We start from the raw sequence: 115,343 nt of genomic DNA on the forward strand, positions 1-115,343 counted from the left end.
GGGCTGGTGCGTGGAGGGCGTGAGGTTGACGACCTCGGCGATGGCGTGCGAGATGCGGGTCATGTCCGCGAGTGCGCCCTCGGGAAGGACGGCCTTGCCGTACTTCAGTTCCAGGGCGGCGACGACGGGGAAGAGGTTGGCGTTGCCCACCCGCTCGCCGTAGCCGTTGGCGGTGCACTGGACGTGGGTGGCACCCGCGTCGACGGCGGCCAGGGTGTTGGCGACCGCACAGCCGGTGTCGTCCTGGGCGTGGATGCCGAGCCGGGCCCCGGTGTCCGCGAGGACGGTGGAGACGACGGCCTGGACCTGGGCGGGGAGCATCCCGCCGTTGGTGTCGCAGAGGATGACGACATCGGCGCCGGCCTCGGAGGCGGCGCGGACGACGTCCTTGGCGTACTCCGGGTTGGCGCGGTAGCCGTCGAAGAAGTGCTCGCAGTCGACGAAGACCCGGCGGCCCTGCTCGCGCAGGTAGGAGACGGTGTCGCGGACCATCTCGAGGTTCTCGTCGAGCGTGGTGCGCAGGGCGAGCTCCACATGCCGGTCGTGCGACTTGGCGACCAGGGTGATCACCGGGGCGCCCGATGCCAGCAACGCCTTGACCTGCGGGTCCTCGGATGCCTTGGCGCCCGCCCGGCGGGTCGCACCGAAGGCGACCAGTTCGGCGTTCTTGAAGTCGATCTCCTGCTGGGCGCGGGCGAAGAACTCCGTGTCGCGGGGGTTGGCTCCGGGCCAGCCGCCCTCGATGAAGCCCACGCCGAAGTCGTCCAGGTGCCGGGCAATGGTCAGCTTGTCCGCGACCGTCAGGTTGATGCCTTCACGCTGTGCACCGTCGCGCAGTGTGGTGTCGAAGACATGGAAGCTGTCGTCGGTGGCCTTGGCCTTGGCCTGGGTGGTCATGCTGATCTGACTCCTGTCGGATGAGTGGATCCGGACGATCGGGCTCCACTTGCCCCCATCATCCCGCGCGCATCGCCCCGGCCGAGGTGAGGGCCGGAAAACGAAAAAACCCCTCGCGGGTGCGAGAGGTCTGCGCGCGGGTCTGGGGCACGATGGCCGCTCCGCACGTGGTGGTACGGGACGGTCACTGCGGACCGGCGCGCCTGCTGCCAATAATCATGACGAACAAGGACACGGAGGCAGTCTCGCACAGCACTGCCTCCGTGCCGCCGTCCGTCTCAGGATGCGGGCGTGACGCTCGTCGCGTGGGACGAGCGCGACTGCGGCTGCCCGCCCTTCCCCTCGGCCGCGCCGACCCGGCCCAGATCGATGTCGCGGGTCTCGCGCATCGTCAGATAGACGACCAGGGAGACCGCGGCGCAGCCCGCCACGTACCAGTAGAAGCCCGATTCGATGCCCGCGTCCTTGAACCAGAGCGCCACGTATTCGGCCGTGCCGCCGAAGAGGGCGTTGGCCAGGGCGTACGGGAGAGCGACACCGAGGGCGCGGATGCCGGTCGGGAAGAGCTCGGCCTTCACACAGGCGTTGATCGAGGTGTAGCCCGTGACGACGACCAGGGCGAGCAGTGCCAGCCCGAACGCGGGCCAGAAGGTCCCGGCATGCTTGAGCATCGTCATGATCGGCACGGTCAGGAAGGTCGAGCCGACGGCGAAGGTGATCAGCAGCGGACGGCGGCCGATCCGGTCGGACAGCATGCCCGCCAGCGGCTGGATGCACATGAAGACGAACAGGGCGCAGAAGCTGACGAGCGAGGCGGTGGACTTCTCCATGCCGGCGCTCTTGGAGAGGAACTTGGTGAGGTACGTCGTGTACGTGTAGTACGCGACGGTCCCGCCCATGGTCAGCGCCATCACCAGGAACGCCTCGCGCCGGTGCTTCCACAGCGCCTTCAGCGTGCCGCGGTCCTCCTGGACGGCGGCCCCGGACTCGGCGTACACCTCGGTCTCCAGCATGGAGCGGCGCAGATAGAACACGACGGCCGCGCCGAGCGCGCCGACGATGAACGGGAGGCGCCAGCCCCAGCTGTGCAGCGCCGCGTCGGACATGGTGCGCTGCAGAACGATCTGCAGACCGAGGCCGACGAGCTGACCGGCGGTCATGGACACGTACTGGAAGCTGGAGGCGAAGCCGCGCCGATGGGGTGCGGACGCCTCGGTGAGGTACGTGGCGCTGGCGGCGTACTCGCCGCCGACCGAGAGGCCCTGGAGCAACCGGGCCACCAGCAGGACGGCGACGCCCCCGTATCCCGCCACGGCGTAGGTCGGCGCGACGGCGATGAGGATCGCGGAGGCCGACATGAGGGTGACGGTGAGGGTCAGCGCGGCCTTGCGTCCCCTGCGGTCACCGATCCGCCCGAGCAGCCAGCCGCCGACCGGCCGCATGAAGAAGCCGACGGCGAAGATGCCCATCGTGTTCATGAGATTGGCGGTCTCGTTGCCTTCGGGGAAGAACGAGTCCGCGAAGTAGACCGCGAAGGTCGCGTACACGAACCAGTCGAACCACTCGACCATGTTGCCGGCGGAGCCGACCCAGATTTTCTTCCATTGCTCTCGTCCCATGGTCCGTCACGGTGCCCGAACGACCGGGAACGCAACAAGGGTGCATGGGGCAACGATCATGCGTACTTACGTACGTTGCGTTCACGCACGGGGGAACGCGGCGAGCGACTCGTTCAGGAACTCCCGTACATGGGCGAGGATCCCGTCCCGGCCGGTGCCCGGCAGGCCGATCGCGACATGGATGCTGAATCCGTCGAGCAGGGCGCGCAGCCGGGTCGCGTACCGCTCGGCGTCGACGTCGCGGAACTCCCCGCGCGAGCTCCCCTCCGCCAGCAGCGCCACCAGGTCCCGGTGCCAGGCCCGCTCGATCGCGGCCTGCCGGGCGCGTGCGTCGGCATCGGCGCTCTGCGAGCGGTTCCAGACCTCCAGCCAGAGCGTCCAGTGCGGGTCGCGGTGGCCGTCGGGGATGTACAGATCGACGTACGCGTCGAGCCGCTCGCGGACCGGGCCGGGCCGGGCCAGCAGCTCACGCCGCTGGGCACCGAGCCGGCCCTCGCTCCACTCCAGGGCCTGCAGCAGCAGCTCGTCCTTGGTCCGGAAGTAGTAGAGGAGATGCCCGCTGCTCATGGAGACCTCACGGCCGAGACCGGCCATGGTGAGCCCTTCGAGACCGCGCTCGGCAATGGTGGCCATGGCGGCGGCCAGCACCTCCTCGCGGGGCGGGGCGGTGTTGCGGCGGCGCGGGGCGGGTGTGGGCATGGGATCGGTCAGACCTTCGGCTGCTGCTGTGTGATGCAGTGGATGCCTCCACCACCGGCAAAGATCGTACGGGCGTCGACCAGGGTCACGGTCCGTTCCGGGAAGAGGCGGCGGAAGATCCCGGCGGCGAGCTCGTCGCGCGGGTCGCCGAAGGCGCAGAGGACGACACCGCCGTTGCAGAGGTAATGGTTGATGTACGAGTAGTCGACCCACTCCCCGTCCTCGCGCAGCACCGTCGGCGCCGGGATCTCCACGACCTCCAGGGCGCGGCCCCGGGCATCGGTCTCCCCGCGCAGGATGCGGACCGTCTCGCGGGTGATCTCGTGGTCGGGGTGGGCCGGGTCCGGCTGGACGTGGGCGACGACGGTGCCGGGGCGGGCGAAGGCGGCCACGATGTCGACATGGCCCAGGGTGCCGTACGTGCCGTAGTCACCGGCCAGTCCGCGAGGCAGCCAGATGGCCTTCCGTGTGCCGAGGCGGGCGTGGATCTCGGCCTCGACCTCGGCTCGGGTCCACTCGGGGTTGCGCTCCTTGCCGAGCTGGACGGTCTCGGTCAGCAGGACGGTGCCTTCGCCGTCGACATGGATCGCGCCGCCCTCGTTGACGAGCGGTGAACTGTGCACGGGGACGGCGGCGAGCTCCGCGACCGAGCGGGCGATGTGCGCGTCGTGTTCCCAGCGGGCCCAGCCCTGCGCGCCCCAGCCGTTGAACGTCCAGTCGACCGCGGCCAGTTGCCGCCCGTCGGTGACGAAGGTGGGGCCTATGTCGCGCATCCAGGCGTCGTCGAGCGGGCGGACGGCGAGCTCGATGTCCGGACCGAGCAGCGCACGGGCACTCTCCTCCTGGCCCGGTCCGACGATCATCGTGACGGGTTCGAAGCGGCGGACGGTGCGGGCGACGGCGGCCCAGGCGCGGCGGGCCCCGTCGAGTTCGGCGCCGGTGGCGAAGGTGGGGTTGGGGCCCGGCCAGGCCATCCAGGTGCGCTCGTGCGGGGCCCACTCGGGCGGCATGCGGAAGGTCACGGCGGGGTCCTTACAGGAAGTAGAGGCGGTTGAGGGAGACGGAGTCGGCGGGTCCGGAGCGGACAGGCGCCCCGTCCAGGGTGACCAGACCGCTGCGTGCGTCCACGGCGACGTGTCCCGTACGGGAGTTGTGCACCAGGTCGGCGGGACCGATGCCGCGGGTGCCGCGGACCCCGACCCGGCGCCGGCGGGTCGGCATCAGGTCCGCCTCGAGCTGGGCCGCCGCCTGCGACACGAACGCGACCGAGAGGTCGGCCGCGGTCGCTCCGTACGCACCGAACTGCGGTCCGAGGACGAGGGGTTCGCAGGTGTCGGTGGCGGCGTTGGGATCGCCGGTGACTCCGTACGCCGGGAAGCCGGACTTCAGCACGAGCTGCGGCTTCGCCCCGAAGAACTCGGGGCGCCACAGCACGATGTCGGCGAGCTTCCCGCTCTCGATGGAACCGACCTCGTGGGAAAGCCCGTGGGCGATGGCGGGGTTGATGGTCAGCTTGGCGATGTAGCGCAGGACGCGCCCGTTGTCGTCGGCGGGTCCGTCGCCCTCCATCGGGCCGAGTTCGGCCTTCATCTTCGCGGCCATCGCGAACGTGCGGCGTACCGTCTCGCCGGCCCGGCCCATGCCCTGAGCGTCGGACGAGGTGATGCCGATGGCACCGAGGTCGTGCAGGACGTCCTCCGCGCCCATCGTCCCGGCGCGGATCCGGTCGCGGGCCATCGCGGCGTCGCCCGGCAGATCCGTCTTGAGGTCGTGGACGGAGACGATCATCCCGTAGTGCTCGGCGACCGCGTCCCGGCCGAACGGCAGCGTCGGATTGGTGGACGAGCCGATGACGTTCGGCACGCCCGCCATCTTCAGGACGTTCGGTACGTGCCCGCCGCCGCAGCCCTCGATGTGGAAGGCGTGGATCGTGCGGCCTTCGAGGACGCGCAGGGTGTCCTCGACCGACAGGCACTCGTTCAGCCCGTCGCTGTGCAGGGCGACCTGCACGTCGTGCTCCTCGGCGACCCGCAGCGCGGTGTCCAGAGCGCGGGTGTGGGCGCCCATGTCCTCGTGGACCTTGAACCCGCAGGCCCCGCCCTCGGCCAGGGCCTCGACGAGCGGCGCCTCGTGGGAGGACGAACCGCGGCCCAGGAAGCCGATGTTGACCGGCCAGGCGTCGAACGCGTTGAAGGCGTGGCGCAGCGCCCACGGCGAGTTGACGCCGACGCCCCAGACCGGGCCGAACTCCTGGCCGATGATCGTGGTGACCCCGGAGGCCAGCGAGGCCTCCATGATGCGCGGCGACAGCAGATGGACATGGGTGTCGACGGCGCCCGCGGTGGCGATGAGCCCCTCGCCGGAGACGATGGTCGTGCCGGTGCCGACGACCACGTCGACACCGTCGAGGGTGTCCGGATTGCCGGCCCGCCCGATCGACGCGATACGGCCTTCCCGGATTCCGATCGACACCTTGCGGATGCCCTGCACGGCGTCGATGACCAGCACGTTGCTGATGACGACGTCGCAGGTCGCGCGGACCGCGGCGGCCTTGAGGTGCAGCCCGTCGCGGGCGGTCTTGCCGAACCCGGCGAGGAACTCCTCGCCGTGCTGCTGCGAGTCGGACTCGACGCGGACGGTCAGCCCGGAGTCACCGAGCCTGACCCGGTCCCCGGCGCGCGGGCCGTGCACGGAGGCGTACTCGTACGGATCGATGCTCATCGCTGACCGGCTCCCAGATATCCACAGGCCGCGGCGCGGCGCAGGGCCTCTTCCTTCGCGCCGGGCGCATCGAGCGGGCCGTCGACGAGACCGGCGAAGCCGATGGCCACCCGGTCGCCGCCGATCGGCACGAGGCCGACGGCGACGCTCTCGCCGGGCCCGAAGCGGACGGACGACCCGGCGGGGACACGGAGCCGCATCCCGTACGCGGCGCCCCGGTCGAAGTCGAGCCGCGGGTTGGCCTCGAAGAAGTGGAAGTGCGACGTGACGCTGACGGGGACGGTCGCGGTGTTACGGACGTCCAGCCGCACCGCGGGCTCCGGCTCGGGCGTGGCGGGGCCGGGGACGACGGCTCCGGGGGCCTCGTCGCCGAGCCCGGCGCCGCCGATCGGGCGGGACACCACGGCGAGCCGGGAACCGTCGTCGAAGACGGCTTCCACATGGACCTCGGTGACGACGTCTGCGACCCCGGGCAGCACATCGTCCGGGCCCAGCACGGACCGGGCGGCCTCGATGGCCTCGGCGAGCCGGCGCCCGTCACGGGCCGCCTCGCAGACGGTGTCCGCAATGAGGGCCGTCGCCTCGGGGACATTGAGCCTCAGCCCGCGGGCACGGCGGGCCCGGGCCAGTTCGGCGGCGCCGAAGAGCAGCAGCCGGTCGCGTTCCGTCGGGGTCAGTCGCACGTCTCCACACCTTTCGGTTAGAGCGTCACTCTAACCATGGGGAATCGGAGAACGGAAGGATTGCTTCACTCTTTTGGAGCGACACTCCAAACGACGGCCGACGGCGCCGGCCGAAGGTCGGCGGCGCGGGGAACGGGACCCGTACGCACGAAGCCGCGCCCGGCAGGTGCCGGGCGCGGCTTCGTGCGTACGGAAGAGGGCGGACCAAGGGGGCGGACCAGGGCCTCTCGTTTGGATCATGCTGGGCTCGCGGGGTCCGGCACGCACATCTGCCCTCCGCGGCGGGCCGCTCCCTGATCCAGCCCGATCCGAACGAAAGACCCTAGCCGAGCGGGTGCATCCAGCCGTGCGTGTCCTGGGCGACGCCGCGCTGGACGTCCAGCAGCCTCTCGCGCAGCTTCATCGTGACCTCGCCGGGTGCGCCGCCGCTCTGGGTCCACTCGCCGCCCTCGGACTTGACGACGCCGACGGGGGTGATGACGGCGGCGGTGCCGCAGGCGAAGACCTCGGTGAGGGTGCCGTTCTCGGTGTCGTCGCGCCACTGGTCGATGGAGACGCGTCCCTCCTCGGCCTCGTAGCCGAGGTCACGGGCGACCTGAAGCAGCGAGTCGCGGGTGACACCGGCGAGCAGCGAGCCGGTCAGGGCCGGAGTGACGATCTTGTCCCCGTAGACGAAGTACAGGTTCATGCCGCCGAGCTCCTCGACCCACTTGTGCTCCACGGCGTCGAGGTAGGCGACCTGGTCGCAGCCCTTCGCGGCGGCCTCGGCCTGGGCCAGGAGGGACGCGGCGTAGTTGCCACCGGTCTTGGCGTCGCCCATGCCGCCGGGGACGGCTCGGACGCGGTTCTCGGAGAGCCAGATGGAGACCGGCTTCACTCCACCGGGGAAGTATGCACCGGCGGGCGAGGCGATGACGATGAAGAGGTACTCGTTGGCGGGCTTCACCCCGAGGCCGACCTCGGACGCGATCATGAACGGGCGCAGGTAGAGCGACTCCTCGCCGCCGTGCGCCGGAACCCACGCCTTGTCCTGCTGGACCAGCAGGTCGCACGCCTCGATGAACGTCTCCACCGGAAGCTCGGGCATGGCGAGCCGGTGCGCGGAGCGCTGGAAGCGCTTGGCGTTGGCCTCGGGACGGAAGCTGGCCACCGATCCGTCGGGCTGGCGGTAGGCCTTGAGGCCCTCGAAGATCTCCTGCGCGTAGTGCAGGACGTTCGTGGCGGGGTCGATCGACAGCGGGCCGTAGGGCACGAGCTGACCGTCGTGCCAGCCGCGGCCTTCGGTCCACTTGATGATCACCATGTGATCGGTGAAGTAGCGGCCGAATCCGGGATTGACCAGGATCGCCTCGCGCTCCGCGTCGGACAGCGGGGTGGAAGAAGGCTTGAGCTCGATCGTGGGCGTCGTCATGAGTGCGTGTCCTTCACCGGTTGTGTGTGTAGGACCGCGCTCACGCCGGCACCTGTCGGACAGGTGCTAGGACGTCCGAGCTTCATCCCAAGTCACGGCCCCGTTCGATTATGGCTCGGGTGGGGCCGTGCACGAAATGACGTGATTGCGGTCCAGGGATCGATGGTGGCACCCGGGACCACACAGAAGAAGCCGCCGGGCGGTTACGACCCGGCGGCTTCGAGAGGGAGTCGTCGGGTCAGCTCGCTACGCGTACCGCGAGCGCGTCGCCGATCTCGTCGGTGGTACGCGGGGGAAGTCCGCCGCGCTCCGCGAGGTCGGCGGAGACGGCATCCTCGATGCGCGCGGCCTGGGCCTCGTAGCCGAGGTGGCGCAGCAGGAGGGCGACGGAGAGGATCGTGGCCGTGGGGTCGGCCTTGCCCTGGCCCGCGATGTCGGGGGCGGAGCCGTGGACCGGCTCGAACATCGACGGGAACTCGCCGCTCGGGTTGATGTTGCCCGAGGCCGCGACGCCGATGCCGCCGGAGACGGCCGCGGCGAGGTCGGTGATGATGTCACCGAAGAGGTTGTCGGTGACGATCACGTCGAACCGCTCGGGCTGCGTGACGAGGAAGATCGTCGCCGCGTCCACGTGCAGGTAGTCGGTGGTGACGTCCGGGAAGTCCGCCGCGACCTTGTTGAAGATGTTGGTCCACAGGTGCCCGGCGTAGGTCAGCACGTTGTTCTTGTGAACCAGCGTCAGCTTCTTGCGCGGGCGGGCCTGGGCGCGGGCGAAGGCATCACGGACCACACGCTCGACGCCGAAGGCGGTGTTGACCGAGACCTCGGTGGCGATCTCGTGTGGGGTGCCCGTGCGGATCGAGCCGCCGTTGCCGGTGTACGGACCCTCGGTGCCCTCGCGGACCACGACGAAGTCGATCTCCGGCTGGCCCTTGAGCGGGGTCGCGACACCCGGGAGGAGCTTCGACGGCCGCAGGTTCACATGGTGGTCGAAGAGGAAGCGGAGCTTCAGCAGGAAGCCACGCTCCAGAACACCGGACGGGACCGAGGGATCACCGATCGCGCCGAGCAGAATCGCGTCGTGCTGCTTGAGCGCCTGCGCGTCCGCGTCGGTGAGGGTCTCACCGGTCGCGTGGTAGCGCTTGGCGCCGAAGTCGAACTCCTTCGTCTCCAGCTTCACATCCTGCGGGAGAACAGCGTTGAGGACCTTGAGGCCCTGAGCCACGACCTCCCGGCCGATACCGTCACCGGGGATCACTGCGAGATTGATGCTGCGAGACATGTCGGCACCTTACTGCTCGTCCCACCACATGACATTCTGCGTCCGCCATACGGACACATGGGGAGCTGTACGTGTACCGTTCACCCATTCGACGGGAAGCCGTCGGCCGACGGGTGGATGTTCTGGCCATGGACATCCCTCGCTTCGGAATTCCCGAGAAGCTCGCCGACCGCATGAGCATGGCCGAGCAGCACGACTACCTGCGCACCCGGCTCACCCGGCGCGGCGCGCTGCGCACCGGTGTCGCGACTGCCGCCGTCGTCGGCACCGGCCTCTCCACCGGGCTCGCCGCCTCGCCCGCCTACGCCGCGCCCACCGTGCTCACCTCGCGCAACTCCTCCACCCAGGTGGACGGTTCGCTGGTCGCCCCGTTCGGCCGGCACCTCGCGTACGGCGCCGACCCCAGGACGCAGATGCGCGTCTCCTGGCAGGTCCCCTTCGCGGTCGGGCGCCCGTACATCCGGATCGGGCTCAAGCCGTGGGCACTGAGCCGCAAGATCGACGCCGAGGTGCGGCACCTGACCACCCCGCTCCTCAACGACGGCAAGATCGCGGCCGCCGAGCAGTTCTACGTGCACGCGGGGCTGGACCGGCTGCAGCCCGGCACGACGTACTACTACGGCGTCGGCCACGACGGCTTCGACCCGGCCGACACCCGCAACCTCGGCACGCTCGGCACCTTCACCACCGCGCCGTCGCGCGCCGAGACCTTCACCTTCACGGCCTTCGGCGACCAGGGCGTCAGCTATCACGCCCTCGGCAACGACCAGCTGATCCTCGGCCAGAACCCGGCCTTCCACCTGCACGCGGGCGACATCTGCTACGCGGACCCGTCCGGCTCCGGCCAGACGAGCGACACGTACGACGCCCGCACCTGGGACCAGTTCCTGGCGCAGACGGAGACCGTCTCGAAGACCGTGCCGTGGATGGTGACCACCGGCAACCACGACATGGAGGCCTGGTACTCGCCGGACGGCTACGGCGGCCAGAACGCCCGCTGGTCCCTGCCGGACAACGGCCCGGACCCGGTGGGCCAGCCCGGTGCCTACTCGTTCGTGCACGGCAACGTCGGCGTGGTCGCGCTCGACGCCAACGACGTCTCGTACGAGATCCCCGCCAACTTCGGAATCAGCGACGGCAAGCAGACCCGCTGGCTGGACCGCCGCCTCGGCGAGCTGCGGGCGCGCCACGACATCGACTTCATCGTCGTGTTCTTCCACCACTGCGCCTTCTCGACGACCAACGCACACGCCTCGGACGGAGGGGTGCGCGACGCCTGGGTGCCGCTGTTCGAGAAGCACCAGGTGGACCTGGTCATCAACGGCCATAACCACGTGTACGAGCGCACCGACGCGATCCTGAGGAACGCGGTCGCGCGGAAGGTGCCGATCGGCGAGCGCACCGACCCGACACGGGACGGCATCGTGTACGTCACGGCTGGCGGCGCAGGCAAGGCGCTGTACGACTTCCCGGCGCCGGACACGTACGAGGGGCACGTCAGGGACCAGGACAGCGTGAACACGTATCACGTGGCCAAGGGCGGCGGCAGGGCCACCGAGACCGTGGAGTGGTCGCGGGTGCGCTACACCGGCTTCTCGTTCCTCGCGGTGGAGGTCGAGCCCGGGCGGCACGCCCGGATGAAGGTCACTGCGCTCGCCGAGTCGGGCGAGCGCATCGACCACTTCGAGATCAGCCGGGGCTGAGCCGAACCGGACCGGTCTCCGTGACCGGGCGGTCTCAGTGACCGGTGGAGCCGCCGTTGTCCCTGCGGTCGAGGGCTCGCTGCAGGGCGGCGGCGGCGTTCTGGCGCTCCGACTCGGTCGGGCGGTGGGTGTGACGGACGCGGCGGACAGTCGTCTCGGCCATGGTGGATCGACTCCTTGAGATCGCGAGGATTTCGAGATCGAAAAAACGTGAGGGTGATTTCGAGATCGGGATTTCGAGGCGCCGGAAGGGGCGGTGGCGGATGCCGCAGGGGTTGCCTGCAACGGGCACGCGCTCACGACCGCCAGTCGCTGGATCTAGCGAGACGTTCGGCTTCTACAAAGTTAGGGCAGCCCGGCCGGTCTGTCTCCACAATTACTCGGACTTCCTACTATCTGAGACGGGGGTTTGCGGCCGCCCGCCCGCAGTTCCCGGATCAGGACCCGCGCGGCCGGCGATTGTGCCTGCTCAGGGGTGGTGACACGGCCACGGAGCGGGTCGGCCGCCCCGGTCCGGGAGCGGTGGTCCCGACGGTGCCGGATGCTCCGTCCAGGGGTACGGGTCACCCGCGGGGCGTCGGCCACTCCTGGGTGGCCGCCCACGCGCCGTACGAGGTCCAGGGCACGCCCGGGAACTGTGCCCGCAGCGCCGCGAGGTCCACCTGGTAGCCGGTGTGCGCCAGGTAGCTGAACATGGCGAACATGTCGGGGCTGGTCGTGCGCAGGTCCTCCAGCGGTGTCTGCCGGAACGCGACCGTGCCGCCGGCCGCCCGCCCGATCTCCGCGGCCATCCGGACCGGTGTGGGATCGTCGCCCGCCACCTCGATCCGCTGCCCCGTCCAGCGGTCCGGATCGGCCACGATCTCGGCCACGACACGGCCCAGATCCTGCCGCGCCACCTGCTGGAGGGGGGTGTCACCGGGGAGCGCCATGGTGAGGAGCCCGGCCGCGACCTCGTCCGGCACGCCCAGCGCGTTGTCGTAGAAGTAGGTCGGTGCCACCACCGTCGCCGGAAGCCCGGAGGCGGCGAGCAGTTCCTCGGTCCTGGCCTTGGTCTCGAAGTGCGGAATGCCGGTGCCGCGGTCCGCACTGGCGACGGACGCCAGCACCAGATGGGGCAGTGCGGCGTCCGCCGCCGCCCGTACGATCGCCGCCCCCTGGGCCACCTCCGCGTCCAGACCGTCCTGGAACGGTGTGGTGACGGCGAACGCGGCCGTCGAGCCCCGGAACGCCTCGGCGAGCGAAGCCGCATAGAACAGATCTCCCGGAACGACCTCTGCTCCGGCCGCCGCCAGGGCCTTGGCCCGCCCGCTGCCGGGATCACGCACCACGGCGCGCACGGCGCGCCCCGCCTCCAGGAGCGCGGTGACCACCGCGCCGCCCTGGCCGCCGGTCGCACCGAGCACCGCAATGGTCATGGGGTCTCCCTGGTCGACGGACATGCGTCCATGCTCACCAGAAGCGGCGGGACCTGCCACCGGGAGACCGCCGGGCACACACGGAGCCCTCGCCCGCCCACGACCGGCGGCCGCCCGCCGTCCACGGCGGGCGGCGTGCGCGGCTGCCACGGGCGTCAGAGCACGTCGCCGTCGCGCCAGTCGAAGATCAGCCCCTGGGACGCGGAGGGCAGCGGGCGCCCGGCCGCGCCACGGACGTACGTACTGCCCTCCTCGTCCGGCAGCGGCTCCACCCCGGCCGGCCCCTGCACGGCGATCCGCCCCCGCCACGGCTGCCAGCCGCGCGCCGCGTACAGACGGGCCCCGGTGTCGGAGGCGGACAGCGCCCCGAAGGCGTACGCCCCGTCGACGACCCGTTCCAGCGCCGCCATCACTCGGCCGCCGAGCCCCTCGCGCCGCCGGTCGGCGCGGACGGCCACGCCTTCCACGTATCCGACGCGGTACGAGCGGTGGGCGTGGATCACCCGGCGCTGGACGACGCTGCCGTGCGCAAGGACCCCGCTGCCGTCCCGTGCGCAGACGTGGATGCCCCCCAGGGTGTGGTCCCAGTCGTCGTCGCTGAAGCCGCCCTCGAAAGCGGTGTCGAGGAAGGCGCGGATCCCGTCGCGGGCGGTCGGTGTCAGCTCGTAGGTGTGCACGGCGTGCCACGACGGCTCAGTCATGTCCCCCAGCCTCTCAGCCCCCCGCGCGGCGAGGTACTCAGTACGCATCTGAGTAGCCGCCACGTGTCGAAGAGCCGTGCACCGATGGAGAGTTGGGCTCATGAACGGCCTCTACGCTCTCAAGCCCTGGTACGCGGACCGGCTCTCCGGTGCCCGCGCCGCGCTCGTCCGCCACGAGGTGTCGCCCGACACCCTCACCGCGGCCGGAGTGGTCGCGGCGGCGGGTGCCGCCGCCGCACTGACCTGGCTGCCCACCGGCCTCGCCGCCCTGCCGGTCGCCGTGCTGCTGGCGGCGCGGCTCGCCTTCGCCAACCTCGACGGGGCGCTGGCCCGCGACACCGGCCGGACCACCCGGCGCGGTGCGGTGCTCAACGAACTCGGCGACCGGGCAGCCGATCTGCTGGTGCTGGCAGGCTTCCTGGCTCTCGCCCCGCTGTGGCTGGTGGCGGCGGCCGGACTCGCGGCGACGCTGCCGTCCTGGGTGTCGCTGGCGGGCGCGGCGGCAGGCGCTCCCCGGCGCAACGGTGGATCGCCGCGTCGGCGACGGCGCGCGGTGCACGGACGCTGACGGTGGGGCTGGGCTTCGCCGGGATCGGGCTGCTGATGCGGCGTCACCGGCGGCAGTACGGGCGGTATCTGGTGCTGCTCGGCGGCGGGTTCGCGGCGGGGCTCTCGCTCATCGTGCACGGCTGGGCCTGAACGGCGCGAGGGATCCGGGCACCGGCCGGAAATGGAATCCGCCCCCGTCCGGCTGGGGGGAGCCGGACGGGGGCGGGACTTGTGGCGGGGTGCGAGCGTGGCGCACCCCGAGGGGGTCAGCCCTGGTGGGGGTAGGTGTACTCGGTCGGCGGGACCAGCGTCTCCTTGATGGCGCGGGTCAGCGTCCAGCGCTGCAGGTTCTGCGGGGCGCCCGCCTTGTCGTTCGTGCCCGAGGCACGGCCGCCGCCGAAGGGCTGCTGGCCGACGACGGCGCCGGTCGACTTGTCGTTGATGTAGAAGTTGCCCGCCGCGTAACGGAGCTTCTCCATCGTGTACGCGGCCGCGGCGCGGTCGCCCGAGATGACCGAGCCGGTCAGCGCGTAGTCGGAGACCGACTCCATCTGCTCCAGCATCTCGTCGTACTTGTCGTCCTCGTACACGTGGACGGCGAGGATCGGGCCGAAGTACTCGGTCGTGAAGACCTCGTTGGCCGGGTCGGCGCACTCGACGACCGTCGGGCGGACGAAGTAGCCGACCGAGTCGTCGTACGTGCCACCTGCGACGACGGTGCAGGAGTCATCGGCCTTGGCCCGGTCGATCGCGGCCTTGTTCTTCGCGAACGCACGCTCGTCGATGACGGCGCCGATGAAGTTCGACAGGTCGGTGACGTCGCCCATGGTGATGGAGTCGACCTCGGCCGCGAACTCCTCCTTGAAACCGGAGTTCCAGATGGAGGCCGGGACGTACGCCCGGGAGGAGGCCGAGCACTTCTGGCCCTGGAACTCGAAGGAGCCACGGGTCAGCGCGGTCTTCAGGACGGCGCGGTCGGCGCTGGGGTGCGCGACGACGAAGTCCTTGCCGCCGGTCTCGCCGACCAGACGCGGGTAGGTGCGGTAGTTGGCGATGTTGTTGCCGACCGTCTTCCACAGGTGCTGGAAGGTCGGGGTCGAGCCGGTGAAGTGGATACCGGCCAGGTCGCGGTGGTTCAGGGCGACCTCGGAGACGGCGATGCCGTCGCCGGTCACCAGGTTGATGACGCCCTTGGGCAGACCGGCCTCCTCCAGGAGCTGCATCAGCAGCACGGCGGAGTGGGTCTGCGTCGGGGACGGCTTCCACACCACGACGTTGCCCATGAGGGCGGGGGCGGTGGGCAGGTTGCCCGCGATGGCCGTGAAGTTGAACGGCGTGATCGCGTAGACGAAGCCCTCCAGCGGGCGGTGGTCCATGCGGTTCCACACGCCCGGGGAGTTGGCCGGGGGCTGCTCGGCCAGGATCTGGCGCGCGTAGTGCACGTTGAAGCGCCAGAAGTCGACGAGCTCGCAGGGGGTGTCGATCTCGGCCTGCTGGGCGGTCTTCGACTGGCCGAGCATGGTGGACGCGGCCAGCGTCTCGCGCCAGGGGCCGGACAGCAGTTCGGCCGCGCGCAGGATGATCGCGGCGCGGTCGTCGAAGGACATCGCGCGCCACGCCGGGGCGGCGGCGAGGGCGGCGTCGATCGCGTCCTGCGCGTCCTGCTCGGTGGCGCCGGCGAACGTGCCGATGACGGCCTTGTGGTTGTGGGGCTGCACGACGTCGAAACGCTCGCCGCCGCCCATCCTCTTCTCGCCGCCGATGGTCATCGGCAGGTCGATCGGGTTCTCGGCGAGCTCCTTGAGCTTCACCTCCAGACGGGCGCGCTCCGGGGAACCCGGGGCGTAGGAGTGGACCGGCTCGTTGACCGGCGCGGGGACCTGGGTCACAGCGTCCATGAGTTCCGTTGCTCCTTAGCTAGAGAAGAGAGGGGGCTCAGCCCTTGGTGAGGATGGAGCGGGCGAAGAAGAGCAGGTTGGCCGGCTTCTCCGCGAGACGGCGCATGAAGTACCCGTACCAGTCGGTCCCGTACGCGGTGTAGACACGCATCCGGTGCCCCTCGGCCGCGAGCCGGACGTGCTCGTCGCTGCGGATCCCGTACAGCATCTGGAACTCGTACTCGTCCAGTTTGCGCCCGGCCTTGCGGGCGAGCTCCTGCGCGATGGCGATGAGCCGCGGGTCGTGCGATCCGATCATCGGGTACCCGTCGCCCTCCATGAGGGTCTTCAGGATCCGGACGTACGCCTTGTCGATCTCGGCCTTGTCCTGGTACGCGACGGAGGCGGGCTCCTTGTAGGCGCCCTTCACGATGCGGACGCGGCTGCCGGCGGCGGCGAGGCGGCGGGCGTCCTCCTCGGTGCGGAACAGGTAGGCCTGGATGACACAGCCGGTCTGCGGGAAGTCCTTCCGCAGCTCCTCGTGGATGGCGAACATCGAGTCGAGGGTGGTGTGGTCCTCGGCGTCCAGGGTGACCGTGGTGCCGATCGCGGCGGCGGCCTCGACGACCGGGCGGACGTTGGCGAGCGCCATCTCGTGGCCGCCCTCCAGTGCCTGGCCGAACATCGACAGCTTGACGGACATCTCGGCCCTGGTGCCCAGGCCGAGTTCCTTCAGGCGGTCGATGAGCTCCAGGTACGCGTCGCGCGCGGCGGTGGCCTGCCCGGGCGTCGTGATGTCCTCGCCGACGACGTCGAGGGTGACCTCGAGGCCCTTCCCGGCGGCGTCCTTGATGATCGGGACGACCTGCTCGACCGTCTCGCCGGCGATGAACCGGTCGACGACCTGCTTGGTCCCCGGGGCGGCCGAGATGAAACGGCGCATCTTGTCACTGCGTGACGCAGCGAGGATCACGGGAGCCAGCACGGGGCACCTCCAACGGAAAAGTATGAACGAGGGCCGGACCGGCAGAAAACGACTCAGACCGGTACGGCACGGAGAACCACCGTGAAATCTAAGGATCCCTCCGATCCTGGACCATCGACAGCTGTCACGCATCCATGCCCTGGATCTCAGACATATGTCTGAAGTGGTGCGAGAATGGCCGGGTGAAGGGCGATTATCAGGAGCTGGTCGACGAGATCTCCGCGCTGCTCGGCGTCCCCGCAACGCTGGAGAACCGGGATTTCGGCCTGGTCGCCTTCGGCGCGCACGACAGCGACGACGACACGGCGATGGACCCGGTCCGCACCCGGTCGATCCTGACCCGGCGCTCCACTCCGGCCGTCCGTGCCTGGTTCGAGGGCTTCGGCATCGCCCGGGCCACCGGCCCGGTCCGCATCCCGGCAGCCCCGGAGGCCGGAGTGTTCCGCGGCAGGATCTGCCTGCCGGTACGCCATCGGGGCGTCGTGCTCGGTTACGTATGGCTGCTCGACGCGGACCCCGGCCCGACCGACGAACAGCTGACCGCCGCGATGGACGTGGCGGCCCGGATCGGGGCGCTGCTCTCCGACGAGGCACGGGCCGGCGCGGATCTGTCCCGGGAGTTCGGTGCGGTGCTCACGGCGGGGCGGGGCTGGCAGCGCGACATGGCGGTCGCCGCGCTGCGCGAGGCGCTGGGCCCGGATGCGGACGGACTGCACACGGTGGTCTGCGTCACGCCGTGGCCGGACGAGACCCCGTCGGTGCGGACGGTGCCGTCCGCGGCGGCGCTGTCCACGGTCCCGTCACCGGCGGGGTCGGGCACCCTGTCGCTGGCCGCCCTGGTCCGGCTGCGCTCGCCCGAGGTGCTCGACCCGGCGACGGCAGCGGCCGACCGGCTGCGCACCACCGCCGGCCGGACGGCGACCGCCGGGGTCGCGGTCCCGCGCCGGGGCCTGCCGGAGCTGGCCGCGGCGTGGCACGAGGCGTCGGCTGCGGCCCGCGCGGCGGCGGCGGAGATCCGCTTCGGCCCGGTCGCCGACTGGACGGACATCGGCCCGTACCGCCTGCTGACCGCCCTCCCCCCGACCACGGACACCGCCCCGGACCCGGTGGTGCGCCCCCTGCTCACCCCGTCGCACGCGGATCTGGCCCGCACCGCCGAGGTGTTCCTCGACTGTGCGGGCCAGGCGAGCCGCACGGCGGGCGAACTCGGCATCCACCGCCAGACGCTGTACTACCGGCTGTCCCGGGTCGAGCAGCTCACCGGTCTGGATCTGAACGACGGCGAGGACCGGCTGCTGCTGCACATGGCACTGAAGGCGGCGCGGCTCTAAGGGCTGTCGGTGGAACGGGGCCGCGGAGCGCCGCCGTTCCCCTCAGTGGGCCACCCTCTCGTCCGTGCCCGGCACCTTCGCGGTGCTCAGCGCGATGCGGTTCCAGGTGTTGATCGTGAAGATCAGGGCCAGCAGCCCGGCCAGCTCGGACTCGTCGAAGTGGGCCGCCGCGCGGGCGTAGACGTCGTCCGGGACGCCGCCGCGGGAGACCAGGGTGACGGCCTCGGTGAGCGCGAGTGCCGCCTGCTCCTTCTCCGTGAAGAAGCGGGCGGCCTCCCGCCAGACGGCGACCATGTGCAGCCGCTCCTCGCTCTCACCCGCCTTGCGGGCGTCCGTGGTGTGCATGTGCAGGCAGTACGCGCACCCGTTGAGCTGGGAGGACCGGATCTGGACCAGTTCGACGAGGGCGGGGTCCAGGCCCTGGCGGGCGGCTGCGTCGAAGCCGATGAGGGCCTTGAACGCCTTCGGGGCCGCCTTGGCGAAGTCGATGCGGGGGATTCGGGTGACTGTTTCGTCGTTCGTCATGACCACTACGCTACGGAGCCGACCGACCTCCCGTAGGGTGCATTTCCGTGTCGGAATCCTGGGTCAATTCGGCGGAACGGATCGGCAGTGACCTGCTGCTGGAGCTGACCGGCCCCGGCAGTCGCCGAGCCGTTCTCATCCGCGCGCTGCGCGATGCCGTCCGGGCGGGCAGGCTGCCCCCGGGCACCCGGCTGCCGCCCTACCGCTCGCTCGCGGCCGACCTCGGCCTGGCCCGCAACACCGTCGCCGACGCCTACGCCGAACTGGTCGCCGAGGGCTGGCTGACCGCCCGTCAGGGTTCCGGGACCCGGGTCGCGCACCGCGCCGCCCCCGCCGCCCCGGCCCGTGTCCCGGCGAAGGCCCCGGCCCGTCCGGACCCGCCCGTGCACAACCTGCGCCAGGGCCGGCCGGACGCCGCGTCCTTCCCCCGTACCGCATGGCTCGCGTCCGCCCGCCGTGCGGTGAACGCCGCACCGAACGACGCCTTCGGCCCCGGCGATCCGCAGGGCCGCATCGAGCTGCGCCGCGCGCTCGCCGGCTATCTGGCGCGGGTCCGCGGGGTGCGCTGCACCCCCGAACGGATTGTGATCTGCTCGGGTTTCGGCCATGCGCTGCGGCTTCTGTTCGGTGCGGGGGTGGTGCGCGGCCCGCTGGCCGTGGAGTCGTACGGGCTCGGCTTCCACCGCCAGATCCTGACCGCGGCCGGAGTCCGCACGGTTCCGCTGACACTCGACGAACACGGGGCCCTCACCGGGGAGTTGTCGGGACTGCCGGGCGTACGGAGCGTGCTGCTCACCCCGGCCCATCAGTTCCCGACGGGCGGTCCGCTGCACCCGCAGCGGCGAACGGCCGTGGTCGACTGGGCCCGCACCCGCGGCGGGCTGGTCCTGGAGGACGACTACGACGGGGAGTTCCGCTACGACCGGGAGCCGGTGGGCGCCGTCCAGGGACTCGACCCCGACCGGGTCGTCCATCTCGGCTCCGTCAGCAAGAGCCTCTCCCCCGCCATCCGTCTGGGCTGGATGGTGCTGCCCGAGCACCTCGTCGGCGCCGCGCTGGCCGCCAAGGGGGAACGCGAGGGCCGGGCGAGCGTCCTGGACCAGCTCGCGCTCGCCGACTTCATCGAGTCCGGCCACTACGACCGGCACATCCGCCGGATGCGGCAGCGCTACCGGCGCCGGCGCGACCAACTGGTCGCCGCCCTGGCCGCGCACGCCCCGCACATCGCGCCCACCGGCATCGCCGCCGGACTGCACGCCGTCCTGCGGCTGCCGCCGGGCACCGAACGCTCCACCGTCAAGGCCGCCGCCTGGCAGGGCCTCGGCCTGGACCCGCTGGCCGACTTCCGTCATCCGGCGGCCACGATGCCCGCCGAGGACGGACTGGTCGTGGGCTATGCGACGCCACCGGACCACGCGTACGGCGCGGCGCTGGAGGCACTGTGCCGGGCACTGCCGCCGCCCGGTACCTGACCGGATGCCACGCCGGAGGACCGCTCCCCCTCAGGACCTGCGGCCTTCGAGGATCGCCCGCAGACCGTCCGTCAGATCCTGCGCCGAGGGTGCGCTCTCCTCGTCGACCATCCACTGCACCATCACACCCGCGAGCAGGGCCTGGCAGAACAGTCCGACGACGCGCGCCGTCTCGGGATCGGCTTCCGGATCGATGCCCAGCATGTTCTCGGCGAGGCCCGCGCGACCCTCCTGCTGCGGCCCGGCCAGGGCCTTCTGGAGCTCGGGGTCGGTGTCGATCCGGGACACGACCTCCATCTGGAGCTTCCAGATCGCCCGGCTCTCCGGGTAGCTGCTGATGACCTTGTCCCAGGCGGCACGGAACTGGTCGAGCGGCGCGGCGGGCGCACCGTCGTCCCCGGGTTCGCCGGCCGGCACGGTGACCCGGTCGCCCCACTCCTCGGTCAGCCGCAGGAAGGCCAGATTGAGCAGGGCCTCCTTGGAGCCGTAGTGGTAGCCGATGGAGGCGAGGTTGGTACCGGAGGCCGCCACGATGTCGCGTGCCGTCGTCCGGGCGTACCCCTTGTCCAGCAGGCAGCGCTTGGCGCCTTCGAGCAGATCTTCACGGTGTCCCATGACAGCAGCGTACCCGGCATGTAGACGTTCGTGTAAGACGTACGTCTACATGCCGGGTACGGCCTGATCGAGGGCTGCGATCAGTCGTTCAGGTTCACCGAGCGGGCCGAGGCCGCGCCGATCTCCTCGGCGATCTCGGCCAGGACCGAGGCCGGAACGCTGTCGTCGACGGTCAGGACGACCAGCGCCTCGCCACCCGCGACCGCGCGCGAGACCTGCATGCCCGCGATGTTGAGACCGGCCTCGCCGAGAATCTTGCCGACCGTGCCGACGACGCCGGGACGGTCCTCGTACCGCAGGACGACCATGTGGTCGGCGAGCGCCAGGTCCACATCGTGCTCGCCGATCGCGACGATCTTCTGGAGGTGCTTGGGGCCGGCCAGCGTGCCGGAGACCGCGACCTCCTCGCCGTTCGCCAGCGTGCCGCGGACGGTCACCACATTGCGGTGGTCCGGCGACTCGGAGCTGGTGGTGAGGCGGACCTCGACACCGCGCTCCTGCGCGAAGAGCGGGGCGTTGACGTACGACACCGTCTCGTCGACGACGTCCTCGAAGACACCCTTGAGCGCGGAGAGTTCGAGCACCTTGACGTCGTGCTGGGTGATCTCGCCGTACACCTCGACATCGAGGCGGGCCGCGACCTCACCCGCGAGCGCGGTGAAGATCCGGCCGAGCTTCTCGGCGAGCGGCAGGCCGGGACGTACGTCCTCGGCGATGACGCCGCCCTGGACGTTGACCGCGTCCGGCACGAGCTCACCGGCGAGCGCCAGGCGCACGGACTTGGCGACCGCGATGCCGGCCTTCTCCTGGGCCTCGTCGGTGGAGGCGCCGAGGTGCGGGGTGCAGACGACCTGGTCGAACTGGAACAGCGGGGAGTCCGTGCAGGGCTCCTTCGTGTACACGTCGAGACCGGCGCCGGCGACGCGGCCCTCCTTGAGGGCGGAGGCGAGCGCCTCCTCGTCGACGATGCCGCCGCGCGCGGCGTTGACGATCCGCACGGTGGGCTTCACCTTGTGCAGCGCCTCGTCGCCGATCAGGCCGAGCGTCTCGGGGGTCTTCGGCAGGTGCACGGTGATGAAGTCGGAGACCTCCAGCAGCTCGTCCAGCGCAAGGAGCTTGACACCCATCTGCGCGGCGCGGGCCGGCTGCACATAGGGGTCGTACGCGACGATCTTCATGCCGAAGGCCGACATGCGCTGCGCGACCAGGACACCGATGCGGCCGAGGCCGACGACACCGAGGGTCTTCTCGCTCAGCTCGACACCGGTGTACTTGGAGCGCTTCCACTCACCGTTCTTCAGGGCGGTGTTGGCCTGCGGGATGTTGCGCGCGGTGGCGACGAGCAGGCCGCAGGCGAGCTCGGCGGCGGTGACGATGTTGGAGGTCGGGGCGTTGACGACCATCACGCCGGCCTTCGTGGCCGCGGACACGTCGACGTTGTCCAGACCGACGCCCGCACGAGCGACGACCTTCAGCTTCGTCGCGGCGGCGATGGCTTCGGCGTCCACCTTGGTGGCGGAGCGCACCAGGATGGCGTCGACATCGGCGATCGCGGGAAGGAGCTCGGCGCGGTCCGCGCCGTTGCAGTGCCGGATGTCGAAATCCGGACCCAGGGCGTCAACCGTGGCGGGCGACAGCTCTTCAGCGATGAGTACGACAGGTTTCGAGCTCACGTGAGTCCTCACAAGTCCAGTGCGGACGGCCGTCCCGACGGCCGCAGGCGGTGGAGGGGCTTGCCGCGTGGAAGACGCACGACACTGTGGGCCTGACGCGTGTATGTGTGGAGCAGTGTAGTCATGCGCGACGGCGCATTCTGCACCCCGATGGAAGGATCACCCACACGGGGCTGGACGACTTGTACACACGTACGGCGCCGCCTCTTCCAGCGGTGATGCGGGAAAAGCGCGGCGGGGCGGGTCCGAAGACCCGCCCCGCCGCGAAGGACCTACGCGTCCTCGTCGTTGACCCAGCTCATGAGCTTCCGCAGCTCACGGCCGGTGGTCTCCAGCAGGTGGTCGCTGTCGGCCTTCTTGTACTCGTTGTACTTGGGCAGACCGTTGTGGTACTCGGCCATCCAGTTCTTGGCGAAGGTGCCGTCCTGGATCTCCGCGAGGACCTTCTTCATCTCGGCCTTGGTGGCGTCCGTGATGATCCGCGGGCCGGTGATGTAGTCGCCCCACTCGGCGGTCTCCGAGATCGACCAGCGCATCTTCTCCAGGCCGCCCTCGTACATCAGGTCGACGATGAGCTTCAGCTCGTGGAGACACTCGAAGTAGGCGATCTCCGGCTGGTAGCCGGCCTCGGTCAGGGTCTCGAAACCGGCCTTGACCAGAGCGGCGGTGCCGCCGCAGAGGACGGCCTGCTCGCCGAAGAGGTCGGTCTCGGTCTCCTCGGTGAAGGTCGTCTTGATGACGCCGGCGCGGGTGCCGCCGATGCCCTTGGCGTACGACAGGGCCAGCGCCAGGCCGTTGCCCGAGGCGTCCTGCTCGACGGCCACGATGCACGGAACGCCGCGGCCCTCCTCGTACTGACGGCGGACCAGGTGGCCCGGGCCCTTCGGGGCGACCATGCAGACGTCGACGTTGGCCGGCGGCTTGATGAAGTCGAACCGGATGTTCAGGCCGTGGCCGAAGAACAGCGCGTCGCCGTCCTTGAGATTGTCCTTGATGGACTCCTCGTAGACCTGGGCCTGGATCGGGTCCGGGACGAGGATCATGATGACGTCGGCCTCGGCGGCGGCCTCCGCCGGAGTCACCACGCGCAGGCCCTGCTCCTCGGCCTTGGCCTTGGACTTGGAACCCTCGTGCAGACCGACACGGACGTCGACACCCGAGTCACGCAGCGACAGCGCGTGGGCGTGGCCCTGGCTGCCGTATCCGATGACCGCGACCTTGCGGCCCTGGATGATGGACAGGTCGGCATCGTCGTCGTAGAACAGCTCGGCCACTGGGTCTTCTCCTTGGTGTGCAGGTGTTGCGTCCCACCGTACGGCGGGGTGCGCCGGTTACGTTTTCCGGTCTCGCCATACGAGCGGCGAGGGGGTAATGCCTTAAGCCGTACGGTCGAGGGCGCGCAGCGAACGGTCGGTGATCGAGCGCGCGCCGCGCCCTATGGCGATGGTGCCGGACTGGACGAGCTCCTTGATGCCGTACTGCTCCAGCATCTTGAGCATGGCCTCCAGCTTGTCGGCGCCGCCGGTCGCCTCGATCGTGACGGCCTCGGGGGAGACGTCGACGGTCTTGGCGCGGAACAGCTGGACGATCTCGACGATCTGGGAGCGGGTCTCGTTGTCGGCGCGGACCTTCACCAGGACGAGCTCACGCTGGATCGCAGCGGACGGCTCGAGTTCGACGATCTTGAGCACGTTGACCAGCTTGTTGAGCTGCTTGGTCACCTGCTCCAGCGGCAGGTCCTCGACATTCACGACAATGGTGATGCGCGAGATGTCGGGGTGCTCGGTGGTACCGACGGCGAGCGAGTCGATGTTGAAGCCGCGCCGGGAGAACAGGGCCGTGATCCGGGCGAGGACACCGGGCTTGTTCTCGACCAGGACGGAGAGCGTGTGCTTGGTGGACATGGAGTCGGTCTCTCTCAGTCGTCTTCGTTGTCGCCGAAGTCGGGGCGGACACCGCGCGCGGCCATGACCTCGTCGTTGGAGGTGCCGGCGGCGACCATCGGCCACACCATGGCGTCCTCGTGGACGATGAAGTCGATGACGACCGGGCGGTCGTTGATCGCGTTGGCCTCGGCGATGACCTTGTCCAGATCGGCCGGGTCCTCGCAGCGGATCGCGTGGCAGCCCATGGCCTCGGACAGCTTGACGAAGTCCGGCACCCGGGTGCCCTTCGCCGGGGCGCCCTCGCTGTCGGCTCCGGAGTGCAGCACGGTGTTGGAGTACCGCTGGTTGTAGAAGAGGGTCTGCCACTGGCGGACCATCCCGAGCGCGCCGTTGTTGATGATCGCGACCTTGATCGGGATGTTGTTGAGGGCGCAGGTGGTGAGTTCCTGATTGGTCATCTGGAAGCAGCCGTCGCCGTCGATCGCCCAGACCGTACGGTCCGGCATGCCGGCCTTGGCGCCCATCGCGGCCGGGACCGCGTAGCCCATCGTTCCGGCGCCGCCGGAGTTCAGCCAGGTGGCGGGCTGCTCGTACTGGATGAAGTGCGAGGCCCACATCTGGTGCTGGCCGACGCCCGCCGCGAAGATCGTGCCTTCGGGAGCGAGCTCGCCGATGCGCTGGATGACCTGCTGCGGGGAGAGGCTGCCGTCCTCGGGGAGGTCGTAGCCGACCGGGTAGGTGTCGCGCCAGCGGTTGAGGTCCTTCCACCAGGCGGAGTAGTCGCCGGTGTGTCCCTCGGTGTGCTCGGCCTGGACGGCCTGGACGAGGTCGGCGATGACCTCGCGGGCGTCACCGACGATCGGCACGTCGGCGGCGCGGTTCTTGCCGATCTCCGCCGGGTCGATGTCGGCGTGGACGATCTTGGCGTACGGGGCGAAGCTGTCCAGCTTGCCGGTGACGCGGTCGTCGAAACGGGCTCCGAGGGCGACGATCAGGTCGGCCTTCTGCAGCGCGGTGACGGCGGTGACCGAACCGTGCATGCCCGGCATTCCCACGTGCAGCGGGTGGCTGTCGGGGAACGAACCGAGCGCCATCAGGGTGGTGGTGACGGGCGCTCCGGTGAGCTCGGCGAGGACCTTCAGCTCCGCGGTGGCCCCGGCCTTCATGACGCCGCCGCCGACGTACAGCACCGGGCGCTTGGCCTGGGTGATGAGCTTGGCGGCTTCGCGGATCTGCTTGGCGTGCGGCTTGGTGACCGGACGGTAGCCGGGCAGGTCCTGGGTCGGCGGCCAGCTGAACGTGGTCTTCGCCTGCAGGGCGTCCTTGGCGATGTCGACGAGGACGGGGCCCGGACGGCCGGTGGAGGCGATGTGGAAGGCCTCGGCGATCGTGTGCGGGATGTCCTCGGCCCGGGTGACCAGGAAGTTGTGCTTGGTGACCGGCATCGTGATGCCGACGATGTCCGCCTCCTGGAAGGCGTCCGTGCCGATTGCCGCGGAGGCCACCTGGCCGGTGATCGCGACCAGCGGCACGGAGTCCATGTGCGCGTCGGCGATCGGGGTGACCAGATTGGTGGCGCCCGGGCCGGAGGTCGCCATGCAGACGCCGACCTTGCCGGTGGCCTGCGCATAGCCGGTGGCGGCGTGTCCGGCGCCCTGCTCGTGACGGACCAGCACATGACGGACCCGGGTGGAGTCCATCATCGGGTCGTACGCCGGAAGGATGGCGCCGCCGGGAATGCCGAATACCGTCTCGGCCCCCACCTCCTCGAGGGAGCGGATGAGGGACTGCGCACCCGTGACGTGCTCAATGGCGGCGGGGGACGATCCGCCCGTACGGGCCCGCGGCTGGGGATGGTGGGCCCCGGTGGCCTGCTCGGTCATCGGCATCTCTTCTCGAAAGCTGAGGGTTTTTGCGGGGTTTTGAGGTGTGTCAGTACAACAAAAAACCCCTCGTGCCGTGAGGCAAGCGAGGGGAGCGCGTCGGTGCGGTCTGCAGAGTGTCCGTGAGGGACTCCGCTTTCAGCCGACGCGCTTTCCAAGTACGAGAATTCGGGTGCGCATGGCATTGACCCTCTCTCCGACGCGCACGGCATGTCAAGTGGGTGGGATGCGCGTCTCAGAATGTGAGCTGGCGAGAAGCGAGGCCGAACCACCCGTCAGGACCGGCCGGTCGACGGGACCGCCGGGCACCGGGAACTCCCCGCGCACCAGGGTCCGGCGCAGCCGGTACTCGTCCAACGGCCCGGAGAAGGCCATCCCCTGACCATGCGTGCAGCCCATGGCGCGCAGCGCGAGGACCTGCTCCGGTACGTCGACCCCGTCCGCCACGGACTGCAGCCCGAGGTCGCAGGCGATCCTCAGCAGCCCACTGGTGATCTTGTGCAGCCGGGCCGACTCGACGACGCCCTCGACGAGCCCGCGGTCCAGCTTCAGTACGTCGATGGGCAGCCGGCGCAGCGCGTTGATGGCGGCGTAGCCGCTGCCGAATCCGTCGAGCGCGATCCGTACGCCCAGCCGGCGCAGCGCGACGAGGCGCTGTTCGAGCTCCTCGAAGGAGACCCGGGGGTCGTTGTCGGAGACCTCGATCATCAGCGCTCCCGAAGGCAGGCCGTGCCGGGTGAGGAGCGCCTCGACGGAGCCGAACGGCATCGCCTTGTCCAGCAGCCGCCGGGCGGAGAGCCGGACGGCCACGGAGACCTGGTGCCCGGCCCTGGCCCGGTCGGCGGCCTGCTCGACGGCCTCTTCGAGGAGCCAGCGGCCGAGCTCGGCGGTGCGGTCGCTGTCCTCGGCGACGCGGAGGAACTCGGCCGGGGTGAACAGGATGCCCTGGGCGGAGCGCCAGCGGGCCTGCGCGGCGACGGCGGCGACGGTGCCGGTGGCGAGATGGACCACGGGCTGGTGGAGCAGCGCGAACTCGCCCTCCCGCAGGGCGGTGCGCAGCCGGGCCGCGAGTTCGGAGCGCCGTACGACGTCGGCCTGCATCTGCGGGGCGTACAGCTCGACGCGGTCCTTGCCGGCCGCCTTGGCGCGGTACATGGCGAGGTCGGCGTTGCGCATGAGGTCGGTGGGGGTGATGGCGGGCTCGGCGAAGGCGACACCGATGGACGCGGCGACGCGGACCTCGCCGCCGCCGATCCGGTACGGCTGCGAGAGCGTGAGGCGCAGCCGGTCGGCGATCTCGTGGACCTGGTACTCCCGGGCGCCCTGGTCGCGCGTGCCGTCGCCGATGATGAGCGCCGCGAATTCGTCGCCGCCGAGGCGGGCGGCGGTGTCCCCCGCCCGTACGGACTCCTGGAGGCGGCGGGCGGCCTGGACGAGCAGCTCGTCGCCCGCCTGGTGGCCGAGACGGTCGTTGACCGACTTGAACCCGTCGAGGTCGATGAAGAGCACCGCGGTGCCCGGGTCGCCGGCGCGGCGGCCGCCGAGGGCCTGGCGGACCCGCTGGGTGAACAGGGCGCGGTTGGGCAGCTCGGTGAGCGGGTCGTGCTCGGCGTTGTGCTGCAACTGGGCCTGCAGCCGCACCCGTTCGGTAACGTCCCGGCTGTTGAGGATCAGCCCGCCCTGGTGACGGTTGACGGTGGACTCGACGTTGAGCCAGTCACCGGTGCCCGACCTGAACCGGCACTCGATCCGTGTGGTGGGCTCCTCGCTGGGCGGTGCGGCCAGAAACCGCCGCACCTCGTGGACCACGCGCCCCAGGTCCTCGGGGTGAATGATCGAGGCGAGCTCGGAGCCGACGAGATCGTCGGCCTCACGCCCGTAGACCCCGGAGGCTGCGGGGCTGACGTACCGGAGTATGCCGGTGGGGGCGGCGATCATGATGACGTCGCTGGAGCCCTGGACCAGCGAGCGGAAGTGGTTCTCCTTCTGCGCCAGTTCCTGCGTGAGCGCGATGTTGTCGACGAGCATGATGCCCTGCCGGACGACCAGGGCGAGCACCACCAGGCAACCGGTGAGGACCACGACGTGGTCCACCCGGCGGCCCTCGATGACGTTGTAGAGGATGCCGAGGGTGCAGACGGCGGCGGCGAGATACGGCGTCAGCGCGGCCAGTGATCCGGCGATCGGCCGGCTGGTGGCGCGCGGGGAGGGGTGCGGCTGGACAGCGTTGTCGCGCGTCCGGTTCGCGCCCCAGGGGGCGTACGCGAGCAGCAGCGAACCGGCGAACCACCCGGCGTCCAGCAGCTGGCCGGAGTGATAGGTCTGGCGCAGCAGCGGCGAGGTGAACAGCGCGTCGGAGAGCACGGTCAGGGCGAGCGCGGCGACGGCGGTGTTCACAGCGGAGCGGTTGACGTTGGCCCGCCGGAAGTGCAGGGCGAGCACCATGGAGACCAGCACGATGTCGAGCAGCGGATAGGCCAGCGAGAGCGCCGCGTGGGCCACGCTCGCCCCCTGGGCATCCGCGAGATGCGCGGTGTGGGCGAGGGCGAGGCTCCAGGAGAGCGTGAGGAGCGATCCGCCGATCAGCCAGGAGTCCAGCATCAGACAGACCCAACCGGCCTTGGTGACAGGACGTTTGGCGAGCACGAGCAGACCGACGATGGCGGGCGGCGCGAAGCAGAGGAAGAAGACGTCGGCGAGGGACGGGCTGGGGACCGGGACGCCGAGCACGACCTCGTAGTAGCCCCAGACGGCGTTCCCCCCGGCCGCCATCAGCGAGGAGAACGAGAACAGCAGCCAGGCGGGCCGAAACCGGTTGCACGCCGTGTGTGCGTAGACGAAGCAGGAGACGGCGGCGATCAGGGCGGCGGCACTGAGGCCGAAGTCACCCATGACCAGAGCCAGTTCGGGCGAGCCCCAGCCGAAGGCCGCCCCCACGGCGTAACCTCCGCAGACCAGGCCGAGGAAGATCTGCGAGACCAGCCCGGACACTCCGCCGATGGCAGGCTGCCGGGAACGGAACGCCCCGAGAGCGCTTTCCGGGGCGCTCACCGAGGTGTTCCCGAGGTCGTCGGATGGGTGCGGGCACGGCGAGATGGGCGCCCCGGCGGTCTCCGTCGACCGCCCTGCCGCGTCGGATCGTTCGTCCATCGGCCGTACATCGCCCGTCGCCCCCTCGCGTTCCGCTGCCGCCCCCGCACCGTCTCTTCCACGGCACAGCCCCATTCGGGACGATACACCAGACCCGTCACAGAGGGACATAGTTCCTCTACTCTCCGTGACCGATCAAGCCGCTGTCGGCACTGTGCGCAGCGAAACGGATTCGCAGCGTGGTCAGTCGGTGGTGAGCACCACGTTGTGTACCGGCTCCCCCGCGGCGAACCGGGTGAGCTGGCCGGCCAGCAGCCGCCTGGCCCGCGGCAGGAACGCCGAGGTGCTGCCGCCCACATGTGGCGTGATCAGGACGTTCGGAGCATGCCAGAGGGGGTGGCCGGCGGGCAGCGGTTCCGGGTCGGTGACATCGAGGGCGGCCCGCAGCCGACCGGACTCGAGTTCGGACAGCAGGGCCTTGGTGTCCACGACGCCGCCCCGGGCGACGTTCACGAGCAGCGCGCCGTCCGGCATCGAAGCGAGGAAGTCGGCGCTCACCAGCCCTTGCGTGGAGGGGTTCAGCGGAGTGGACAGAATGACGATGTCGGCTTCGCGCAGCAGTGCGGGCAGGTCGTCGAGTGTGTGTACGGGGCCGCGTGTGGTTGTCCGCGCGGAGCGCGCGACGCGCGCCACCCGCGCACACTCGAAGGGCGCGAGCCGGTCCTCGATGGCGGCGCCGATGGATCCGTACCCCACGATCAGCACGGACTTGTCGGCGAGCGCCGGGTAGAAACCGGCCCGCCACTCCTCCTTGTCCTGGCCGTGGACGAACCCGGGAAGGCCACGCAGCGAGGCGAGGACCAGCGCGAGGGCGAGCTCCGCCGTCGAGGCCTCGTGAACCCCCTTGGCATTGCACAGCCGCACCCCGGCGGGCAGCAGGCCCAGCGCCGGCTGGACGTGGTCGATGCCCGCGGAGAGCGTCTGCACGACCCGGACCGACCCCATTTCAGCGAGCGGGCGGACCGCGATCTCCGGACCCTTCATGTAGGGAACGACATAGAAGGCGCAGTCCGCGGGGTCGGCGGGGAAGTCCTGCGCACCGTTCCAGAGGCGGTAGTTGAGACCCTCGGGAAGTCCTTCGATCTCATCGGCCGGAATCGGCAGCCATACATCGGGCGTCGTCGTAGAAGTCATGGTCAGGAGGCTATGCGAAGCCCGGAGGACGGCAGAGGCTACTTTGGGATGCGGTGTGGTCCCGTGACGGCGGGGCCGAGGGAGGGTTCGGGGAGTTGGAGCGCAGGAGTCTCGGTGCGGCGGCGCTCGCCGTGGGTGCGGTCGGGCTCGGCTGCATGCCGATGAGCTGGGCGTACAGCACGTCGCAGCAGCGTGGTGACCGTGCGTTGCGAACGGTGCACGCGGCGCTCGATGCGGGCGTCCAGCTGCTCGACACGGCCGACATGTACGGCCCTTTCACCAACGAACTCCTGATCGGGAGGGCTCTGAAGGGGCGCCGGGCCGACGCCTTCGTCTCCACCAAGTGCGGGCTCCTGGTGGGCGATCAGCACATCGTGGCCAACGGCCGTCCCGGCTATGTGCGCCGGGCCTGCGACGCATCGCTGCGACGGCTGCAGACCGATGTGATCGACCTGTACCAGCTGCACCGTGCCGATCCCGAGGTGCCGGTGGAGGAGACCTGGGGCGCGATGGCGGAGCTGGTCACCGCGGGAAAGGTACGGGCGCTGGGACTGTGCGCGGTCGGGGCACGGGCGACGCGCCGGCCGGGGGCACGGATGCATGACGGAACGATCCGCCAGCTGGAGCGGGTGCAGCAGGTCTTTCCGGTGAGCGCGGTCCAGGCGGAGCTCTCGGTGTGGTCTCCGGAGGCCCTCGACACGCTGCTGCCGTGGTGCGAGGCGCGCGGCGTGGGGCTGCTGGCCGCGATGCCGCTGGGGAACGGCTATCTGACGGGCACGCTGACTCCGGGCCAGGGTTTCGAGCCGGACGACCTGCGGGCCAGGCACCCGCGGTTCACGGCCGAGATGATGGCGGCGAACCAGCCGGTGGTGGTGGGGCTGCGGCGGATCGCCGAGCGGCACGGGGCGACTCCGGCGCAGGTGGCGCTGGCGTGGGTACTGCGCCAGGGCCCGCATGTGGTGCCGGTGCCGGGCACGAAGCGGGAGCAGTGGGCGGTGGAGAACGCGGGGGCGGCCGGGCTGGAGCTGACCGCGCAGGACCTGGCGGAGATCGCTCGGCTGCCGCGGGCGCGCGGGTCGTGGGACTGAGCCCGGAAATTCCGCCGGCATGCGGAACCCGGGGCGGGGCTGCGGTGTAAGAACAGTAGTCATGCAGCCGTCGAAGGGATCGGTGCTGTGCGCGTTTCTGTATGCGGATCCGTGAGAACCCGGGGGGAACGCCCGCGCGGGGCGTCCGTTGCACGCCGCGCGATGGTGACCGCAGCCGCGGTGGGCTCACTGCTGGTGTCGGGGTGCTCGTCGAGCGACGGTTCAGGGCGCACGGGAGGTGACGCCGCAAGCACGACACACGCGCGGCCCTCCTCCCCCGCCGCGTCCTCCGCTCTGCCGCCCCCGTCCTCGCTGCCGCCCGCGAAGGGCTCGGTGAGGGTGGTGTCGACCCTGACCGAGGGGCTCGCCTCGCCCTGGGGTCTGGCGGAGCTGCCCGGCGGCGATCTGCTGGTGTCCTCACGCGACGAGAGAACGATCACACGGATCGACGGAAGGACCGGAAGCAAGACACTGCTGGGCACGGTGCCCGGGGTGTCGCCCGCCGGGGAGGGCGGATTGCTGGGCATCGCGATCTCGCCGGCATTCGCCTCGGACCATCTGGTGTACGCGTACTTCACGACGGACACCGACAACCGCATCGCCCGCATGCGGTACGACGAGCACGGCGGCACCGGCCGGCAGCTCGGGACGCCGCACACGATCCTGCGGGGCATCCCGAAGGGCGGCATCCACAACGGCGGCCGGATCGCCTTCGGCCCGGACGGCATGCTGTATGCGGGGACGGGCGAGACGGGGTCCACCGGGCTCGCGCAGGACAAGAAGTCCCTGGCGGGCAAGATCCTTCGGATGACTCCGGACGGCAGGCCCGCGCCGGGCAACCCGGAGCCCGGCTCCGTGATGTATTCGTACGGGCACCGGAATGTGCAGGGGCTGGCCTGGGACAGCCGTGATCAGCTGTGGGCGTCCGAATTCGGGCAGGACACCTGGGACGAGCTGAATCAGATCGTGCCCGGTGGGAATTACGGCTGGCCGAAGTACGAGGGGAAGGCCGGCAAGCAGGGTTTTGTCGCCCCCGTGGCACAGTGGAGGACATCGGAGGCGTCCCCGAGCGGGATCGCCTTCGCCGCGGGCTCGATCTGGATGGCGGGCCTGCGGGGTGAGCGGCTCTGGCGGGTCCCGCTGTCCGAGATCCCGGACAAGGAACCTCTGGCGGCCCCGCAGTCGTTCCTCAAAGGACAGTACGGCCGTCTGCGCACAGTGCTCGCGGCGGGCGGCAACAGACTGTGGCTGGTTACGAGCAACACGGACACCCGTGGCACACCGGAACCGGGAGACGACAGAATCCTGGTGCTGGAGGTGCGATAGCGGCGACAGCAGGTGAAAGGGTGCGAGCCGGTGTTCAACTTCTTCGAGGAACTCTTCGCCCCGGGCCGCAAGCACGCCGCGGAGGAGCAGAAACGGCTGGAGCTGACTCGGGTGGACCTGGGCGTGGGCGATCCCGGCCGTGGCCCGATAGACCTGGCCTCGGGCAAGGTGACGGTCCGCCTTCCGGAGGAACCGGAGCCTGACGCCGAAGACGGGGACGAGGACGCCGACGGGCCCTCGGGCCCGGCCGGCGGGTGAGGACCGGTCGGCCACCGACCGTGACCGCCCCGTCACCCTCAGCCGCACCCCGCTGGTGCTGTGACCGGAAAGGTTTGCCGGGAAGCTCGCGGCGTCCGGTGCGGTGCATCGCAAGGCGGAGCATCGCCCGCGTACTGGATGTACTCGGGTGATGCGACAACGCGGCGAGGTGCCGTGCCGGGCGGCGCGAGCCGGTGAACCTTTCCGGTCACAGCACTATGCGGAGCGGTACAGGCGGAGGCGGTGGGCGAGAGCTGCGGCCTCGCCGCGGCTGGAGACGCCGAGCTTGGCCAGGATGTTGGAGACGTGCACGCTCGCGGTCTTGGGTGAGATGTAGAGCTCCTCGGCGATCCTCCGGTTGGTGTGCCCGGCGGCGACAAGCCGGTGCACATCCTGCTCGCGCCGTGTCAGCCCGAACGACTCCACCGCCGCGGCCGCTGCTTCCCGGCGCTGGTCGTCGGCGCGCTCCCGCTCCGCGGCCCCGTCCATGGCGGTGCCCTCGGCCGCGACGGTGACCGCGGTGGGGATCTCGTCGGCGGGCGGGGTGAGCGTGATCCGGGCGCGGCCGGCCATCAGCTCGATGGTCTCCGCCAGCGGACGCGCACCGAGCCGCTCGGCAGTGCTGTGAGCAGAGCGCAGGAGGCCGGTGGCCTCGGCACGGTCGCCGGAGGCGATGAGGAGGGCCTCGGCCCAGCGGTGGTGGACCTGGGCCAGTTCATAGGGGCGGTGCAGAGGAGCGAACGCGGCGGCCGCGCGGGCCCAGTGGTCGGGCGTGTCGGTGCCCTCGGCGCGGGCCAGCTCGGCGCTGATCAGCAGGCCGTACGCGGCCCAGACCGGAACCACCATCGGCAGGTGCTTCATGTGCTTGCGTATCAGGGCGAGGACCGCGGGCCGGCTGGGGTCCGTGGCGGGCAGGCCCCGGGCGTCCGCCTCGGCCGCGGCGGCGACATGGAGCAGCGGCAGTGCGTACCGCTGGGTGCCGGTCGGGAAGCCCTCTTCCGCCAGGGCTTCGAAGGTCGCCCGTGCCTCGGGGAGCCGGCCCTGCTGCACAGCAAGGGTCATGGCCTGGCGGGCAAGGGCGATGAAGTGCTGCGGCTGCGGGTCGCGGGAGCCGAAGTGGCGTCTGCTCAAGGCCAGTTGCCCCTCGGCCTCGGCGATGTCGCCGCGGACGAGCGCCAGTTCGGCGTGGCGCAGGGCGACGAGACCCTCCGCCTTGCGGGACTGGGCGACGCGGGCCGCCACCTCGATGGTGGCCCGGCTCTCGTCCCAGCGACCGAGGGAGAAGTACGACGTCGCCTGGTTGGAGCGGACCCAGGCCTCCGAGTCGGAGAGGCCGTGACGGTGACAGACCTCGATTCCGTGGTCCGCTGCGGCCACGGCCTCCACGGAGCGGCCCATCGCTTCGAGCGTGGAGGGGAGGTTGATGCTGGCGCGGTCCATGATGCCGACCAGGTGCAGTTCGTCGGCGCGGTCGCGGACGGCGTACATCTCGGCGATGCCCTCGTCGACGGCGCCCGCATCGGCAGTGAGCCAGCCACGGGTGAGCCGGGCGTGCAGCTCGATGTACTCGTCGCCGACGAGCTGGGCGTACTCCACGGCCCGGTCGGCGGCGGCGAGCGTCTCTGCGCCGGGACGGTGCAGGGCGCCCCAGCCGGCCACGCTCATCAGGACGTCGGCGTGCACGGCGGACGGCGGCAGACCGCGGACCAGGTCCTGGGCGGTGGCCAGTTCCTGCCATCCGTCGCCGCGGGTGAGGCCCTGCACCAGGTGGGAGCGCTGGACCCAGAACCACGCGGTGCGCAGGGGATCCGCTTCGCCGTCCAGGAGCCGTACGGCCTTCTTGGAGATGGCCAGGGCCCGTTCGCGGTCGCCACCGAAGCGGGCGGCGACGGTGGCTTCGGCCATCAGATCGAGGTAGCGCAGCGGGGTGGCGTCCGGGTCGCAGCCGCAGGCCGGGTAGACCTCGGCGTAGTCGATGGGGCGCAGGGTGCGGCGTATGTCGTCGGGGACGTCGTCCCACAGCTCCATGGCCCGTTCCAGCAGCCGCAGTTGCTCGGAGAAGGCGTAGCGGCGGCGCGCCTCGACGGAGGCCTTGAGCACGGCGGGAAGGGCCTTGGCCGCATCGTGCGCGCCGTACCAGTAGCTGGCGAGGCGGGTGGCGCGTTCGCCGGCGCGGACGAGGGTGGGTTCGGCTTCCAGCGCCTCGGCGTAGCGGCGGTTGAGGCGGGAGCGTTCACCGGGCAGCAGGTCGTCGCTGACGGCCTCGCGGACCAGCGAGTGGCGGAAGCGGTAGCCATTGCCCTCCGGGGTGGCGAGCAGCAGGTTGGCGCCGACGGCTCCGCGCAGCGCCTCGATCAGGTCGTCCTCGGCAAGCCCGGAGACCGCGGCCAGCAGTCCGTACTCGACGGTGGAGCCGCCCTCGGCAATGATCCGGGCGATCCTCTGTGCGTCCTCGGAGAGTGTTTCGACGCGGACGAGGAGGAGGTCGCGCAGCGAGTCGGAGAGGCCTGCGCTGTCGCAGGACTCCAGGCTGCAGGCGAGCTCTTCGACGAAGAAGGCGTTGCCGTCGGACCGTTCGAATATCTCGTCGACGAGGGCGGGTTCGGGGGTGGCCGCGAGGATGCCGGTGAGCTGGCGGCCGACCTCGGCGCGGTTGAAGCGGGCGAGTTCGATCCGGCGGACGGTGCGGAGCCGGTCCAGTTCGGCAAGGAGGGGGCGCAGGGGGTGGCGGCGGTGGATGTCGTCGGCCCGGTAGGTGCCGACCACGACGAGCCGGCCGCTGCGCAGGGTGCGGAAGAGATAGGCGAGGAGGTGCCGGGTGGAGGCGTCGGCCCAGTGCAGGTCCTCCAGGACGAGGACGACGGGACGGTCCGCGGAGATGCGTTCGAGCAGTCGTGCGGTGAGTTCGAAGAGCCGGGCGGTGCCGTGCTCGTCGGTGGCGTCACGGTCGGCTTCGCCGAGTTCGGGCAGCAGCCGGGCCAGTTCGCCCTCCTGCCCGGCGCATGCCGCGGCCATCTCGTCGGGCAGGGTGTGGCGCAGGGCGCGCAGGGCCGTGGAGAACGGGGCGTACGGCAGCCCGTCGGCACCGATCTCGACGCAACCGCCGACCGCGACGACGGCGTCACGCCGGACGGCCGCCGTCAGGAATTCCTCGACCAGCCGCGTCTTGCCGACGCCCGCCTCGCCACCGATGAGCAGCGCCTGCGGCTCCCCGCCAAAGGCCCCGGTACGGCCGGGTGGTCCTGCGGTGGCGCGGGCGAGCGCATCGGTGAGCGAGGTGAGTTCGGCGGCGCGACCGACGAACACGGGACTGACGGACCTGGTCTCCACGCCGCCGAGCATCGCACATGGGTCCGACGCCGTGGCGGCTGGAGGGGAACCGGCTGTCATCGCCTGCGCTCAGGCGGCGTGGACGAACCGGTCCCGGATCGTACTCACCACTCCTTCGTCCTCGTTGCGTCCGGAGCGGCGCTCGACGCGGCGGGCCCGGCGGGCCTGCCGGACGACACGCGCCTGCTCGGCCCTGCGGAGGAGTTCGGCTTCGTGGGCCTTGTGGAGCTCGTACGCGAACATGTGCTTCTCCCTGATGACGACGGCCCGTTGAGGGCCTGGCGGACGGGCAGTCGGTGTGCGGTCCGGGAATCCGTCCCGCTCGTTTCTGCCGTGCCTCCACTGTCGTCCCCCAGGGGGTGCCGCCACATCGGGCGAGTTCCGCATCTCCGCGCGGTGGGGGGCCTTAGGCGCATGCGGTGGGTACCGCATACGGACCGAGGCCCCCCACGCGAATGCCTTAGGGCATCGCCGGCCGGTGCGTACCGGTCACAGCACTAGCCGGCGGCGGCGCTCGCGGCCGGCAGGGCGACGATGAGGTCGAAGTACATGCCGACCGAGATCAGCACGCCGAGGACACCCAGTGCGATACCGGCGCTCGCGAAGGCGCGGACCCAGCCGGGCTGCGGGTCCCCCGGGGCGCCGAAGGCCGGGCGGACCAGCGCGAAGACGCCGACGAGCAGGGCCAGCAGGGCGAAGAGGCCGTTGACGAGGGCGGTGGAGTGCCAGGCGTCGCCGTAGATCTCGGAGATCTGCTGGGCCACCGAGCCGCCGGAGGCGGTCTTCATCTGGCCGAGCAGGGTCTCGCGTTCGGCGACGACCCGGCCGGTCCAGGCGCCGGTCAGTCCGACGACGCCGAGGCCGGCGGCGACGACGGCCGCCGAGGCGGCGCCGAGTCCGGACGGCGTCCGGTGGGAGTCGCCGTCCTCCAGGTCGTGGTCCGGATCGTCGTCGAGGCCGTCGTCGAGGCCGGAGTCCGCATCGGCGCCGGGGCCACTGCCCTCGCGCACCGCGCGCTCGCCCCCGGCTTCGATCGCCGCCTCGTCGAGGCCGTCCGCCGGCTGCTCCCCGTGGTCGCCTTCGGCGGTGGGAGCTTGGGGGGTCTGGGAAGTCGTGGGGTTCATGGCCGCAGGCTAGGCCGCCCGGATGAGAACCCTCTTAACGCCCGCCCCCGAGCCCGCCTCAGCCCCGCTGGGCGCGCCATTCGGGGGCCAGCACGGACCAGATCTCCGAGTCGTGCCGCACACCGCGGTACAGATAGTTCTGACGCAGCACCCCGTCGCGCGTCATGCCCAGGCGCTTGGCCACGGCGACACTGCGCGTGTTGGCCGCGGACGCGTGCCACTCCACCCGGTGCATGCCGCGCTCCTCGATCGCCCAGTCGATCAGCTTGCGCGCCGCCCGGGTCACCAGGCCGCGTCCCTCCCCCGCGGGCTCCAGCCAGCAGCCGATCTCGCAGTTCCCGGACCCGGTGTCGAAGATCCGGAAGAGGACGCCGCCGACCAGGGTGCCGTCCAGCCATATGCCGTACAGCCGGCCGGTGTCCGCCGCCTGCTTCTCGGCGTACCGCTGCAGCAGGGCGCGCGCCGATTCGAGGTCGGTGGCGAAGCCGGCGAAGGGGATCCATGGGTCGACGAGGTCGCGTGCCCGGTCCATGTGGGCGAGGAACTCCTCCGCCTGCCAGATCTCCAGCGGGCGCAGCTCCGCACCGTCGTCACCCAGGGGTACCGCGAACATCATGCTCCTTCGACGTGGTCCGGTGAGGCCGAGGAGATCGCACACGATCTCACTGGACGCGCAGCACGACCGGTTCGTCGTCCTTGCCCGCATGCGCCCCGGAAATCCTTGCATGCGGCGCCCGGCACTCGGGCGCTTCGATGCTGATGCGCGGCAGCCGCCGGTCCAGCCGGCGCGGCAGCCACCAGTTCGCATCGCCCAGCATGTGCATCAGGGCGGGGACCAGCAGGGTGCGCAGGACGAAGGCGTCGAGCGCGACTGCAGCCGCGAGCGCGATGCCGAACATCGCGATGACCCGGTCCCCGCTGAGCACGAAGGCGAGGAAGACCGAAATCATGATCACCGCGGCGGAGTTGATCACTCGGCTCGTCTCGGCGAGGCCGACCCGGACCGCCCGCCGGTTGTCGCCGGTCTCCAGCCACTCCTCGTACATCCGGCCGACCAGGAACACCTGGTAGTCCATGGAGAGCCCGAAGAGCACGGACACCATGATCACCGGAAGGAAGGGCTCGATGGGTCCGGCACTGCCGAGTCCGAGCAGCTCGCTCCCCCACCCCCACTGGAAGATCGCGACAACGACTCCGAACGAGGAGGCGACGGCGGCCACATTCATCGCGGCGGCCTTCAGCGGAATGCCGATCGACCGGAAGGCCAGCAGCAGAAGCAGGCAGCCGAGCCCTATGACGACCCCGACGAAGAGCGGGAGTTTGCCGACGATGACCTGCGCGAAGTCGTCGTAGCCGGCGGTCACGCCACCCACATGGGCCTGGAGCGAGGTGTTCGCCTCGGCCTGGGGCAGGACGTCCGTGCGCAGCCGGTCGACGAGGGCGCTGGTCTGCCGGGACTGCGGCGACGACGTCGGGACGACGGTGACGAACGCCGTGTCGCCGCTGTTGCTGTACACGACGGGGCCGGCCGATGCCACGCCTTCCGTGGCCCGCAGTGTGGCGGGCAGTGCGTCCATCGCCAGCCGGTCGTCGGCGCCGTCGAGCTGCGCGGCGATCGTGAGCGGACCGTTGATGCCGGGCCCGAAGCCGTCGGCCAGCAGGTCGTACGCCTGCCGGGTGGTGGACGACGAGGGATCGTTGCCCTGGTCGGAAGTGCCCAGATGCAGCGAGAGCGTGGGCAGTGCGAGGACCAGCATCACCACGGCGGCGGCGGCGCCGAGCAGCTTGGGGTGGCGTTCGACGAAGGCCGACCAGCGCGCCGCGAAGCCGGTGGGGAGCTCGGGCTGCGGTCCGTGCTCGGCCAGCTGTCTGCGTTCACGCCGGCTCAGCGCCCGCATCCCGATGAACGACAGCAGAGCAGGCAGCAGGGTCAGCGAGGCGGCGACGGTCAGCACGACGGTGAGGGAGGCGGCGATCGCGACGCCGTTGAGGAAGCCGAGCCGCAGGATCAGCATGCCGAGCAGGGCGATGCAGACGGTGGCCCCGGCGAAGACGACGGCACGCCCGGTCGTCACGACGGCGTTCCGTGCCGCCTCGCCGACCGTCAGACCGCGCCGCAGTCCTCGGCGGTGCCGGGTGACGATGAACAGCGCGTAGTCGATGCCGACGCCGAGGCCGATCAACATGCCCAGCATGGGGGCGAAGTCGGCGACGGTCATCAGGTGCCCGAGCAGGACGATGCCCGCGTAGGCCGTACCGACCGAGACGAGGGCGGTGGCGATGGGCAGCACGCTGGCGGCGAGCGACCCGAAGGCCAGGAAGAGGACGACCGCGGCGACGACCACCCCGATGGCCTCGCTGAGGTGTGCGGACGGCGCTTCGGTGAGGGCGGCGACGGAGCCGCCCAGTTCCACCTGGAGTCCGTCACCGGCGGCCGCCTTCGCGGTGTCCGCGACGGCCCGGGCCTGCCGGGCCGGGATGTCGTCGGCCTGGTGGTCGAAGGTGACCGTGGCGTAGGCGGTGTGTCCGTCCGCGCTGATCTGCCCGGCACCGGAGGCCCCGTAGGGCCCGGTCACGTCTCCGACACCCGGCAGTTCCTCGATCGCGTGCAGGGTCCGGGTCATCGTCTGTACGACGTCGGTGGCCCGGACGGTGGAACCGGTGGTGTGCCAGACGATGGTGTCGGTATCACCGCCGAGATCCGTGAAACCGCCCTTGAGCAGCTGGGTGGCCCTGCCCGACTCCGTACCGGGCACCTCGTAGTCGTTGGAGTACGCGGAACCCGCCAAGCCCGCCGCGGTGGCCGCGCCGCCGAGGGTGAACAGCCAGATGAGGACGGCGAGGAGACGGTGCGTGACGCACCAGCGGGCGATGGCAGCCAACGGATCTGCTCCCTGGTGGTTCGTCTTCTTCAGGAGATCTGATGAACAGCCCGCGAAGAACGCTTGACCTGAGAACCGTCACTCTGGCAGCCACCAGTGATCATTTGCCCGTTTCGTGGCGATGCTCACAGTGTCTGATTATTCCATTACATGCCCGATATCCGGCTTACCTCACACGCTCGGCGAGCGCCCCCATGCCGGGCGGGTCCGGCTGTCGGACCCGCCCGCACGGTTCGCGGCCCGGCGGCGGAGTGCGCCGCCGGTCAGCCGGAGACGCTCGCCCGGCCGTTCTCGATATGCCCCATCAGCCGGCGGCGGAACGCGTCGTCGCCGTCGACCGTGACGGCCAGGTCGTACCAGCCGTGCGCGTCGGCCGCCGCGTGGACGACCGTACGGCTCCGCCCCGGCTTCACCTTGATCGTCCGGGTCCGGCCCCGCAGGTCCGCCTCGTCGACGTAACCCAGCGGCCGGACGGTGAAGGTGAGCGTCCGCCGCCCTGTGTTGCGCAGAGTCAGATGCAGATCGCGCTCGTGACCGTCGACCCACGTCGCGACCTCGGGTCCGCTCCCGGCGACGCCCGCGAACTCGCGCCGGAAACCGTTCGGCCCGGTCACGGTGAACCGGTAGGACTCACCGGTGAGGGGCACGGTCCAGTGCGCCGCGCCCCTCACATCCCGGTGCTGCGGTACGGGGAACTCGCCCGCGTACGGGTAGAGGGCGAAGTGCGCCGAGGAACGCCCCGTGTTGCTGACGGCGACCTGCACCGCCCCGTTCAGGACCCTCGCCCGGGCGTCCGGCTGGTAGGGCAGCGGCCGGGCGGGCCGGACGCCGGGCTCCTGCACGGGCATCTGCTGCACGGCCGGCGGCTTCGGCGACCAGCGTCCGGTGAACGGCGGAATGACGCCCGGCTGCTCCGTCTCGGGCCGGCGCCGTCCGCGGGTGAAATCGAAGGCCGATGTCAGATCGCCGGTGACGGTGCGCCGCCAGTCGCTGATGTTCGGTTCCTGCACGCCCGTCCAGCGCTCCAGGAAGCGGATCACGGAGGTGTGGTCGAAGACCTCGGAGCAGACGTAGCCGCCCACGCTCCACGGCGACACGACGAGCAGCGGCACGCGCACGCCGAGGCCGGTGGGCTTGGACTCCCACTGCTCGTCGGTCACCTCGGGCGGCGCGACCGGCGGCGGGACGTGGTCGAAGAAGCCGTCGTTCTCGTCGTAGTTGACGAGGACGACGGTGTGCTGCCACACGTCGGGGTGTTTACCGAGCGCGTCCAGGACCTTGTAGACGATCGTGGCGCTGTGGATCGGGGAGGAGACGCTCGGGTGCTCCGAGTCGACCGCCGACGGCACCAGGTAGGAGACCTCGGGCAGCGTGCCCGCTGCGACGTCCTGGGCGAAGGCCTCGGCCAGCGTGCCGGTCTCGACCCGGCGCAGCGCCCGCTCGAAGAGGCTGCGCTCCGCCGTGGTGAGTGTGGCGACCCCGTCCTCCAGCAGACCGAGCAGACGCGCGCGCTCCGCCGCGTCGTCCGTGTCGCGGACGGCCGCGTAGAAGGACTCCATGTACGTGTGCTCGCCGGTCTTCGCCAGCGCCTTGCGCGCGACCGCCTTGAAGGTGGCGAAGAACTCGATCTGGTTGTCGGTGAAGTTCTCCCACTCGGTGTACGTCTTCCAGCTGCGCCCTGCCTCCTCCAGCCGTTCCGCATACGTGCTCCAGCCGTACCCCGGATGGGTGCCCTCGCTGTACGCGTCGTTGCCGACCGCCCGCTTGCCGTTCGCCTCGAAGCCCGTCTTTCCGCTCCACAGGTGGTTGCGGTTGGGGCTGGTGGAGCTGTGGATGGACGAGTGGTAGGCGTCGCAGATCGTGAAGGTGTCGGCCAGTTCGTAGTGCAGCGGGATGTCGCGGCGGTCGTAGTACGCCATGGTGGCGGCCGTCTTCGCCGTCACCCAGCCGTTCATCCACCCGCCGGCCCACGCCTTGCCGCCGCCGCTCCAGGAATGGTCGAGGGCGCCGATGTACTGAAGGTCCTTCTGCTGCGCCGCGGCGGCGTCCCGGACCGGGAACGGCAGCACGGTGGCGCCCGACGCTCCCGGCTGCTCGAAGACCGGCTTCCCGGAGGGCAGCTCGATCGCGTTGCGGTCGCCGAAGCCGCGCACACCGCGCAGGGTGCCGAAGTAGTGATCGAATGAACGGTTCTCCTGCATCAGGATCACCACGTGCCTGATGTCCTGGAGCCCGCCGGACCCTGCCGGGCGCGTCGGCTGCGCGGCTATCGCGGCCTGCAGAGACGGCGGCAGCAGCGACCCGGCCGCCGCGGCGCCGAGCGCTCCGCCGCCGAGCGCGAAGAGGCGCCGGCGTGAGATGTCCGTGGTCAAGTTGAGCCTCCCGAGTCCTGTCCTGCAGTCGGGAAGCTATGCGGGGCAGGTGGCTGCAGGAAGACCGCTGCACGGCCCGGCGGTGAACGTCCAACAGGTCGGCGCGGAAGTCCAATCCGCCTGTGGTGGCGGCACGCAACGCGAAGGGGCGGTGCACCCGTCGACCGGGTGCACCGCCCCTTCACACGCGCCTGCGGCCGAAGCCGCGAGGGGATCAGCCCTCGACGCCGAGCTTCTCCAGGATCAGCTCGCGCACCCGGGCGGCGTCCGCCTGGCCGCGCGTGGCCTTCATGACCGCGCCGACGAGCGCGCCCGCCGCCGCGATCTTGCCACCGCGGATCTTGTCGGCGACGGCCGCGTTGGCAGCGATCGCCTCGTCCACGGCCGCGCCCAGCGCGCCCTCGTCCGAGACGACCTTCAGGCCGCGCTTCTCGACGACGGTGTCCGGGTCGCCCTCGCCCGCGAGGACGCCCTCGATGACCTGGCGCGCCAGCTTGTCGTTGAGGTCGCCCGAGGCGACGAGCTCGGTCACCCGGGCGACCTGCGCCGGGGTGATCGCCAGCTCCTCCAGGGCGACACCGGTCTCGTTGGACTGCCGGGCCAGCTCGCCCATCCACCACTTGCGGGCCTGGTCGGACGGGGCACCCGCCGCGGTCGTGGCGACGATCAGGTCGACCGCGCCCGCGTTGAGGATCGACTGCATGTCGAACTCGGAAACACCCCACTCCTCGCGCAGCCGGTTGCGGCGCACGCGCGGCAGTTCGGGAAGCCCCTTGCGCAGCTCCTCGACCCACTCCAGGGCCGGGGCGACGGGCACCAGGTCCGGCTCCGGGAAGTAGCGGTAGTCCTCGGCGTTGTCCTTGATGCGGCCGGCCGTGGTGGAGCCGTCCTCCTCGTGGAAGTGCCGGGTCTCCTGCACGACCTTGGCGCCGGAGTTCAGCACCGCGGCGTGGCGCTGGATCTCGTAGCGGGCGGCACGCTCGACGGAACGCAGCGAGTTCACGTTCTTCGTCTCGGAGCGCGTACCGAACGTCTCGGTGCCGTTCGGACGCAGCGAGAGGTTCACGTCGCAGCGCATCTGGCCCTGCTCCATGCGCGCCTCGGAGACGCCCAGCGCCTTGATGAGCTCGCGCAGCTCGGCGACGTACGCCTTGGCGACCTCGGGGGCACGCGCGCCCGCTCCCTCGATCGGCTTGGTGACGATCTCGATGAGCGGGATGCCCGCGCGGTTGTAGTCGAGCAGGGAGTGGGACGCGCCGTGGATACGGCCGGTCGCGCCGCCGACGTGCAGCGACTTGCCGGTGTCCTCCTCCATGTGGGCGCGCTCGATCTGCACCCGGAAGATCTCCCCGTCCTCCAGCTGGACGTCCAGATAGCCGTTGTAGGCGATCGGCTCGTCGTACTGCGAGGTCTGGAAGTTCTTCGGCATGTCCGGATAGAAGTAGTTCTTCCGGGCGAAGCGGCACCACTCGGCGATCTCGCAGTTCAGTGCGAGACCGATCTTGATGGCGGACTCCACGCCGATCGCGTTGACGACCGGGAGCGAGCCGGGCATGCCGAGGCAGGTCGGGCACGTCTGCGCGTTCGGCTCCGCACCCAGCTCGGTCGAGCAGCCGCAGAACATCTTGGTCTTGGTGCCGAGCTCGACATGGACCTCAAGGCCCATGACGGGGTCGTACGTCGCGAGGGCGTCCTCGTACGGCACCAGGTCAGTGACAGTCACGGTGAAACTTTCCCTCTCAACCCAGCAGTACGTCGTCGTCGCCCAGGCGCTTCAGCTCGCGGTAGAGCAGAGCGATGCCGGTGGCGATGGCGGCAGCGGAGACGACGGCATCGACCAGCCGGAGCGTGTCGTGTTCCTGGCGTGCCGTCTTGGCCCGCTTGTACACGCCGATCGCGCCGAAGGCGGTGGTGCCGATGGACAGGTACGTACCGGTCTTGGACTTCTTGAAGCCCTTGGCCTTGGTCAGTGCGCTCATAGCGACGGAGCCTCCTCCAGCAGCGGGTGCCCCCACTTTTCCACGAAGGCGGCCTCGACGGCGGCTCCGACCTTGTACAGCCGGTCGTCCTTCATGGCCGGGGCGATGATCTGCAGACCGACCGGGAGACCGTCCTCCGGTGCCAGACCGCAGGGCAGCGACATCGCGGAGTTGCCGGCCAGGTTGGTCGGGATGGTGCAGAGGTCGGCCAGGTACATCGCCATCGGGTCGTCGGCGCGCTCGCCGATCGGGAAAGCGGTGGTCGGCGTCGTCGGGGAGACGATCACGTCGACCTGCTCGAAGGCCTTCTCGAAGTCCCGGGTGATGAGGGTGCGGACCTTCTGCGCCGAGCCGTAGTACGCGTCGTAGTAGCCGGAGCTGAGTGCGTACGTACCGAGGATGATGCGGCGCTTGACCTCGTCGCCGAAGCCGGCCTCACGGGTGAGGGCGGTGACCTCCTCGGCGGACTTCGTGCCGTCGTCGCCGACCCGCAGGCCGTACCGCATGGCGTCGAAGCGGGCCAGGTTGGAGGAGCACTCGGACGGCGCGATCAGGTAGTACGCCGACAGGCCCAGGTCGAAGGACGGGCAGTCCAGCTCGACGATCGTGGCACCGAGCGACTTCAGCAGCTCGACCGACTCGTTGAAGCGCTGGACGACACCGGCCTGGTAGCCCTCGCCGGAGAACTGCTTGACGACGCCGACGCGCATGCCGTCGACGCTGCCGTTGCGGGCCGCCTCGACGACCGGCGGGACCGGTGCGTCGATGGACGTCGAGTCCAGCGGGTCGTGTCCGGCGATCGCCTCGTGGAGCAGCGCCGCGTCCAGGACCGTACGGGCGCAGGGGCCGCCCTGGTCGAGGGAGGACGAGAAGGCGACCATGCCGTAGCGGGAGACCGCACCGTAGGTGGGCTTGACGCCGACGGTGCCGGTGACGGCGGCGGGCTGGCGGATGGAACCGCCGGTGTCCGTGCCGATGGCGAGCGGGGCCTCGTACGACGCGAGGGCCGCCGAGGAGCCGCCGCCGGAGCCGCCCGGGATGCGGGTGAGGTCCCACGGGTTGCCGGTCGGGCCGAAGGCGCTGTTCTCGGTGGAGGACCCCATGGCGAACTCGTCCATGTTGGTCTTGCCGAGGATGACGACGTCGGCGGCCTTCAGCCTCTTGGTCAGGGTCGCGTCGTACGGCGGAACCCAGCCCTCGAGGATCTTCGAGCCGACGGTGGTGGGCATGTCCTGCGTGGTGAAGATGTCCTTCAGCGCGAGCGGGACGCCGGCCAGCGGGCCGAGCTTCTCGCCCGCGGCCTTCTTCGCGTCGACGGCGCGGGCCTGCGCGAGCGCGCCCTCACGGTCGATGTGCAGGAAGGCGTGGACCTTCTCGTCGACCGCGTCGATCCGGGCCAGGTGCGCCTCGGTGACCTCGACGGCCGTCAGCTCGCCGGAAGCGATCTTCGCGGCGATCTCGGCGGCGGTGAGCTTGATGATGGAGCTGTTGTCCGTCATGGCTGTTAGTCCTCCCCCAGGATCTGCGGCACCTTGAAACGCTGCTGCTCCTGGGCCGGGGCGCCGGAGAGCGCCTGCTCGGGGGTGAGCGACGGACGGACCTCGTCCGCGCGCATGACATTGGTCAGCGGCAGCGGGTGGGAGGTCGGCGGTACGTCTTGGTCGGCGACCTCGGAGACGCGGGCGACCGCGCCGATGATGTCGTCGAGCTGACCGGCGAAGTGATCGAGCTCTTCGCCCTTCAGCTCCAGACGCGCCAGCCGTGCGAGGTGGGCGACCTCCTCGCGCGTGATGCCAGGCATGCAGCGATCCTCAGGGGTGAGTGTTGTGGTTTTGGCCCCAATCCTATGGGGTCCGCCACGGACGGGTCCGCCACCCACGGCGCAGTCGCCTCCGTCCGGCCTCCGCCGGGGCGCGATCGGGGTCCGATCGGGGCCGGTCCGTTCGATTGCGCCGCCGGGATCCGGCCGCCGCGCCCGCTCAGGTCGTCGCCGGACGCGACCGCACCGCCCGGCCCGGCTTCCGCTGCTCCAGTTCGGCCACGCCTGTCTTCACTCCCGCCGCCGCGGCGGCAGCCGCCGCGGCAGCCGCCAGCTCCGACGGCCGCCGCCAGCCGTGCTCGCCGCGGGCCCGCAGCCACGCCGTGGTCTCCTGCGGCGGCATCGCGGCCGCGACCAGCCATCCCTGCACCGCATCGCAGCGCAGGTCCCGCAGCCGCTCCCACGTCTCGTCGTCCTCGACACCCTCGGCGACGACCAGCAGACCGAGCGAGTGGGCCAGGTCGATGGTGCAGCGGACGATCTCCGCGTCCTCGTTGTCGACGGCCAGCCGGGCCACGAACGACCGGTCGATCTTCAGTTCGCTGACCGGCAGGCGGCGCAGATGGACGAGCGAGGAGTACCCCGTACCGAAGTCGTCGAGGGACATCTTCACGCCGTGCCCGGTCAGACCGGCCAGCGTGTCGGCGGCGCGCTGCGGGTCCTCCAGCAGGACGTGCTCCGTTATCTCCAGCTGGAGGGAGCCGGCCGGGACACCGTGCCGGGCGAGCTGGGCCGCGACGCCGCCGGCGAAGCCGGGGGTGTGGACGTCACGCGGGGAGACGTTGACCGCGACCGGGACGAACAGCCCCTGTGCCCGCCACCTGGCGACCTGGGCCAGTGCCGTCTCCAGCACGTACTCGGTGAGGTGCGGCATCAGGCCCGACGATTCGGCGATGGCGATGAACTCGTCCGGAGGGACCCGGCCACGCTCCGGATGCACCCAACGCACCAGCGCCTCGAGCCCGGCCACCTGGCCGTCGAAGCGGACCTTCGGCTGGTAGTGGAGCTCCACCTCGCCGGCGTCCAGCGCGCGCCGCAGATCCCCGAGGAGCCCGAGCCGGTCCGGGGTGTTGCTGTCCCGCTTCGACTCGTACACCTCGACGCCGGTACGGTCCCGCTTGGCCTGGTACATCGCCACATCCGCCCGTCTGAGCAGCCCTTCCGCGTCCAGCGCGTGGTCGGGGTAGACGGCGACCCCGGCGCTGGCCTCCAGCACCAGCGTGAGGCCGTCGAGGTCCAGCGGCGAGGAGAGCTCGGCGACCAGATGGCGGGCGACGCGCTGGGCACTGGTGGTGGAGTCCGCGGTCGGGAGCAGTACGGCGAACTCGTCGCCGCCGAGCCGCGCCGCCTCCGCCCCGCGCGGCAGGGCCAGCCGGAGCCGCTCCGCTATCTGCAGCAGCAGCCGGTCCCCCGCCAGATGACCGAGGGTGTCGTTGACCGCCCGGAACCGGTCGAGGTCTATCAGGACGAGTGCGGATCTGGCGCCGATGTGCTCGGCGTCCTCCAGCGCCGTCCAGGTGCGCTCCAGCAGCCACTGCCGGTTCGGCAGTCCGGTCAGCGGGTCCCGCAGCTGCTCCTCGGCTCTGGCCCGAGCGATCCAGAGGGTGGAGTCCAGGGCGATCAGCGGGACGGCGAACAGCGGCAGCAGTACGGGGGTGGTCGTCGCGACCGTACATATCAGAGGGGCGATCCCGAGCAGCGCGACCGCGACGAGCCCCTGGCGCAGAACGGCCGTGCGGGCGATGGTCGACAGCCCGCTGCCCTGGGGGGCCTGGGCATACCACAGGAGGATCCGGGTGACGACGAGATACGTGGAGGCGGCGAGCACGACCTCCGGGACGGCCTCGATGCCCCATTCCAGGGGCCGCCAGGGCGACTCCACCGTCTGCGCCTCACCGAACGCGGCGAGGACCAGGGCCGCCGCGCCCACCCCCAGGATGTCCACCGCGCCATGCAGCAGCCCCTGCCACCAGCGGTGTCTGCGGGCCACACCGACGAGCACCACGACGACCAGGCTGACCAGGCCTGCGGCCACCCAGCCGTAGAGCAGCAGGACGGCGAGGGTGAGCGCGGCGCCGGATCCGGTCCCGCCCCACCAGCGGTCGCGCCCGAGCGCGACGAGATGACCGACGATGATTCCGGTGAGGACGGCGAGCGACCAGCCGACCGCGCCGCCCGGGAAGAGTGCGTGACTGCCGCTCAGGGTCCGGTAGAAGCCCGTCGCGAGCTGAGTGGTGGCGACCAGTACAACGGCGGCGCCCACTTTGGGCGTGGGGCCGAGGAAACCTTGCAGCCGCGACACCGGCGCGGCGCTCTCGGTCGGTTTCATTCCGTCCCTCTCACAGCCGGCGGTGCCGATGTCACCTGTTCGTCCCGCTCCCATGCCACCACGACCCCACGGCCGTCGCGCAGCCGGGATCACCGTCGCGCAGCCGTACACGGCAGGCGCACGTCTCAACAGTAGGCCGCCGAACCCCCCTACGGGCAGCGCTCTACAGCTCTTGCCCGAATGCGAACCGGCCCCCGCCCCGCATCCGGTGGCCGCCGCACAGCCGAACGGGGGCTCCAGGCAGCTGCCTTCCCCCGTCCCGGCCGGCCGCGGCCCGTTACTCCTCGGCCGCCCCGGCGACCGGCACGGCCGCCTCGCGTGCCGCATCAGGCCCCTGTTCGAGCAGGACGGCGAAGCCGGCACCGTCGAGAACCGGAACCTTCAGCTGCATCGCTTTGTCGTACTTCGAGCCCGGGTTTTCGCCGACCACCACGAAGGAGGTCTTCTTCGAGACGGACCCCGTGACCTTCGCTCCCCGGCTCTGCAGAGCCTCTTTCGCGCCATCCCTGGTGTGGTCGGCCAGGGTGCCCGTCACGACGACGGTGAGGCCTTCGAGCGCGCGCGGCCCCTCGTCCTCGTCCGCCCCCTCGTCCGCCATCCGGACCCCGGCCTCCCGCCATTTGCGCAGGATCTCCCGGTGCCAGTCCTCCGCGAACCACCGGGTGACGGATGCGGCGATGATCGGTCCGACACCGTCGGCGGCGGCCAGCTCCTCCTCGGTGGCCGCCTCGATGCGTTCCATCGAACGGAACTGACGGGCCAGCTCCTCGGCCGCGACCGGGCCCACATGACGGATCGACAGCCCGGTGAGGATGCGGGCCAGCGGGGCCTGTTTGGCGGCCTCGATGGCTTCCAGCATCGCCACGGCGTTCTTCTTCGGCTCGCCCTGCTGGTTGGCGAAGACCATGGCGGTCTTCTCCTCACCGGTCCTCGGATCGTGCTTGGGCAGACCGCTGTCCATGTCCAGGACATAGGCCCGGATCGGCAGCAGCTGTTCGATGGTCAGCCCGAAGAGGTCGCTCTCGTCGCGCAGCGGCGGCTCGGCGGGCTCCAGCGGCTTGGTCAGGGCGGCCGCGGCGACATAGCCGAAGTGGTCGATGTCCAGGCATTTGCGCCCCGCGAGATAGGCGACGCGCTCGCGCAACTGCGCCGGACAGAAACGCGCGTTGGGGCACCGGACGTCGATGTCGGCCTCCTTCATGGGCCGCAGCTCCGTGCCGCACTCGGGGCAGTGGGTCGGCATCACGAACGCCCGCTCGGTGCCGTCCCGCAGATCGACGACCGGGCCGAGGATCTCCGGGATCACGTCGCCCGCCTTGCGGATGACCACCGTGTCCCCGATGAGGACGCCCTTCGCCTTCACCACGTTCTGGTTGTGCAGGGTGGCGAACTCGACCTCGGAGCCCGCCACCTCGACGGGTTCGACCTGGGCGTACGGAGTGACCCGGCCGGTGCGTCCGACACCGACCCGGATGTTCACCAGCTTGGTGTTCACCTCCTCCGGCGGGTACTTCCAGGCGATCGCCCAGCGCGGGGCGCGGGAGGTGGAGCCGAGCCGGCCCTGGAGCGCGATCTCGTCGAGTTTGACGACGACGCCGTCGATCTCGTGCTCCACGGAGTGCCGGTTCTCGCCGAAGTACGCGATGAACTCCCGTACGTCGTCGAGGGAGTCGACGACCTTGTTGTACTTCGCGGTGGGCAGGCCCCATTCGTGCAGCAGCTCGTAAGCGTGCGAGAGGCGGTCGATCTCGAAGCCCTCACGGGCGCCGATGCCGTGCACCACCATGTGCAGCGGGCGGCCCGCGGTGACCTTCGGGTCCTTCTGGCGCAGTGAACCGGCGGCGGCGTTGCGCGGGTTGGCGAACGGCTTGTCGTCGGCCTCCACCAGCCGGGCGTTGAGCTCCTCGAAGGCCTCCATCGGGAAGAAGACCTCGCCGCGGATCTCGACCAGCGCGGGGATCCGGTCGCCCTTCAGCCGGTGCGGGATCTCGGCGATCGTGCGGACGTTGGGGGTGATGTCCTCGCCGGTGCGGCCGTCACCGCGGGTCGCGGCCCGGGTCAGCAGCCCCTGCTCGTAGGTGAGGTTGACCGCGAGGCCGTCCACCTTGAGCTCGCACAGGAAGTGGTGGCCGGAGGTGCCGATGTCCCTGGCGACGCGCTCGGCCCAGACCGCCAGCCCCTCGCCGTCGAAGGCATTGTCCAGGGAGAGCATCCGCTCGCGGTGCTCGACCGAGGTGAACTCCGTGCGGTACGGCCCCGCGACCTTCTGGGTCGGCGACTCCGGCGTGCGCAGCGGCGGATACCGGTCCTCCAACTCCTGCAGTGTGCGCATCAGCCGGTCGAACTCGGCGTCGCTGACGACCGGCTGGTCGTTCACGTAGTACCGGAAGCGGTGCTCCTCGATCTGCTCCGCGAGGAGCGCATGCTGCACCTGTGCCTCCGCGGGCACCTCCGAATGCTGTCCGCCGGCCATCGTCTCGTCCTCCCGTTACCCGATACCCGTCACTCAGGGTTGTCTGCGAGCGATCTCGCGGCCCGGGCGCAGTGGGCGAGCGCGGCGCGCGCATACGCGGGCGACGCACCCGCGAGCCCGCACGACGGGGTGATGACCAAGGACTCGGCAAGAGTCCCCGGATTCAGCCCCAGCCTGCGCCACAGCGTCCTGACACCCATGACGCTACCGCCCGGGTCCGACAATGCACCCGAGGCCGGGTCGGTGCCGGGCACCACCCCGAGCAGGAGCTGGGTGCCGCCCTCGACCGCTTCCCCGATCGCCTCCTCCTCACGCTCGGTGAGGAGGGAGAAGTCGAACGAGATGCCGTCGGCCCCGGCGCGCCGGAGCAGCGCGAACGGGACGTCGGGCGCGCAGGTGTGGACCACCGTGGCACCGTCCCCGTTGACCGCCAGGACATCGCGGAGGGCGCCCTCCACCACCTGCCGGTCCACGGCGCGGTAGGTGCGGTAGCCGCTCGCCGTCCGGATCTGCCCGCGGAGCACGCCGGTCAGCGACGGCTCGTCCAGCTGGAGGATCACCCTCGCGCCGGGCACCCTGCGCCGTACGTCCGCCAGATGGGCCCGCAGCCCCTCCGCCAGCGAACCCGCCAGATCGCGGCAGGCGCCGGGGTCGCCGAGCGCGGCCTCACCGCCCCGCCGCTCCAGCGCGGCCGCCAGCGTCCAGGGACCCACCGCCTGGACCTTGAGCGGTCCCTCGTACCCCTGGGTGAACTCCTCCAGGGCGTCGAGGTCCTCGCCGAGCCAGGAGTGGGCCCGGCGGGTGTCGCGGCCCGGCCGGTCGCCGACCCGCCAGCCGCTGGGCTCGACATGGCCGTACAGGTCGACGAGCAGTCCGAGGGTCCGCCCGATCATGTCGGCGCCGGGCCCGCGTGCGGGCAGCTCCGGCAGATACGGCAGGCCCTCGCCGTCCCCGAAGGTCCCGGTGACGGTCTTCGCCGCCTCCCGCGCGTCTCCACCGGGCATGGACCCGATCCCGGTGGCACGGCACCCGCTGAACTTGCTTTTCTCGCTCACGCAGGAAGCCTACGGTCCGGGACGCCGGGCGCGTCGCCCGCCCGGGCGGCCCCCGCACGTCCTCGACAGGACGGCCCCGGGTGCGCCCCCGCGTCCGGTGGCTCAGCGCCCCGGCCGGACCGTCAGGTCGTTGACCTCGGCGTCGCGCGGCAGGTCGAGCGCCATCACGATCGTGGTCGCGACGGACTCGGGGTCGATGAACCGGGAGGCGTCGTACTCCTTGCCCTCCTGCCGGTGGACCTTGGCCTGCATCGGGCTGGCGGTACGGCCCGGGTAGACGGAGGTCACCCGGACACCGTTCCCGTGCTCCTCCTCGCGCAGCGAGTCGGCCAGCGCCTTCAGGCCGTGCTTGCTCGCGGCGTACGCGCTCCACTCGACGTGCGCGCTGAGCCCTGCGCCCGAGTTCACGAAGACGACATGGCCCTGGGCCACGCGCAGCTGCGGCAGGAAGAGCCGGGTGATCTCGGCGGGGGCGACCAGGTTCGTGTTGAGCTGGAAATGCCAGGCCTTGGGCGAGAGACCACCGACCGGGCCGAGCTCCACGACACCCGCGATGTGCAGCAGCGAGTCGATCCGGTCCGGCAGCGACTGCTGCGCGAACGCCCAGGCGAGCCGGTCCGGGTTGCCGAGGTCGCCGACGAGCGTGCGGGCACCGGGGTGGAGCTCGGTCAGCTCCTTGGCGCGGCCCGCGTCACGGGCGAGCAGGACTACTTCGTCGCCGCGCTCCCGCAGACGGCGGGCGACAGCTTCTCCGATGCCGGAGCCTGCACCGGTGATGAGATGAATGGACATGCGCCCATCGTCGCATCCGGCCGTGTGCCTACTGGATGCCGGACCGCTCCTCCAGGTAGGCCAGCGCGCCGACCCCGTCCTTCGCGAAGAACACCAGCTCGGTGAGGGGAAGGGGCAGGAAGCCCTCGTCCTCCATGCGCTGGAACTGCAGACGCAGCCCGTCGTAGAAACCCGCCGTGTTCAGCAGGACGACCGGCTTGTCGTGCTTGCCGTGCTTCTTCAGCTCCAGAATCTCGGTGGCCTCGTCGAGCGTCCCCATACCGCCCACCATGATCACGACGGCGTCGGCCTTCTCCAGGAGCAGCGCCTTGCGCTCGGCGAGATCGCGCGCGATCACCATCTCGTCGGCGTCGGTCCGGGCCTGGGCGGCCATGAAGTCCACCGACACCCCGACGAGCCGGCCGCCCGACTCCTGCACCCCGTCGGCGACGACCTTCATCAGCCCACTCTCCGAACCGCCCCAGACCAGGGTGTGCCCGCCGCGGCCGAGCAGCTCGGCGAACTCACGGGCGGGGCGGGTGTAGCGGTCGTCGAGGTCGGCGGCGGAGAGAAAGACACAGATGTTCATGCACCCACCGTAAGCACCGGCACCGGCACTCCCCGAAGCGGGGGAAGAAATCGGCGTGCGGGACGGCTGAAGCACATATGACTTCGACCACAGGACACGTCATCACCGTCGAGCCGGGCACCGAGCATGTGCGCGTGGTGCGCGACGGACAGCTGCTCGCCGAGAGCCGCCGCCCGCTCGTTCTGCGCGAGACGGGCTGTCCGGTCCGCTACTACCTGCCGCCCGAGGACGTCCGTACCGAACTGCTGACGGCGTCGGACACCCACACCCACTGCCCGTTCAAGGGAGATGCCTCCTACTGGTCGCTGCCGGACGCGGCCGACCTCGTCTGGGCCTATCCGGACCCGAAGCCCGAAGTGGCCGCGATCAAGAACCACTTCTGCTTCTACGACACCGAGACCGTCTCCGACTGACCGTCAATCACCGGTCCTGACCTGCACCGTTGAAGAATCTCAAAAATTTCTCGGCCGAAGCGATGAGTTCGGCGATGGGCCGCAGTCCACCCTCACATGGACAAGACTCTCTCCTGCGACGGCACTGCGATCGCCTACCGGCGCCAGGGGGACGGACCGCCGGTGATCCTGGTGGGCGGCGCGCTGAGTACGGCGGCGACCGAGGCGCCGCTGGCGGAGCTCCTGGCGTCGCGGTTCAGCGTCGTCACCTACGACCGGCGCGGCCGCGGCTCCAGCGGCGACACCGCGCGGTACACGGTCGCACGTGAGGTCGAGGATCTTGCCGCACTGATCGAGCGGACCGGCGGCCGGGTCTCGGTGTTCGGGATGTCGTCCGGCGGCGCGCTGGCCCTGGAGGCGCAGGCGGCCGGTCTGCCCATCGACCTGCTCGCGGTGTACGAGCCTCCGTTCACCCCGGACGCCCCGGCCCGGCGCGCCAAGGCGCGCTACGCGAACCGGCTGCACCGGCTGCTGTCCGCCGGTGACCGCGCGGGCGCCGTCGAGCTGTTCCTGTCACTGGCGGGGATCCCGGCCGATCTGGTCGCCCGCATGCGGCACGCCCCGCTGTGGCGCGGCCTCGAATCGCTGGCGCACACCCTCGCGTACGACGACGCGGTACTGGGCGACGGTACGGTCCCCGTCGAGCGTCTCCGGTCCGTCGACGCCCGCACGATGGTGATCACGGGCGGCTTCAGCCCCACCCCGATGCGCACCCTGACCCGCATCCTCGCGGACGCGATCCCGCGCGCCCGGCACCGCACCCTGACGGGTCAGACGCACGATCTGGCGCCGCAGGTGATCGCACCGGTGCTGGCGGACTTCTTCGCCAAGGATGTGTCCGTCGGCCAGGCGTCGTGAGCCGCCGGTCCGACGGCGCCCCGCGCCGCAGGTCCTAACCCTGGCCCTGATTCCGGCCGACCACGGCCCCGGCGGCGGTGCGCCGCACCGTCGTCGCGATCGTCGCCGAGCCGACCACCCGCGTCCCGTCGTACAGCACGACCGCCTGGCCGGGGGCCACACCCCGTACCGCCTCGGTGAACGTGACGTTCAGCGCGCCGTCCACGAGCTCGGCGGTCACCTCGGTCTCGCCGCCGTGGGCGCGGAGCTGGGCGGTGTACGTGCCGGGGCCCACCGGGGCCGTGCCGCACCAGCGGGGCTTGATGGCCGTCAGCGCGGTGACGTCGAGGGCCTCGGCCGGGCCCACCGTCACCGTGTTGTTCACCGGCGAGATGTCGAGGACGTAGCGCGGCTTGCCGTCGGCGGCGGGGTGGCCGATACGCAGGCCCTTGCGCTGCCCGATGGTGAAGCCGAACGCGCCGTCGTGGCTGCCGAGCTTCGTACCGGACTCGTCGAGGATGTCGCCCTCCGCCTTGCCGCCCAGCCGGCTCGCGAGGAAGCCCTGGGTGTCGCCGTCGGCGATGAAGCAGATGTCATGGCTGTCGGGCTTCTTGGCGACGGCCAGCCCGCGGGCCTGCGCCTCGGCGCGGATCTCGTCCTTGGTGGTGAGGGTGTCGCCGAGCGGGAACATCGCGTGGGCGAGCTGCTTCTCGTCCAGGACGCCGAGGACGTACGACTGGTCCTTCGCCATGTCCGATGCGCGGTGCAGCTCACGGCTGCCGTCGTCGTTCAGCACGACAGTCGCGTAGTGGCCGGTGCAGACGGCGTCGAAGCCGAGTGCGAGGGCCTTGTCGAGCAGGGCCGCGAACTTGATCTTCTCGTTGCAGCGCAGACACGGATTGGGGGTGCGGCCCGCCTCGTACTCCGCGATGAAGTCCTCCACGACGTCCTCGCGGAAGCGTTCGGCCAGGTCCCAGACGTAGAACGGGATGCCGATGACATCCGCGGCGCGGCGGGCGTCGCGGGAGTCCTCGATGGTGCAACAGCCGCGCGCTCCGGTACGGAACGACTGCGGGTTCGCGGAGAGGGCGAGGTGCACACCGGTCACGTCGTGGCCCGCCTCGACGGCGCGGGCCGCGGCGACGGCGGAGTCGACTCCGCCCGACATGGCGGCGAGCACACGGAGGGGGCGCTGGGAAGTCTGAGTCATAGCTCCACCAGGGTACGGGGCGCCGGGAACCGAACGCTCACGGATATGCGTTGTCGATCACATGGGGACCAAGGGGACGGCGGGCGCCGGGCGCTCCGCGGGGAAGAAGCCCGAGCACGGCATCAGCCGGCGCGGGCTGCTGATCGGCGCTGCCGTCACGGCGGTCGGCACGGCGGCGCTGGCGCGGGAGAAGCTGGAGCACGCCTGGTGGCGGCTGCCGGGGGTGGAGAAGCCGCGGAAGCCGGGTGAGCTGGATTACGCACGGGCGGAGTGGATAGCGGCGTCCCCGGCGAACTGGCGGCGCGCGGACCGCCCCGCCGACTACGCCATAGACCGGGTCGTCATCCATGTCACCCAGGGCAGCTTCCGCGGCGCGGTCAAGGTCTTCCAGAACCCCGGCCACGGCGCGGCGGCGCACTATGTGGTGCGCAAGGACGGCCATGTGGCGCAGATGATCCGCGAGCTGGACGTGGCGTTCCATGCGGGGAACAGGGCGTACAACGAGCGCAGCGTCGGCATCGAGCACGAAGGGTTCGTGGACCGGCCGCAGGACTTCACGGCGGCGATGTACGAGGCGTCGGCGCGGCTGACGGCGGCGATATGCGGGCGGTACGACATACCGGTGGACCGGGCGCACATCATCGGGCATGTGGAGGTGCCGGGCACGGACCACACCGATCCGGGTCCGCACTGGGACTGGGACCGGTATCTGAAGCTGGTGCGGGCGGCGACGGCGACCGGCCGGAAGGCCGACGTCTGAGGGCCGTCCGGGATCCTGCCGGAACGGCCCTCAGCTGAGCCCGGCCGTCCGCGCCCGCTCCACCGCCGGGCCGATCGCCCGGGCGACGTCCTCGACGTCCTGCTTGGTCGAGGTGTGTCCGAGCGAGAACCGCAGCGTGCCGCGGGCCAGGTCCGGGTCGACGCCCGTGGCCAGCAGTACGTGGCTCGGCTGGGCGATGCCCGCCGTGCAGGCGGAACCGGTGGAGCACTCGATGCCCTGGGCGTCCAGCAGCAGGAGGAGGGAGTCGCCCTCGCAGCCGGGGAAGGTGAAGTGGGCGTTCGCCGGGAGCCGCCCGCCCGGGGCCGGGTCGCCGCCGAGGATGGCGTCGGGGACGGCCGCCAGCACGGCCGCGACCAGGTCGTCGCGGAGCCCGCCGATCTCGCGGGCGAAGTCCTCGCGCCCGTCGGCGGCGAGCCGGCCGGCCACCGCGAATGCGGCGATGGCGGGCACATCGAGCGTGCCGGAGCGCACATGGCGCTCCTGGCCGCCGCCGTGCAGCACGGGCACGGGAGTGTGTTCGCGGCCGAGCAGCAGGGCGCCGATGCCGAACGGGCCGCCGATCTTGTGCGCGCTGACCGTCATGGCAGCCAGTCCCGACGCGGCGAAGTCGACCTCCACCTGCCCGAAGGCCTGCACCGCGTCCGAGTGCATCGGTACGCCGAACTCGCCGGCCACGGCCGCCAGTTCGCGTACCGGCATGACGGTGCCGATCTCGTTGTTGGCCCACATCACGGTGACCATCGCGACATCGTCGGGGTTGCGTGCGATCGCCTCGCGCAGCGCGTCCGGGTGGACGCGGCCGTAGGCGTCGACGGGGAGGTACTCGACGGTCGCGCCCTCGTGTTCGGCGAGCCAGTCGACGGCGTCCAGCACGGCGTGGTGCTCGACGGGGCCGGCGAGCACCCGGGTGCGCCGGGGGTCGGCGTCGCGGCGGGCCCAGTAGAGGCCCTTCACGGCGAGGTTGTCCGCCTCGGTGCCGCCGGAGGTGAAGACCACCTCGCTGGGGCGTGCGCCGAGGGCGTCGGCGAGGGTCTCTCTCGACTCCTCGACGGTACGGCGGGCCCGGCGCCCGGCGGCGTGGAGTGAGGACGCGTTGCCGGTGGCGGCGAGCTGGGCGGTCATCGCCGCGATCGCCTCCGGAAGCATCGGCGTGGTCGAGGCGTGGTCGAGGTAAGCCATGGTGGGCTCGATTCTACGAGCCCCCGGCGGGGCGTATGCCGGGCGCATCGCGGCCCGGTACCCGCGCACGGCGAACGGCTGCCGCGTCACGCACCCGGTCCGCGTCCCGGTCCGGAGCCCGATCCGGCCGGGGACGGGGTGCGAGAGCGCCGTTCCTCAGCCGCCGAGGCTCCAGGAGACGGTGCCGTTTCCGGTGACCAGGAAGGCCAGGACGACGAGATCGGCGATGCCGAGGGCGAGTCCGAGCAGGGCGCGGCCGCGGCGGGCGGTGGACCGGGCGAGGGCGATGATCGCCATCACGATGGCGACCGGGCCGAGCAGGATGTTCATCACAAGCAGGCCGGTCAGCCCGAGCACGAAGGAGGCGACGGCCAGACCGTCGGCGTCCCGGGCGCGGGTCCTGCGGCCGCCCGGCTGACGGACGTCCCCCTCGGCGGCGTCGGCCGCCGTGCCGGCGCCCGTACGGCGGGCGAATGCGGTGAGTGTCATGGTGCGGGACTCCTTCGTCTCTGTCGTCGGCTCGGATCGGTGATCAGTACGACCGGCGGCGCGTGCCCACCCGCTCGCGAACGGCGAAGATCAGCAGCCAGCAGCCGATCGCGAGGGCGAGGGCGAGGGTCAGCGGGAACGGAAGCTGGGCCACCGCTCCGAGGACGACCCCCAGCAGGAGCAGGGCGGCAACGAGGACGATCATGTTCGGCCTTTCTGCGCGTCTCGGGGCACTCGGACTCCCGGTGCCTGTGCCGGCACTTGAGAGTACGAGTGTTCACTGACTAGTCAGTCTAGACCCGCCCTCCCCTTCCCCACTCCAGAGAACAGTTGTTTACTGAATGGCATGAGTCACACCGTCGGCATCCGCCAGACCCAGAAGCTGAAAACGCGTCAGGCGCTCCTGGACGCCGCGCTCCGACTGCTGGAGCACCAGAGCCTGAGCAGCCTGGGACTGCGCGAGGTGACGCGGGCGGTGGGCGTCGCACCCACCGCCTTCTACCGGCACTTCGACGACACCGCCGCGCTCGGTGTGGCACTCGTCGAGGAGGCGCTCGGCAGCCTGCACGGGATGATCGGCGACATCCTCGCCGAGACGGGCGACAGTGAGATCCGGCGGGACCGCAGCATCGATCTGATCATCCGTCACGTACGGGAGCAGCCGGCCCACTTCCGCTTCATCGCCCGCGAACAGCACGGCGGCGTCGGCCCGGTCCGCGAGGCCATAGCGGCCCAACTGCGCCGATTCGCCGAGGAGGTGGCAGGGGCGCTCGCCGCGGAGCCGGAGTCACGGGGCTGGAGCGAAGAGGATCTGCTGATGCTGGGCGGCCTCTACGTCGACCACATGGTGATCACCGCCTCGACGATGCTGGACGCAGGCCCCGCTGGTGAGGCCCGGGTCGCCGAGGTCGCGCGCCGACGACTGCGGCTCGTCACCCTCGGCAGACTCCACTGGCTGGACGCCCCCCAGGGCGCCGGTGAAGCACGACCGGCCGCCGGAGCGGACGGGCCGCCGCCGGCTCGATGACGGCCGGCCGCGCACGGCCGGCGGCATCCGCACGGAACGGGGCAGCGGCGTCACACCGCTGCCGGATGTGCGCAGTGCCCGACGTCTCCGCGTCGGGCACTGCGCACATCCGGGAAGGCCCTGCTCAGCTGCGCGGGGCGCGGGCCAGCTGGCGGGACTGGGCGACCAGCCGGTCGGCGCTGTCCCAGACGTCCGCGTCCTCCTCCAGGAAGCCGCCCGCGAGATTGCGTGTGGTGATGGAGACACGCAGCGGGCCCGGGGCCGGACGGCAGCGGATGTGGGTGGTGAGCTCGATGGTCGGCGTCCAGCCCTTGAGCCCCAGCTCGAACGAGGTCGGCGGCAGTGCGTCGACGGCGAGCAGCAGAGAGTACGGGTCGGCGTCGCGGCCGTCCGCGAGGCCGAACCAGCCGCGCATCTCACCCTTGCCGGACGGGGCGCCGATGGCCCAGCCGACGGTCGACGGGTCGAGCTTGACGCTGAGCCGCTCGGTGATCGCGGAGCTGCCGGGGATGGGTGCCGGGCCGTCGGCCGGGCCGAAGCACTGCTCGATGGGCGCCATGACCGGCGGCGTCGCCGACGTACGGATGTCGTCGGAGAGGGCGTCCAGGTCGCCGTAGGTGCCGAGGACCCTGATGCGCTCGACCTCGGTGCCGTCCTCGGCGAACTGGAAGAGCGAGGCCTGGCCGGTGGAGAGGGTCCGGCCGGTGCGGACGACCTGGGTCCGGATCACGGCGGGGCCGGGAACGGATGCAGTGAGGTAGTGCGCGGAGACCGAGAACGGGTCCGCATGTGGCAGGGCGTCGCCGAGCGCGCGGCCGAGCATCGCCAGGAGATACCCGCCATTGACGGCGTGGATGATCGTCCAGCCCGCAGAGAGTTCGGCGTCGTAGACGCCTTCTTCGCGAAGGGTGACGGCGGTGTCCCGATCGAACTCGCTGTCGCCGATGAGTGCCTGAGCTGCCTGTGCCATGCGATGCACCGTACACCGATTGTATTACTGAGCGGTAGCTTTTTCACCTCGCCGAGATGTCGCAGTGACGGTCAGGCGGTGGCGGAGCCCTCCTCGGCCGCAGCCGAGGAACGGTTATAGGCGCGGGGCGCCCGCCAGTGGTAGCGCATCGCCAGCAGCCGCAGGACGAAGGCGGTGATCACCGCGGTGCCACTGGTGAAGGCGTTGAGCGCGCCGAAGCGGATACACAGCACGACCATCGCCGCGCCGACCATCGCGGGCACGGCGTACAGGTCGCGGTCCCAGCGCAGCAGCGACGGCGTCTCATTGGCGAGCACGTCACGCAGCACACCGCCGCCGACGCCGGTGGCCAGTCCCAGGGCTGCCGATGCGGTGAGGCCGAGACCGTAGTCGTATGCCTTGACGGTGCCGGTCACGCAGAACAGCCCGAGGCCGGCCGCGTCGAAGACATTGACCGCGACCTGGATCCGCTCGACATGCGGGTGCATGAAGAAGACCAGGCCGGCGGCGATCAGCGGGGTGAGGAAGTAACCGAGATCGGTGAAGGCGGCAGGAGGCACCGCCCCGATGATCACGTCACGGAACAGCCCTCCGCCCAGCGCTGTCACCTCGGCGAGTACCGCGATGCCGAAGACATCGAAGTTCTTGCGTACGGCGAGCAGTGCGCCGGAGATCGCGAAGACAAAAATTCCGACGATGTCGAGCGCATGCTGGACGGAGGGCGTGAACAGTTCGTTGAGCACCGGGCTATTGTGCCGGCACTACTCCTTGGGGCTGTCCTCCGAGGTCCCGGAGGGCGTCGCGGCATCGTCCGGGGACGGTGCCGCGGTGTCGTCGCCGTCGGCCGTTCCGCCGGACACCGGAGCCTCGGCGGACTCCGTGACCTCGGCCACCTCGCCGGCCTCCGAAGGCTCGGTGGCCTCAGCAGGCTCCGTGACCTCGGCCGACGCGGTGTCCTCCGAAGGCTCCACGGCCTCGGCCGCCACCGCCTTCGTCACGGAAACCACCTTGACCGCCTCCCGCGCCGCGGCCGACACCGTCTCGCCCGGCACCTGGTCCGGCGCGTTCTCCGGGTGGTGGCAGGCCACCTGGTGACCGGTCTTCAACGCGATCAGCGGGGGTTCCTGCGTCTTGCAGACGTCCGTCGCCTTCCAGCACCTCGTGTGGAAGCGGCAGCCGCTCGGCGGCGAGATCGGCGACGGCACATCGCCCTTGAGCAGGATCCGCCCGCTCGCCACGCCGCGCCGCCGCGGGTCCGGCACCGGCACCGCGGACATCAGGGCCTTCGTGTACGGGTGCATGGGCGCCTCGTACAGCGACTTGCGGTCCGTGAGCTCGACGATCTTGCCCAGGTACATGACGGCGATGCGGTCCGAGACATGGCGGATGACCGAGAGGTCGTGCGCGATGATCACGTAGGTGAGCCCGAGCTCGTCCTGGAGGTCATCGAGCAGGTTGACGACCTGCGCCTGGATCGACACGTCCAGCGCCGAGACCGGCTCGTCCGCCACCACCAGCTTCGGCTTGAGCGCGAGTGCGCGGGCGATGCCGATGCGCTGGCGCTGCCCGCCGGAGAACTCGTGCGGATAGCGGTTGTAGTGCTCGGGGTTGAGGCCCACCAGCGAGAGCAGATCCTGGACCGCCTTCTTGACCCCGCCCTCGGGCGTGACGCCCTGGAGCTTGAAGGGCGCACTGACGATCGTGCCGACCGTGTGCCGCGGGTTCAGCGAGGAGTACGGGTCCTGGAAGATCATCTGCACGTCGCGGCGCATCGGCCGCATGGCCGAGACGCCCAGGTGCGTGATGTCCTTGCCCTCGAACTCGATCGTGCCACCGGTCGGTTCGAGCAGCCGGGTGATCAGCCGGCCCATCGTCGACTTGCCGCAGCCGGACTCACCCACGACACCCAGGGTCTCCCCCGGTCGCACGTCGAAGGAGATGCCGTCGACGGCCTTCACCGCAGCGACCTGGCGCTGCAGCAGCCCCTTCTTGATGGGGAAGTGCTTGACCAGGTTGTCGACCTTGAGCAGCGGCTCGGGCGAGCTCGTCGCCTGCGCTGGAATCGCTGCCGCGGCGGCGCTCTTCTCGGTCTTCTCGGTCTTCTCGCTCACAGCTTCGGCGCAATCTCTTCGGTCCAGATCCGGGTCCGGTCCTCCGGCGACATGTGGCAGGCCGCGAAGTGGTTGCCCTCGACCTGCTGCAGCTCCGGGCGCGTGGTCCGGGTGATGCCGCCCTTGGGCACATCCGCGTACGGGCAGCGCGGGTTGAAGGCGCAGCCGGACGGGATGTTGATGAGGCTGGGCGGGGAACCCTTGACCGGGACGAGCCGGTCGGTCTCCTCCTTGTCGATGCGCGGCATCGACGTGAGCAGACCCCAGGTGTACGGGTGCCTGGGCTCGTAGAAGACCTGCTCGGCGGTGCCGTGCTCGACGCAGCGGCCGCCGTACATGACCAGGATGTCGTCGGCCATCTCGGCGACGACGCCCAGGTCGTGGGTGATCATGATGACCGCGGAGCCGAACTCCTTCTGCAGATCGCGGATCAGGTCGAGGATCTGCGCCTGGACGGTCACGTCCAGCGCAGTCGTCGGCTCGTCGGCGATGAGCAGTTCGGGGTTGTTGACCAGCGACATCGCGATCATCGCGCGCTGACGCATACCGCCGGAGAACTCGTGCGGGTAGGAGTCGACACGCTTGGCGGGCTCGGGGATGCCGACCCGGTCGAGCATCTCGACCGCGCGCGCACGCGCCGCCTTCTTGGTCACGTCGTGGTGGTTGCGGTACGCCTCGACGATCTGCGCGCCCACCGTGTAGTACGGGTGCATCGCCGACAGCGGGTCCTGGAAGATCATGGACATCTGCCGGCCGCGCAGCCTGCGCACGTGGTCGTCGCCGGCGCCGATCAGCTCCTCGCCGTCCAGCCAGATCTCACCGCTGATGTCGGGGCGGCTGCGTGCCTGCCCGGAGCGGTGCAGACCCATGATGGCCAGCGAGGTGACCGACTTGCCGGAGCCGGACTCGCCGACGATGCCGAGGGTCTTGCCCTTCTCCAGCTGGAAGGAGAGCCCGTCGACGGACTTGACGATGCCGTCGTCGGTCGGGAAGTGCACCTTCAGGTCGCGCACGGAGAGGAAGGCCTCGGGCCGTGCGCCGCCCTGCTCGGGAACACCGGCCGGACCGGCCGACTGCTCGTCCTGGGTGGGGATGTTGTCGGTCACGTCAGCCTCACACGCGGGTCGACGACCGCGTACAGCAGGTCGACAATCAAGTTGGCCATGACTACGAAGAACGCCGCGATGATGGTGACGCCCATGATGACCGGCAGGTCACCGGAGTTGATCGCGTCGACCGCGGCCTTTCCCATACCGGGCAGACTGAAGGTCGACTCGGTCAGCACCGCGCCGCCGAGCAGGGCGCCCAGGTCCAGACCGAAGACCGTGATGATCGGAGTCAGGGTGGATCGCAGCGCGTGCTTGCGGATGACCACCTGCTCCTTGAGGCCCTTGGCGCGGGCCGTACGGATGTAGTCCTCGCCCAGGATCTCCAGCATGGTGGCGCGGGTGAGCCGGGCGTAGGTGGCCGCGAAGAGGAAGGCCAGCGTGACCCAAGGGAGGATCATGCTGTTCAGCCAGGCCCCCGGATCATCCGTGAGCGGCGCGTAGTTGATCGTCTCCATCCACTCCAGGCTGTAGATGAAGACGGCCGAACACACCAGTCCGGTGAAGTAGATCGGCAGAGAGACACCTGCCAGCGCGGTGATCATCGTGGCCCGGTCGAGCACAGTGCGTCTGCGCAGTGCGGAGATCACTCCGGTGGCGACACCGCCGATCAGCCAGAGCACCGAAGCTCCCGCGGCCAGCGACAGGGTGACCGGGATGCGCTGCTTCAGGTCCGGCCACACCGGCTGCTCGTTCTTGAACGAGTAGCCGAAGCAGGGGGCCGGGCAGTGGGTGATCTGGGAGCCCTGGTCGTAGTCCCGGCCGGCCACGATGCCCTTGAGGAAGAGGCCGTACTGCGTGGTGATGGGCTTGTCGAGGCCCATCTTCGTACGGATGCCCTCGATGGCCGTCTTGTTGGTCTCACGGCCGGCATAGAGGAGTGCGGGATCGCTTCCGGTGATCTTCGGCACCATGAAGAAGATGCCGAAGGTGACCATGGAGACGATCACCAGCATGACGACGACATTGACGAGTCGTCGGAAGAGGTAGACGAGCACTGCAGTCGGCCTGGTCGGCGGGTGGCTGCCGTCCCTTGTGGGGACGACAGCCGCCCGCCTGCGGCCTTCACCTGCCCTTCGAACTAGCGCATGCGAGGTGAAGGACCCGCATGTCCAACTGCTACTTGACGACGCCCATGACCGCGAGGTCGAGACGGCCCATGGACTCGTTGTAGAAGACGTTGGTCAGCCGCGGGTTGCGGTAGACGAGCGCCTTGTCGAAGTTGATCGGGAGATAGAGGGCCTTCTCCATGATCGCCTTGTTGATCTGGGTGTAGAACGGCGCGGCGGCTTCCGGCGACGTCGCGGAGGCGGCCTGGTCGAAGAGACCGTTGACCGTCTTGTCGTTCAGCATCGTGTAGTTGTTGTTGCCGTTCTTCAGGATGAAGGAGCCGTCAACCAGCGGCTGCAGGAAGCCTGCACCCGAGTTGTAGTCGGCGCCCCAGCCCATCACGATGATGCCGTAGCCCTTCTTCTTCACGTTGTCGGGAGCACCGATCACGGAAGCAGAGTTCTTGCCGTCGTACTGGTCGATGGAGGCCTCGATACCGACGGCCTTCAGCGAAGCCTGCAGCGACTCGGCGGTGGCCACCTCGGGCTTGCGGTTGTTGCGGACCGCGATGGTGGTCTTGAAGCCGTTCGGCTTGCCACAGGCCTTCAGGGCCTCCTTGGCCTTGTCGACCTGCGGCTTGCCCTGGGTCAGGCCGAACGGGTCGTAGGACTTGTCCGAACCCGGGATGCCCGGGGGCAGCATGTTGGCGCCGAGGTCACCGCTGGTCGGGCCACCACGGGCGGTCTGCAGCGACTTCGGGTCGGCTGCGTAGATGACCGCCTTGCGGCACTCGATGTTGTCGAACGGCGCGACCGTCTGCGGGAACGCGAAGTACCGGATGTAGCCGCTGAACGGGTCGTCGGCGTTGGCCTTGTACTTGGCGTTCTGCAGGATCTTGATCTTGGCGGCCTGCTGCACACCGGTGCCGTCGACCGCGTAGTCGACGTCGCCCGAAAGCAGACGGGCGTCCATGTCGTCCGGGTTCGAGGTCACGGTGAAGGTGACCTTGTCCGGCAGACCCTTGCGGATCGGGTCGGTCTTCGGGTCCCAGTTGGTGTTCCGGACGAAGATCGTCTCCTTGCCCGGCTTGAAGGACTGGACCTTGTACGGGCCGGTGGCGACCGGGTGGTTCGTGTACTTCGCGCCGTCGTCCTTGGCCGCCGGCACCGGCGAGGAGTCGGCCATCGCCATCAGGTACGAGAAGTCCGAGTTCGGCTTCGCCAGGTTGAAGACGATCGTCTGGTCGTCCGGCGTCTGGACCGACTTCAGACCCAGCTTGTTCGGGTCCTTGTCCTTGTAGGGGCCGGGGTACTTCTGGCCCTGGTCGAGGATGTCGATCAGGTAGGTCGGGCCGCCGGAGAGGACGTCCTGCGCGAAGACGCGCTCGACGCCGTACTTGATGTCCTTCGAGGTGATCGGCGTGCCGTCCTCGAACTTGACGCCGGCCTTCAGCTTGAAGGTGTACGTCTTGCCGCCGTTGCTCAGCGTCGGCAGGGACTCCGCGAGGTCGGGGACCAGCTTGGTGCCGGCCTCACCGGGCTTCGAGTCGTACGCGAGCAGCTGGCGGATGTACATCCGCTGCATGTTCCAGACGAAGCCGTAGTAGGCACGGGCCGGGTCAAGGAAGTCGACGTCCTGAGGGGACATCAGCTTCAGCGTGCCGCCCTTCTTGTCGGACGCGTTGATGACCTTGCCCTTGGTGGCTGCGTCGTAACCGGCACCCTGCGACGAGGAGGACTTGTTGTCGCTGTCCCCTCCGCCACAAGCGGTGGCGGTCAGCGCAACCGCGGCCGCGAGGGCCGTGAGCGCAACTGCCTTCCGTGAGCGATTCACTGTCTTGCAACCTCCGTGATGTGGTGTGGCCCGTGGTACGCAGTCCGCGCCCGACGGTCAATCGAGTGCCAACCGGCTCGCGCCGGAGACCTTTTGGGGGTCGACTCAGCTGCCCTTCGGGTCGAGGGCGTCACGCAGCCCGTCGCCGAAGAGGTTGAATGCCAGAACGGTGATGAAGATCGCGAGTCCGGGGACCACCATGTATGTCGGGTCCGCCTGGTAGGTGTTGATCGCGTCGGAGAGCATCTTGCCCCACGAGGCGGTCGGCGGCTTCACACCCGCACCCAGGAAGCTGAGCGCGGCCTCGCTGAGGATGTTGGTCGGAATGATCAGCGTCGAGTAGACGAGGATCGGCGCGACCAGGTTGGGCAGCAGCTCCTTGAAGAGGATGTAGCCCCGCCCGGCGCCCAGGCTGCGTGCCGCCTCGACGTACTCCCGCTCGCGCAGGGACATCGTCTGCCCCCGGACGATACGGCCGATGTAGGGCCAGCCGAAGAAGCCGATCACCACGATCAGCACGCCCATCCTCACGCCCGTGCCGGTGAGTCCCCAGAGGGAGTCGGGCACCACGGTGACGAGGGCGATGGTGAACAGCAGCTGCGGGAAGGCGAGCAGCAGGTCCATCAGCCGGCTGATGAGTGCGTCGACCCAGCCGCCGAAGAACCCGGCCACCGAACCGAGGATGCTGCCGATGACCACGGAGACCACCGCGGCGAGGAAGGCCACCAGGAGCGAGATACGCGCTCCGTAGACGATGCGGCTGAACACATCGCGGCCGTTGGTGGGTTCGACACCCAGCAGGTAGTCCGAGTTGATCCCGCCGAAGGAGCCCTTGGGGATGCCGAGGTCCGGGTCGAGCAGATCCTCGTGGAAGTCGTTCGGCGGATGGCCGAGGAGACTCACGATCAGCGGTGCGAACACCGCGATCAGGATCAGCAGGATGACGACCACACCACCGGCGAGCGCCACTTTGTCGCGCTTCAGCCGTGTCCAGGCGATACGTCCTGGCGAACGGCCTTCGATGTCCTTGGCCGAAACATCGGCCGTGACATCGACGGTCGCAGTCTCGGCCGCGCTGTCGTGCAGTGGTGCCGTCATCGTTGTGGGGACCCCTCTCGGCTCGACCGACTGTGGCCGGCCCGTGCCCGCCGCTGTAGCGGCTTGTTCACATCACAGGTGCAAGTCGCACGATTGGTGCGGGTGGTACGGAAGAAGCAGGTGGTGCGGGTGGAGCAGATCTACCGGTCCAACCAGAAGCCGCAGGTCGCGCAGGGGACCGAACGCCTCTTGTTCCGGGGAGTCTTCAACGCGCCGCGGATCACCCGCCAGCCCTGGCGGGGAATGGATGCGCAACCGTGATGTGACCTGCCGGATCCGTTATCCGGACGTCGTGATCGCCCCAGCGGACCAAGTCGGCACTCTTCGCCCAGATCGGACAGGTGCCCCAACGGGGTTCATCCCGGCCTCAATTGACGGCCGGCCCGACGGGTCAGCCGTGGGCCGGGGGGTAGCCGTAGCCGACGGCAGGGGCGGGCGCGGCGTGGGCCTCGCGGTCGTAGAACGGGCGGGCGTTGGCGCGCAGCCACATCGCGACCGGGTCGTACTCGTCGGACATCGCGACGGTCGAGACGGGAAGCCCGTCCGGGACCGCGCCGATCGACTGCTGCATCATCGCGCGCACCGCGTCGACGGAGGACTGACTCGTGTCGTAGAGATCGAGACCGATGGCGAGATAGGGGACACCCAGCGCGGGCTGCACCCAGGCGCGGCGCAGGGAACGGACCGCGGGGGTGTGATGGGCGTTCTGCGAGAGCAGTGCGTAGAACTGCGGGATCTCGATGGCCGGTTCGGTGAGCCGGAGCGGTCCGGCGGGCATCCGGTCGAGTCCGGTGGCGATCCGCCGCAGGTCCAGCCAGGGGATGCCGACACCGCCCCCGGGGGCGTGCGGGTTGAGCCAGATGCCCCAGCGGTCGGGGAAGAGGGCGCGGGCGATGTCGACGCCGCCGACCACTTCATGGGCCCGGTTCCAGCCACTGGCCGAGAGTTCCTGGGCGGAGGTCACACAGGGGGCGTAGCCGAGCCCGTCGACCTCCATGTTCCCGTACTGGGCGTCGGGCGATCCGGCCCGGCCGTGCCAGAGCAGCATCCAGACCCGGCCCTGGGCGAGGGCCCGCAGCAGCGCCTCGTACGCGTCGTAGCGCCCGGGCGTCACCTGGCGCAGCATGTGCTCGACCTGTCCGGCCGCCGCGGTGCCTGACGCACTCACCCTGGGTCCCGCCCCTCTTCGATCCACTGTGTCGGCCCGTTGCTCCCGGGGCACGCGGGTGCACCTCGGTGGCCTGGGCCCTGGCCATCAAACCAGCTTAGGCCGCGTCCTTGACACCGACTTGACGCCACGGATTGCCGGTGTCGCACCCCGGCCGCCGGGGTGCGACGGCCGTCGGGGGACCCTGAGCGTGTTGCAGAAGGCTTTAGTGGTCCGCACGCTCGTAGAACGGCCGGATCCTGTCCCGCATCCAGTCGGCGACCGGGTCCTGCGCCACGTCGAGCAGGACCAGGTTGACCGGCCAGGGCGTCTCGACACGGCCGAGGGCGCGGCCCAGGGCGTCCATCGGGGCGTTGCGGCCGGCGCCGTCCCAGGTCGAGAACTCGACTCCTATGAAGAGGACGGGGGCGCCGCCCTCGATGCTGGCCAGCGCCCGGCGGGCGGTGCGCACGACGCCGGTCTCCTGGAATTCGCCGGCCGCGGCGGCGAGGAAGTCGACGGGCTCCTCCTGCCAGTCCGGCTCGTACAGCCGCACCCGGCCGCCGCTGGCCGGTCCGTCCAGCGAGGTGCGTCCGGTGCGGCAGAGCTCGGCGACGGCGGGCGGCGGCAGTGGCATGCCGACGGCGCCGCCCGGGTTCACCGCGATACCGAGCTGCGGGGGCAGTCCGCGGGCGAATTCACGGGCGGGCGCCACGGTGAAGGGCATATGGGCACCCACGCAGCTCAGGAACTGCTGTTCGGAGCTGAAGACGGGGACGTACGCGGCGCCCTCGATCTCCACCGTCGGCAGGTCGAGCGACGGGGCGTCGGGGCCGCCACCGTTGGGGAGCGGCACCCAGAGGTGGCTGCGGCCGAGCACCTCGACGAGCCGGCCGCCCGCCTCCGGGATGCCGAGCGAGGCCCCGAGCACCTCTTCGAGCTCGTTGGCCGGCCATCCGCCTTGCGGATGGACCTGGACCTGTGCCGGAATGTCCACTGCTTCCCCTTCTCACCCCATACCTTGCGGCAGAACAGTAACTCCGGTGCGCCCCCGCGCGCCGGAAGCCCCTACATCCGCGCGAACGTGATCCGGGTCAGCAACCCGGCAGCCTCCCGGTCCAGCAGCACCGCCGAGCAGCAGCCGCGCGGCAGGGTGCCGGCCTCGGTGTCCCGCAGCAGACGGCCGACGGCCCTGCGGTGCCGGGCGAAGGCGTAACCGGAGACTCCGCGGCCGCGCTCGCGCTGGCCCTCCCTCGCCACCTGTGCGGTGACGTCGAGCAGCACAAGGTGCAGAACACGGCCGCGGCGCCGTGCATGACGGGCGAGCCACCTCCGTACCCACGCCTGGGTCCCGCAGTCGTGGACCACCACCGAGTCACCGGAGCGCAGCGCGCGCCACAGTCCCCAGTAGTGGGCGACGCGGACGAGCGGGCGGTAGAGGGCGTACGGGAGTAAGCGGGGCATCCGCCCTGCCCACCGGTCCCGCGTGTCCTGGGAGTCGATGGCCCGTACGGCCACCGTCCGCCGGATGAGTGTCGACTTGCCGCTGCCGGGCAGCCCGGAGACCACCACCACATCGCCCGCGGCGAAGTGCAGGCCGCGCGGGCTGCGCCCGCCGCGCTCGCGCAGATCGCGCACGACGGGTGCGTGCGTGCCGAGCCGTTCCCGGACGGGTGTGCCCGCCTGCGCAGGCATCGCGCCGTGCGCGACCCCCGCGGTCGTCGCGTACCGCTGCAATGTCATCGGCCTCCCCCTGTCGGTCAAGCACACTGCTCACGAAGTGTAAAGAAAAGGCAATGCGAGACAACCGTGCCACCCGTCGTTTCCCCCATGGGGTACCGACGCTCCACTCTTCCGCAATGCGTGCGATGATGACCCGGCCAACTGCATAAAGGCCGCTTGAATCCGCGCGGGAGAGTTCCGGTGACTGTTCGTGCCGGGCGCCGAAGGAGCAAGATCCTCCCTTGAATCTCTCAGGCCCCGTACCGCGTGGATGAGGCAGATCTGAAAAGCGAGCCGCCGTGCGCGTCTCCACCCAAGGTGCAAGCCGTTACCCCTCAGGGGTCTCTCGGCGAACCTCTCAGGTTCCGATGACAGATGGGGAGGGATCGTCCTCGCCGTCATGCCCTGGGAGCCACACCTCATGAGCAACGCCCCCCGTCTCACCGCCCTCGACGCCCTGCACCGCTCGCTGGGCGCGACCATGACCGACTTCGCGGGCTGGGACATGCCGCTGCGGTACGCCAGTGAGCGCGAAGAGCACAACGCGGTGCGCACGAAGGCCGGCCTCTTCGACCTGTCGCACATGGGTGAGATCACGGTCACCGGCCCGCAGGCCGCCGAGTTCCTGAACTACGCACTGGTCGGCAACATCGCCACCGTCGCCGTCGGCCGCGCCCGGTACACGATGATCTGCGCCGAGGACGGCGGCATCCTGGACGACCTGATCGTCTACCGCCTGGGCGGGACCGAGTACATGGTCGTCGCCAACGCCGGCAACGCCCAGATCGTGCTGGACGCGCTGACCGCCCGCGCCGACGGGTTCGACACCGAGGTGCGCGACGACCGCGACGCGTACGCGCTGCTCGCCGTCCAGGGCCCCGAGTCCCCCGCCATCCTGGCCTCGGTCACCGACGCCGACCTGGACGGTCTGAAGTACTACGCGGGCCTGCCCGGCACCGTCGCCGGTGTGCCCGCGCTGATCGCCCGTACCGGCTACACCGGCGAGGACGGCTTCGAACTGTTCGTCGCTCCCGAGCACGCCGAGCAGCTCTGGCAGGCCCTCACCGCGGCAGGCGCCTCCCACGGCCTGGTCCCGTGCGGTCTGTCCTGCCGCGACACGCTGCGGCTGGAGGCCGGCATGCCGCTGTACGGGCACGAGCTGACCACCGAGCTGACGCCGTTCGACGCCGGTCTGGGCCGGGTCGTGAAGTTCGAGAAGGAGGGCGACTTCGTCGGCCGCAAGGCGCTGGAGGCCGCGGCCGAGCGCGCCGAGACCGCCCCGCCGCGCAAGCTGGTCGGTCTGATCGCCAAGGGCCGCCGGGTGCCGCGCGCCGGCTTCTCCGTCGTCGCCGAGGGCCAGGTCATCGGCGAGGTCACCTCCGGTGCCCCGTCCCCCACCCTCGGCAAGCCGATCGCCATCGCGTACGTGGACGCCGCGCACGCCGCGCCCGGCGCCGCGGGCGTCGGAGTGGACATCCGCGGCAGCCACGAGCCGTACGAGGTCGTGTCGCTGCCGTTCTACAAGCGGCAGAAGTGACGTAATCGCGTCTCACCCCCTAAGACCACTGTTCACCAGCACTCCCCCACGTACAGGAGAATTCAGACCATGAGCAACCCCCAGCAGCTGCGTTACAGCAAGGAGCACGAGTGGCTGTCGGCCGTCGAGGACGGTGTCGCCACGATCGGTATCACCGAGTTCGCCGCCAACGCGCTCGGCGACGTCGTCTACGCCCAGCTCCCCGAGGTCGGTGACACGGTCACCGAGGGCGAGACCTGCGGCGAGCTGGAGTCGACCAAGTCCGTGAGCGACCTGTACTCGCCGGTGACCGGCGAGGTCGTCGCCTCCAACCAGGACGTGGTGGACGACCCGGCGCTGGTGAACTCCGCTCCCTTCGAGGGCGGCTGGCTGTTCAAGGTACGCATCACGGAGGAGCCGAAGGACCTGCTCTCCGCTGACGAGTACACCGAGTTCTCCGGCAACTAAAGACCCCAAGGGACCACCAGATGTCGCTTCTCAACTCCTCCCTCCACGAGCTGGACCCGGACGTCGCCGCCGCCGTCGACGCCGAGCTCCACCGTCAGCAGTCCACCCTCGAGATGATCGCCTCGGAGAACTTCGCTCCGGTCGCGGTCATGGAGGCCCAGGGCTCCGTCCTCACCAACAAGTACGCCGAGGGCTACCCGGGCCGCCGCTACTACGGCGGCTGCGAGCACGTCGACGTGGTCGAGCAGATCGCCATCGACCGGATCAAGGCACTGTTCGGCGCCGAGGCCGCGAACGTCCAGCCGCACTCGGGTGCGCAGGCCAACGCCGCCGCGATGTTCGCTCTGCTGAAGCCGGGCGACACGATCATGGGTCTGAACCTGGCCCACGGCGGTCACCTGACCCACGGCATGAAGATCAACTTCTCCGGCAAGCTCTACAACGTGGTCCCGTACCACGTGGATGAGACCGGTGTCGTGGACATGGCCGAGGTCGAGCGTCTCGCCAAGGAGTCCAAGCCGAAGCTGATCGTCGCCGGCTGGTCGGCGTACCCCCGCCAGCTGGACTTCGCCGCCTTCCGCCGCATCGCGGACGAGGTCGGCGCGTACCTGATGGTCGACATGGCGCACTTCGCCGGCCTGGTGGCCGCGGGACTGCACCCCAACCCGGTGCCGCACGCCCACGTCGTCACCACCACCACGCACAAGACCCTCGGCGGTCCGCGCGGTGGCGTGATCCTCTCGACGCAGGAGCTCGCCAAGAAGATCAACTCCGCTGTCTTCCCCGGTCAGCAGGGTGGTCCGCTGGAGCACGTGATCGCGGCCAAGGCGGTCTCGTTCAAGGTCGCGGCGACCGAGGAGTTCAAGGAGCGCCAGCAGCGCACCCTGGACGGCGCCCGCATCCTCGCCGAGCGTCTGGTGCAGCCGGACGTCACCGAGGTCGGCGTCTCCGTCCTCTCCGGCGGCACGGACGTCCACCTGGTCCTCGTCGACCTGCGCAACTCCGAGCTGGACGGCCAGCAGGCCGAGGACCGGCTCCACGAGCTCGGCATCACGGTCAACCGGAACGCCATCCCGAACGACCCGCGGCCGCCGATGGTCACCTCGGGGCTGCGGATCGGCACGCCGGCCCTGGCCACCCGCGGCTTCCAGGCCGAGGACTTCACCGAGGTCGCCGAGATCATCGCGTCGGCACTGAAGCCGTCGTACGACGCCGACGACCTCAAGGCCCGCGTCATCGCGCTGGCCGAGAAGTTCCCGCTGTACCCCGGCCTGAAGTAGTCCGGGTCACTTTTCGTACGTTTGGGGCGGGGCACCACGCACACTGGACAGTGAGCGCGGTGCCCCATCCCTTGTCCCGCTGCTCTTCGGGCCGACCGGTCCGTACCGCACCACCCGGCAGACAACGACGTCTACCAACCCTTAGGAGTCACCCGTGGCCATCTCGGTCTTCGACCTGTTCTCGATCGGCATCGGCCCGTCCAGCTCCCATACGGTCGGCCCGATGCGCGCGGCCCGTATGTTTGCGCGCCGGCTGAAGAACGAGGGCCTGCTCGCCCACACCGCCTCGATACGCGCCGAGCTGTACGGCTCGCTCGGTGCCACCGGACACGGCCACGGCACCCCCAAGGCCGTCCTGCTCGGCCTGGAGGGCGAGTCCCCCCGGACCGTCGACGTCGAGTCCGCCGACGACCGGGTCGCCGAGATCCGCACCTCCGGACGGATCAACCTCCTCGGCGTGCACGAGATCGACTTCGACGCCGACGAGCAGCTGGTCCTGCACCGCCGCAAGGCGCTGCCGTACCACGCCAACGGCATGACGATCTTCGCGTACGACCACGAGGGCGCCCTGCTCCTGGAGAAGACGTACTACTCCGTCGGCGGCGGCTTCGTCGTCGACGAGGACGCGGTCGGCGAGGACCGGATCGTCCTCGACGACACCGTGCTCAAGCACCCCTTCCGCACCGGCGACGAACTGCTGCGGATCTCCCGCGAGACCGGCCTGTCGATCTCCTCGCTGATGCTGGAGAACGAACGCGCCTGGCGCACCGAGGACGAGATCCGCTCCGGTCTGCTCGACATCTGGCGCGTCATGCAGGCGTGCGTGTCGCGCGGCATGTCCCGCGAGGGCATCCTGCCCGGCGGCCTCAAGGTCCGCCGCCGCGCCGCGAACACCGCGCGCCAGCTGCGCGCCGAGGGCGACCCGCAGGCCCATGCGATGGAGTGGATCACCCTCTATGCCATGGCCGTCAACGAGGAGAACGCCGCGGGCGGCCGCGTCGTCACCGCCCCGACCAACGGCGCCGCGGGCATCATCCCGGCCGTGCTGCACTACTACATGAACTTCGCAGCAGGCGGCGCCACCGAGGCCGAGAAGGAGGACGGTGTCGTCCGCTTCCTCCTCGCCGCGGGCGCCATCGGCATGCTGTTCAAGGAGAACGCCTCGATCTCCGGCGCCGAGGTCGGCTGCCAGGGCGAGGTCGGCTCCGCCTGCTCGATGGCCGCCGGCGCCCTCGCCGAGGTGCTCGGCGGCTCCGCCGAGCAGGTCGAGAACGCCGCCGAGATCGGCATGGAGCACAACCTCGGCCTGACCTGCGACCCGGTCGGCGGCCTCGTCCAGATCCCGTGCATCGAGCGCAACGGCATGGCGGCGGTGAAGGCCGTCACCGCGGCGAAGATGGCACTGCGCGGCGACGGCAGCCACAAGGTCTCCCTCGACAAGGTCATCAAGACCATGAAGGAGACGGGCGCGGACATGAGCGTGAAGTACAAGGAGACCGCGCGCGGCGGGCTCGCGGTGAACATCATCGAGTGCTGACGCCGTAGCCCCGGTCAGCGCCTTCGTGTCGTACGGCGCCGGTCGGGGCTCCCGTGCCCGCACATACAGCAGCCCCCGGTCCTTCGTGCCGATCCGGAATCTTCAGTCGTCGCCGACGGTTCCGATATCGATACGTGCCTTGCCGGGGGCCTGGCCAGTTGCCGAGCTGGGGGTCACTCACCCGGTGAACGTCTCCACCGGTGGTGCGGCTCTCAACGGTGCCTGGTGTATTTGCTAGTTTCCTCCCTATTTGTCCGTAGTCAAGAGGGAGGGCGGCAAAGGTTGCCGACGCGGGAGCGGGCGGGCGGTCAAAGAAGTGCACCCCCCGGACGGACAGGCCAGTTCCGGCCCGCCGACCAGCGAAGTCACTCAACCCACAGGTTCACCAACTGCTCATAAGCGAGCAGGCGTTCGCGACGATCAAGCAGTTTCGGTCAGAAACTGCTTCCATCCACTGCGCTCTGGGGGTTCACTGGACGCGACGAGTGGTGGCGCGATCGCTGTACGTATGCGGTTTGCCGCCTGGGTCAGCGGCCCGGCTCCGATGCCCCGGCCCCGGCGGAGGAAAGAGGACAGCGATGAGCTCCCCGTGAATCGATGGCCCGCGCACCCGCACTGATTCGTAAGAGCGACTCATTCCCATTCCCTGTTCGTACCGTTCAGACGAGGGGTAACATGAGCAAAATTGCGCTTCCAGAATTCCATATGCCGTTCGAGAGCACGGGCTGCAATCCAGGCATTCAGACAACCAAGGAAGCCGCCTGGGAATGGGCGGCTAAAAGCGATCTCGTCCTGTCCCCGGTGGCCCGCAAGAAAATGATCCGGACGCGTCCCGAACTCTGGATATCCCTGATATTCCCGGGCGCCTCGCAGGAGCATCTCGACCTCTTCTGCCAGTGGCTCTTCTGGGCGTTCCTGGTCGACGACGAGTTCGACGACGGCCCGGCCGGCCGCAATCCGCGCATGTGCGAGGAGGCCATCACCCGACTGGTGGACGTACTCGACGGGGCCGGCGCACCGAGCGGCCCCATGGAGCACGCGCTCGACGGTCTGATGCTGCGGACCTGCGAGGGACGGTCGCCGCGCTGGGTCCGGCAGTTCCGCAGGGACACGGTCGCCTGGCTGTGGACGTACTACGCGGAGGCCGTCGACCGGGCCGCGGGCCACGTGCCGAGCACCGTCGACTTCGTGAAGCACCGTCGTGACTCGGTGGCCATGCAGCCATTCCTCGACCTGCACGAAATCACCGCCGGAATAGATCTCCCGGAATCCGCCCGCTCCCTTCCCGCATATATCGCACTGCGCAATGCGGTGGCCGATCACTCGGGGCTCTGCAACGACATCTGCTCGTTCGAGAAGGAAGCCATGCTCGGTTATGAGCACAATACCGTCCGGCTCATTCAACGGGACCGCGGCGGGTCACTCCAGCAAGCCGTCGACGAGGCCGGGGTATGGCTGGCGTGGATCGCAGACCGGGTCCAGCGAGCGGAAAAGGAACTGGTCGAGGAAATAGAGGCCGCACGGATCGAAGGACCTGCACGCGCGGCGCTCGAGCGCTGCGTCCAGGACTACCGGGGGCTCGTCCGCGGGGACTTCGACTACCACGCCCGGGCGGAGCGGTACACCCGCCCCGACCTGATGGAGATCGACGAACAGGCTTCTCTGTCCCGGAACTTCGCCGCCTGACCGGTCGGCCGGGGACCGGATCCGCCTGATCCGGGATCGGCCCCCGGCCGGCCACGGCCGGGGGGCCTTCCGGCGATCAGCCCTTGTTCTGGGCGGCCCAGAACTCGTCGAAGGTGAGCAGACCGTCGCCGTTCCCGTCGTGGGAGTTGATGACGGCCTGGGCCACCGGCTCGGTGACGTAGGGGTCACCCAGCTGCGCCATCACGCTCGTGTACTCCGCGGCCGAGATCAGCCCGTCGCCGTTCACGTCGAACCGCTCGAATGCCTTGCGCGCCGACTCGATGTCCGCCACTGTTCCGCCCCTTCATGATGCCTAACTGACGGGGCCAGATTAACGGGCGCGACCGGTGCCGATCGCGGCGGCCATCGCCGATCATGGTGGGGTGTCCGCGGACGGCGGACGGAGCCCGGGACCGGGGAGTGGACCGCTTCATGACCGACGCACTGGCGCAGATCCTGACCGCTGCGGCGCACGGACGGTTCCCGCCGCCCGACGGGGGCACGACGGTGGTGGCCCAGCCGAACGCGCGGGACGCCGGGGTGCTGGCCCTCACCGCCCACTCGGTGGTGTTCACCGACGAGGATCCGGCGTGGGTACGGGCGGCGCTGGCCGCCACCCCCGGCGATCCGCTGGCCGCGACGATGAACCCGCACTTCCTGGGGACACTGCTGGCCCGCACCGGCCGGCACATGAACACCATCGACCTGCTGACGGTCGCGGGTGCGCTGCCGGGCGACCCGGAGATCGGACTGCGGGAGATCGCGGACCCGGAACATCCGCGGGTCGCCCGGGCGATGAAGTACCGCGACGAGGTACGGGTCTGGGCCGCCGACGGCGGGGTGCTGATTCTCGGCCGTGGGGTCGCCGGGCGCTGGGAGGCGGCGGTCGAGGTGGCGGAGGAGGCACGTGGCCGGCGGCTCGGGGAGCGCCTGGCGCGGGCGGCCCGGCAGTTGGTGCCGGACGAGGTGGTGTGGGCGCAGCAGTCGCCGGGGAACGCCCGCAGCGTGCGGACGTTCCAGGCGGCGGGCTACCGGCCGGTGGGCTCGGAGGCCCTGCTGATCGCGGGATGAGCGGCGGGCCCGCGACGGGTCAGCGGAAGACTCCGGTGTGGCCGAGCGAGTAGCGGCCCGGCTGCGGGTAGACGGCGAGTCCGTGCGGTCCGCTGCCCACCGGGATCCGGGCGAGCTGCTTGCCGGTGGCCGTGTCGATCGCGTACACCTCGGCGTCGTAGCGCCCGGACAGCCAGAGGACCTTGCCGTCCGCCGAGACGCCGCCCATGTCGGGGCTGCCGCCGTGCGGCAGGCGCCACTTCTTCGTCAGCTTGTTCCTGGCGAAGTCGAAGACGGAGACGGAGCCTTCACCGCGGTTGGTGACGTACATCTCCTTGGAGTCCCGGCTGACGTACAGTCCGTGGGCCCCCTTGCCGGTCGGCAACAGCTTCGGGGTGGTGAACTTCTGCCCGTTCAGGACCCACATGCCGTTCGCGATCATGTCCGCGATGTAGAACGTCCCGCCGTCAGGCGACAACTTCACGTCCTGAGGCATCGCGCCCTTGAACGGCAGCTTCTGCTGAGCGACGACCTTCATCCTCGCGGTGTCGACCTTGAGGAGTTCGCCGGAGAACTCGCAGGAGACGATGAAGTACCGGCCGTCCATGGAGAAGTCGGCGTGATTGACGCCCGCGCAGTGGACCGGAACCGTCTTGACCGTCTTCATCGTGTGCGCGTCACGGAAGACCAGCTGCCGGTCCATCGAGGCCATCACGACGGCGTACGTGCCGTTCGGCGTGAAGTAGAGGTTGTACGGGTCGGAGACCGCGACCGTCCTGCCTGCCTTGCCGGTCGCCGGATCGATGGCCGTGAGGGTGTCGCCGAGGTCGTTGTTGACCCAGAGCGTCTTCAGGTCCCAGGACGGGACGACGTGCTGCGGCTGGTGGCCGACCGGGATGGTTTCGATGACCTTGTAGGTCCTGGGGTCGATCACCGACACGGTGTCGGACTTGGTGTTGGGCACGTACACCCGCGCCGGGAAGTTCCTGACGTCCGGTGAGAGCTTTCCGGGCCGGTCGGCCGCGTACACGTCCGTGGAGTCGAGCACCGGCGGCATCCCGGCGAGTCCGGGCGGCACGGGCGGGGCGACGTGCTGCGGGGTGGCGTTCGCCCGGGCGGCGGCCTTCGGCCCGACGGGCGGTGCGGCAGCTTCGCCCTTCCCCTTCCCGGCGGGGATGCCGCAGCCCGCGAGTGCGGCGATGAGGACGCCCCCGAGCAGTGCTGCGGTGCGCTTGGTGGAGGGAGGCATCAGGTCAGCAGCTCCGTGGTCGTCACCGCGCGCAGTTGGCGGCGGTCGATTTCGGTGAGGAGGAGAGGCAGCGCGGCGACCGTGTCCGCATAGCCGAAGTGCAGGCTCACCACCGACCCGTTGCGGATCTCCCCGGCGACCTTGCGGGTCACGGCCGCGGCACCGGGAGACGTGAAGTCGAGGGAGTCCACGTCGTACGAGAGGACGTGCGGGTAGCCCGCGCGGCGCGCGAGGCGCTGGACGAGCGGGGTGGCCGACCGGGTGCGCGAGGGGCGGAACCAGGTGCCGATGGAGCCGGTGAGCCGGCGCAGCCGCTGCGCGCAGCCGGTGATCTCCGCGTACGCCGCCGCCTCGCCCATCGCCGAGATATCGATGTGCCGCTGGGTGTGGTTGCCGAGGTCGTGGCCCCCGTCGAGGATCCGGCGGGCCATCTCGGGGTGCTCGTCGAGCCAGCTGCCGACGGCGAGGACGGTGATCCGGGCGTGGGCGCGCTCCACCTCGGTGAGCACGCTCCGGGCGACGGCGGGGTCACCCTGGCCGTGGAAGGTGAGGGCGACGCGGGGACGGTCGCGCGGGCCGTGGTCGATCTGGACCGGCTGCCCGGGGTAGCGATGCGGGGCGGGCGCGGGGTGCGGGGACGGGGCGCTCGCGGAACTCCTGCCGGCGGCGTGCGCAGGGGCGTCCGTGGGCGTTCCGGCCGGGGTCTTCCCTGCGGTGTCCGCGGTGCCGCGCCCGTCCGTACATCCGCCGACGAGGGCGCCGGCCACGGCTGCCCCTGCGCCCGCGCGCAGTGCGCTGCGGCGGTGCACCGGCATCTCGGAGGCGTTCATGAGCAGAACAGTAGGGGCGCAATGCCGGACATATACCAATCAATCACCATCGCGGCGATTCCCGGGCATCCGCCAACCCGCTCACCATGACGGAAATGATCAACGATTCACTCTTCTAGCCGCATATTCATTCACACTTTGCCAGGCGAGTGACTCATCACACCTACGATTCACTAGCGAAGTGTCCATATATGCGCAATTTCAGCCGGTTGATACCTTTGGCTTCACGGTCACCCATCTGCCATAGTCGGTCCCACGACCCCCATTGACCCGGGCCAGGTCGTCTTACGCGGCCGTGAATACACCCCCCATTTCACGGCCCCCACACGGAAGCCCCCGAAGCGCCGTACCACGGCAGACCGGGGGCTTCCGTGCATCACCCGGGGAGGGCCGCGGGGCGCCGGCTCAGCGGTCGGAGATCCGCATCTCGAACCAGGTGGTCTTGCCGCGCGGCAGCAGATCCACCCCCCACCGGTCGGAGAGCTTGTCGACGAGGAAGAGACCGCGGCCGCTGATGTCCATCTCCTGGACCGGCATGAGACACGGCAGCCCGCGCGAGGGGTCACGCACCTCGATCCGGATCCAGCCGCGACGGCGCAGCATGCGCAATCCGAAAATCCGGGCACCGGTGTGCCGCACCGCATTGCCGACGAGTTCCGAGACGAGCAGGACGGCATGTTCGCCGGTCTGCGGGGAAAGCGCCCACTGGCGCAGCACCACGCACGAAGTGAGCCGCCGGGCGGTCGCCGCGGACTCCGGCCGGGAGGGCAGCCGGACCTCACCCTCCGTCGGATTCCCGAACAACTCGAGCGCCTTGAACGCCTGTTCGTCCTCGACAGTCGGCATCCAGCGCGCTGCAGTCGCACCGCTGCGCTGTCGCGGCTGCTCCACACCCTCCAGGCCCGCCATGCACACCATCATGGCCGCACGACGGGCACTCCGGGGCCGTTCCGCGGGAATCCCCACCCCCGAAGCGGGCATTCTCCGGCGGTCGATAGGCATATGCCGCTGGCAGAATGCACCTCTCGACACTGCCTGCGACCTGCGCATATAGGCCGCCCGAACGGGATTGCGCCGATCACCGGAGTGCTGAGCCTTAAGGTTGCCTTAAGGCTCAGCTAATCCGCCCGCACGGATGAATCAGCGGCCGCCTGTGCCCAACTGGCCTTGGGTCAGAGGAACTTGGCCTTGCCCGGCCCCTCTTCCACAAAGCTGCGCATTCCGCGCTCGCGGTCCTCCGTCGCGAACAGGCCCGCGAACCAGTTCCGCTCGATCGTGAGCCCGGTGTCGAGGTCGGTCTCCAGCCCCGCGTCGACGGACTCCTTCGCGGCGCGCAGCGCCAGGGCGGGACCCTTGGCCAGCCGGGCGGCCCAGGCGTGCGCCTGCTCGTACACCTCGGCCGCCGGCACCACGCGGTCCACCAGGCCGATCGCCAGGGCCTCCTCGGCCTTCACATGACGGCCGGTGAAGATCAGGTCCTTGGCCTTGGACGGCCCGACCAGCCGGGCCAGCCGCTGGGTGCCGCCCGCGCCGGGGATCAGGCCGAGCAGAATCTCGGGCTGGCCCAGCTTGGCGTTGTCGGCGGCGATCCGGTAGTCGGCGCAGAGTGCCAGCTCGCAGCCGCCGCCGAGCGCATAGCCGGTGACTGCGGCGACAACGGGCTTGGGGATCCGGGCCACCGCGGTGAAGGAGTCCTGCAGCGCCTTGGACCGTACGACCATCGCCGTGTGGTCCATGGCCTGCATCTCCTTGATGTCCGCGCCCGCCGCGAACACCTTCTCACCGCCGTAGAGGACGACGGCGCGCACATCGTCGCGCCGGGTCGCCTCCTCGGCGAGTTCACGCAGCCGGTCCTGGGTGGCGACGTCCAGGGCGTTCATGGGCGGACGGTCCAGCCGGATCGTGCCGACGCCGTCGCTTGCTTCGAGGGTTACGGTCATGGGAGGCAGGTTAACCGGCGCTAACAGCAGCGGGCCCGGTGCCGTTGGTCACAGCACCGGGCCCGCTGTCGGACCGCGTGTCGCGGACTACTTGGTCCACTCGGCCCAGGACATGTTCCAGCCGTTGAGGCCGTTGTCCGGCTGGATCGTCTTGTCCTGGGAGTGCTTCACGACCACGACATCGCCGATGATCGAGTTCTCGAAGAACCAGGCCGCCGGGGCCGTCCTGCTCCCGCCGCCGCGCACGTCCTGCAGACCGACGCAGCCGTGGCTGGTGTTGACCGAGCCGAACACGCCGGATCCGCCCCAGTAGTTGCCGTGGATGAACGTGCCCGACGTGGACAGGCGCATCGCGTGCGGCACGTCCTTGATGTCGTACTCGCCGCCGAAGCCGACGGTGTCACCGTTCATCCGGGTCACCCGGAGCTTCTCGCTGATGACCATCTGCCCGTTGTACGTGGTGGTCGCCGGCGCACCCGCGGAGATCGGGATGTTCCTGATCTCCTTGCCGTCGCGGACGACCTTCATCCGGTGCGTACCCGCGTCGACCGTGCTGACCTGGCTGCGGCCGATGGTGAAGGAGATCGTCTTGGCCTGCTTGCCGTAGACCCCCGGGCGGCCCTCGACCCCGTCGAGGTTGAGCTTCACGGTGACCTTGGTGCCCGCGGCCCAGTACTTCTCCGGACGGAAGTCCAGACGGTCGTTGCCGAACCAGTGCCCCTCGACGGGGACGGACGGCTCCGCCGTCACCTCGATGGCGCTCTCGACGGCTTCCGGGGCGGTGATGCCACGGGTGAAGTGGATCGAGACCGGCATACCGACACCGACCGTGGAGCCGTCCTCCGGCGTGTACTGCCCGATGAAGGTGTTCTTCGGGACCAGCGTGGTGAACGTGGTGTCCTTCGCCGACTCACGGCCCTTGGAGTCCTTGGCGACCGCGTGCACGCTGTACTTCGTCGCCGCGGCCAGATGCTGCTCGGGCTCCCAGCTCGTGCCGTCCGCCGCGAGCTTGCCCTCGATCTCGACGCCCTTGGGGTCGGCGACCTTGACCGTCGTCAGCTTGCCCTGCTCGGCGGAGATCTTGAGCGCACCGCTGGTGGCGACGGAGTCCGCGCCGTCCTTCGGCGCGATGGTCACCACCGCCTGCGAGGCGGTCGTGTCCGCGCTCCTGCTCCCGCCACCGGGCTTGCCCTTGTTCTCCGTCTCGGTGTCTCCCCCGCCGCACGCCGTCACCAGCAACAGCAACGCGCCCAGTACCAGGGCCGCCGGCCCCGTGGTCCCCCGACCACGCCGTCTGCTGTTCGTCCCGGCCGATGTCCCCGATATCGGCTGCCCGTTCAAAGTGGTCGTCTCCCCTCACACGGCCTGGCCCCGCCAAGGCCCGGGGAGCCCGCAGGCTCCCACCCCCGCGCGCCTCACATGCGCGCTCATCGAAAGACAACCACACCGACCGTGCGGAGTTCTCCCCCTCGGATGTCACTGTTCCGTCCCAACTTGATTCGGAACATCACCAGGTGACACGCGGTGCGGAGCGCTGCGCGGGGTTTCGGATGCAGGTTCGGCGCGGGGGCCGGGTGCGGGTCCGGTGCGGAGAAGGGACCGTTCCGGGTCAGTGGAGCGCGGAGCCCGCCTTCCACTGGCCCCAGTTCAGATTCCAGCCACCGAGACCATTGTCCGGGGCGACCTTCTTGTCCTCGGAGTTGACGACCTCGACCACGTCCCCGATGCGCGACTGGTCGTAGAACCGGCCGGCCGGGGTGTCCCCGCCGCCGCCCTTCACATCCTGCAGCCCGACACAGCCGTGGCTGACGTTGGCCGAGCCGAAGATGCCCTGGGCCGCCCAGTAGTTCCCGTGGAGGAAGGTGCCGGATGCGGTGAGACGGAGGGCGTGCGGGACGTCCTTGATGTCGTACTCGCCGCCGAAGCCGACGGTCCGGCCGTCCATCCGGGTCACCTCGTGCATCTCGGTGACCACCATCTTCCCGTTGTACGTGGTCGTGCCCGGGGCGCCCGCCGTGATCGGGACCGTGTCCACGAGCCGGCCGTTGCGGCGTACCTCCATGGTGTGCTCGGCCACGTCGACCCGGGACACCTGCGAGCGGCCCACCGTGAACGTGACCGTCTTCTGCTGGGTCCCGTACACACGGGGCGCGCCCGGCACATCGCGCAGCGCCGCCGCGACAGTGACCTTGGTACCCGGCTTCCAGTAGGCGGCCGGGCGGAAGTCCAGCCGTCCGCCGCCGAACCAGTGGCCCACCACCGCTACCGCCGGCACGGACGTGATCCGGATGGCCCGCTCCACCGCCGCCCGGTTCCTGATCTCGCGGTCGAAGCGGAAGGAAACGATCATGCCGGTGCCGACGAGCGACGGCTTGTCCGGCGTGAAGGAGCTGGTGAAGCGTTGTTCGGGGATCGCGGTGGTGAAGGTGGTGTGCCGGGCCGAGCGGTGCCCGGCACCGTCCAGGGCCACCACGTCGACGGTGTACTTGGCGGAAAGGCTGAGCCGGCTCGAGGCGCCGTGCGGGGCCCAGGAGAGCCCGTCCTGCGAGATCTTTCCCCGTACGTCCCGCCGGCGTGCGTCCTCGATCCGCGTCACCTTGACGCTCTCCAGGCGCCCCGAGGAAACCTTCACCCCTACGCGGGCGTCCGCCCCGATGTCCCTGGCGCCGTCCCGCGGGACGATCGTGATCCCGCCCCGCACCGACCGCGGCTTCCCGTTGACGAATGATTCCGCGCCGGTGCAGCCGGTCAGTACGGTCAGTACGGCGAGCAGTCCTGCCCATGTCAGCACAGTGGCCAGGGTCGCCCCTGCCTTCTTCGCGTTGTGGTTCACGTCCACCCAACGATCGGGGCGGGCCCTGGGAAACGTGAGTGCGGGCCCCGCCCTGGGCAGAACAGAGGGAGGACCACACTCGAGGAGCCGCGGCCGGGACGCCGTGCGCTCCTCTTCGGTGCCGGGTCCGGACGAGCCGCGGGAGGCTGGGAGTGTCGAGCGCAGCCGAGCAGGAGACAGTGCCAGGGCCGTTCAGGAAGGCGGTGGAGCAGACATCGGGCGAGGCGGGGACCGGCTCGGAGCCGGAGCGGGCCCGCTCCGGCGGTCGGCGGCCGCCGGCCGTGTGGCCCGGCGCGCCCATGCCGCTCGGGGCCCGCTTCCGGGTGGGGCCCGACGGGGTGGCGGGCACCAACTTCGCGCTCTGGGCGGGCGGGGCCGAGGCCGTCGAGCTCTGTCTCTTCGACGAGGAGGAGAACGAGACGCGCCTCCCGCTGACCGAGCTGACCCATGAGGTCTGGCACGGTTTCGTGCCGGGCGTACGGCCGGGTCAGCGGTACGGCTACCGGGTGCACGGCCGCTGGGACCCCTGGACGGGTGCGCGGTGGAACGCGGCGAAGCTGCTCCTCGATCCGTACGCGCGGGCCGTGGACGGCACATTCACCCTGCCGGCCGAGGTGTACGGCCATGTGAGGGACTGGCCGCAGCAGCAGGTCGCCGACACCGTGCGCGACGAACGGGACTCCGCTCCGTACGTGCCCAAGGGTGTCGTCGTCCACGATGACGACGACTGGGCGGAGGACCGGCGGCCGAAGACCCCGTGGGCGGACTCCGTCATCTACGAGCTGCATGTGCGCGGTTTCACCAAGCTGCATCCGGGCATCCCGGAGGAGCTGCGGGGCACGTACGCCGGCCTCGCCCACCCGGCGGCCATCGGCCACCTGCAGCAGCTCGGGGTGACGGCGGTGGAACTGCTGCCCGTGCACCAGTTCGCCCACGAGGACCATCTGCTCCGGCGCGGGCTGCACAACTACTGGGGCTACAACTCGATCGGCTACTTCGCCCCGCACGCGGACTACTCGGCCAGCGGTACGGGAGGCCAGCAGGTCGGCGAGTTCAAGCGGATGGTGCGGGCGCTGCACGACGCCGGGATCGAGGTGATCCTCGACGTGGTCTACAACCACACGGCGGAGGCGAGCGAGCTGGGTCCGATGCTGTCGTTGCGCGGCATCGACAACCGGGGCTACTACCGGCTGCAGTCCGACGCCCGCCGGTACGCCGACTACACCGGCTGCGGCAACACCCTGCACGTGGTGCAGCCGCACGTGCTCCGGCTGATCACGGACTCGCTGCGGTACTGGGTCACGGAGATGGGCGTCGACGGCTTCCGCTTCGACCTGGCGGCGGCGCTGGCCCGCTCGATGCACGACGTCGACATGCTGTCCCCGTTCCTCGCGGTGATCGCCCAGGACCCGGTGCTGCGCCGGGTGAAACTGATCGCCGAGCCGTGGGACGTCGGCAACGGCGGCTACCAGGTCGGTGCCTTCCCCCCGCTGTGGACCGAGTGGAACGACCGCTACCGGGACGCCGTACGGGACTTCTGGCGCGGCGCCCTGCCCGACGTCCGGGATCTCGGCTACCGGCTGACCGGGTCCAGCGACCTGTACGCGTGGGGCGGCCGCCGCCCGTACGCCTCGGTCAACTTCATCACCGCGCACGACGGCTTCACCCTGCGCGACCTGGTCACGTACGAGCAGAAGCACAACGAGGCCAACGGCGAGGGCAACCGGGACGGCACGTCGGACAACCGGGCCTGGAACTGCGGCGCCGAGGGCGAGACCGACGACCCCGGAGTCAATGCGCTGCGCCGCCGCCAGCTGCGCAATCTGCTTACGACGCTGCTGCTGTCGACCGGGGTGCCGATGCTGGTCGCGGGCGACGAGATGGGGCGTACGCAGGACGGCAACAACAACGCGTACTGCCAGGACAACGAGGTCAGCTGGCTGGACTGGTCCCTGCTCGACCGGCCCGAGTGGCGGGGGCTGACCGAGCTCACCGCCCGGGTGCTCGCGCTGCGCCATGCCCATCCGGTGCTGCGCCGCAGGGCGTTCTTCTCCGGCCGGCCGCAGGCCGCGGACGGGCTGCGCGACCTGGCGTGGTTCACCCGGCAGGGCAAGGAGATGACGGAGGCGGACTGGTACGCACCGGCCGCGGCGGTCGGCCTGTATCTCTCCGGGCGCGACATCCCGGGCCGCGACGCGCGCGGTGAGCAGGTCACCGACGACAGCTTCCTGGCCATCCTGCACGCCGCAGACCGCCCGAGCAGCTTCCGGCTTCCGGGGCCGCCGTGGGCGCAGGCGTACGAACTGGTGCTGGACACCTCGCAGGAGGACCAGTCCACCGCGCCGGCGACGGTGCACGGGGGCAACCAGCTGCTGACGGTGCCGGCAAGGTCGGTGGTGCTGTTGCGGGTCAGGGAGTGAAGACGGCGGGGGCCGGGTGGGAGGTGCTGTACAGCTCCGGCGCACCGTGAGCTCGGCCTGCCGCTCGCTCTCCCGGAACCGGGCCCGAGCCGGTGCGTCACCCGGTCGTGGTCGGCCACGCCCGTTCACATCCATGGTGGCCATGGGCACGAGAATCCCGCCGGGCGGGCCCGCAGGGCATCGGCCATTGCGCTCCCATCGGCATCGGCCGATCGGTTGATCCCTGGTGCGATGCGGGGGCCCGGGGCCCTGCCGCGTGGGGGCACATGTCGACACGGCGAGAAAAAACCAGATGAGCGATGTCAGTGGTGAACCGTAGGCTCGCCCCTGATGCCCGAGAACCATGTAGAGCCCAAGGACCGGTCCGCCGCGCACTCCCTGCTGCGGTTGTGGCCTTATGTGAAGCCTGTCCGGATCCGTCTGTTCGGCGCGGCTGCCGTGGCGATCGTCGCCTCCTGCCTCGGCCTGGTGATCCCCCTCGTACTGAAGTGGATCGTGGACGGCCCGGTCGCACACCACGATCCGGGCGGAGTCTGGCTCGGCGCGCTCTACCTGCTCCTGCTGGGCATCGCCGAGGCGCTCCTGTTCGGACTGCGGCGATGGATGGTGGCGCGCCCGCTGGCGGGTGTCGAGGCATCGATGCGGGCCGACCTCTACCGGCATCTGCAACGGCTGCCGGTGGCCTTCCACGACCGCTGGGCGTCGGGTCAGCTGCTGTCGCGCGGAACCACGGATCTGATGCTGCTGCGCATGTTCCTGGCCTTTCCGCTGACGTTCCTGCTGGTCAACGCCACCACGATTCTGGCCGGTTTCGTCATTCTGCTGGTCCAGCAATGGACGCTGGGCCTGGTGCTGCTGGCGCCGGTCGTACCGCTGGTGATCCTCTGCTCGGTCTTCGAGACGAAGTACGCGCTGGTGGCGCGCAAGGCCCAGGACCAGGTCGGCGACCTGACCACGGTCGTCGAGGAGAGCGTGCTCGGCATCCGCATCATCAAGGGTTTCGGCCGGCACCGCAGCCAGGCGCTCGCCTTCCACGGCCTGTCGCAGCGGCTGCGCGGCACGGAACTCGACAAGGCGCGGTTGCTGGCGGGCATCTGGGCCTTCATCACCACGATCCCCGAGCTGGCCATCGGGGCGGCACTCGTGCTCGGCACCATCCAGGTCGCGGACGGGGGGCTGTCGGCGGGCACGCTGGTCGCGTTCCTGTCGACCGCGCTGGCGCTGCGGTGGCCGGTCGAGTCGATCGGCTTCCTGCTGGCGATGAGCCAGGAGTCGGCGACCGCGACCGAGCGGTTCTTCGAAGTGATGGACGTGGCGGAGGAACACGACACGGCCGGCGACGCGTCCGCCGAGTCGTCCGGAGCACCGTCCGGGACCGACGGAATGGTCTTCGAAGGAGTCGAGTTCCGCTACCCCGACGCGGAGGCCGGATCCGTACCCGTACTCACCCGGATCGATCTGCGGATCCGGCCCGGGGAGACAATGGCCCTGGTCGGGGCCACGGGATCCGGGAAGACGACGCTCACCGCGCTCGTGCCGCGGCTGCACGACGCCACCGCCGGGCGGATCACGCTGGACGGTGTCGACATCACCGCCATGCCGCGCGAGCAGCTGCGCAAGCTGGTGTCCGTGGCGTTCGAGGAGCCGACGCTCTTCTCCGCGACTGTCGGGGAGAACGTCCTCATGGGCGCCGAGGGCGCCGGGGAGGACGACCTGCGGCGGGCGCTGTCGATCGCGCAGGCCGACTTCGTGCACGACCTGCCGCAGGGAGTCGACACGCAGGTCGGCGAACAGGGACTCAGCCTCTCCGGCGGTCAGCGGCAGCGCCTCGCGCTGGCCCGCGCCGTCGTCGGGCAGCCGCGCTTCCTGGTGCTCGACGACCCGCTCTCGGCACTGGATGTGCACACGGAGACGCTGGTGGAGGCCGCCCTGCGGCGTGTGCTGGAGTCGACCACGGCCGTCGTGGTCGCGCACCGGCCGTCCACGGTGATGCTCGCGGACCGGGTCGCGCTGCTGTCGGAGGGCAGGATCAGCGCGGTCGGCACGCACCAGGAACTGCTGCGGAGCAACGCCGAGTACGCCTGGCTGATGTCCGGCGCCGAGAGCGCGCTGCCCCCTGAACCCACCGACTACGAGGCCGCCGAGGACACGCTTGCCGCATACGCGTCCGGCGACGGCGCACGTGCCATGGATGTCCCTGCCGAGGAGGGCAGTGCCCGATGACCAACGCGACGACAGGGTGTCCCACGGGAACGGACGGCGACGACGGGAACAGCCCGAGAACCGGCCCGTCACCGTCCAATTCGGTCACGGGCACAAAGACCCTGGCCCGCGCCCCGCAGGGAACGGAACAGCGCGGCGGGCCGCGCCGGCGGACCGGGACCGCCCCGGATCCCGCCTCCCCCGTCCCCACCGACGGGGCCGGGGATCCCTTCGACCGGGACGACCTGCCCACGCCGCGGGGCGCGACGCGCGCCCTGCTGGTGTCCCTGCTCGGCCCGCTCAGGGGCCGGGTCGTGGTGGCCGCGCTGTTCCTGCTGATCCAGCAGGTCGCGGTCCAGGCAGGTCCGCTGCTCGTGGCGTACGCGATCGACAGCGGTGTGCCCGCGTTCCGGGACGAGGACTACGGACCGCTGATCGCCGTGGGCATCGGATACGCCCTGTGCTCGGCAGGCGCGGGAAGCATGCAGTGGGCGTTCATCCAGGCCTCCGCCAAGATCAACCAGGAGGTGCTGCTCGATCTCCGCGGGCGGATCTTCCGCCATGCGCAGGCGCTGAGTGTGGACTTCCACGAGCGCTACACCTCGGGCCGGCTGATCTCGCGCTCCACCACGGATGTGGAGTCGCTGCGGGAGCTGCTCAGCGAGGGGCTGCAGGAACTGATCGGCGTGGTGCTCTCCTTCGTGTCCATCTCGCTGATGCTCCTGTGGCTGGACTTCGGTCTCGGTGCGGTCGCCGTGCTCTCGTTCGTGCCGCTGTATCTGCTGGTGCGGCGCTACCAGCGGCGGGCCGGCGAGATCTTCGCCCAGCGGTCGACGGCGATCGCCGCGGTCATCGTGAAGTTCGCCGAGACGATGAACGGCATCCGTCCCGTCCAGGCCTTCCGCCGCGAGCCCGTCAACGACGCGGGGTTCGAGAGGCTCAACCAGCGGCACTGCCGGACGAACGGTGACGCGCTGCTGGAGATGGCGCGCTACGTCGTCGGCTCCCGGCTGGTCGCCAACACGGCGGTCGCCGGGATCGTGCTGTGGGGTGCGTACCGGGTCGCCTCCGGCACGCTCGCTCTCGGCGTGCTGGCCGCGTCCGTGCTCTACCTGCGACGGCTGTACGACCCGATCGACCGGCTCGGCATGTTCCTCAACTCGTACCAGTCGGCCGGGGCTTCGCTGCAGAAGATCGCGGGGCTGCTGGCCCAGACCCCCACCGTCCCGGAGACGTCGAACCCGCGGGAGCTGCCGGCCCGCGCGGGTGAGCACCCCGGCCGGGACGTGGTCTTCGACGGGGTCCGCTTCGCCTACCGGACGGGCGGCGAGGTGCTGCCCCGCTTCGATCTGACGATCCGGGCCGGGCAGACGGTGGCCGTGGTCGGATCGACGGGCGCCGGGAAGTCGACGCTCGCCAAGCTGCTGGCCCGGTTCTACGACCCGACCGACGGCCGGGTGCTGCTGGACGGAACCGATCTGCGGGATCTGGCCACGCCCGAACTGCGGCGCGGCGTGGTGATGGTGACCCAGGAGGCGTTCCTGTTCTCGGGGACGGTCGCCGAGAACATCGCCATCGGCCGCCCGGACGCCACCCGCGCAGAGATCGAGCAGGCCGCGAAGGCGATCGGCGCGCACGACTTCATCAGCGGCCTGCCGGACGGGTACGACACGGACGTGCGCAAGAGGGGCGGGCGCATCTCGGCCGGCCAGCGCCAGTTGGTCGCCTTCGCCCGCGCCCTGCTCGCCGACCCGGCGGTGCTGATTCTCGACGAGGCGACGAGCTCCCTGGACATCCCGGGCGAACGGGCGGTGCAGCGGGCCATGGACACGGTGCTGCACGGCCGTACCGCGGTCGTGATCGCGCACCGGCTGTCGACCGTGGAGATCGCGGACCGGGTCCTGGTGATGGAGCACGGCCGGATCGTGGAGGACGGCTCCCCGTCCGACCTCATCGGTGGCACGGGCCGGTTCGCCGGACTCCATCGCGCCTGGCGGGAGAGCCTGGCCTGAGACGACTGCCGGACCGTCGGCGACGGCCCCCCGTCGACCTCCCGCGCCGGGGGTCACCAACGGCTGTCCCGTCATCCCTGGTGGATCGGTGCGCGGCGTCGGATGTGGTGCATCGCAAGGCGGCGGAGCGTCCTCGTACCGGGCGTATTCAGGCGTTCCGGCAACGCGGCGAGGTGCCGCAGCTGTCGCTGTGCGCCCGCCAGGGATGACGGGACAGCCGTTAGGGTGCAGTACATGACAGACCGGCGCGCGGATCACCCTGTCGGCCGGTCCGCGGACCGGGAGAGCCCGGACCGTCGCGGGCCCGGGCGGTATCTGTGGTGGCTGGTCACCCGGCAGGGGCGGCGCGTTGCCGCCGGGGCGCTGCTGGGCAGCTCCTGGATGGTCTGCCTGACCCTGCCGCCGTACCTGCTGTCGCGCGCCATCGACGACGGGCTGCAGTCCGGGGACCGCTCCGCACTGGCCGGCTGGGTCGCGGCGCTGGTGGCTGTCGGATTGCTCAACGCCTGGCTGGCCATCATGCGGCACCGCACGATGACCAGGGTGCGGCTCGACGCCGCCTTCCGCACGGTGCGGGCCGTGGTCGCCCAGGCGACCCGACTGGGTGCGGCGCTGCCGCGCCGGGCCACGGCCGGAGAGGTCGTCACCATCGGGTTCGGTGACGTCGCGATGATCGCCAATACGCTCACCGTCACCGGTCCGGGCGTCGGTGCCGTCCTCGCCTATGTCGTCGTGGCGGCACTGCTGTTGAACGTGGCGCCGCTGCTCGCCGCGGTCGTACTGCTGGGCGTGCCCCTGCTCGCGGTGCTGGTCGGCCCGCTGCTGGCGCGGCTTCAGGGAGCCGAGACGGCGTACCGCGACCGGCAGTCCGGCCTCGCCGCCCGTTTCGCCGACATCGCCGGCGGTCTGCGGGTCCTCAACGGCATCGGCGGCAAGGACGTGTACGCCGATCGCTACCGGCGGGGCTCCCAGGAGCTGCAGGCGGAGGGGTACCGGGTGGGGGCGGTGACCAGCTGGATCCAGGCTCTCGGCGTCGGTCTGCCCACCCTGTTCCTGGGCACCGTGACGTGGCTGGCGGCCCGGATGGCCGCGCAGGGCGACATCACCGTCGGCGAACTGGTCGCGGTGTACGGGTACACGGCCGTTCTCGTCGCCCCCGTCTCCTTCTTCATCGAGGGCGGCTACGACATCGGCCGCGGCCTGGTCGCCGCGCGCAGAGTCATCCGCTTCCTGTCCCTGGAGCCCGACCCGGTGGGCCGGACGGCGACCTCGGCGCCTCTGGACGGACCCGATTCGCCCTCCGTCCTCCGCGATCCGGCATCCGGCGTCGAGGTGTTCCCCGCCACCCTGACCGCTCTGGTCAGCGCCCGGCCGTCGGAGTCCGCGACGGTGATCGACCGGCTCGGCCGCTTCGTCGCATCGGCGGCGACCTGGGGCACGGCCCGCCTCGACGAGATCGACCTGGCCCAGGTCCGCGCACGGATCCTCGTCGCCGACAACGAGGCAGACCTGTTCGCGGGCACGCTGCGCGACGTCCTCGCCGGCAGCCGGGACCGGGACGAGGAGTCGCTCCGCCGCGCCGTCGATGCGGCCATGGCCCAGGACGTCGTCCGCGGGCTGCCGGACGGGCTCGGCTCCGCCGTCGACGCGCAGGGCCGCAATCTCTCCGGCGGTCAGCGGCAGCGTGTCCGCCTCGTCCGGGCCCTGCTGGCCGATCCCGAGATTCTCCTGGCGGTCGAGCCGACCTCGGCCGTCGACGCGCACACCGAGGCGGCCATGGCGACCCGGCTGCGCACCGCACGGTCCGGCCGCACCACAGTCGTCACCAGCACCTCCCCTCTCGTCCTGGACCAGGCCGACACCGTCTACTACCTGGTCGACGGTTCCGTCGCGGCCGTCGGCACCCATCGCGACCTGCTGGGCGGGCACCCCGGTTACCGTCTGCTGGTGTCCCGCGGTGCGGACGATGACGACGTCGCCCACGTGGGCGACGGAGCCGAAGCCGCCCCGGCACCCCGGAAGGCCACCCCATGACCGCCCCTTCTTCCCCTGCCCGGCCGCCGTCCGGGGCACTGCCGGTCGCCGAACCGTTCCGGATCCGTCGCGCGGCACTCGGGCTGATCCGGCAGGACGGCCGGGCCTTCGCCGCTCTGCTCGCGCTCAACGCGCTGGCCGCCGGCGCCGGACTCGTCGCCCCGTGGCTGCTCGGCCGCGTCATCGACGAGGTCAGGTCGGGCGGCGCAGTCGGCACCGTGGACCGGCTGGCACTCACCATCCTGGTCTTCGCCCTGGCGCAGCTCCTGCTGGCCCGCTACGCCGGCCTGGTCGGACACCGCTTCGGCGAACGCACTTTGGCGCGCGTCCGCGAGCAGTTCACCGACCGCGCACTGGCCTTGCCCGCGTCGGTGGTCGAGCGCGCCGGTACGGGTGACCTGACGACCCGCGGCACCGCGGACGTCGCGGCGGTCGGCACCACGCTCCGCGACGTCGGGCCCGATGTGCTGATCGCCGGCGTCCAGGCGCTGTTCGTCCTCGGAGCGGTCTTCGTGCTCAACCCCTTGCTGGGCGCCTGCGGCGTGCTCGGGCTGCTCGGCATCTGGTTCGCCGTCCGCTGGTATCTGCGCCGGGCACTCTGCGCCTACCTGGCCGAGGGTGCGGCCAACTCGGCATTGGCGGAACAGCTGGCCGCCACCGCCGCCGGCGCCCGCACCGTCGAGGCGCTCGGGCTGCAGCAGAGCCGTATCGATGCATGTCAGCGGGCGATCGAGGAGTGCCGGCGCACCCGGACCCGCACGCTCTTCCTGCGCAGTGTGCTCTTCCCCGCCGTGGACATCTCCTATGTCGTTCCCGTGGCCGGTGTCCTGCTGATCGGTGGTGTGCTGCACGACCACGGCGTCATGAGTCTGGGTGCGGTGGTCGCCTCGGCCCTGTATCTGCGGCAGCTCTCCCAGCCGCTGGACACCATCCTGCAGCGGGTCGAACAGCTGCAGAGCAGCAGTGCGTCCTTCGCCAGGGTCGAGGGGATCGGGGTGGTACCGCACATACCGCCGTCCGGCTCCCGGACCCCGGCGGACGACCGGATCGAAGTGACGGGTGTGCGCTACGCCTACGAAGGCGCGCACGGCGTCGGCGGCGACGTCCTGCACGGAGTCGATCTGACGGTCCGGCCCGGCGAACACCTGGCGATCGTCGGCCCGTCCGGCGCCGGCAAGACCACGTTGGGCAGGCTGCTGGCCGGCGTGGACGTTCCGCGCACCGGCTCGGTGACGGTGGGCCGGGTACCGGTGGCCGGCCTGGCACCCGACCAGTTGCGCCGGCAGGTCGTGCTCGTCACCCAGGAGCACCATGTGTTCCTCGGCACGGTCCGGGACAACCTGCGGATGGCGGCCCCGTCGGCCACCGATGCCGAACTGCGTGCGGCACTCGCCGCCGTCGGCGCCGAGTGGGCGGGCGAGCTCCCGGACGGCCTGGACACCGATCTGGGCCATGGCGGACACCGCCCGGACGGCGCGCAGGCCCAGCAACTCGCGCTGGCACGTGTCGTACTGGCCGACCCCCACACGCTGATACTCGACGAGGCCACCGCTCTCCTGGACCCGCGGACCGCACGGCACACGGAGCGAGCGCTGGCCGCCGTCCTCGAGGGCAGAACCGTGATCGCGATCGCGCACCGCCTGCAGACCGCTCATGACGCGGACCGGGTGGCCGTCATGGAGGACGGCCGGATCACCGAACTCGGCACTCACGACGACCTGGTGGCCGCCGGCGGCGCCTACGCCGCGCTCTGGCGTTCCTGGCACGGCGACCGTTCTTCTTCGGCCTCCTCGTGAACAGGGCGGCTCTCCGGCGGGCCTGCGCATCGAGGAGTGGAGGGCCCGGAACCAGCCATGGCCCGCGGCCGTTCCGTCCCTCGTCCTTCGCTCCGTGCTCAACTCGCTGTTCGAACACGACGGGTGCGGACTCGAAGTCCGTCAGCGCGCCGAATGCAGCGTGCGCAGCCCCCCGGACGACGCTGCGGTGATACTCGGCGAAACGTCCGCTTAACGAACATGAACTCTCTACCAACGGACGAATTCCGGCCAAGTTGTTGACGCGGTCCTGACAGGAGCGTCCATCTGCTGACACTCTTCCCCCGTTCTGCTCACTGCTTGCTCTGCCCGGGCCGGCTCACCCAGCCGCCCGGTACCCCCCTCGCAGAAGGAGTCCGCGTGAGATCCACACCCAGCCGTCGCACCACCGCGACAGGCGCCCTGATTGCCGCAGCAGCCCTCCTCGCCGTAGGTGTCCAGACCGGCACGGCAACCGCCTCGCCCGACACGGCCACCGCCGCCCCGGCCGCCACCAAGGTCAATCACGGTGCGCTGGCCAAGCAGCTCTCCCCGTCCGAGCGCGCCGAGCTGATACGCGAGGCCAACGCGAGCAAGGCGGCCACGGCAAAGGAGCTCGGTCTCGGCTCCCAGGAGAAGCTCGTCGTCCGGGATGTCATCCAGGACAACGACGGCACCACGCACACCCGTTACGAGCGCACCTTCAGCGGACTTCCCGTCCTCGGCGGCGACCTGATCGTCCAGGAGTCCAAGGCCGGTGCGACCGAGAGCGTCACCAAGGCCTCCAAGGTCACCTCGGCCCAGCTGAAGACCGTCGGCACCGCCGCCGACGTCGCCCCGGCCAAGGCCGAGGCGCAGGCGCTCGGCGCCGCCAAGGACGCCGGCTCCGAGAAGGCCGTGGCCGACCGGGCACCCCGCAAGGTGGTCTGGATGGCCCAGGGCAAGCCGCAGCTGGCGTACGAGACCGTCGTCGGCGGACTCCAGGACGACGGCACCCCCAACGAACTGCACGTCGTCACCGACGCGTCCACCGGCGCGAAGCTCTACGAGTGGCAGGCCATCGAGACCGGCACGGGCAACACCCAGTACAGCGGCCAGGTCACGCTCGGCACCGCCCCGTCGTACACGCTGACCGACACGACACGCGGCAACCACAAGACGTACAACCTGAACCACGGCACGTCCGGCACCGGGACGCTCTTCTCCGGCTCCGACGACGTCTGGGGCAACGGAAACCCGACGAACGTCGAGACTGCGGCGGCGGACGCGCACTACGGCGCGGCCGAGACCTGGGACTACTACAAGAACGTGCAGGGCCGCACCGGTATCCGCGGCGACGGCATCGGCGCGTACTCCCGCGTCCACTACGGCAACAGCTACGTCAACGCCTTCTGGGACGACAGCTGCTTCTGCATGACCTACGGCGACGGCAGCGGCAACGCCGCACCGCTGACCTCCCTGGACGTGGCCGCGCACGAGATGACGCACGGTGTCACCTCCGCCACCGCCGGCCTGGTGTACAGCGGCGAGTCCGGCGGTCTCAACGAGGCGACCAGCGACATCATGGCCGCCGCGGTCGAGTTCTACTCCAACAACGCCACCGACGTGGGCGACTACCTGGTCGGCGAGAAGATCGACATCAACGGCGACGGCACCCCGCTGCGCTACATGGACAAGCCGAGCAAGGACGGCGGGTCGAAGGACTCCTGGTACTCCGGTATCGGCAACGTGGACGTCCACTACTCCTCGGGTCCCGCGAACCACTTCTTCTACCTGCTCTCCGAGGGCAGCGGTGCCAAGACCGTCAACGGCGTCTCGTACAACTCGCCGACCTCCGACGGTCTGCCGGTCACCGGCATCGGCCGCGACAAGGCCGCGCTGATCTGGTACAAGGCGCTCACCACCAAGTTCGGTTCCACGACGAACTACGCGGCGGCCCGTACCGGGACCCTCGCCGTGGCCGGTGAGCTGTACGGCACGAGCAGCGCCGAGTACAAGTCGGTGGCCGATGCCTGGGCCGGCGTCAACGTCGGCTCGCGCCCCGGCGGCGGCACCGGCGGCACGGTCTTCCAGAACACCACCCACGTCGCCATTCCGGACAACGGCGCGGCCGTCACCAGCTCGGTCAGCGTCACCGGGATCACCGGCAACGCGCCCAGCACCCTTCAGGTCGGGGTGGACATCACCCACACCTGGCGCGGTGACCTCGTCATCGACCTCGTCGCTCCGGACGGAACGGCCTACCGGCTGAAGAACTCCTCGTCGTCCGACTCGGCGGACAACGTCCAGACGACCTACACGGTCAACGCGTCGTCCGAGGTCGCCAACGGCACCTGGAAGCTGAAGGTCCAGGACGTCGCCTCGCAGGACACCGGCACCATCAACAGCTTCAAGCTGACCTTCTGAGCCAGGCAGCACGTTCGCGGCAGTCGATGACCGGAACCGCCCGGGAGGGACTCTCCTTCCTCTCGGGCGGTTCCGCCGTTCCGCGATGCGGCTTGCCGCTGGATGCGGGTCAGTTGGGGTTGTTCGCGTGGGTCAGGGTCTCCCAGGCGACGAACAGGTTGTTGGTCCCGGCGGGCCTCTGCTGTTCGGTGAGGGTCTGGGTGTTGGTCATGGCGATGCCCATCCGGTTGTGCAGGGCGTTGAAGCCGACTTCGGTGACCGGACCGAGGCTGTCCTTGAGCGTGCCACCGCACAGGTCGGCCGGGACTGCCGCGCCCAGCTGGTACTTCGCGTGCAGACCCAGTGCGTGGCGCAGGCGTTCGGCGATCTCCGGGTAGAGGTCCTGCCCCTGGATCCGGCTGGTCTCGGCGATGTGGGAGATGGCGGAGATGCCGTAGCCGGTGTGGGTGAGATCGCGGCAGGTCTCCTGGGAGAGGCCGTCCATGAAGGTCGACTGGCCCTGCCAGTAGTTGATGATCTCGTCGCGGGTGTCGAGGCCACTTCCCGGTGCGGCCTTCGGCAGGGCGCCGTCGGCGGTGATGTAGACGTATGCGGGGACGCGTCCGCGGAACTTGGTGACGGCCTTGTCGTAGGCGGTGCGGTCCTCGAGGAAGACCGCGATCCCGATCGCGGCCTCGGTCATGCTCAGTTCCCAGTTCCCGTTGCTGTTGGAGCCGTTGACGACCTTGGGGAGGTAGACGTTGCGCAGCATGGTGGCGAAGCGGCCGGAGTTCGGCCAGCTGCTGTACGTGTACTTGATGATCTCGGCGGCCCGGGGCCAGGAGGAGCCGGCCCAGCCGGTCTGAAGCGGGGCGTTGCTGTTGGTGTGGTCCTGGATCACGGCCGACCAGGCGTCCATGATGGCGATCGACTTCTGGGCGTAGCGGCTGTCCTGGGTGATGTACCAGGCCAGCGCGAGGGTGTACGCGGCTATCGCGTCCTCGCGTTCGTCGGTGCAGCCGTAGTTGGGGTTGGAGTACGAGCCGCATTCCACGACGGCGCGCGGCTTGGCGGTGCGGGTGAGCGAGGCGTACTTGCTGGCCATCATCTGGTCGTACGCGCTCTTCCAGGGCTGGGCGCCGGCCTGCACCTTGGTGCGTACGAAGTCGAGTTGGGGGCGGCTGACGAGGACGCCGGGGTGGGTGAAGGCGGCGGGGGCCTCGGCCGCGGCGGCCTGCATCGCCCGGGGATTCGCGGCGGGCGCGGCTCTGCCGGCCGATGCCGGGGGGACGAGGGCCGCGGTGAGCAGGGCGGCCAGTGCCGTGGCGAGGCCGCGGCCGAGGCCGCGCCCGATGGATCCGGTACGCATGTGGGGTGCCTTCCGGTGCGGAGGTGGTCCGGCAACTCTCCCCGGAGCCGGTCCAGTTCATGGACGTGAACGACAGGTCGAGTTGTGAACTCTGCAATGAGTGAGGAACCTAAATGCATCTCATGAACACGTCAAGACATTGTGTTCAGAAAGCGAAGGGGCCCGGCACCTCGCAGGTGCCGGGCCCCGGGGACAGGCGTCGTCAGCGCATCAGCACGCCTGCACCGTCTCCGGTCGATTCCGTCGGCAGTGCCACCAGGCCGAGTTCGGCACTGGTCGCCAGCAGCGGGTGGGCGGGAAGGACCCGCACGGTGTAGCCGTACGGCCCCGTACGGTCGAGGGCGAGCGGACCCTCGTACAGCCAGCGGCCCTCCAGGTCCTGGCCGCCGGTCGGCTTCAGCGGGAAGACCTGGGTGTCCGAGAGTGCATCGGCGGAGTCGACCCGCCCGGCCACCGCCTGCACCTCCACATCGTCCGGCTCCAGCGCTCCGAGGGCGATCCGGACCCGCAGGCCCAGGGTGGACCCCAGCTCGGCCGGGCCGCCCGCGCTGCTCGGCGCCACGGCCTCCACGTGGTCGACGGCGACCCGCGGCCACGCGGCACGGATCCGGGCCTTCCAGTCCGCGAGCTCCCGCGCCGTCGCAACGTCCAGGGAGCGGTGGGCGAGCGCGGCGGGTGCGTACAGCCGCTCCACGTACTCACGCACCATGCGTCCCGCGAGGACCTTGGGACCGAGGGTGCCCACCGTGCGGCGGACCATCTCAACCCAGCGCTCGGGCAGCCCTTCGGCACCCCGGTCGTAGAAGCGCGGCGCGACCCGCTCCTCGATCAGCTCGTACAGGGCGTTCGCCTCCAGCTCGTCGCGCCGGTCCTCGCCCATGGCGGACCCGTCGGCGGTCGGGATCGCCCAGCCGAAGTCCGGCTCGAACCACTCGTCCCACCAGCCGTCGAGCACGGACAGATTGAGACAGCCGTTGAGCGCGGCCTTCATCCCGCTCGTGCCGCACGCCTCCAGCGGCCGCAGCGGGTTGTTGAGCCAGACGTCGCAGCCCGGGTAGAGCTTCTGCGCCATGGAGATCCCGTAGTCGGGCAGGAAGACGATGCGATGGCGGACCCTGGGGTCGTCGGAGAACCGCACCAGCTCCTGGACCAGCCGCTTTCCGCTGTCGTCGGCAGGGTGCGCCTTGCCTGCGACGACGATCTGGATCGGCCGTGCCGGGTGGAGCAGCAGCTCCCTCAGCCGGTCGCGGTCGCGCAGCATCAGGGTCAGCCGCTTGTACGAAGGCACCCGGCGGGCGAAGCCGATGGTGAGCACGTCCGGGTCCAGCACGCCGTCGATCCAGCCGAGTTCGGCCGGCTCCGCGCCGCGGTTGCGCCACGATGCGGTGAGCCTCGAGCGGACCTCGCCCACCAGCTGTTCGCGCAGGGACCGCCGCAGGTCCCAGATCTCCCGGTCCGGGATCCGGTCGGCCGCGTCCCATCGGCCCGGCGTGCCTCCGTACCGGGCCCGGAGCTCGAAGATCTCGGGCGCGACCCAGGTGGGCGCGTGCACCCCGTTGGTCACCGACGTGATCGGCACCTCCTCAGCGTCGAATCCCGGCCACAGTCCCGCGAACATCTTCCGGCTGACCGCCCCGTGCAGGGTGGAGACACCGTTGGCCCGCTGGGCGAGCCGCAGACCCATGACGGCCATGTTGAAGAGGGTGGGCTCACCGCCGGGATAGGTCTCCATGCCCAGCTGCAGGATCCGTTCGACGGCCACACCCGGGAGTTCGCCGTCGTCGCCGAAGTGGCGGGCGATGAGTTCCCGGTCGAAGCGGTCGATGCCGGCCGGCACCGGGGTGTGGGTGGTGAAGACCGTGCCGGCCCGCACCGCCTCCACCGAGGAGTCGAAATCCAGCCCCGTGTCGGCGAGTTCGCGGATGCGCTCCAGCCCGAGGAAGCCCGCGTGACCCTCGTTGGTGTGGAACACCTCGGGGTCCGCGTGCCCGGTGAGCCGGCAGTAGGTCCGCACGGCCCGTACGCCACCGATTCCGAGCAGCATCTCCTGCAGCAGACGGTGCTCGCTGCCGCCGCCGTACAGCCGGTCGGTGACATCGCGCTCGCCCGGCGCGTTCTCCTCGACGTCGGAGTCGAGCAGGAGCAGGGGGATGCGGCCGACCTGGGCCTGCCAGATGCGGGCGTGCAGCGAGCGGCCGCCGGGCAGGTCCAGCACCACGTGGCTCGGTGTTCCGTCGGCCTCGCGCAGCAGCGCGAGCGGGAGTTCGTTCGGGTCGAGGACGGGGTAGTGCTCCTGCTGCCAGCCCTCGCGCGACAGGCTCTGGCGGAAGTAGCCGTGCCGGTAGAGCAGTCCGACGCCGACCAGGGGTACACCGAGGTCGCTGGCCGCCTTCAGATGGTCCCCGGCAAGGATGCCCAGTCCGCCGGAGTACTGGGGAAGGGCTGCCGTCACGCCGAACTCCGGCGAGAAGTAGGCCACGGCAGCGGGCAGTTCCGTGCCCTGCGCCAGCCGCTCCTGGTACCACCGCGGCCCGTCCAGATACTCCTGGAGGGCGCCGGACACCTCGCTGAGCCGGTGCAGGAACTGCTGGTCCCGGGCCAGCTCGGCGAGACGCCCGGCGGAGACGGCGCCGAGCAGGCGTACCGGGTCGGCGTCCGCCGCCCGGCTGCCCTGCGGATCGACCGCCTGGAAGAGCTCACGTGTCTCGGTGTGCCAGGACCAGCGCAGGTTTCGGGCGAGGTCACTGAGCGGTTGAAGGGGATCGGGGAGGACGGGACGCACGGTGAATCGACGAATGGCCTTCACGTATTCCACCTTTACAGGGGACGTACGAATCCGAGGGGACGCACCACGGTGTGCGCCTCTCCGTCACCCTCGACGGTAACGGTGTGCGGCACTGTGCAGCCACGGCGCGCGACCGGCTCACAGCGGACGGCACCCGGTGGAACACCCGCCCCGTCCGCCCCTGACCGGGGCTCCGTGCCCGCTTGCGTCCCTTCCGTCCCACGGCTCCCTCGGTGCAGATACCGGCACAACCGTCACGGGGGTTATGGCCGATTCCGCCCCCTCGTACGGCCTTGTGACACGTCACCCCACAGGGAAGGCTGCCGTGTGGCGCGTACGGAGGCCGGACGGCCGACCGGCCACCGGCGCGGCGCATTCAGACCGTCACATCTACGCCCGAGTAGTTAACAAACCACCGGATTGGCCCCCCGAGAACGGTGGGAAGGCTTACGCGGTACACAGCCCGAATACCGCCCGAATGCGAATCATCCGCGATCCGGCAGCGGATCGTATGCAGTCCGTACGCGTCCGGTGTGCACCGTACTCACCCGTACGCCACACGCGCGCCCCAGCCATTCGAGTGCCATTCGAGTGAACGCGGACAGGAGCGGCCATGCTCACACCCCATCAGCCGTCAACGGAGCAGCTAGAAAGGACGGACCCTCACAGTCGCGGCGTGCTCGCTCAGCCCCTCACGCCTCCGCCGCGCCCCGTGCAGCCCGAGCTCCAGTCCCCAGGTGATTCCATGATCGGTCGCATTCCCGTCCTCGACGTCCGGCCCCTCGTCGACTGCGGCAGAAGGCCCGCGAAGGCCGTGGTCGGTGAGACCTTCCAGGTCACGGCCACCGTGTTCCGGGAAGGCCATGACGCCGTCGCAGCCAACGCGGTTCTGCGGGATCCGAGCGGACGGCCCGGACCCTGGACGCCGATGTACGAGCTCGCCCCCGGGACCGACCGCTGGGGCGCCGACGTCACCCCGGACTCCGAGGGCCGCTGGACGTACACGGTCGAGGCATGGAGCGACCCGGTGACCACCTGGCGCCAGTACGCCCAGATCAAGATCCCCGCTGGGATCGACACCGCGCTCGTCCTGACCGAGGGGGCCGAGCTGTACGAGCGGGGCGCCAAGGGCGTACCGAAGCGGGACGGCCGCGAAGCGGTGCTGGCCGCGGCCGATGCGCTGCGCGACGTGTCGCGTCCGGCCGCCGCCCGGCTCGCCGCGGCGCTTGCTCCCGAGGCCGTCGCCGCGCTCGACCGCCACCCGCTGCGCGAGCTGGTCACCGCCGCCCGCCCGCTCCCCCTGGTCGTCGAGCGCCGACGGGCCCTGTTCGGTTCCTGGTACGAGCTGTTCCCCCGGTCCGAGGGCGCCAGGACCGAACCGGCCGAGCCGGCGAGGACGACCAAGGCGGCGAAGAAGGGCAGGGCGGGAAAGGTATCGGCCAGGACGGAGGAGCAACAGCCGGGAAGGACGATCAGCGGCACGTTCCGTACCGCTGCCGAGCGGCTTCCCGCCGTCGCCGCCATGGGGTTCGACGTCGTCTATCTCCCGCCCGTCCACCCCATCGGAACCACTCACCGCAAGGGCCCCAACAACTCATTGTCCCCGGGCGCCCACGACGTGGGGGTGCCGTGGGCGATCGGTTCGGCCGAAGGGGGGCACGACGCCGTCCACCCCGACCTCGGCACGCTCGACGACTTCGATCACTTCGTCGAGACCGCCCGCACCCTGCGCATGGAGATCGCGCTGGACTTCGCGCTCCAGTGCTCTCCCGACCACCCCTGGGTCGAGCAGCACCCCGAGTGGTTCCACCACCGCGCGGACGGCACCATCGCCTATGCCGAGAACCCGCCCAAGAAGTACCAGGACATCTATCCGATCGCCTTCGACAAGGACCTGCGGGGTCTGGTCGCGGAGACCGTCCGCATCCTCCGGTTCTGGATGGACCACGGCGTACGGATCTTCCGCGTCGACAATCCGCACACCAAGCCGGTCATCTTCTGGGAGAAGGTGATCGCCGACATCAATCGCACCGATCCCGATGTGATCTTCCTGGCCGAGGCGTTCACCCGCCCCGCGATGATGCACACCCTCGCCACGGTCGGCTTCCAGCAGTCCTACACGTACTTCACCTGGCGCAACACCCGGCATGAACTCACGGAGTACGTCACCGAGCTGTCCGGTGAAGCGGCCTCCTACATGCGGCCCAACTTCTTCGTGAACACCCCGGACATCCTGCCGGGCTATCTCCAGGACGGCGGACGCCCGGCCTTCGAGGCCAGGGCCGTGCTCGCCGCGACACTCTCGCCGACCTGGGGCGTGTACGCCGGGTACGAACTGTGCGAGAACACCCCGGTACGGGCCGGCAGCGAGGAGTACCTGAACTCGGAGAAGTACGAAATCCGGCCCAGGGACTGGGAGTCGGCGGAGCGGGAGGGCCGGTCCCTGGCTCCGCTCATCACCTCGCTCAACCGGATCAGACGCCGTCACCCCGCCCTGCAGCAGCTGCGCGACGTGCATTTCCACGCCGCCGACAACGATGCGCTGATCGTCTACAGCAAGCGCTCGGGTTCGAACATCGTTCTGATGGTCGTCAACCTCGACCCTCACCACACCCAGGAGGCCACGGTCTCGTTGGACATGCCGCAACTCGGGCTCGACTGGCACGAGACCGTGCCGGTGCGCGACGAGCTCACCGGCGACACCTATCACTGGGGCAGGACCTTCTATGTGCGCCTAGAGCCGGGCGTCACGCCCGCGCACATCGTCGTCCTGCGACCGTCCCCGCCGACCGGAGGGTCACCCACACCATGATTGTGAACGAGCCTGTCCACGACCTGTTCGAGGACACCCCCGCGAAGGACCGCGATCCCGAGTGGTTCAAGCGCGCCGTCTTCTACGAGGTCCTCGTCCGGTCCTTCCAGGACTCCAACGGCGACGGCATCGGTGACCTCAAGGGGCTCACCGCCAAGCTGGACTACCTCCAGTGGCTGGGCATCGACTGCCTCTGGCTGCCGCCGTTCTTCAAGTCGCCGCTGCGCGACGGCGGCTACGACGTCTCCGACTACACCGCGGTGCTCCCGGAGTTCGGCGATCTCGCCGACTTCGTGGAGTTCGTCGATGCCGCGCACCAGCGCGGGATGCGCGTGATCATCGACTTCGTCATGAACCACACGAGCGATCAGCACGACTGGTTCCAGCAGTCCCGCAGCGACCCGGACGGCCCGTACGGCGACTACTACGTCTGGGCCGACGACGACAAGCAGTTCCCGGACGCCCGGATCATCTTCGTCGACACCGAGACGTCCAACTGGACCTTCGACCCGGTGCGCAAGCAGTACTACTGGCATCGTTTCTTCTCCCACCAGCCCGATCTCAACTACGAGAACCCGGCGGTGCAGGAGGAGATCATCTCCGCACTCCGCTTCTGGCTGGATCTCGGCATCGACGGCTTCCGTCTCGACGCCGTGCCGTACCTCTACCAGCGGGAGAACACCAACTGCGAGAACCTCCCGGAGACCCACGAGTTCCTCAGGCGGGTGCGCAAGGAGATCGATGCGCACTACCCGGACACCGTGCTGCTGGCCGAGGCGAATCAGTGGCCGGAAGACGTCGTCGACTACTTCGGCGACTTCCCGGCCGGCGGCGACGAGTGCCACATGGCGTTCCACTTCCCGGTGATGCCACGGATCTTCATGGCCGTGCGGCGCGAGAGCCGCTACCCGGTCTCCGAAGTCCTGGCGAAGACCCCGGCGATCCCGTCGGGTTGTCAGTGGGGCATCTTCCTGCGCAACCACGACGAGCTCACGCTCGAAATGGTCACGGACGAAGAACGCGACTACATGTACGCGGAGTACGCCAAGGATCCACGGATGCGGGCCAACATCGGCATCCGGCGGAGGCTTGCGTCGCTGCTCGACAACGACCGCAATCAGATCGAGCTGTTCACGGCGCTGCTCCTGTCGCTGCCCGGATCCCCGATCCTCTACTACGGGGACGAGATCGGGATGGGGGACAACATCTGGCTGGGCGACCGGGATGCCGTACGGACCCCCATGCAGTGGACGCCCGACCGGAATGCCGGATTCTCCTCCAGCGATCCGGGGCGGCTCTACCTCCCCACCATCATGGATCCGGTCTACGGCTACCAGGTGACCAATGTGGAGGCGGCGATGGCTTCGCCGTCCTCGTTGCTGCACTGGACGCGGCGGATGATCGAGATCCGCAAGCAGAATCCGGCGTTCGGACTCGGCTCGTACAACGAACTGCCGTCGTCGAACCCCGCCGTGCTCGCCTTCACCCGTGAGCACAAGGACGATCTCGTGCTGTGCGTGCACAACTTCTCGCGGTTCGCGCAGCCGACGGAACTCGATCTGCGGTCGTTCAGCGGGCGTCATCCGGTGGAGCTGATCGGTGGGGTGCGCTTCCCCGCCATCGGCCAGTGGCCCTATCTGCTGACTCTCGCCGGACACGGCTTCTACTGGTTCCGCTTGCGCAAGGATGTGCCGCCGAGTTGATGGCGTGTCATTGCGCACGACTGCTCGCGGGGCGGTTTCCGCCGCCCCGCACGGGGCACTCTCCCCCACATCGAGCTCTTCGGGGCCCTTCGGGGCTCTTCGGGTCAGCACTGCCGGAATTCTCCGGAGCCCTTCCGGGGACCCAGCGGCTCTCAGGAGCCCACACGTCGAGTCCGTACGGATCATCCTGACCCGACACGTCCCGCACAGCCGGACAGCTATTGCCGCAATCCGGGACACTCATCGCATCCTGTGGTGTGCCCGGGGAAAGGACGCGATGCCATGTCGGAGGCTGCATCCACTCGGGTCGCCCTCGCAAACAGCACAGCCCTGCTCCCGTCACTCGCCCCCCTGCTGCATGAATGGCTGCCCCGGCAGCGGTGGTTCGCGGGCAAGGGACGGCCGGTCACGGCCTTCTCCCTGGTCTCGGCCACCGAAATACTGCCGGTGGACGCCGATTCCGCGGGTATCGGGACCGGGCCGGGTCTGCTCCATCTGCTGGTCCGGGTCCACCAGCCGACCATGCCCGCCCAGTCGCCCGAGGACTGCTACCAAATGCTGCTCGGGGTGCGGACCACACTGCCGCCCCGGCTCGCCCCTGCCCTCATCGGCCATGTGAAAGGCGGGCCGCTCGCCGGCCGCGCGGTCTACGAGGGGCTGCACGACCCGCGCCTGGCCGAACTCCTGCTGGAACGGCTCCGTACCCCCGGCACGCTCGGCACGCTCCGCTTCGACCGGGGCGCCGCCCCCATCCCGTCCGGGCTCACCCCACGGGTGCTCGACACCGAGCAGTCCAACTCCTCCCTCGTCTACGGCAACGCCTACATCCTCAAGATCTTCCGTCGGGTCTTCCCCGGCACCAACCCCGATCTGGAACTGCCGCTCGCGCTCTCCCGGGAGGGCTGCGGGCGGGTACCGGAACCCGTCGCCTGGTTCGAGGCCGCGGCGCCGGAACAGCTCACCCTCGGCGTCCTCCAGCCGTTCCTGCGCGGCGCGGAGGACGGCTGGCAGCTGGCGCTGCGCGCGCTGGGCGCCGGCCATGACTTCACCCGCGAGGCCCGCGCCCTCGGCCGGGCCACCGCCGAGGTGCACACGGCGCTCGCCACCGCACTGCCGACGCCCGTGCTGCGCCGGTCCCAGACCGAGCACCTCGCCGCCGGCATGCTCCAGCGGCTGGAGGCGGCCGCCCAGGCGGTCCCGTCGCTCGTGCCGTACGTCCCCGGGCTGCGCACCGCGTTCGACGCCATTGCCGCACTCGGCCACAAGGGTCACAGCTGGGCGGCTCAGCGGGTCCACGGCGACCTCCATCTCGGCCAGACGCTGCGTGCGGCCGACGGCTTCTGGTCGCTGATCGACTTCGAGGGCGAACCGACGCGCCCGCTCCTGGAGCGCCGCCGCCCGCAACCGCCTGTGCGCGATATCGCGGGCATGCTCCGCTCCTTCGACTACGCGGCCCGCTCGCACCGGCCCTGGAACGCCGAGTGGGCGGCCCGCTGCCGGTCGGCCTACTGCGACGGGTACGCGGAGGCGGCGGGCGTCGACCCGCGCAGCGAACCGGAGTTGTTGCGGGCCCATGAGACCGACAAGGCGGTGTACGAGGTGCTCTACGAGGCCCGGCACCGGCCCGACTGGCTGCCGGTCCCGATGGCCGCGATCCACCGGCTGGCCGCCGCCGTCGACTGATGTCCGCGCAAGCGCGCTGCTCCCGGCCCGGCGGGCTTCTCCCTGCCCGGGTCCACCTGATTCCTGCCTCACCCACACCCCCCGAGGAGGCTGTCCCCTGTGACCGCCCGCAAGCCGTCCCGCAACGTGCCCGATCCCACCGCGACCCCGTCCATGCCTGCGGCCACACCCCTCACATCGGCCACGCAAGCCGCGCCGGGCACGACCGCCACGCCGGACGCGCCGGCCCCGGCGGGCCCCGCGGCCTCCGCAGCCACCCCGGCCAAGCGGAAGAAGGCGGCCGAGAAGCGGGCCGCCGCCTCGCCCCCGCGGCCGCGCCGCGGCGGCGGCCGCGGGGTGCGGCCGGTGCGTGCCCTCGACGACGGCGACCGGGGGCGGCTGCTCGCCGGTGAGCACCACGCCCCGCACGATCTGCTCGGTGCGCACATGGTCCGCGGCGGTGTGGTGGTCCGGGTGCTGCGTCCGTTCGCCCGTTCCGTGACCGTGCTCGCCAAGGGGCTGCGGGCGGAACTCCACGACGACGGCGACGGTCTCTTCTCCGGCCTGCTGCCGGTGCCGTCCGTCCCCGAGTACCAGCTCCTGGTCGCCTACGACGACAACGAGATCGAGGTCCACGACCCGTACCGCTTCCTGCCCGCGCTCGGCGATCTCGATCTGCATCTGATCGGCGAGGGGCGGCACGAGGAGCTGTGGACCGCCCTCGGCGCGCAGCCCATGGAGCACCAGGGGGTCGCCGGTACCCGGTTCACCGTCTGGGCGCCCAATGCCCGCGGTGTGCGTGTCATCGGTGAATTCAACTACTGGGACGGCACCGGCTTCCCGATGCGTTCGCTCGGTTCCAGCGGAGTCTGGGAACTGTTCCTCCCGGCGATCGGGGAGGGTGCGCTCTACAAGTTCGACATCTGCCGCCCGGACGGTTCGCACACGGTGCGCGCCGACCCGATGGCCCGCCACACCGAGGTCCCTCCCGCCAATGCCTCGGTCGTGACGGCCTCGCACCATGAGTGGCGGGACCAGGAGTGGATGGCCCACCGCGGGGACGTACCCGTGCACGAGGCACCCCTGTCCGTGTACGAGGTGCATCTGCCGTCCTGGCGGCCGGGGCTCACCTACCGCCAGCTGGCCGATCAACTCCCTTCATACGTACGGGATCTGGGGTTCACGCATGTGGAGCTGATGCCGGTCTCCGAGCATCCCTTCGGCGGCTCCTGGGGCTATCAGGTCACCGGTTTCTACGCCCCGACGTCGCGCATGGGCAGCCCGGACGACTTCCGGCATCTGATCGACGCGCTGCACCGGTCCGGCATCGGCGTCATCGTCGACTGGGTGCCCGCGCACTTCCCGCGTGACGACTGGGCGCTCGCCGAGTTCGACGGCCGCCCGCTGTACGAGCACTCCGACCCGACGCGGGCCGCGCATCCCGACTGGGGCACCCTCGAATTCGACTTCGGCCGCACCGAGGTACGCAACTTCCTGGTCGCCAACGCAACGTACTGGTGCGAGGAGTTCCACATCGACGGGCTGCGGGTCGATGCCGTCGCCTCCATGCTCTACCTCGACTATTCGCGCGAGGACGGGGAATGGGCTCCGAACGAGCACGGCGGCCGGGAGAATCTGGATGCCGTCGCCTTCCTCCAGGAGATGAACGCCACCGTCTACCGGCGCAATCCGGGCGTCGTCACCATCGCCGAGGAATCCACCGCCTGGGACGGCGTCACCCGGGCCACCCACCATGTCGGCCCCGGCGGCTTCGGCGGTCTCGGCTTCGGCCTGAAGTGGAACATGGGCTGGATGCACGACTCCTTGGAGTACGTGTCGAAGGAGCCGGTGCACCGCAAGTACCACCACAACGAGATGACCTTCTCGATGGTGTACGCGTACAGCGAGAACTACGTGCTGCCGATCTCGCACGACGAGGTGGTGCACGGCAAACGGTCGCTGGTCAGCAAGATGCCCGGTGACTGGTGGCAGCAGCGCGCCAACCACCGGGCGTACCTGGGATTCATGTGGGCCCACCCCGGCAAGCAACTCCTCTTCATGGGGCAGGAGTTCGCCCAGGGTGCGGAGTGGTCCGAGGGGCACGGCCCGGACTGGTGGCTGCTCGACCCGTCGTACGCGGCAGAGAGCGACCACCGGGGCGTCCGGACCCTGGTCAGCGATCTGAACAGGGTGTATGGCAACACGCCCGCGCTCTGGCAGCGGGACACGGTGCCGGAGGGCTTCTCCTGGGTGGTCGGCGACGCGGCCGAGGACAACGCCTTCGCCTTCCTGCGCTACGACGCGCACGGCGCGCCGCTCCTCGCCGTCTGCAACTTCTCTCCCGTGGTGCGGCACGACTACCGGCTCGGGGTCCCGGACGTGCTCGGCGCTCCCGTGGCGTGGGCGGAGGTCCTCAACACGGATGCGGCGCAGTACGGGGGCAGCGACGTGCGCAGCACCGGGCCGCTGAAGCCGGAGTCGGTGGGTGCGCACGGCAGGCCGGCCAGCATTCTGCTGACCCTGCCACCGCTGGCGACGGTCTGGCTGCAGCCGGTGTGAGGGCGCGGGGCCCCGGAACGCCCGGAGCCCCCGCAGCCGGCGACGAAGAAGAAGCCGAAGCTCAGCCGGATGTTCGGCCTCGCCGCCGTCCCGGGCGGACGTGTCCCGTGAGGGTTCCGGCTCGCTTCATGATCGCCCCACGGGAAAGCCGGTGCGCTCCGGCATGACCACGGTCCGCGGCCCGGCCGGTGGCTGCGCCGGGTGGACAGGGCGGTGGCCCGGCTGAGAGATCAGCCGGGCCACCGGGTGTGCATGGAGTCCGGTCACCGTGTCGGTGACGGTGGGCGCCGGGTCATCGTCCGGCTGCGACGAGCGCGTTGACGGTGCGGGACCCGGTCCTCGCCTTGGCGCCGAATTTGCGCTCGAAGGTACGGAAAGCGCCCTCCTGCTTCCACTCCAACGCGCCCTTGGCACTGGACGCGAGGAACCGGGCGCAGCGCGGGCCGGGGGTGGGATCGCCGAGGCGGTTCCGGGCGCACTCCGGGACGGCCTGGTAGCCGCCGCGGTGGCGCCACAGGCTGCGGCCCTGCAGGAAGCCGTATTCCAGGGAGGTGCGGGCCAGGCCCTTCAGCACCCGGTAGTCCAGCCCGTAGGTGAGCGCGGCCCGCTGGTACTCGCGGCTGATGTCGGTCCGCTCGACCCCGGCGTCGTCGGTGGCGAGGGCGACCGGGACACCGTACCTGCGGTACAAGGGGAAGGGGTGACGCCAGCCCGTGACGCCCAGGACCTGCGCGTTGCTGGTGAGCGGGACTTCCACCAGCACATGCCGCCGGGCCATCAGACGCAGCAGTTCCCGGTAGTCGTCCTCGTGGCGGATGTCGACGCCGTGGCCGATGCGGTCGGTGCCGGCGGTGAGCACGGCGTCACGGACGTGGAAGCGCAGATCCTCGGGCTTGACCAGGCCGGGGACGAGCTCGCCCGCGTGCAGGGTGAGCGGAACATCGGGATACACACCGCGCAGGTACTTCAGCATGCGCATCTGCAGACGGTAGTCGGCGAGCGCCACCGAACCGTCCTCGGGCTGCACGAGGTTCAGCGATACGAAGCGGGGATCGCGCCGGGCCAGTTCCACGCCGAGCAGCATCTGGGTGAAGACCACCTCGCGCGTACCGCCACGCGACACCTGGGAGATGAACCGCACCGGCAGCGAGCACCCGGCGTCGGGGTGGTGGGTGTCGCAGTGCGCGGCGGACCGGAACTCGTCGAGCAGCGAGTCCGTCTGGCTCATCGCCTGCCGGACGACGGCGTCCATGCCGCCGTCGGCCAGCAGCTTGTCGCGCAGCCGGGACAGGTCACTGTCGTACCCGACCTTGGCGGCAAGGGCGGCAGCCGCGTTGTAGGCGGGGGTCAGCATGGTCTCGAGGTAGAACTGGTGCTGCTTCGCGACCGAGGTGGAGACCTGGGCCAGCAGTCGCCCGGGCTGGAGTCCGCTGACCGCACCGAACTTTCCGAAGGTGGCGAAGAAGTGGTCGTGGCTGCTCTCGCCCTGACCGGGCTTGAAGTCCTGCATGGACCAGGCGCGGATGACCTGACGCCGGAAAGCGGGGTCGGTGACGGTGTCGGCCGCCGGGCGGGTGTTGCCCGTGCAGGGCGGCGCGCTCGCTGTGAGGGTGGTCCTGTCGATGCAGTAGCCGGCCTCGACAGCGATTTTCAGCAACAGCTCGGTGGTCGCCGCGCCCGAAAGGTGGTTGTGGAGGTCTGCGCCCTTGGGCAGTGCCCTGAAGAAGGCGGCCAACGCCCCCGGGCGGTCGCGCACGTCTCGCAGGTACGCCGAGACGCGGGCCTCGGCACGAGTGGGTCCGTTCGCTTCTTTCTCCGCGGCCTGGGACAGCTGAGTGGATGTCAGGGTGAGCACCAGTGCGGCGCTCAGGACCGGCGCGAGCCGGGCAGTACGGCGCCGCGCGAGAGACAGAGCTGAGAGAGGCATGTCGATCATCCTCCGGCAGTCGGCCACGACGGGAATATCCGACATGCCGCTTGTCACCCGGGCGACGCATCCGGCTGAATCGGGCCGGGTTCGACGGGGACTCCCCACGAGGCAAGGCCGTTCCGTGCCGGAGGAGCGCCCGAAGGAAGTGGCGCGGGCGGGAGGTACGTCCGGTCCCGGAGCATGACGCATGCCGGGCCGTCGCGCCGTGGCCGGACGCCGGTGCGGAGAGCCGGCGCACGCGGGCACGTCGGACCTCGGCCCGACGCCGCCCGGCCCGAACACCGATGCCAATGTCGCCGGTGCGCCGGTCGCGCCGATGCGGCGGCGGTCCGCGAGCAGTGACCGGATGCCCCGGCGACGTCGGACACAAAGCTCAGAACAACCTCTGAAATCCGGCCTGTTCGGGTTGGGCAGGCTTCAGGCGGAGACACCCCTCACATACGCATTTTCATCCGGAGCACGTCCGGATCGGGGGCTGTCATGGGGACCACACTCACGCTCATCGACGCCGCGACCGCGCTGGTCGCCATCACCGCCTGCCTGACCCTGTCCGGTCGGCGGCTGCTGCCGTGGCGGCGCGGGAAGCGCCCGCCCGAGCTGGGCCCGTACGATGCGGCGTTCCTGGCCGGCGGACCGGAGCGGGTGGTGGAGACCGCGCTCCACACCCTGTGGGGCAGTGACAACAACGTCGCGATCGGGTCGGGCGGCCGGCTGCGGTTGCCGGAGCCCTGGACGGAGCCCGCGCATCCGGTGGAGCACGCCGTGGTCGGGAAGTGGCGGAGCTCGGGCTCCACGACGCCGACGCTCCTGCGGGTACGAACGGCGCGGGCCGGGGCCGTGCGCGAGGTCGGCGACCGGCTCGTCTCGTACGGTCTGCTGCTGTCCCCGCCACGCGCCCTGGCCCGCCTGTTTGCCGCGCGGGGCCTGGTCGTCGTCCTGTGCGCCACCGTGGTCCTCGCCGCCTTCGCCCTCCCGCTGGGGCTGCGGCACACCGCGCCGTTCGTCGCGGTGGCCGCCTGCTGCCTGGCCGTGCGGATGCTGTGTTCGGCGCGGGGCCGGCTGACCCCGGCGGGCCGCCGCCGCCTGGCAGCGATACGCAGCCGCGAGCCATGGGCGTCGGCCGCGCTCGGAGCGGTGGTGTTCGACGGGCGGGGCGGGCTGCCGGGCGAGCGCCGGCGTCAGCGGCGGGGCGTGGAGACGGGCGGGCGTCTGCCGTCGGTGGGACGGATGCTGATCAAGTTCGGCAAGGCGCTGGACGACGACCGGGACCCGTACGACAGCGGCCACGACTCCGGCAACTGGTACGACTCGTACGGCTCGCACGGCGCCTCGTACGACGGCGGAGGCCACCATCACAGCTGCGGCGGCGGCAGCAGCTGTGGCGGCGGCAGCGACTGAGCCCCTCGCGGCTCACACCGTCTCGAACACGCCCTCCAGCTCCTGCAGGAGCCTGCGCTTGGGCCGGGCGCCCACCATCGACTTCACCGGTTCGCCGGACCGGAACACCATCAGGGTCGGCATCGACAGCACCGCGTAGCGGCTCGTGATGCCCGGGTTGGCGTCCACGTCGATCTGGACGACCTTGATGCGCCCGGCCTCCTCGGCCGCGATCGCACTGAGCACGGGGGCGAGCTGGCGGCACGGTCCGCACCAGTCGGCGGTGAACTCGACCAGGACGGGCAGCTCGGCCGCCAGCACCGCCCCGTCGAAGGTGGCGTCGGTGACCTCGGCCACACCCTCTGCATGAATCATCTGTCATCCTCCCAGTTCACAACGTGGTTCCGGGCCGCCAGGAAGCTCGGCCGCGGCCTCCAGCTCGGCCCTCGCGAGCTGCGCGCCCACCTGGGCGCGGACCGACTGGAGCTGTTCGATGAGCGAGTCGAGCTCGCCGAGCTTGCGCCGGTAGACGGCGAGCGAGGCGGGGCAGGAGTCGCCGGCCGGATGGCCGGCGCGCAGGCAGTCGACGAACGGCCGGGTCTCCTCCAGCTCGAACCCGAAGTCCTGCAGGGTCCGGATCTGCTGCAGCAGGCGCAGATCGTCCTCGTCGTAGGTGCGGTACCCGTTCACGGCCCGCCGCGCAGGCAGCAGTCCGCGTGACTCGTAGTAACGCAGAGTCCGCGTCGTCGTTCCGGCCCGCTCGGCCAGCTCCCCGATTCGCATGCTTCGACGGTAAAGGTTGACGCGGACGTCAGGGCAAGCGCGGGGCCCTCCTCCCTGCACATTCCTTCAACTGCCTTCTACATTCAAGAAGTTAAGAGCGCAGCGCCATTGACGGCCTCCCCGCGTGCACCTACAAAAGCCTGAGAGCGCTCTCACGACCGGTACCTCGTTCCCGTTCCCCCGCCCCCACCGGAGAGGTGTCCCTTGAACGCGAGCCGCATCCACCTGCCCGCCCACTCCCCCACCTCCACTCCCCACAGACGCACCACCGCACTCGCCGCGCTGACCGTGATGGCCCTGGTCCTGGCCGGGCTGGCGACCGTCCTCGGCTCCGGGTCCGCTCGCGGCGCGGTCCCTCCGGCACCCGGCTGGGACCTGAAGTGGAGCGACGACTTCAACGGCGCCGACCGCTCCCTCCCCTCGGCCGCGAACTGGCAGATCGACACCGGCCACGCCTACCCGGGCGGCCCCGCGAACTGGGGCACGGGTGAGATCCAGAACTACACC

At 70.4% G+C, this 115,343-nt stretch carries 93 protein-coding genes and 1 riboswitch (2 of these 94 only partly in view); of the genes, 31 read left to right on the top strand and 62 right to left on the bottom strand.

Going from position 1 to position 115,343, the window contains the following annotated elements; translation table 11 throughout:
* The 8 genes from cimA to OG878_RS12935 form a co-directional block, all read right to left on the bottom strand.
* On the bottom strand, window positions 1-897 hold the 5' portion of the coding sequence (gene cimA / locus OG878_RS12900; RefSeq protein ID WP_328886923.1) for a citramalate synthase. The gene continues 717 nt to the left of window position 1, outside the view; 897 of the gene's 1,614 nt are visible here — the first part of the coding sequence; the start codon lies at window positions 895-897; the stop codon falls past the left edge of the window.
* Between the two features lie 278 nt (window positions 898-1,175).
* Window positions 1,176-2,516 carry an MFS transporter gene (locus OG878_RS12905; RefSeq protein WP_328886924.1) on the bottom strand — a complete coding sequence of 447 codons (1,341 nt, stop codon included), beginning with the start codon at window positions 2,514-2,516 and terminating at the stop codon, window positions 1,176-1,178.
* Window positions 2,517-2,597: 81 nt separating this feature from the next.
* Window positions 2,598-3,215 carry a TetR/AcrR family transcriptional regulator gene (locus OG878_RS12910; protein ID WP_328886925.1) on the bottom strand — a complete coding sequence of 206 codons (618 nt, stop codon included), beginning with the start codon at window positions 3,213-3,215 and terminating at the stop codon, window positions 2,598-2,600.
* 8 nt (window positions 3,216-3,223) lie between these two features.
* Entirely contained in the window at window positions 3,224-4,225 is a 1,002-nt protein-coding gene (locus OG878_RS12915; protein WP_328891222.1) for an agmatine deiminase family protein, read from the bottom strand.
* Between the two features lie 22 nt (window positions 4,226-4,247).
* Window positions 4,248-5,936 carry an urease subunit alpha gene (locus OG878_RS12920; RefSeq protein ID WP_328886926.1) on the bottom strand — a complete coding sequence of 563 codons (1,689 nt, stop codon included), beginning with the start codon at window positions 5,934-5,936 and terminating at the stop codon, window positions 4,248-4,250.
* On the bottom strand, window positions 5,933-6,619 hold the full coding sequence (gene ureA, locus OG878_RS12925) for an urease subunit gamma (RefSeq protein WP_328886927.1): 687 nt from the start codon (window positions 6,617-6,619) through the stop codon (window positions 5,933-5,935). The genes OG878_RS12920 and ureA overlap by 4 nt, the downstream gene beginning before the upstream one ends.
* Window positions 6,620-6,941: 322 nt before the next feature.
* Window positions 6,942-8,030 (bottom strand): branched-chain amino acid aminotransferase, encoded by a 1,089-nt coding sequence (locus tag OG878_RS12930; protein WP_328886928.1) that lies wholly within the window; start codon window positions 8,028-8,030, stop codon window positions 6,942-6,944.
* Window positions 8,031-8,268: 238 nt separating this feature from the next.
* Window positions 8,269-9,312, bottom strand: coding sequence for a 3-isopropylmalate dehydrogenase (locus OG878_RS12935; protein WP_328886929.1), 1,044 nt, complete (start codon window positions 9,310-9,312; stop codon window positions 8,269-8,271).
* A gap of 128 nt (window positions 9,313-9,440) precedes the next feature.
* Here OG878_RS12935 and OG878_RS12940 point away from each other — a divergent pair, with 128 nt between their 5' ends.
* Window positions 9,441-11,015 carry a purple acid phosphatase family protein gene (locus OG878_RS12940; RefSeq protein ID WP_328886930.1) on the top strand — a complete coding sequence of 525 codons (1,575 nt, stop codon included), beginning with the start codon at window positions 9,441-9,443 and terminating at the stop codon, window positions 11,013-11,015.
* Between the two features lie 34 nt (window positions 11,016-11,049).
* Here the strand turns inward: OG878_RS12940 and OG878_RS12945 are convergent, their stop codons facing one another.
* From OG878_RS12945 to OG878_RS12955, 3 genes are all read right to left on the bottom strand, one after another.
* A complete protein-coding gene (locus tag OG878_RS12945; RefSeq protein WP_093772350.1) occupies window positions 11,050-11,178 on the bottom strand; it encodes a hypothetical protein in 129 nt (42 codons plus the stop codon).
* A 400-nt stretch (window positions 11,179-11,578) separates the two neighbouring features.
* Window positions 11,579-12,433 carry an NmrA family NAD(P)-binding protein gene (locus OG878_RS12950; RefSeq protein WP_328891223.1) on the bottom strand — a complete coding sequence of 285 codons (855 nt, stop codon included), beginning with the start codon at window positions 12,431-12,433 and terminating at the stop codon, window positions 11,579-11,581.
* A gap of 155 nt (window positions 12,434-12,588) precedes the next feature.
* On the bottom strand, window positions 12,589-13,134 hold the full coding sequence (locus tag OG878_RS12955) for a GNAT family N-acetyltransferase (protein ID WP_328886931.1): 546 nt from the start codon (window positions 13,132-13,134) through the stop codon (window positions 12,589-12,591).
* Between the two features lie 100 nt (window positions 13,135-13,234).
* Between OG878_RS12955 and OG878_RS12960 the strand changes: the two genes are divergently transcribed.
* Together OG878_RS12960 and OG878_RS12965 are read left to right on the top strand one after the other, a co-directional pair.
* Window positions 13,235-13,702 (top strand): CDP-alcohol phosphatidyltransferase family protein, encoded by a 468-nt coding sequence (locus tag OG878_RS12960; protein WP_328886932.1) that lies wholly within the window; start codon window positions 13,235-13,237, stop codon window positions 13,700-13,702.
* A gap of 2 nt (window positions 13,703-13,704) precedes the next feature.
* The gene (locus OG878_RS12965) at window positions 13,705-13,833 is read left to right on the top strand and encodes a hypothetical protein (protein ID WP_328886933.1); all 129 of its coding nucleotides are present in this window, start codon (window positions 13,705-13,707) and stop codon (window positions 13,831-13,833) included.
* Window positions 13,834-13,949: 116 nt separating this feature from the next.
* On the opposite strand, the gene pruA is transcribed toward OG878_RS12965, so the two are convergent.
* Both pruA and OG878_RS12975 read right to left on the bottom strand, forming a co-directional pair.
* Window positions 13,950-15,581 (bottom strand): L-glutamate gamma-semialdehyde dehydrogenase, encoded by a 1,632-nt coding sequence (gene pruA / locus OG878_RS12970; protein WP_328886934.1) that lies wholly within the window; start codon window positions 15,579-15,581, stop codon window positions 13,950-13,952.
* 37 nt (window positions 15,582-15,618) lie between these two features.
* A complete protein-coding gene (locus OG878_RS12975; RefSeq protein WP_328886935.1) occupies window positions 15,619-16,545 on the bottom strand; it encodes a proline dehydrogenase family protein in 927 nt (308 codons plus the stop codon).
* 182 nt (window positions 16,546-16,727) lie between these two features.
* On the opposite strand from OG878_RS12975, the gene OG878_RS12980 reads away from it, so the two are divergent.
* A complete protein-coding gene (locus OG878_RS12980; protein WP_328886936.1) occupies window positions 16,728-17,876 on the top strand; it encodes a PucR family transcriptional regulator in 1,149 nt (382 codons plus the stop codon).
* 42 nt (window positions 17,877-17,918) lie between these two features.
* Here the strand turns inward: OG878_RS12980 and OG878_RS12985 are convergent, their stop codons facing one another.
* Window positions 17,919-18,401 (bottom strand): carboxymuconolactone decarboxylase family protein, encoded by a 483-nt coding sequence (locus tag OG878_RS12985; protein ID WP_328886937.1) that lies wholly within the window; start codon window positions 18,399-18,401, stop codon window positions 17,919-17,921.
* A gap of 47 nt (window positions 18,402-18,448) precedes the next feature.
* Here OG878_RS12985 and pdxR point away from each other — a divergent pair, with 47 nt between their 5' ends.
* A complete protein-coding gene (gene pdxR, locus OG878_RS12990; protein ID WP_328886938.1) occupies window positions 18,449-19,873 on the top strand; it encodes a MocR-like pyridoxine biosynthesis transcription factor PdxR in 1,425 nt (474 codons plus the stop codon).
* A gap of 30 nt (window positions 19,874-19,903) precedes the next feature.
* Here pdxR and OG878_RS12995 read toward each other — a convergent pair whose 3' ends face one another.
* The 7 genes from OG878_RS12995 to OG878_RS13025 form a co-directional block, all read right to left on the bottom strand.
* Window positions 19,904-20,488: a TetR/AcrR family transcriptional regulator gene (locus OG878_RS12995; protein WP_328886939.1), complete on the bottom strand. Its 585-nt coding sequence runs from the start codon at window positions 20,486-20,488 to the stop codon at window positions 19,904-19,906.
* An 80-nt stretch (window positions 20,489-20,568) separates the two neighbouring features.
* The gene (serA, locus tag OG878_RS13000) at window positions 20,569-22,161 is read right to left on the bottom strand and encodes a phosphoglycerate dehydrogenase (protein WP_328886940.1); all 1,593 of its coding nucleotides are present in this window, start codon (window positions 22,159-22,161) and stop codon (window positions 20,569-20,571) included.
* Window positions 22,162-22,433: 272 nt separating this feature from the next.
* Window positions 22,434-23,435, bottom strand: a complete 1,002-nt coding sequence (gene ilvC / locus OG878_RS13005; protein WP_326817806.1) for a ketol-acid reductoisomerase — start codon at window positions 23,433-23,435, stop codon at window positions 22,434-22,436.
* Between the two features lie 102 nt (window positions 23,436-23,537).
* On the bottom strand, window positions 23,538-24,065 hold the full coding sequence (ilvN, locus tag OG878_RS13010; protein WP_018553223.1) for an acetolactate synthase small subunit: 528 nt from the start codon (window positions 24,063-24,065) through the stop codon (window positions 23,538-23,540).
* A 14-nt stretch (window positions 24,066-24,079) separates the two neighbouring features.
* Entirely contained in the window at window positions 24,080-25,936 is a 1,857-nt protein-coding gene (locus OG878_RS13015; RefSeq protein ID WP_328886941.1) for an acetolactate synthase large subunit, read from the bottom strand.
* A 207-nt stretch (window positions 25,937-26,143) separates the two neighbouring features.
* Complete coding sequence (locus OG878_RS13020) at window positions 26,144-28,981, bottom strand: putative bifunctional diguanylate cyclase/phosphodiesterase (RefSeq protein WP_443049100.1); 2,838 nt, start codon at window positions 28,979-28,981, stop codon at window positions 26,144-26,146.
* A gap of 282 nt (window positions 28,982-29,263) precedes the next feature.
* Window positions 29,264-30,214 (bottom strand): 2-hydroxyacid dehydrogenase, encoded by a 951-nt coding sequence (locus OG878_RS13025; protein ID WP_328886943.1) that lies wholly within the window; start codon window positions 30,212-30,214, stop codon window positions 29,264-29,266.
* Between the two features lie 131 nt (window positions 30,215-30,345).
* On the opposite strand from OG878_RS13025, the gene OG878_RS13030 reads away from it, so the two are divergent.
* From OG878_RS13030 to OG878_RS13040, 3 genes are all read left to right on the top strand, one after another.
* Window positions 30,346-31,302, top strand: a complete 957-nt coding sequence (locus OG878_RS13030) for an aldo/keto reductase (RefSeq protein ID WP_328891224.1) — start codon at window positions 30,346-30,348, stop codon at window positions 31,300-31,302.
* Between the two features lie 162 nt (window positions 31,303-31,464).
* Complete coding sequence (locus OG878_RS13035) at window positions 31,465-32,628, top strand: PQQ-dependent sugar dehydrogenase (protein WP_328886944.1); 1,164 nt, start codon at window positions 31,465-31,467, stop codon at window positions 32,626-32,628.
* 30 nt (window positions 32,629-32,658) lie between these two features.
* Entirely contained in the window at window positions 32,659-32,886 is a 228-nt protein-coding gene (locus OG878_RS13040; protein WP_328886945.1) for a DUF6191 domain-containing protein, read from the top strand.
* 216 nt (window positions 32,887-33,102) lie between these two features.
* On the opposite strand, the gene OG878_RS13045 is transcribed toward OG878_RS13040, so the two are convergent.
* The 15 genes from OG878_RS13045 to OG878_RS13115 all read right to left on the bottom strand — a co-directional run bounded on the left by OG878_RS13045 (window position 33,103) and on the right by OG878_RS13115 (window position 53,609).
* The gene (locus tag OG878_RS13045) at window positions 33,103-36,228 is read right to left on the bottom strand and encodes a helix-turn-helix transcriptional regulator (RefSeq protein ID WP_328886946.1); all 3,126 of its coding nucleotides are present in this window, start codon (window positions 36,226-36,228) and stop codon (window positions 33,103-33,105) included.
* Between the two features lie 57 nt (window positions 36,229-36,285).
* Entirely contained in the window at window positions 36,286-36,459 is a 174-nt protein-coding gene (locus OG878_RS13050) for a hypothetical protein (RefSeq protein WP_277328492.1), read from the bottom strand.
* A gap of 254 nt (window positions 36,460-36,713) precedes the next feature.
* Window positions 36,714-37,340, bottom strand: coding sequence for a hypothetical protein (locus OG878_RS13055; protein ID WP_328886947.1), 627 nt, complete (start codon window positions 37,338-37,340; stop codon window positions 36,714-36,716).
* Between the two features lie 58 nt (window positions 37,341-37,398).
* Window positions 37,399-37,953, bottom strand: coding sequence for a GNAT family N-acetyltransferase (locus OG878_RS13060; RefSeq protein ID WP_328886948.1), 555 nt, complete (start codon window positions 37,951-37,953; stop codon window positions 37,399-37,401).
* 49 nt (window positions 37,954-38,002) lie between these two features.
* Complete coding sequence (locus OG878_RS13065; protein ID WP_328886949.1) at window positions 38,003-40,222, bottom strand: MMPL family transporter; 2,220 nt, start codon at window positions 40,220-40,222, stop codon at window positions 38,003-38,005.
* Between the two features lie 263 nt (window positions 40,223-40,485).
* The gene (locus OG878_RS13070; protein ID WP_328886950.1) at window positions 40,486-42,594 is read right to left on the bottom strand and encodes a phosphocholine-specific phospholipase C; all 2,109 of its coding nucleotides are present in this window, start codon (window positions 42,592-42,594) and stop codon (window positions 40,486-40,488) included.
* Between the two features lie 214 nt (window positions 42,595-42,808).
* Complete coding sequence (gene gatB / locus OG878_RS13075; protein ID WP_328886951.1) at window positions 42,809-44,317, bottom strand: Asp-tRNA(Asn)/Glu-tRNA(Gln) amidotransferase subunit GatB; 1,509 nt, start codon at window positions 44,315-44,317, stop codon at window positions 42,809-42,811.
* A 16-nt stretch (window positions 44,318-44,333) separates the two neighbouring features.
* Window positions 44,334-44,573 carry a hypothetical protein gene (locus tag OG878_RS13080; protein ID WP_328886952.1) on the bottom strand — a complete coding sequence of 80 codons (240 nt, stop codon included), beginning with the start codon at window positions 44,571-44,573 and terminating at the stop codon, window positions 44,334-44,336.
* The gene (gatA, locus tag OG878_RS13085; RefSeq protein ID WP_328886953.1) at window positions 44,570-46,072 is read right to left on the bottom strand and encodes an Asp-tRNA(Asn)/Glu-tRNA(Gln) amidotransferase subunit GatA; all 1,503 of its coding nucleotides are present in this window, start codon (window positions 46,070-46,072) and stop codon (window positions 44,570-44,572) included. The genes OG878_RS13080 and gatA overlap by 4 nt, the downstream gene beginning before the upstream one ends.
* A gap of 5 nt (window positions 46,073-46,077) precedes the next feature.
* Window positions 46,078-46,374: an Asp-tRNA(Asn)/Glu-tRNA(Gln) amidotransferase subunit GatC gene (gene gatC / locus OG878_RS13090; protein WP_015036350.1), complete on the bottom strand. Its 297-nt coding sequence runs from the start codon at window positions 46,372-46,374 to the stop codon at window positions 46,078-46,080.
* Window positions 46,375-46,552: 178 nt separating this feature from the next.
* The gene (locus OG878_RS13095) at window positions 46,553-48,775 is read right to left on the bottom strand and encodes a putative bifunctional diguanylate cyclase/phosphodiesterase (protein WP_443049101.1); all 2,223 of its coding nucleotides are present in this window, start codon (window positions 48,773-48,775) and stop codon (window positions 46,553-46,555) included.
* Between the two features lie 223 nt (window positions 48,776-48,998).
* The gene (ligA, locus tag OG878_RS13100) at window positions 48,999-51,194 is read right to left on the bottom strand and encodes an NAD-dependent DNA ligase LigA (protein ID WP_328886955.1); all 2,196 of its coding nucleotides are present in this window, start codon (window positions 51,192-51,194) and stop codon (window positions 48,999-49,001) included.
* Window positions 51,195-51,223: 29 nt separating this feature from the next.
* On the bottom strand, window positions 51,224-52,249 hold the full coding sequence (locus OG878_RS13105) for a methionine synthase (RefSeq protein WP_328886956.1): 1,026 nt from the start codon (window positions 52,247-52,249) through the stop codon (window positions 51,224-51,226).
* A 102-nt stretch (window positions 52,250-52,351) separates the two neighbouring features.
* On the bottom strand, window positions 52,352-53,041 hold the full coding sequence (locus OG878_RS13110) for an SDR family oxidoreductase (protein WP_328886957.1): 690 nt from the start codon (window positions 53,039-53,041) through the stop codon (window positions 52,352-52,354).
* A 28-nt stretch (window positions 53,042-53,069) separates the two neighbouring features.
* Window positions 53,070-53,609 carry a TIGR00730 family Rossman fold protein gene (locus OG878_RS13115; protein ID WP_277328480.1) on the bottom strand — a complete coding sequence of 180 codons (540 nt, stop codon included), beginning with the start codon at window positions 53,607-53,609 and terminating at the stop codon, window positions 53,070-53,072.
* Between the two features lie 77 nt (window positions 53,610-53,686).
* Between OG878_RS13115 and OG878_RS13120 the strand changes: the two genes are divergently transcribed.
* Both OG878_RS13120 and OG878_RS13125 read left to right on the top strand, forming a co-directional pair.
* Complete coding sequence (locus OG878_RS13120; protein WP_328886958.1) at window positions 53,687-54,022, top strand: DUF427 domain-containing protein; 336 nt, start codon at window positions 53,687-53,689, stop codon at window positions 54,020-54,022.
* Window positions 54,023-54,118: 96 nt separating this feature from the next.
* Window positions 54,119-54,919, top strand: a complete 801-nt coding sequence (locus OG878_RS13125; protein ID WP_328886959.1) for an alpha/beta fold hydrolase — start codon at window positions 54,119-54,121, stop codon at window positions 54,917-54,919.
* A gap of 34 nt (window positions 54,920-54,953) precedes the next feature.
* Here OG878_RS13125 and mnmA read toward each other — a convergent pair whose 3' ends face one another.
* Window positions 54,954-56,108 (bottom strand): tRNA 2-thiouridine(34) synthase MnmA, encoded by a 1,155-nt coding sequence (gene mnmA, locus OG878_RS13130; RefSeq protein WP_328886960.1) that lies wholly within the window; start codon window positions 56,106-56,108, stop codon window positions 54,954-54,956.
* Window positions 56,109-56,169: 61 nt separating this feature from the next.
* Here mnmA and OG878_RS13135 point away from each other — a divergent pair, with 61 nt between their 5' ends.
* Window positions 56,170-56,868, top strand: coding sequence for an N-acetylmuramoyl-L-alanine amidase (locus OG878_RS13135; protein WP_328886961.1), 699 nt, complete (start codon window positions 56,170-56,172; stop codon window positions 56,866-56,868).
* A gap of 30 nt (window positions 56,869-56,898) precedes the next feature.
* Here OG878_RS13135 and OG878_RS13140 read toward each other — a convergent pair whose 3' ends face one another.
* The 3 genes from OG878_RS13140 to OG878_RS13150 form a co-directional block, all read right to left on the bottom strand.
* On the bottom strand, window positions 56,899-58,068 hold the full coding sequence (locus OG878_RS13140; RefSeq protein WP_328886962.1) for a cysteine desulfurase family protein: 1,170 nt from the start codon (window positions 58,066-58,068) through the stop codon (window positions 56,899-56,901).
* Window positions 58,069-58,224: 156 nt separating this feature from the next.
* The gene (locus OG878_RS13145) at window positions 58,225-58,557 is read right to left on the bottom strand and encodes a DUF4190 domain-containing protein (protein ID WP_328886963.1); all 333 of its coding nucleotides are present in this window, start codon (window positions 58,555-58,557) and stop codon (window positions 58,225-58,227) included.
* Window positions 58,558-58,600: 43 nt separating this feature from the next.
* The gene (locus tag OG878_RS13150; RefSeq protein WP_328886964.1) at window positions 58,601-58,762 is read right to left on the bottom strand and encodes a hypothetical protein; all 162 of its coding nucleotides are present in this window, start codon (window positions 58,760-58,762) and stop codon (window positions 58,601-58,603) included.
* Window positions 58,763-58,903: 141 nt separating this feature from the next.
* Here OG878_RS13150 and OG878_RS13155 point away from each other — a divergent pair, with 141 nt between their 5' ends.
* Window positions 58,904-59,584, top strand: coding sequence for a TetR family transcriptional regulator (locus OG878_RS13155; protein WP_328886965.1), 681 nt, complete (start codon window positions 58,904-58,906; stop codon window positions 59,582-59,584).
* Window positions 59,585-59,708: 124 nt separating this feature from the next.
* Here OG878_RS13155 and OG878_RS13160 read toward each other — a convergent pair whose 3' ends face one another.
* The 7 genes from OG878_RS13160 to OG878_RS13190 form a co-directional block, all read right to left on the bottom strand.
* Entirely contained in the window at window positions 59,709-60,554 is an 846-nt protein-coding gene (locus OG878_RS13160) for a thioesterase family protein (RefSeq protein WP_328886966.1), read from the bottom strand.
* A 71-nt stretch (window positions 60,555-60,625) separates the two neighbouring features.
* Window positions 60,626-61,297, bottom strand: coding sequence for a trimeric intracellular cation channel family protein (locus tag OG878_RS13165; protein ID WP_328886967.1), 672 nt, complete (start codon window positions 61,295-61,297; stop codon window positions 60,626-60,628).
* A gap of 18 nt (window positions 61,298-61,315) precedes the next feature.
* Complete coding sequence (locus OG878_RS13170; protein ID WP_328886968.1) at window positions 61,316-62,665, bottom strand: ABC transporter ATP-binding protein; 1,350 nt, start codon at window positions 62,663-62,665, stop codon at window positions 61,316-61,318.
* Window positions 62,662-63,759 carry an ABC transporter ATP-binding protein gene (locus tag OG878_RS13175; RefSeq protein WP_443049252.1) on the bottom strand — a complete coding sequence of 366 codons (1,098 nt, stop codon included), beginning with the start codon at window positions 63,757-63,759 and terminating at the stop codon, window positions 62,662-62,664. The genes OG878_RS13170 and OG878_RS13175 overlap by 4 nt, the downstream gene beginning before the upstream one ends.
* A gap of 8 nt (window positions 63,760-63,767) precedes the next feature.
* Complete coding sequence (locus tag OG878_RS13180; RefSeq protein ID WP_328886970.1) at window positions 63,768-64,769, bottom strand: ABC transporter permease; 1,002 nt, start codon at window positions 64,767-64,769, stop codon at window positions 63,768-63,770.
* Window positions 64,770-64,890: 121 nt separating this feature from the next.
* On the bottom strand, window positions 64,891-66,654 hold the full coding sequence (locus OG878_RS13185; RefSeq protein ID WP_328886971.1) for an ABC transporter substrate-binding protein: 1,764 nt from the start codon (window positions 66,652-66,654) through the stop codon (window positions 64,891-64,893).
* A 105-nt stretch (window positions 66,655-66,759) separates the two neighbouring features.
* Window positions 66,760-67,752 (bottom strand): ABC transporter permease, encoded by a 993-nt coding sequence (locus tag OG878_RS13190; protein ID WP_328886972.1) that lies wholly within the window; start codon window positions 67,750-67,752, stop codon window positions 66,760-66,762.
* A 78-nt stretch (window positions 67,753-67,830) separates the two neighbouring features.
* Here OG878_RS13190 and OG878_RS13195 point away from each other — a divergent pair, with 78 nt between their 5' ends.
* The gene (locus tag OG878_RS13195) at window positions 67,831-68,013 is read left to right on the top strand and encodes a hypothetical protein (RefSeq protein WP_328886973.1); all 183 of its coding nucleotides are present in this window, start codon (window positions 67,831-67,833) and stop codon (window positions 68,011-68,013) included.
* A 130-nt stretch (window positions 68,014-68,143) separates the two neighbouring features.
* On the opposite strand, the gene OG878_RS13200 is transcribed toward OG878_RS13195, so the two are convergent.
* The 3 genes from OG878_RS13200 to OG878_RS13210 form a co-directional block, all read right to left on the bottom strand.
* Entirely contained in the window at window positions 68,144-68,920 is a 777-nt protein-coding gene (locus OG878_RS13200; RefSeq protein WP_328886974.1) for an enhanced serine sensitivity protein SseB C-terminal domain-containing protein, read from the bottom strand.
* A gap of 205 nt (window positions 68,921-69,125) precedes the next feature.
* The gene (locus OG878_RS13205; RefSeq protein WP_328886975.1) at window positions 69,126-69,896 is read right to left on the bottom strand and encodes an enhanced serine sensitivity protein SseB; all 771 of its coding nucleotides are present in this window, start codon (window positions 69,894-69,896) and stop codon (window positions 69,126-69,128) included.
* Between the two features lie 71 nt (window positions 69,897-69,967).
* Window positions 69,968-70,642: an AAA family ATPase gene (locus tag OG878_RS13210; RefSeq protein ID WP_328886976.1), complete on the bottom strand. Its 675-nt coding sequence runs from the start codon at window positions 70,640-70,642 to the stop codon at window positions 69,968-69,970.
* 157 nt (window positions 70,643-70,799) lie between these two features.
* Window positions 70,800-70,897: riboswitch (glycine riboswitch) on the top strand.
* A gap of 145 nt (window positions 70,898-71,042) precedes the next feature.
* Here OG878_RS13210 and gcvT point away from each other — a divergent pair.
* The 5 genes from gcvT to OG878_RS13235 all read left to right on the top strand — a co-directional run bounded on the left by gcvT (window position 71,043) and on the right by OG878_RS13235 (window position 77,108).
* On the top strand, window positions 71,043-72,158 hold the full coding sequence (gcvT, locus tag OG878_RS13215) for a glycine cleavage system aminomethyltransferase GcvT (protein ID WP_328886977.1): 1,116 nt from the start codon (window positions 71,043-71,045) through the stop codon (window positions 72,156-72,158).
* A 69-nt stretch (window positions 72,159-72,227) separates the two neighbouring features.
* On the top strand, window positions 72,228-72,605 hold the full coding sequence (gene gcvH / locus OG878_RS13220) for a glycine cleavage system protein GcvH (protein ID WP_277328460.1): 378 nt from the start codon (window positions 72,228-72,230) through the stop codon (window positions 72,603-72,605).
* A gap of 20 nt (window positions 72,606-72,625) precedes the next feature.
* On the top strand, window positions 72,626-73,885 hold the full coding sequence (gene glyA, locus OG878_RS13225; protein ID WP_328886978.1) for a serine hydroxymethyltransferase: 1,260 nt from the start codon (window positions 72,626-72,628) through the stop codon (window positions 73,883-73,885).
* A 154-nt stretch (window positions 73,886-74,039) separates the two neighbouring features.
* Window positions 74,040-75,422, top strand: a complete 1,383-nt coding sequence (locus tag OG878_RS13230; RefSeq protein ID WP_328886979.1) for an L-serine ammonia-lyase — start codon at window positions 74,040-74,042, stop codon at window positions 75,420-75,422.
* A 675-nt stretch (window positions 75,423-76,097) separates the two neighbouring features.
* Window positions 76,098-77,108 (top strand): terpene synthase family protein, encoded by a 1,011-nt coding sequence (locus OG878_RS13235; protein ID WP_443049102.1) that lies wholly within the window; start codon window positions 76,098-76,100, stop codon window positions 77,106-77,108.
* A 76-nt stretch (window positions 77,109-77,184) separates the two neighbouring features.
* Here the strand turns inward: OG878_RS13235 and OG878_RS13240 are convergent, their stop codons facing one another.
* Window positions 77,185-77,400, bottom strand: coding sequence for an EF-hand domain-containing protein (locus OG878_RS13240; RefSeq protein WP_328886980.1), 216 nt, complete (start codon window positions 77,398-77,400; stop codon window positions 77,185-77,187).
* A 140-nt stretch (window positions 77,401-77,540) separates the two neighbouring features.
* Between OG878_RS13240 and OG878_RS13245 the strand changes: the two genes are divergently transcribed.
* A complete protein-coding gene (locus OG878_RS13245) occupies window positions 77,541-78,179 on the top strand; it encodes a GNAT family N-acetyltransferase (protein WP_328886981.1) in 639 nt (212 codons plus the stop codon).
* Window positions 78,180-78,198: 19 nt separating this feature from the next.
* Here OG878_RS13245 and OG878_RS13250 read toward each other — a convergent pair whose 3' ends face one another.
* The 6 genes from OG878_RS13250 to OG878_RS13275 form a co-directional block, all read right to left on the bottom strand.
* A complete protein-coding gene (locus OG878_RS13250; RefSeq protein ID WP_328886982.1) occupies window positions 78,199-79,407 on the bottom strand; it encodes a YVTN family beta-propeller repeat protein in 1,209 nt (402 codons plus the stop codon).
* Window positions 79,407-80,237, bottom strand: a complete 831-nt coding sequence (locus OG878_RS13255; RefSeq protein WP_328886983.1) for a polysaccharide deacetylase family protein — start codon at window positions 80,235-80,237, stop codon at window positions 79,407-79,409. Before OG878_RS13255 ends, OG878_RS13250 begins: the two co-directional genes overlap by 1 nt.
* A 405-nt stretch (window positions 80,238-80,642) precedes the next feature.
* Window positions 80,643-81,158 (bottom strand): ATP-binding protein, encoded by a 516-nt coding sequence (locus OG878_RS13260; protein WP_328886984.1) that lies wholly within the window; start codon window positions 81,156-81,158, stop codon window positions 80,643-80,645.
* Window positions 81,159-81,409: 251 nt separating this feature from the next.
* Window positions 81,410-82,177: an enoyl-CoA hydratase/isomerase family protein gene (locus tag OG878_RS13265; RefSeq protein ID WP_328886985.1), complete on the bottom strand. Its 768-nt coding sequence runs from the start codon at window positions 82,175-82,177 to the stop codon at window positions 81,410-81,412.
* A gap of 87 nt (window positions 82,178-82,264) precedes the next feature.
* Window positions 82,265-83,518, bottom strand: a complete 1,254-nt coding sequence (locus OG878_RS13270; RefSeq protein ID WP_328886986.1) for a L,D-transpeptidase — start codon at window positions 83,516-83,518, stop codon at window positions 82,265-82,267.
* A 268-nt stretch (window positions 83,519-83,786) separates the two neighbouring features.
* Window positions 83,787-85,010, bottom strand: a complete 1,224-nt coding sequence (locus OG878_RS13275) for a L,D-transpeptidase (RefSeq protein ID WP_328891226.1) — start codon at window positions 85,008-85,010, stop codon at window positions 83,787-83,789.
* 203 nt (window positions 85,011-85,213) lie between these two features.
* Here OG878_RS13275 and glgX point away from each other — a divergent pair, with 203 nt between their 5' ends.
* The 6 genes from glgX (at window position 85,214) to OG878_RS13305 (ending at window position 97,877) form a co-directional block, all read left to right on the top strand.
* On the top strand, window positions 85,214-87,430 hold the full coding sequence (gene glgX, locus OG878_RS13280) for a glycogen debranching protein GlgX (RefSeq protein WP_443049103.1): 2,217 nt from the start codon (window positions 85,214-85,216) through the stop codon (window positions 87,428-87,430).
* 330 nt (window positions 87,431-87,760) lie between these two features.
* Window positions 87,761-89,653, top strand: coding sequence for an ABC transporter ATP-binding protein (locus OG878_RS13285; protein WP_328886988.1), 1,893 nt, complete (start codon window positions 87,761-87,763; stop codon window positions 89,651-89,653).
* Window positions 89,650-91,644: an ABC transporter ATP-binding protein gene (locus OG878_RS13290; protein ID WP_328886989.1), complete on the top strand. Its 1,995-nt coding sequence runs from the start codon at window positions 89,650-89,652 to the stop codon at window positions 91,642-91,644. The genes OG878_RS13285 and OG878_RS13290 overlap by 4 nt, the downstream gene beginning before the upstream one ends.
* A 234-nt stretch (window positions 91,645-91,878) precedes the next feature.
* Window positions 91,879-93,678, top strand: coding sequence for an ABC transporter ATP-binding protein (locus OG878_RS13295; protein WP_328886990.1), 1,800 nt, complete (start codon window positions 91,879-91,881; stop codon window positions 93,676-93,678).
* Window positions 93,675-95,474 (top strand): ABC transporter ATP-binding protein, encoded by a 1,800-nt coding sequence (locus OG878_RS13300; RefSeq protein WP_328886991.1) that lies wholly within the window; start codon window positions 93,675-93,677, stop codon window positions 95,472-95,474. The genes OG878_RS13295 and OG878_RS13300 overlap by 4 nt, the downstream gene beginning before the upstream one ends.
* 378 nt (window positions 95,475-95,852) lie before the next feature.
* Window positions 95,853-97,877, top strand: a complete 2,025-nt coding sequence (locus tag OG878_RS13305) for a M4 family metallopeptidase (protein WP_328886992.1) — start codon at window positions 95,853-95,855, stop codon at window positions 97,875-97,877.
* Window positions 97,878-97,986: 109 nt separating this feature from the next.
* Here the strand turns inward: OG878_RS13305 and OG878_RS13310 are convergent, their stop codons facing one another.
* Together OG878_RS13310 and glgP are read right to left on the bottom strand one after the other, a co-directional pair.
* Window positions 97,987-99,225 (bottom strand): alginate lyase family protein, encoded by a 1,239-nt coding sequence (locus tag OG878_RS13310; protein WP_328886993.1) that lies wholly within the window; start codon window positions 99,223-99,225, stop codon window positions 97,987-97,989.
* A 202-nt stretch (window positions 99,226-99,427) separates the two neighbouring features.
* Window positions 99,428-102,031, bottom strand: coding sequence for an alpha-glucan family phosphorylase (gene glgP / locus OG878_RS13315; RefSeq protein ID WP_328886994.1), 2,604 nt, complete (start codon window positions 102,029-102,031; stop codon window positions 99,428-99,430).
* 724 nt (window positions 102,032-102,755) lie between these two features.
* On the opposite strand from glgP, the gene OG878_RS13320 reads away from it, so the two are divergent.
* From OG878_RS13320 to glgB, 4 genes are all read left to right on the top strand, one after another.
* Complete coding sequence (locus tag OG878_RS13320; protein WP_328886995.1) at window positions 102,756-104,822, top strand: alpha-1,4-glucan--maltose-1-phosphate maltosyltransferase; 2,067 nt, start codon at window positions 102,756-102,758, stop codon at window positions 104,820-104,822.
* Window positions 104,819-106,525, top strand: a complete 1,707-nt coding sequence (treS, locus tag OG878_RS13325) for a maltose alpha-D-glucosyltransferase (RefSeq protein WP_328886996.1) — start codon at window positions 104,819-104,821, stop codon at window positions 106,523-106,525. Before OG878_RS13320 ends, treS begins: the two co-directional genes overlap by 4 nt.
* A gap of 282 nt (window positions 106,526-106,807) precedes the next feature.
* A complete protein-coding gene (locus OG878_RS13330) occupies window positions 106,808-108,208 on the top strand; it encodes a maltokinase N-terminal cap-like domain-containing protein (protein ID WP_328886997.1) in 1,401 nt (466 codons plus the stop codon).
* A 99-nt stretch (window positions 108,209-108,307) separates the two neighbouring features.
* Window positions 108,308-110,746 carry a 1,4-alpha-glucan branching enzyme gene (glgB, locus tag OG878_RS13335; RefSeq protein WP_328886998.1) on the top strand — a complete coding sequence of 813 codons (2,439 nt, stop codon included), beginning with the start codon at window positions 108,308-108,310 and terminating at the stop codon, window positions 110,744-110,746.
* A 292-nt stretch (window positions 110,747-111,038) separates the two neighbouring features.
* Here the strand turns inward: glgB and OG878_RS13340 are convergent, their stop codons facing one another.
* Window positions 111,039-112,673 carry an adenosine deaminase family protein gene (locus tag OG878_RS13340; RefSeq protein WP_443049104.1) on the bottom strand — a complete coding sequence of 545 codons (1,635 nt, stop codon included), beginning with the start codon at window positions 112,671-112,673 and terminating at the stop codon, window positions 111,039-111,041.
* A gap of 483 nt (window positions 112,674-113,156) precedes the next feature.
* On the opposite strand from OG878_RS13340, the gene OG878_RS13345 reads away from it, so the two are divergent.
* Window positions 113,157-114,074: a TIGR04222 domain-containing membrane protein gene (locus OG878_RS13345; RefSeq protein ID WP_328887000.1), complete on the top strand. Its 918-nt coding sequence runs from the start codon at window positions 113,157-113,159 to the stop codon at window positions 114,072-114,074.
* Between the two features lie 12 nt (window positions 114,075-114,086).
* On the opposite strand, the gene trxA is transcribed toward OG878_RS13345, so the two are convergent.
* Both trxA and OG878_RS13355 read right to left on the bottom strand, forming a co-directional pair.
* Window positions 114,087-114,428 (bottom strand): thioredoxin, encoded by a 342-nt coding sequence (gene trxA / locus OG878_RS13350; RefSeq protein WP_328887001.1) that lies wholly within the window; start codon window positions 114,426-114,428, stop codon window positions 114,087-114,089.
* Window positions 114,429-114,431: 3 nt separating this feature from the next.
* Window positions 114,432-114,836: a MerR family transcriptional regulator gene (locus OG878_RS13355; protein WP_328887002.1), complete on the bottom strand. Its 405-nt coding sequence runs from the start codon at window positions 114,834-114,836 to the stop codon at window positions 114,432-114,434.
* A 291-nt stretch (window positions 114,837-115,127) separates the two neighbouring features.
* Here OG878_RS13355 and OG878_RS13360 point away from each other — a divergent pair, with 291 nt between their 5' ends.
* Window positions 115,128-115,343: the 5' portion of a family 16 glycosylhydrolase gene (locus OG878_RS13360; protein ID WP_328891227.1), read on the top strand. 1,200 nt of this gene lie beyond the right edge of the window; 216 of the gene's 1,416 nt are visible here — the first part of the coding sequence; it begins with the start codon at window positions 115,128-115,130; its stop codon lies off the right edge, out of view.

Origin of the sequence: Streptomyces sp. NBC_00316 (assembly GCF_036158715.1) — a bacterium.
Lineage (GTDB): Bacteria > Actinomycetota > Actinomycetes > Streptomycetales > Streptomycetaceae > Streptomyces.

Coding starts and splice junctions, on each gene's coding strand:
- OG878_RS12905 (WP_328886924.1), bottom strand. CDS start 2,516: ATGGGACGAGAGCAATGGAAGAAAATCTGGGTCGGCTCCGCCGGCAAC.
- OG878_RS12910 (WP_328886925.1), bottom strand. CDS start 3,215: ATGCCCACACCCGCCCCGCGCCGCCGCAACACCGCCCCGCCCCGCGAG.
- OG878_RS12915 (WP_328891222.1), bottom strand. CDS start 4,225: ATGCCGCCCGAGTGGGCCCCGCACGAGCGCACCTGGATGGCCTGGCCG.
- OG878_RS12920 (WP_328886926.1), bottom strand. CDS start 5,936: ATGAGCATCGATCCGTACGAGTACGCCTCCGTGCACGGCCCGCGCGCC.
- OG878_RS12930 (WP_328886928.1), bottom strand. CDS start 8,030: ATGACGACGCCCACGATCGAGCTCAAGCCTTCTTCCACCCCGCTGTCC.
- OG878_RS12935 (WP_328886929.1), bottom strand. CDS start 9,312: ATGTCTCGCAGCATCAATCTCGCAGTGATCCCCGGTGACGGTATCGGC.
- OG878_RS12940 (WP_328886930.1), top strand. CDS start 9,441: ATGGACATCCCTCGCTTCGGAATTCCCGAGAAGCTCGCCGACCGCATG.
- OG878_RS12945 (WP_093772350.1), bottom strand. CDS start 11,178: ATGGCCGAGACGACTGTCCGCCGCGTCCGTCACACCCACCGCCCGACC.
- OG878_RS12950 (WP_328891223.1), bottom strand. CDS start 12,433: ATGACCATTGCGGTGCTCGGTGCGACCGGCGGCCAGGGCGGCGCGGTG.
- OG878_RS12955 (WP_328886931.1), bottom strand. CDS start 13,134: ATGACTGAGCCGTCGTGGCACGCCGTGCACACCTACGAGCTGACACCG.
- OG878_RS12960 (WP_328886932.1), top strand. CDS start 13,235: ATGAACGGCCTCTACGCTCTCAAGCCCTGGTACGCGGACCGGCTCTCC.
- pruA (WP_328886934.1), bottom strand. CDS start 15,581: ATGGACGCTGTGACCCAGGTCCCCGCGCCGGTCAACGAGCCGGTCCAC.
- OG878_RS12985 (WP_328886937.1), bottom strand. CDS start 18,401: ATGACGAACGACGAAACAGTCACCCGAATCCCCCGCATCGACTTCGCC.
- OG878_RS12995 (WP_328886939.1), bottom strand. CDS start 20,488: ATGGGACACCGTGAAGATCTGCTCGAAGGCGCCAAGCGCTGCCTGCTG.
- ilvN (WP_018553223.1), bottom strand. CDS start 24,065: ATGTCCACCAAGCACACGCTCTCCGTCCTGGTCGAGAACAAGCCCGGT.
- OG878_RS13015 (WP_328886941.1), bottom strand. CDS start 25,936: ATGCCGATGACCGAGCAGGCCACCGGGGCCCACCATCCCCAGCCGCGG.
- OG878_RS13025 (WP_328886943.1), bottom strand. CDS start 30,214: ATGACTTCTACGACGACGCCCGATGTATGGCTGCCGATTCCGGCCGAT.
- OG878_RS13035 (WP_328886944.1), top strand. CDS start 31,465: ATGGTGACCGCAGCCGCGGTGGGCTCACTGCTGGTGTCGGGGTGCTCG.
- OG878_RS13045 (WP_328886946.1), bottom strand. CDS start 36,228: ATGCTCGGCGGCGTGGAGACCAGGTCCGTCAGTCCCGTGTTCGTCGGT.
- OG878_RS13050 (WP_277328492.1), bottom strand. CDS start 36,459: ATGTTCGCGTACGAGCTCCACAAGGCCCACGAAGCCGAACTCCTCCGC.
- OG878_RS13055 (WP_328886947.1), bottom strand. CDS start 37,340: ATGAACCCCACGACTTCCCAGACCCCCCAAGCTCCCACCGCCGAAGGC.
- OG878_RS13060 (WP_328886948.1), bottom strand. CDS start 37,953: ATGTTCGCGGTACCCCTGGGTGACGACGGTGCGGAGCTGCGCCCGCTG.
- OG878_RS13080 (WP_328886952.1), bottom strand. CDS start 44,573: ATGAGCGCACTGACCAAGGCCAAGGGCTTCAAGAAGTCCAAGACCGGT.
- gatA (WP_328886953.1), bottom strand. CDS start 46,072: ATGACGGACAACAGCTCCATCATCAAGCTCACCGCCGCCGAGATCGCC.
- gatC (WP_015036350.1), bottom strand. CDS start 46,374: ATGCCTGGCATCACGCGCGAGGAGGTCGCCCACCTCGCACGGCTGGCG.
- OG878_RS13095 (WP_443049101.1), bottom strand. CDS start 48,775: ATGGGAGCGGGACGAACAGGTGACATCGGCACCGCCGGCTGTGAGAGG.
- ligA (WP_328886955.1), bottom strand. CDS start 51,194: ATGGCCGGCGGACAGCATTCGGAGGTGCCCGCGGAGGCACAGGTGCAG.
- OG878_RS13110 (WP_328886957.1), bottom strand. CDS start 53,041: ATGTCCATTCATCTCATCACCGGTGCAGGCTCCGGCATCGGAGAAGCT.
- OG878_RS13115 (WP_277328480.1), bottom strand. CDS start 53,609: ATGAACATCTGTGTCTTTCTCTCCGCCGCCGACCTCGACGACCGCTAC.
- OG878_RS13120 (WP_328886958.1), top strand. CDS start 53,687: ATGACTTCGACCACAGGACACGTCATCACCGTCGAGCCGGGCACCGAG.
- OG878_RS13125 (WP_328886959.1), top strand. CDS start 54,119: ATGGACAAGACTCTCTCCTGCGACGGCACTGCGATCGCCTACCGGCGC.
- mnmA (WP_328886960.1), bottom strand. CDS start 56,108: ATGACTCAGACTTCCCAGCGCCCCCTCCGTGTGCTCGCCGCCATGTCG.
- OG878_RS13135 (WP_328886961.1), top strand. CDS start 56,170: ATGGGGACCAAGGGGACGGCGGGCGCCGGGCGCTCCGCGGGGAAGAAG.
- OG878_RS13140 (WP_328886962.1), bottom strand. CDS start 58,068: ATGGCTTACCTCGACCACGCCTCGACCACGCCGATGCTTCCGGAGGCG.
- OG878_RS13145 (WP_328886963.1), bottom strand. CDS start 58,557: ATGACACTCACCGCATTCGCCCGCCGTACGGGCGCCGGCACGGCGGCC.
- OG878_RS13150 (WP_328886964.1), bottom strand. CDS start 58,762: ATGATCGTCCTCGTTGCCGCCCTGCTCCTGCTGGGGGTCGTCCTCGGA.
- OG878_RS13155 (WP_328886965.1), top strand. CDS start 58,904: ATGAGTCACACCGTCGGCATCCGCCAGACCCAGAAGCTGAAAACGCGT.
- OG878_RS13160 (WP_328886966.1), bottom strand. CDS start 60,554: ATGGCACAGGCAGCTCAGGCACTCATCGGCGACAGCGAGTTCGATCGG.
- OG878_RS13190 (WP_328886972.1), bottom strand. CDS start 67,752: ATGACGGCACCACTGCACGACAGCGCGGCCGAGACTGCGACCGTCGAT.
- OG878_RS13210 (WP_328886976.1), bottom strand. CDS start 70,642: ATGACATTGCAGCGGTACGCGACGACCGCGGGGGTCGCGCACGGCGCG.
- gcvT (WP_328886977.1), top strand. CDS start 71,043: ATGAGCAACGCCCCCCGTCTCACCGCCCTCGACGCCCTGCACCGCTCG.
- gcvH (WP_277328460.1), top strand. CDS start 72,228: ATGAGCAACCCCCAGCAGCTGCGTTACAGCAAGGAGCACGAGTGGCTG.
- glyA (WP_328886978.1), top strand. CDS start 72,626: ATGTCGCTTCTCAACTCCTCCCTCCACGAGCTGGACCCGGACGTCGCC.
- OG878_RS13235 (WP_443049102.1), top strand. CDS start 76,098: ATGAGCAAAATTGCGCTTCCAGAATTCCATATGCCGTTCGAGAGCACG.
- OG878_RS13245 (WP_328886981.1), top strand. CDS start 77,541: ATGACCGACGCACTGGCGCAGATCCTGACCGCTGCGGCGCACGGACGG.
- OG878_RS13250 (WP_328886982.1), bottom strand. CDS start 79,407: ATGCCTCCCTCCACCAAGCGCACCGCAGCACTGCTCGGGGGCGTCCTC.
- OG878_RS13255 (WP_328886983.1), bottom strand. CDS start 80,237: ATGAACGCCTCCGAGATGCCGGTGCACCGCCGCAGCGCACTGCGCGCG.
- OG878_RS13260 (WP_328886984.1), bottom strand. CDS start 81,158: ATGATGGTGTGCATGGCGGGCCTGGAGGGTGTGGAGCAGCCGCGACAG.
- OG878_RS13265 (WP_328886985.1), bottom strand. CDS start 82,177: ATGACCGTAACCCTCGAAGCAAGCGACGGCGTCGGCACGATCCGGCTG.
- OG878_RS13285 (WP_328886988.1), top strand. CDS start 87,761: ATGCCCGAGAACCATGTAGAGCCCAAGGACCGGTCCGCCGCGCACTCC.
- OG878_RS13290 (WP_328886989.1), top strand. CDS start 89,650: ATGACCAACGCGACGACAGGGTGTCCCACGGGAACGGACGGCGACGAC.
- OG878_RS13295 (WP_328886990.1), top strand. CDS start 91,879: ATGACAGACCGGCGCGCGGATCACCCTGTCGGCCGGTCCGCGGACCGG.
- OG878_RS13300 (WP_328886991.1), top strand. CDS start 93,675: ATGACCGCCCCTTCTTCCCCTGCCCGGCCGCCGTCCGGGGCACTGCCG.
- OG878_RS13310 (WP_328886993.1), bottom strand. CDS start 99,225: ATGCGTACCGGATCCATCGGGCGCGGCCTCGGCCGCGGCCTCGCCACG.
- OG878_RS13320 (WP_328886995.1), top strand. CDS start 102,756: ATGATCGGTCGCATTCCCGTCCTCGACGTCCGGCCCCTCGTCGACTGC.
- treS (WP_328886996.1), top strand. CDS start 104,819: ATGATTGTGAACGAGCCTGTCCACGACCTGTTCGAGGACACCCCCGCG.
- OG878_RS13330 (WP_328886997.1), top strand. CDS start 106,808: ATGTCGGAGGCTGCATCCACTCGGGTCGCCCTCGCAAACAGCACAGCC.
- OG878_RS13340 (WP_443049104.1), bottom strand. CDS start 112,673: ATGCCTCTCTCAGCTCTGTCTCTCGCGCGGCGCCGTACTGCCCGGCTC.
- OG878_RS13345 (WP_328887000.1), top strand. CDS start 113,157: ATGGGGACCACACTCACGCTCATCGACGCCGCGACCGCGCTGGTCGCC.
- trxA (WP_328887001.1), bottom strand. CDS start 114,428: ATGATTCATGCAGAGGGTGTGGCCGAGGTCACCGACGCCACCTTCGAC.
- OG878_RS13355 (WP_328887002.1), bottom strand. CDS start 114,836: ATGCGAATCGGGGAGCTGGCCGAGCGGGCCGGAACGACGACGCGGACT.